Here is a 115,343-nt window from a genome sequence, read left to right on the forward strand (position 1 = left end):
AATTTCGGGATTTACGATGAAAGAGGGTATATGGCATTTATTTTACATAAAGAGAATGACGAATCCTTACAAACATACTTTAGCAATTCAAAATCTCTGGCAGAAGAACAGTTGCAATTATTTGAAGAATTGTGGAGAATGGCCATACCTCTCTCAGTGAGAAGAAAAGAGATAGAATATGAAGATAAATTTGATGATAAAAGAACGATAATAAACTACGAAAATATTCAAAGTGAAGTAGAAGTCTTAACCCTCACTTGTAAAAGAGACTTGACAATATTTTCTTCTAACAATATTCTATGTTTTCTTTTGAATAAATATAATTTTCATACCTTGTTACCTTCGATTCTACAAAGAGGTATCTCAATTAAGATTCTTACCGTAAACGTAGATAAATATTTGATAAAACAAATTGCATCGATAAATGACTCATTACCATCGATCAAACCGATTCAAATAGGATTTACAAATAAGATTGGAGACCTAAATGAAATGATTATGATATTCGATGACAAACATTTGCTTCGTCTCAACTGCAACCAGGATAATTTACTGGTTGCAACTTTTTCAAATGAAGAACATAATGTTTTAGTCCAAGGATTAATGTTTGAGAAATATTGGAATGAAGTAAAGAGTCTTGAATTAATGAATAGTAATTAAATCCGTAATCTATTCCGATTGAATGTCTTTCACTAACATGATTGACTGTATTATGTAGGATACAGAGGTTATTTAGTTGCAACTTTAATACAAATCAAGTGGATATAGACATTGAGAGATCCACATATAGCACAAGGTGAATACGTTTGTGGAGACATGTTTAAGCCAGAATAGACTCGAATTAATTTGATGAGTGCTGGACCGAAAGTTATGATTGCGAGAATAATAACATCATTACCATACATAGTATCATTGAGTTTGGGCGCGTGGGGATTAAATTCCTAGCGGTAGTAGGATTCTAATACATTTTAGTTACAAGAAGTCTCTTCAAGAAATTGAAGCTAAAATAGTAGCTACAAATTATCACAACATAGCAAAGGCTATAAAATCAAGGACGTATTAAAAACGCATTAGTATGTCTAATTTACAATCTGACCAAATTAAACAAGGCCAACGTCAAGCCTGGGATAGTGTAGCTTACGGATGGCAAAAATGGTGGAAGACTTTTGAAAATGGAGCACAAACGGTAAGTGATAAATTAATTGAGCTTGCAGATGTAAAACCCAACTCAAAGGTTTTGGATATTGCAACAGGCATAGGCGAACCCGCTATTACTGCTGCTAATCGTGTTGTCAATAGTGGTGGACACGTATTGGCCACGGACCTGTCACCTCAAATGCTATCTATAGCAAAAGACCGGGCCAAATCTCAAAACTTAGATAACATAATAGAATTTAAAGAGGGTGACGCAGAAATAATCACTTTACAACCATCTGAATTTGATGTAGCTCTTTGCAGATGGGGATTAATGTTTCTTCCAAGTGTTGATTTGGGACTCTCAAATATTTATAAATCCTTGATAGATGGTGGACGCTTTGCTGCAGCAGTTTGGTCTACGCCCGACAAAGTGCCGCAGCTTTCCATTCCAATGAACATAGCTAGACGCGAAACTAATACTCCACTGCCTCCACCTGGAACGCCGGGTCCTTTTAGTTTAGCTGATGAAAAATTACTTTACAGTGCTTTTGAAAAAGCTGGATTTAAAAATATTCGAATAGAAAAGGTCAAGGTGACTTTCAAGTTTGATACTGCAGAAGACTTTACAAAGTTCACTCAAGACATAGCAGCCCCTGTCAATGCTATATTGAAAAATCAATCCAAAGAGCGTACTGATGAAATATGGAATATGATAACACAAGAGGTATCAAAACACACAACTACTAAAACCGATAATAGTGATAAACAAGGACCAGTAAGTATCGATAATGAAACTATATGTATAGTTGGTATAAAGTAAAGTTAAATTGAAGATATTCAATCTCACTAGAAGTAACAATTTTCATCCGTGGGGATTAAGTTCCTTGTGGTAGCGGAGTTCAGTTACGGTTTTATAATCTTGAAATTCATTGCGACTTTAGAAATGACGAAATCATATTCCTAACTTGTATCCAATATTTTCTATTATCTAAATCCTTAGATGAGTGCATTAACTTTTCAAAAGCAATTCCATTAAACAACGCCAAAAGTACTTTTGACATTTCTTCGGTATTTTTCATGTTAATTTCTGAAATTCCATTTTGCATAGACTCATCCAATACTTTCTTAATTGATTTAGTTACTTTATCACTGCAAATAATTAATTCGTCCTTGATCTTATTACTTCTCCTTGACGCACACCACATTTCAAACAAGAATGCATAAAATTCAGGATTTTCCTTAAAGCTTTGTATACTGTCCTTGATGATATTATCCGCTATTTCTTCCGCAGTTTTTCCTCTAATTCCTTTAATAGCAGCCCGAATAATGTTTTCAGAGCTATAAGCCAAGACTTTACTTACCAAATCCTCCTTATCCGAAAAATAATAATGTAATATACCTCTACTTACACCAGATTCCGCTGCTATATTTGCTATTGTAGTATTTTCATATCCATTTTTAGCAAGAACCTTCAATGAATTCTTTAAAATTTCATTTATCTTTTGTTTTTTGCTTTCACTCAATCAATTTATTTAAAGTAATCGATTAATATAAGTTTAGTTGGACCGCCAACCAAACATTAATAAATTAGATTATAGCAAAATAAGTTGGATGACTAACCAAATTGTGAAAATAACGCTGAATGAATCTAAAGACAAGGCAAAAGAGATAGCAATAATTGGTGGCGGCTTAGCCGGCCTTACTGCCGCGGTGTATCTTTCTCAAAATGGAAAAAATGTTACCATCATAGAAAAATCCAGTGAATTCGGTGGAAGAGCCAGAACATCTATCAAAGATGGATTTTACTTTAATCAGGGTCCACATGCTCTTTACCTTGAAGGGATTGCTCCAAAAATTTTAGATGAATTAAACATAAAATATAAAGGTAAAAAAGTTGACTATACCAAATATTTTGTTACAAATAAAGGAAAACTGTATCAATCGCCTATAAAATTAAGTCAGCTTTTAACAACAACGCTACTAAAGGGTCTAGGCAGTAAGATTGAAACTATAAGATTTTTCATTAAGCTAAACAAAATGAATCTTGATGGGCTCCACAGGATCAGCTTCCAAGACTGGTTAGACAAGAATTTCAAAAATTCCGATTCTAAGGATTTTGTGAGAATGTTAGGCAGGATTTCTACTTATACTTATAATGCAGAAAATGTGAGTGCCGTGTTGGCATTAAATCAAATAAAAACAGCTATTTCTGGAGGTGTTGTCTATATAGATGAAGGATGGCAAACTTTAGTAGGCCAGCTTGTTGATATCGCAAAAAGTAATGGGGTAAAGTTTGTGTACGGAAAGAGTGTAGTCTCCATCAAGCAGAGTTATGATACTAATGGAACAAATAGGCAACCAGTATGGAAAATTAGATTATCTGAGAATAGCGTTCTTTCTTTCCATGATGTTGTTATTGCAACCAATCCTTCTCATGTGTATAATCTTTTAAAGGACAACACCTCAATCAATCCTGAATTTCTTAGTCAACTTGAAAAAATGGACAGACCTGCAAGGGTCGCAATATTGGACATTGCATTAAGCAGTCTTCCTAATCCTAATGTTTATGGAGCATATGGAATGGATGTCCCTCTGTACCTATCACTGCATTCTGCGTTTGCTAAATTATCGACTGATAGAAATGGAGTGCTATTTCATGCAATGAAATATTTAGATTCTTCTGCGGCCCCAAATCCAGTACGAGATAAAATGGAGTTAGAAGAGCTCTTAGATATGGTTCAGCCGGGTTGGAGAAAAATGGTTGTAAGGCAACGCTTCCTACCAAACATGATAGCTTCCAATACCTTCCTTAATAATAATAAAGATATCCTGGATAATAGGCCCGACATAAAGGTTCCAGGAGTTGATAATCTTTATATTATTGGTGATTGGGTTGGTCCAGAAGGAATTTTGGTAGATACAAGCTTTGCAAGTGCTAAAGCAGTAGCATTAAAAATCCTATCTGAAAATAAGGGAATTGAAATACACGAAGGAAAACAATAACATTTGTTCCACTCCTACCATTGAAGGGTATAAAATATTTTTTTATTTATTATTAGTAACAGTCTGGGCGCGTGGGGATTAAGTTCCCTGTGGTTGTAGGGTTCTATTTCAAATGCGGATGTCAATTTGTTCACATATGAAGTTTGTTTTTGCATTTACTTTCCATCAAGAGAAGGAATTTGGAAGATATCCTTAATTTCATGTAATACATTTGCTGAATATGACACTCAGTCTTAATTGTAAAGATGCTGGAGACCCTGTGTGTACCCATACAATGTATGGTGAAACAGAAGAGGAACTGATTGAAAATGCAAAAAAACATGGTATAGAAGTTCACGGCTATACAGAAGAGACATTCCAAGAAGAAATGGCAAAAAATCTAGAGCATTTTAGAAAAGTAATAAAAAGTGCTTGAATTTTTAATTCTTTATTTTTTTATAAACTTAGTATCAATTTGGAAAGCATATCTAGATCGCGTTGTTTATATTAAAGTTCCCTGTGGTTGTAGGGCTATATTACATTAAATGAAGCTCTCAATTCATAGAAATAAATGGATTTTTTATTATCTATTGCAGATGTTCAATACTGGACTCATTCAATCCCTATCTCATGAACAAATTTTTAAATTCACCATTGATAAAACCCGTACCAGGGGTTAATAATTTCATAAGATCTTCATATATATCCAAACATTCTTTATCCTTTGATATTTTCTCTACAACTTCGGTGCGATGCTCACGACCTTTATATGTTACCACATTGATCCATATCTCTTCTTCCTCGGCATTGATGGGAATTATCTTAGTTATATTGATGAATCCAGGTATTTCTTCGGCATTGATGAGACCAAAGCAATCATAAATTACCTCTTCTTTCTTAAATATATCTATCAATCGATTAGTCAGTGATAACAATGCTTCATGATTTTTCTTCGGAACTCGATAAAAGACAAATTCCACATACTTTTGAATATTTTGATTATTTTCCAATGATTCCATATTATACGTGTTCTACTAACGAAATAAGTATAAAGAATTGCTCCCCAAGGGGAGTTTAACTACTTGTTCGTCGTAGATTTGTTAAGCCATCTGTATCTGAGTTTCACATTTTTTGGAAATTATCTTGACAGGTTGTCCTAGGCGTATGATTCAAGGTTGAATAGAATCTAGAATCAATTTTCCAAGACGGTCTTGGAAAAGATGTAAATCTCAGCCTAATTCATATTATCATTATTGTGTACAGTATATGTAAGTTTGGGCGAGGGGGATTAAGTTCCTTGTGCTAAACGGGTTCTACAACATTAATAAAAACGGATTTAAAGTTAAAATCAAACCTGGTAGCATATGTTTTGTTTGAATATCTATCTTTGTGTTATCAAAAGGAGAAGCTTTTCTGTTATCATATCAAGGACAGAGGGATTTGAACTCTGGCAATACTCAAGGAGGTAAATACAAAAATAATCATTTTATAGAAAACTTGTTCAATTTTGCCCAGTAAATAATTCAAAAAAGGTTATGACATGGGTATTTCAGTTCTTATATTTCTTTATTATTCTTCATCCTCAAGTAGATTAGTATCAAATGCTACTGCTTTACTTGGTTCTGATGCGTAGATAACATAGTGATGAACTTTCAAAAGATCGTGGATCCATCTTGGCCTCATCGATTTTTCTATACTAGAGATATCATAAAAACACATTTGTGAATTATTAAAACTATCAAAATTTTCATGTCCAACTTCTTCCAAAATAATGCCTAGTTTCATTCCTTCCCTTGTTTCTGTATCTGTTATTGTTCTTCCTGCAAATCTAAATGGGGGTTTCATTCCTATAGTGGCATCTTTTCTTATATGCTTAAGTACTTTTAAAGTATCTCGTTTATTATCATCCGATCTTTCAATGGTATAGATACGTAACAAGTTATTATTTTTATAATATCTTACATCAATACCTTCATCGTTTAATCTATTTTCAATTACATCTAGATTATCTGAAGTAAAGAAGATACATGATTCGCCATTATTAAGACCATTTAAAAAATACCTAGATATTATCCGAAAGGCATATTTTTGGTCATCGTATAATAATACAATATGTTTGTTTTTTTCCAATTGATCGACAAATGTAAGCGGGCGATAAATTTCATCATCATCGTCATGCACATACATTGTTAATTTCTCAACCCCACTACTTTCGATGAATCAAAGTATCTTATACCCATTTCTATCAAAAAGGAAGCAATTCGGTCAAAATCCCTTAAAAAATCTCTACCTTTTGGAGTTATTTGAAGTGGATCCTTTATTATCAATTTATTGTTCTCTAATTCATTAAGATACTTGGCAAATTTATCATATGCAAGATTGCTTCTAAGTTGTACTCGTGTAGGTTTTACTTTACCATTACCATCACCACTCTCATTGTCGACTAGCTCATCTAAAATACCTTTTAGTATATCGTGATATAATTCCATTTTATTTCGCTTTGGTTTTGGCAGATTAATTAACAACTTTTTTTCTTATTAATAAACCTCCCCTTGGGGAGTTATCCTTTTTATTTATTCCGTATAGAGTAATTTTGAAACATTTTATGAACAATCAAAAAGGGAATAGCAAAAACTATAATTATTCAGAATTCATGATTGTACAATCACCAAAAAATAATTACGAAGCATTAACAGCACTTGAAAAAAAGTCATCTGAAATGTTTGAAAAAGAGGAAATACATTATGAGTTATTTCGACTTGCAGTAAATACTAGTTGGGAAGGATTTGAAAATATTTCTAAATCAGTTTCAGCGAGTACAGATGAAGATGTATGGATAACCATTATGTCGTATAAAAATAAGAAACATAGAGATGAATTTGTTGCAAAAATGTCAAACGATACGGAATGTCAAAAAGGTTATGAAGAATGGGCAAAGCTTCTTTCCCCTCATTCCAATGTAATAACAGGAGAGTTCGACAGACAATTATAAATCAAATCAGAAAGACAAATTATTTTTTCACTTGAATATTTTTATTTATTTTAGCCGATGTTATTTGTCAGTTTAATCCTATGGATTTTACTTGCATTAAAACATCAACTAAATTTGATAAAAGTCTTTTGAATATGGTATCAAATAAAATAACATTTAGTTTGGGCGAGTGGGGATTAAGTTCCTAGTGGTAGTAGGGTTCTATCACAAACTTTTTTTTATACATCAAAAATATAGAAAAGGATCCTATTTGTAAGTGGAATCAAGAAATAAGCATAGAATGAATCCACATTTAATGCAGTTATCATTTTATCATACATCACGCTCTGAAATATACGAGTGTCAATCAGTAACATAATAATGACTAAATACAGTTCTATCTATTATTGTTTCTTAAACAGTAAATAACCAAAGAGAATTGAAGTATAGAAAATTGCCAACATACCAAGTTCGAAATTCATAATGAAGTAGGGATTTTTCCCCTTAGTTATTAACACTGTAGTTAATACAAAGGTCCACAGTTTTATCTACTAATTATCCTTCAATTAATCTTTCTCGATTCTAGAATCTTAATAATTTGATCTACTTTTTCCTCTAAATTAGATACACGCGATTCAAGGTCCTTAATTGTAGTTAGGTTAATTGAATCTTGTAAAGAGGGTACAATTTCGTTTAGCTTCACTTGTATTTCCTTTATAGCTTTAGTATTTTCTGATGATACATCCGATCCGGATGAACCTGACTCTGTATCAGTATTGTAATTCATAGCATGGTTAACTATTCAATATAATAAAGACTTTTCATGAAGCCATAATAAAAGAAATAGAAATTCTTTAATTCTCTTAATTTTCACCTTTTAATAAATGCCTAGTCATAGTACCGTTATCATATCCATAAATTCGAAAGGATATAGCTCTGGTAACAGTTCTCATCCGTTGGGATAAAGTTCCCTGTGGTTGTAGGGTTCTATTTCAAATGCGGATGTCAATTTGTTCACATATGAAGTTTGTTTTTGCATTTACTTTCCATCAAGAGAAGGAATTTGGAAGATATCCTTAATTTCATGTAATACATTTGCTGAATATGACACTCAGTCTTAATTGTAAAGATGCTGGAGACCCTGTGTGTACCCATACAATGTATGGTGAAACAGAAGAGGAACTGATTGAAAATGCAAAAAAACATGGTATAGAAGTTCACGGCTATACAGAAGAGACATTCCAAGAAGAAATGGCAAAAAATCTAGAGCATTTTAGAAAAGTAATAAAAAGTGCTTGAATTTTTAATTCTTTATTTTTTTTTATTTATTCAAATTATATAGATTTGTCGATTAAAAAAAAGTAAAATAACTAAATATTATGAATTTCGATTTTAAAGTATCTTCTAGTCGTTAATCTGTGCTACGTTGGATCATGGATATAGTAGTGTTACTTGATTTGCGATTATTGAGTCTGGTCGCGTGGGGATTAAGTTCCTAGTGGTGAATGGTTTCTAATATAACCATATTTAAGCACAATACATTATGAGAGAGCATTTAAGAGATTCACAGTTACCACACTTGTAAAAAAATTTTTTAAATACCTGGGCCGCCCGCCGGGTCTCTAGTTGTTATATTAATATCCGAATCACATTAAAAAAACAAATCAAAAAAAATATTGAAAGTATATTCTTAGAAAGATATTGATATTTCTATTAAGAACAAAGTTCTATTCTGGATGATTTTAATGACTTTGGCGGTGCTTGTATGAAGGTTCAATCCTTTGGAAGTCTTCAACGTGATACTGTCACCTAGCAATCTTTTTATTTATTCAATTCCAGAGTTAGTGAATGCCAATTAAAATGAGTAAGAAAGGCGGAGGAACCAAAAAGAGATCATTTGATGAAGGTGTTAAAGACCTAAAGAAACAAGGTAAGTCAGATGAATCTGCACGAAAAATAATGGGATCTATAAAGAAAAAACAAGAAGGCAAAAGAACTACCACAAAAAAGAAAAATAAAACCTAAGAAAGTTATTATTAATTAAATAATCGTAAATATTAAAACAGAATCAATATAACTGCTAATAATAGTCTGGGCGCGTGGGGATTAAGTTCCCTGGAGTAATAGGGTTCTAATACATCTTCAGGATATGTTGTATAATCGAATAAAACAAACAAAGATCTAAAAAACTTAAAAATTATTAAAGTTAATCCCGCTTAAGAATTGATACTAGTTGGTGAGAATGCGAATACAATTTAGCATATGCAGGCATTGGATCTTGGTATTAAGATCTGTTGACGCATCTCAAGACCTTTATTGGCTTTCGCTAAAGCCTACATCCTTTTGCAGAAGGAATAAACATATATCTGAAATTATAATAAATCATTTCTAAAGCGGAATTTTTTTACTAGTGTATTGTAATTGTTTATTTATCCTCTAGCATTAGTGGCAATTTAGAGTAGGGATGGAGAGGGATTAATATCGCTATCTCTATTGGTATAGAACGGATGTTCGACGAATGTTTTGATTTTACCTGCTAAAATGTTTTAATATTACAAGAATCACTTTATTCATCTTGAAAGTCGGCATTTCACTACCACAAGCTGGTTCACAGGCAACAAAAGAGAATATGCTACATATGGCACAAGCTGCAGAAAGCGAAGGTTTTGATTCGATATGGACATTTGAAAGACTTCTTTGGCCGATTAACCCTCAAACTCCTTACCCTGCAACTCCAGACGGAAGTCTTCCTCAAGAATATCAGATAATGCTTGATCCTTTAGAGACACTCTCATTCTTAGCTGCAAATACCAATAAAATTTCCTTAGGCACATCGGTATTAGATATGCTATTTCATAATCCTGTAATTTTAGCAAGAAGACTTGCTACGCTGGATGTGTTTTCTGAAGGTAGAGTCATTTCTGGATTCGGAATAGGCTGGTCCAAAGATGAATTCCAAGCTTCTAATATCCCATTTAATAATAAGGGAAAAAGAGCCGATGAATACGTCAAGATGCTAAAAAGTATATGGATGGATGAAGATGTTGAATTTAAAGGTCTGTATTATAATATACCCAAATCAAAGATTGGACCGAAACCGGTACAAAAGCCACATGTTCCTATCTATCTTGGCGGTTTTAGCCCCAATGCAATAAGAAGAATAGTTGAAAATGATTTAAATGGTTGGCTTGGCATTATTGGTGGTATTGCACCATTTGGTTATGTTCAAAGTGTTGTGAATAACTTTAGAAATGAAATAACCAAGGCTGATAAAGATTCCGCTAATTTTAAAATTATTCTCCTAGCTTATCCATATCTTAAAGATAGTGCTGTTAATTCTGATAATAATGCTGATAGGCCCACATTGACAGGAACAATTGATGAAATTGGTGACGATATAAGGAAAATAAAAGACTTGGATGTGGATCATATAATATTTGCCTACAACTTTTCACCTATTGGCAAAGATATAGATAAAATGATTGACCTAACAAAGCAATTTTCAAAATTTGCTAGGTAGGTAAACTTGATCAAAAAGAAAAAAATCATTCATTCTTCCAAAATATTATTTTCTGTGGTTCAACTATTATACAATGATGACCAATTCCTACTTTTTGGTATTGCGCATATTTTTGATAAAGGAATTTATGCCCCTTTTTTAATGAAGGAATTTTATTGTTATCATCATCATATTTACAGCATTCACCGTTTTCTTCTACATCTTTTTCTCCAATTAGATATGCTTTACCTTGAATCATTACAAAAACTAATTTGCTCCAATCCTCATTATATTCATCTATGAGTAGTGCAACATTGGGGCAATGTTGAATGTTTTTAACTCTTTTTAGTTTTTCAACAGTTTCTTTTTTTCTTTTTTCATCTAAAGGTATAAAATAATGGTGGCCATCAAATGCAAAAACGACAGGTACTATATGAGGTATCTTTTTCTCATAATCAATTGTTGAAAGTCTGGCAACTCTTGCTCTATTTATTATTTCTCGAATAACAAGATTATTTGATTGCATAAGTTATCATTCAACCTCATTATTGCCGTATTTCTATTTATATATGGGTTTGGATCAGAAAAAAGGCAGTTAATGATTTATTCCATATAAAAAAACAATGAGTAATAACTTGAAGGATTTTATCTAAAATTCAGCGGTAGTATTATACTTAAGCCCAAAGTAAAGAACATTCAATAAATAATAAAAGTTTATTCTTGCACTCAGTTCTTCCTCGTTATACTCTATTCTTATTACTTTAGTCTATATTACTAGGATCGTAGTAAATTCGATGATAACAAAGTATCATTTTTATTGTGAAATGATAAAAAGTTCCAATCGGCAGTAGGATTTGATGAAATATTAATTATACTTATTGATCTTGTATTATACTGAAAAGTCAAAGCAAAAAAAAGGCGGGGATTTTGGACTTAGCTCTGGGCAGCTGCGTTGCTACCACTGTTTGTTTGGCTTTGGACATTGATGTTATTACCAGAACCTATTGTGTCACCACCTGATACTACCTGGCTGTTTTGGCTAGAGGATTGTGATTGGCTGATGCTTTGTTCTGCAGAGTTACCACCTTTTCCATTTCCTTGTTGTGCTAATGCGTTATTTCCTGTGTTCTCTTGATTCTGAACGTTGATGTTATTACCAGAACCTATTGTGTCACCACCTGATACTACCTGGCTGTTTTGGCTAGAGGATTGTGATTGGCTGATGCTTTGTTCTGCGGAGTTACCACCTTTTCCATTTCCTTGTTGTGCTAATGCGTTATTTCCTGTGTTCTTTTGGTTTTGGAAACTAAAGTTGTTACATGACACAAATGTTCCACTTCCAGATATACACAAGGCATTCTGTACTGAGGCTTGTGATTGAGATATCGATTGCTCAGCATGATTGCCTTTTTTCTTTTTAGTTGCAAAGGCATCATCCATCGCTACAATGGGACTTGCGAAAAGAGCTAATGCGACCACTATTGCGATTGATGCTACTAGGAGTTTTTTGTTTTTGTTGTGAATGTTTGTTTTATTCATACCTTTGATACTATAGAAAAAATATATTGGGTTTGCTAACTGATTGCAATACTCTAATATTCTAGCACTTTTAGAATTAGACTATGAAATCCCAAGTTAGTAGGGTTCTATAACATTTAATCACATACTCAATTCCTTGCTCTGATTTTACATATTATTGCTTAAGATGTGATGGATTTGGTATGATATTTAGTAACAGTCTGTGCACGTGGGGATACGGTTCAAGGTTGAATCTAAACTAAATACAATGACAATTGTTAGGATAAGGATAAATCCATCAGTTCGTTACACCAATTGTAAAATTTCAGACAAGTCAAATTAGGCCCATAAAGGCAACTTTTTAATAAAATCGGGATTTAATACAACATATTGGATGAAAAAACACTCAAGCAGTTAAAAGAGTCCAATTATCATCATCCAGTAATTACTGACGTTATTAATGATTATAAAATAGTGCTTGAAATAACCATGGACGGATTAAACAAATGTGAAATAGGCTATAATACAGTTTGGGACGCTGAAATGTGTAAATGGGCGTCTAAATATTTTGTAGAAGGACTAGGTCTCGTAAAACAAAGGGTGCAAGAAAAAGGTATTAGATGCAGGTTAATAACTCAAGTAAATATAGAAAATCTTGGTTTTCTTAATCCATTGACTTTCTTAGAAATTAGACATTTAGAAGGCTTACGAGGCAATTTTGGGATTTACGATGAAAGAGGGTATATGGCACATATTTTGCATAAAGAGAATGACGAGTCCCTACAAACTTACTTTAGTACTTCCAAAACTCTTGCAGAAGAACAGATGCAATTATTTGAAGAATTGTGGAGAATGGCCATTCCGTTTGCTACAAGAAAGAAGGAGTTAGAGTATGAAGATAAAACAAGTGCTCAAAGCAATATAACAGGTTTCGAAAACATTCAAAAGGAAATAGAGGCCTTGACCCTCACCTGTAAAAGAGACTTGACAATATTTTCTTCTAACAGTATCCTATGTCTTCTTTTGAATAAATATAATTTTCATACCTTGTTACCTTCGATTCTACAAAGAGGTATCTCAATTAAGATTCTTACCGTAAACGTAGATAAATATTTGATAAAACAAATTGCATCGATAAATGACTCATTACCATCGATCAAACCGATTCAAATAGGATTTACAAATAAGATTGGAGCCCTAAATGAAATGATTATAATATTCGATGACAAACATTTGCTTCGTCTCAACTGCAACCAGGATAATTTACTGGTTGCAACTTTTTCAAATGAAGAACACACAGTCTTGGTTCAACAATTGATGTTTGAGAAATATTGGAATGAAGTAAAGAGTCTTGAAGTAATGAATAACAATTAGATCACATCTACTATATTACCATATATAGTATCATTTAGTTTGGGCGCGTGGGGATTAAGTTCCTTATAGTAGTAGGGTTCTACCAAAAAATTGCTACATATAATAGTTTATTGAAATGAATGTTTATTAGTAATGATTAGTTTTGTTTTAGTCTTGATATCCACAAATATATATTTTTTATTCGTTTTTGAAAATACAATGAATTGATAATAATCTGTAATTAATTAATGACAAACACATCAAAAAGGTCATAGTGCCAACATATTCATACAAAAAGGAATCACCTATTTATCATGTGATAATCTCTTGAGATTGAATGATCAAGATTGACGCTGTTGATGTTATCAGTATACGCAGGTGGAGCACTAAGATCTCCCATGATTTGGGCTTGGTAAATTTTTCTATCTGATATAGAGAAATTACCCGTTACATTATCAAGATGACGGAAAATACCTTTAATTCCAGCAATTCTATTTAATTCTTCTACAGAAGAGATATTTGCTTCTGTAATTTCAATAATTGCTCTCGCGTTAACTCCATCTTTAAATAGACGAAAAACACCTTGTTTTATTGGTTTAATTCTTAATAGCATTACAGGATAATTTATCTACGTAGGAATCAATCGTATATTTTGTTTTATTCCACCTATCAAAAGTCTGAATTAAGATATTATCCATTCCATATACAATTTCGGTCTTCTCTTTTTCTTCAATTGCTATTTTAATTACCTATTTAATCCTGAAGTCCATGGAAGATAAACTTTCATTTCTTGATATTACTACTATTGTATATTAGGATCAATAAATATTAAAACTGATATCCTTGAAGCCCTAAAACACGATTTAATTATAATAGTTTTTCAGGTAATAAGATATTTGGAATAAACCCATTTTGATGGGCAAATTCGACTATTTTTTTGGGTGCATATCGTGCGTAAGGAGACAAGAAAGGTAACGTATAACTCTTTTTATATATCTATTTTTATATAAGTGGGAGTTTAATGTCAACAAACTCTATTTCAAGGATAAAGCCAGAACACATGATTTCATTTGGTGATGCCATTTTTGCATTTGCAATAACTCTTATGGCATTGTCAATAGAGATACCTGATTTACCTCCAAATTTAACTGAACCTGAGTTGATGGCCAGACTGGCGGATACGTACACCGGATTGGAGAGCTACCTCATTAGTTTTGCTATTATTGCAGTATTCTGGATTTCGTATCACCAAATTTTCAATTTTATTATAGGTTCGCATATGGCAATTGTGTATCTAAATTTATTATTCCTTCTCTTTATTACGTTATTGTCAATTTCCACTTCGCTTGTTATAAATTATGCAACTTATCAAATTCCATTTATAATCTATTGTATTGTCGTAGTGTTAACAAGTTCACTACTTGCAGTCATCTGGCTGTATGCAACAAAAGATTATAGATTAATTGACAAGAATGTAAAGCCCTTATTCATAAAGGGGGTGATGATAAAACTAATTTCAATTCCAATCATATTTGTTATTTCCATCTTCATTTCTTATGTTGATGTGAATATTGCCCAATATTTCTGGCTAATAATTATACCTGTTAGCATCACTATTAAAAGGAAATATCCCGCTAATTAGTTGAATAAAATGAATGGATCAAGAAGGATGACTAACTGACAGAAATAATTTATAGTTGATAGAAACAAACCAAAGTTTTATCATTATGAATTTAACCATTCAGATGAAATTGAAATTACAGTCATCACTCCAATGCCATTTTCGGCATTATTAAATCTCTTATTCTTGAATATATATTAGCCTCAGGAGTTTAGCACATATTAAAACTAAACCTGCAGTTATTCTAACACTTAATGAATTTGATTATGAAATCCGAAACTAGTAGGATTCTATAACATTAGACGGTATAACTAATCTTTGATCGGATTAAACATATTGTTGCTCAATATCTGATGGGTCAGGTATGTTTATAGTAACAGTCTGGGCGCGTGGGGATTAAGTTCCCAGTGGTAATAGGGTTCTATATCAATAGCGGATATCATAATAAGAAGACAAAAAGTGCTTGGCATCATCTAGTTCAATAACCAAATAGTTCTATGGACTTCTGGAGCGTCTTTATATATTCCTAATTTACCATTTAGAAATGATAGTTTTTCACTGTTGGTGTTATTAAATAGAATTATTCCATGAAAGATAAGACCTCTTTCGCTGAGGACCCCAACGTCCGAAGATATCCACCCTATGCTTTGACCATCCGGAGTTTCAATCGTACCGTTGCCTCTCCCCTGTATTATAGTAGATTGAGCATTGTATGTATTGATAAAGGTCATATTGTTTGCTACGTTACCTATGTCTTTCATAATAGCCTCTTCGAGGAATATTTCTTCTGTTACAAGCGTAGGTGAGGTAGAAAGCTCTCTTGTATTTATGAAACTTCCATTAATGGTTTGATATATGGGTTCTGAAATATTAAGAGAGTTTGTTCCTGTTTTTAGAAAGCTGATTGGTTCAGTATTATCATTAATATCAAGATTCTGGCCTAATGCTGCTTGATCATAGGGTATTATGGTAAAACCAAGTCCAAAGAGCAAAATTGTGTATGTTAGAGTCTTATTCATTCTACTCTAAATATCAATCAAAAATATTAAAATATACATTACAAGGCCATGTTATATTATGTTTAATTATGTGTATTCCCAAAGGAAAAGTGCTCATCCGTAGGGATTAAGTTCCTCGTGGTAACGGGGTTCAAATACATATTATGTGTTTTAAAGTGTCAATCCAGGATATCAATCAGTAAATATCACTTTGTAACATAATATTTAATAGCTATAACAATAAAAGGAGCAAATGGATAATCATACAAGTTCTTCTTGGATATTTGATTTAGATGGAATAAGCCCTCAAAATGATAATTTACTTGGTAGTATGACTCGAATGAATGCAGAGGACTTTCCCATATTATCTGGGATGGGTGGCTCATTACTCCGGCTAAAAAAGGGAGGCATTCAGGCTCCACACTGGCATGTGAATTCAGGGGAATTGAATTATTGTTTATCTGGAAAAGCTAAAATGACTATTTATGGAAATGCTCAAAAATTTACTTTTACTATAAATTCAGGTCAATTGACTTTTGTGCCCAAGGGTTATTGGCATGACATAGAAAATATTGGCAAAGAAGAGTTGAAAGTTATTATAGTTTATGATAACGAACGTCCTCAGGATATAAGTGTAGTAGAAGCTGTTCATTCTTTACCAAAAGAAGTTTTAAACAGCATTTTTGGTCTCAGATCACCAGGATTATTCAATCAGTTAGAAACCAAGGAATTTTATGATGAAATAGTAGGTACACATCAATTAGATTTATCTGAAAGTAGTATTGCAGATGTAGGAAAAGGTGAAAGTGTATCAAACCCTTATACGATGAATCTCGGGGCTACTGACCCACAAGTTCAAACCCCTGGTGGTGTCGCCCGACTTGGAAGTACTCCATATTTTCCAATTCTTGTAGGGTTATCTGTTTTTGTATTAGATTTAGAGCCAAGCGGAATAATAGAACCGCATACTCATCCAAATGCAGGAGAGTTAAATTATGTAATTGAAGGTAAAGTACGTTTTACAATCCTTGGACCCAAAGGAGAGATAGAGACAAATGAAATGAGTAAGGGCCAAGTATTTTTTGTTCCAGCAGGATATTTTCACTATTTAGAAAACTCTGACAGTTCAAAAATGGGTACTGTGGCTTCCTTTTTTAGTAATGAAAGTCCTCAATTTTTAGGTCTGGTGGGAGGCGTTAGTTCATTTTCAAATGTGGCACTTGGGGCGGTGTTTAACAAAGATCCAGATTTCTTTAACAGTCTTCCACATTTAGTGAAGAATGTATTGATTGCTGCCAGAACCAATTAACTCCTAGACCTATAGAATTATAGACAGAATTCTATACCTTTTTTTCTTTTCCTTCTCTGTAAAGTCTCGCTAATTTGGTTAGGGTATTATTTAGCCTGTTTTTACTTGTTCAAGTATTTTTTGAATAAGTAAAAAAATGTTTCCATAGCTTCTAGAATCAATTTCTTAGTTAATCCCGTTACATAAATCTAAACTCAGCTTGAATTAAATACAATTAATAGTAACAGTCCTCATCGGTGGGGATATGGTTCAAGATTGAATAGAATCTCTATCTTTAGTAGCCTATAGCCATATAGAAATAAGTATACACATACAAACTGCCAATCCTTTATAGTGAGTGAAAAATCTATAATAAGATCTGTCCAGGTAGAAAATTATGATATTTCCAAAGCGTCTATTTTTTGTAGGTTTATCATCTGCGATCTTTGCTCTAGTATATAGTTCCCTCTTCTCATCCGCTTTTTTGATATATGCTGCCACCCAGATCAATTGTGATCGAACTGGGACAATGACGGTTACATGTTGTCAGGATCATGTTATAAACCAGGGTCCTTCCAATCCTGCCGGAACTCTGGTAACATATTGTACCGACTGCGAAGTTGCTCCCGGAGGACCCCATGAGGGGGTGCAACCCGGCTATACAAATTTGAACCAACTGCGCAATTGCGGTGAGCGCTACATTGATATGAAGGCAGAGGAACCACCACGTCCATCTCTACCTACAGTTCCCGGATCCTTGCCAGAAGACGGAGTCTTAGAACAAACCGAACAGCCAGAACAATCAACTGAACCCCAAGATAATCAAGATGATAACCAAGGAGGAATACCCACAATCAAGAACAATGAGAATCTTCCGTTAGATAATGAGATAACAGAACAGTCAGATACAGAAGATGGTATACAGGAGACTCCTTAGAAGGGGCGGAAACTGCAGGTCCTCTAACTTAGTCACTATTATAAACCACAGTAGACTCAACTACAGAATATATCTCAAAGATTATTTGAGCTCACAAAACATTTTTTTCTCTTATAGAGTTATTTTGTTTATAAATTTACTTAGGTTCAAACACTTGATATGTCTCTGGTCGAATACATGCATGTATACATATTCAAGGTAGGATAGATTCGAATTAATTAGATAAGAGCATTTGAAGGTTCAAATATAATATGTATATAATATCGTTACCTGAGTAGGTATCATTTAGTCTGGGCGCGTGGGGCTTCATACCGATATCTGTATTTTAAATAGGATTCTATGAGTATACAGAGTGATGAAAAATATAAAGATTATTAAATATAATATATTCGAAAACAGATTAATTTAAAAGTTGTATTTTGGTTAATTGCGGTACATCATCATCTATCAAAGAATATTTATTTCTTTTTTTGTAAGAACTTCAATTCGTTGTTATGATTCTTCCTCTTCTAGTTTGTCTCTTATTTCTTCCTCCTCTTGTTCATGTTCTTCTTTTAATACCTCTACATCTTGATCGCTTTCCATACTTTTTAACAATTAAGACGATCCAGTTAAGTCTTTCATTAGTTATTTCTAATTAATCAAGGCACTATTGCTGAATGGATTCGATAATTCAGTTTGGGTGCGTGGGAATTAAGGTCCTTGAGGTAGTTGGGTTCTATGCTCTTTCTATTTAATCCTTATAGTTGTTAAATTTATAGATTGAAGTGTTTGCAAGTGTAAGTAAAAAGACACTACTATGTCTAAATTGTCAAAATTATATACGCTGTCTTGTCATGTAACATCATATTCCATTTTTCGGCCAAGTAGCATGTTAGTGTAAGCAAAATCGTTTTTCATGATTGCGTCAGTGTATTTTCCGAACATAGAGCTATCAATACATGATCCATGCATTGGAAACACCATATTTGGATGAAGCCCAGCGAGTCTTCTGGTTGTTTCTCGTACCGGCTTCTCGCTTGCGAATATACCTACCGCGCTGTACAGTCCAATCATTGTTTCTGAAAGGTCGTCTGACAAGACCGGTTTGTTAAATCCTGGCTGCATGAACAAATCAGAAGTAAAGAGCGATTTTGTACTTTCCTCAAAAATCATCATGCTATCCCAGTGGTGAACATGGGGAGTCATAATGAACCTTAATGATTTTTTTCCTGTTTTAAGGACTTCGCCATCCCAAAAGGAAATATGATCCACAGGTATGTTATACCAACCTGTTAGATTCAGTTTGGAGCTGAGGTCACTACAAACCAATCTTGCTTTAGGACTCTCTAGGAATTGCATCCCACCCCATTCATCGCTTTCAAAATGAAGAAATGCAACATATCCAAGCTTGTCTAGTGGAATTATTTCTTTTACCTTTTCCTCAATCTTGGGATACATACCCATTGGGCCAGTATGAATCAATATTGGGATATCATCATTAATGAGAAACTGGTTAAAAGTGATCCCATAGGTATCGACCAAACCGCAAATTCTGTAAATCCCATCGGTTATTTCAGAGATGGAAATATCGATGTCTTTTGGACTTAATGTTGTTTTACTAATTTCAGGCATAGCCTATATTGTTAAGGCCACTTAAAAAACATGATTAATCAACATCATTTCAATCTTTTACTTATGATACGCAAAAGAGTGCTAAATCGTATTTGATTTAAAAATTAAATCTATTATTTGTATGTATTCTGAAAGGGGTTCATGAAACTTCACGCAATGCCGGCATGTCAAGTAAAAGGGATCTCTCAGCATAACAATGACTATAGGTTTTTATAATTCCTGATAATTTGAAAATATAATGATAACAAAAATAATAACTGTAAATGCAAGTTTGCTTGTCTTTTCTTTTTTTGTAATATTTGGAGTTTCATCCCAAGGAGAAGCCAGTGCTGTATCAAGCACGGTTGGTGCGGGTGGAAACGGAACAGACTGGGACAAATTTACCCCACAAAATGTGACCATTAATACCGGCGAAAGCGTTACATGGACCAATCCTATGCAAGTTGCAGAACCCCACACCGTCTCCTTTGTTAAGGATAAGGACATGGTTCCTCCTTTATTTGCTCCCTTTAGTGTTCCGAACAGTACAGAATTAACTCCTGCAGTGCCAGCTCCAAATGTTGAACCATCTATAATACCTGATAACTCAAATCCAAATAACAAATTGGTGATAGTAGACAACCTGAGGTCATCTGCTCCCGTTGCAGTCGACAGCACTAGGACAAATGTAACTCACCTTCAACCCAACTCAAACTATACCTTTACTGGTGATGAAAGTTATGTCAACTCTGGTTGGATGTGGCCAATGGGACAAGTCCCACCGGGTGTCCCACCAATCACCTCCTTCACATTGACCTTTGAAAATCCTGGCAGTTACTATTACATGTGTGTAATTCATCCTTGGATGTCAGGTACTGTTACTGTAAACTAGAGATATTATCGGCTCCAACTCCATCCAATTTTTTTATAATTTAAGACCTCCATCAAGACCCTAGTCAAACCTGTCTTATTTAGGTGAAACATATTCAACAAAATCCATAAGACTATCATGAATTTAACAAACAAATATTTTTTGAGATTAACTCAGTTTACCAACGGTAATTGCAGTAGAAGACAGAGAATTATTAACATATTTGTAGAATAAATTAGTGTACTCTTTCTTTTACAGTTGATTATTTTTTAAAGTTGCAGTATAAGAAAGATTGAAAGAAATAAATTCTTAAAGTTCCAATTGCTTTCGTGAAGGATAAACCATTTGATTTTCATGGTGCAAAGTTCACTATCAAGGTTCTCAGCTCCGAAACAGACTATAAATATACAGTACTAGATATATTTCACCCACCTAATTTGGGTCCATCATTACATATACATCCAAAAGGTTCAGAAACTTTTTACATAATTGATGGAGACTATCGCTTCATTTTAAATGAAAAATCAATCGAAGGTAAACCGGGAGATACAATCTTTGTTCCAAAGGAAACTCCGCATAGATTTGAGGTAGGTCCTAAAGGTGGACACGCAATTGTAATTAGTCCCCCGGAACTTGAGTTCTATTTTTTCAAAGTCAGTGAATTACTAGTTAAAGGACAGGTTTCCTATGAAGAAGAGTCAATCATAGGGAAAAAGTATGGTCAGGTGTTTCTTGATCATACAAAACATTGGAGCTAATTAACCTGTCATAGCTTCATGAATTATTTGGGTATCCGTATATTGTTTGAAATGGAAGATTTTGTCATCTTTAATTGTATACAAATGACAAAAAGGAACAATAAAATTTTTGCCATTTTGTCACGAGCAACAAATCCCGACAGTTCAAAGAAGAACCGCCGAGAAATGCCGGTGGTCGGCATGATATTGTTCTGCAAAAACCTCATGATTGATTAACTCTCCCGCCGTCCTCCCAATCGATCACACGAAGACCATAAGGAGGTAGCTGATTCGCCGGGATTAAGTTCCTAGTGGTAGTAGGGTTCTAATGCAAAATTACTATCAAGTTATCTAAAAACATGATAGAATAATTCACGTATGTTTACCACATACATGTGATTATTTCATTAATATCTCGTCAGATAATTGATATTCTTCCCTTCCAAGCAAGTCCTGATGACAATGTGTAGTACTTCCTAGGTGATTAAAGTATGGCTTAGATTCCACGCTCCACTGCGGTACTATACCATCGTTTGGCAGGTCCCAACGCCAATACAAATAATTATAATTTCCAACATTTAACCAATAATAGCTGCATGATAAGGATGGATCCCAATCCCCATAAATAGTATGATAATCTGTATTGGTATTCTCTCCCGAATGAGTAACAGGAGCACCTGTTTTTAGATCAAAAACAGCTGGCTTACAAGGATCAGCTAAGGCATAGAAATCAGCAAGTGGGCCACCTGCATTTGGAGTTCCAATCATTATCAAGTTTGCCACATCAGGGGTCTGAGTATTATATAAATACAGTCTCGCATCTAAACCCCCTTTAGAATGCCCTACAATATTAACTTGATCAACCTGCATTAGCGTTTTGACATCATGGATAATTCGATCTAATTCGATCGAATGCTCCTCAGAACTACCACATTCATCATAAGAAGGTTGAGAATCTTCATAATATTCAAAAGTTACCGTACAATAAGGAATGCCTGCATTTTGAAGAAAAATTTCCCAATTATTCCATACACCCGAGTCTTCTGCATACCCATGTACAAGAACCACAGGGAGAAAGTTATTTTCAGAAGTTGTTTCGCTAGGTATTACCACTCCATTATAGCAGGACGAACTTTGAGCATTTGCAAAATTAACAAATGATTCATTGTGCAATATACCCGATAATGATAGAGGGATGAAAGTCACTGTCAATAAGATAGAAAGGTATTTGTTGATCATATCACTCTGTCAATCCTCCTATGAATTCCTACAAGCATAAAAACTCTAGTTATGAATTTATTAGAATCCGTATTTTCTCTTATTTGTTGTATATTGGTGTTCATATGCAATATTTATCTTATACGATGCAATATATAAATAGATTACTAGAATAAACTCAAAAAAATTGTTAACTCATTCTGAAAATTAATTACGCCTTCGTTAAACTTTGGAAAAAATTAGCATTATTCAAGAAATTCATTGATCATATAGGTTTTCCGTGCAGGCTACTTACTTTAGCAATTGAAACCTATCTAATACATGAATTTCTATTGTTTTTATATTGATATGAATTTGTATTTGATATTTTCATATGAACAACTTTTATGAAAATTCTATATCTATACTACATAAAAATAACAATCTTCATATATGGAAATTAGAACCCTAATGGCAGAAGAATTCTATAACATCTACAACCATGGCAAATTCTTGACCTTATTATGTATATTGGTGATTGGTATGTAAAGGGTTTGACATAATACATAGTAACAGTTTGAGCGCATTGGGATTAAGTTCCTAGTGGTAGTAGGGTCCTATAAAATTTAGACAATTGCCCACCATATTCTTTGAAGATTTAATACTTACCCTATTGAAAAAACTTCTGTTAATAGTTGGATCTATTAAACAAAATAAAAGAGGAATATGAATTATGTGTTAATAAGCCCCAAGAATACAAAAAAAGAGTTGATTCAATTTCCAACCTTTTAGGTTTAAGGGGAAAATACGAATTAATTTCAGATCACTGTCCTGTTTACTTTGTAGGAAACTATAGTCAATCTAACATCATATTTTTTGGATTGAATCCTGGTCATTCTGATGTGAACAGTCCAATTGAGGAGATGGAAGCAAGAATATCATGGGATAGATATCAACAACTTTATCGAAATTTCTTTGCGTATTTTGAAAAGATGGGATTTGAATCATCATATTATACCTCATTATGGTATCTGTTAACAGGATTAACGAATAATCCAATAGAACATAAAATTAATAACAAGTGGAAATTTTTTGATTCATACTTAACAAATATGGAGCTAATACCTTATCATTCTAGAGGTATAGCCCTACCTATAATACTCAATAACTATCAACCTAATTATCTATCAGAACGACTCGATGAAAATATTAATTTCATCATTCATTTCGAACCCAAATTATTCATTTTTAATGGAAGTACTTGGTATACCCTTTTAATCAGAAATGGCATTATTACAGATTTTGAGAAAGTTTCAATAACAGATAGATTTAATCTAATTTTTTTAGAATAAAAGACATTCCTTGTGTTTTGTTTGACAAGTTTATTCAAAGGCATTTTTGGGGAATAACCAATGAGCATCGAAGAATTACAATACCCACTTTAATTAAGGAAAAATACCCATCGATAATATCTAAATGATCGATTGATCATTCCACTTATATAAGTACAAAGTATTATTTCTAGTTTAATTATTAGTAACAGTCCGCATCCGTGGGGATTAAGTTCCTAGTGGTAATAGGGTTCGATTACAACACAGTAATAATCAATTGTAATTTTATTAGTTTACGATATATGTAAAAATCTCGAACAATTCGTTCTGATGCCAAGCTAAAAATTCTTTTTGACTAGTTTCTACTATTGCAGTGTCGATACTGTGAAGATCAATCAATTACAGAAACAAAACCATTTGCATAAAACAAAAATCATACCAGGATTTTTGGATTAATAAATCTGTTGGTATATAGTCAATGTTGTTGACTATTTATATAACAATACCATTGTATTTTTTGGCTCTGTTCAGTTAAGGATTTTACCATCTATTCATCTTATTCTATTTTTACTTCAAAAAGAGGTTCTGCATTAAAAATCCCGAATTTTGAGTATAAACTATTACCAAATTATTGACAAAATCAATTTTAGATTCAGATCTCGTCGTTCTAAACACTTGAATTATTTTCTTAAGTGAACAGAGCCTATTTTTTTCTTTGCTAACACTTAATCCTGTATTAATTTATCTTCCATTGGTCAGGAGACAATAACTATATCATAAAAGCATAATAAACGGACCATATAACAACCGGTGCTCCACTTGCTAATGTTTACGTCGTACTAGTAATCCTCCTACTGTTGCCTCTTTCAAATAGGAACATTATCATTAATTTTATGATTGAGGATACAAAACGTGTACAATGAATAACGACATAAAGTTATTGTGTCCAATCGGTAGGTCTAAAAAATCACATATTCAAAAAATTAGCTAATAAGCTGACGAAGAGTTTGTATTAGTTGCGAGAGGGTTTTATTATTTGAATTGACAGTAGGATTATCGCTATCAGAAATATTCCCTAATATTCTGTTTTCATTATTTTCAGATTGGTTATTTGAAATTAGATTAGTACTTTCCTGTGTTGTATTTACTGCATCGAGCAGGATTGAACCATCGGTGATTTGGACTGGTGCCTGTTTCACAAACACAGTTCCTTTCAGATTGTCATTAATTTTATCAAAGTAATCAAAGCGTCCAGGTTGATTAAAAGTGTACGAAAATTTATCACCGGTATTCATATAGTCAGAATCAAATAGTGGAATTCCCTTCCCTCCTGTCGTGATGTTACTGCTGTTTCCTAGAGTATTATTATTAACAGAAGTGATTGTGTGAACGGATGAGTGATTGTTGGTCCATACCACACGAGTATTAAAATTAACAACAATTTCTTTTGGCACAAAATTTACCATTTCAGAGGCTCCGTTCTTCTCAGTTGTAGTTGTTATCCAAATATCTATTGTTTTATCATTTTCTGACGACTCATTCTCTGAATTTAAAAGTGGTAAATTTTCCTCTCCTGTTGCTATAGTCAAATTAACAGGTGCAGATTGGTTAGAATTTACTTGACTAAACCCAGTGGAATTTGAAATAGTTTGGTTAGTATCTATTATTGTAGTTGCTAGTAAGGGAGGGATAAACGGAATTAAAGTGGAATTTGAAATAGTTTGGTTAGTATCTATTATTGACTCTTCTAATCCAAATGTAGAGTTAGTATTATTTGTAGAAAAGGGAAACAGTAACTTGAATGAATTAATCATTTGCTCAATAATTGGCATATATGTATCGAATCGATCTTCATGTCCAATGTATGCAATATAATATGCGGTATTGTTTACCAAAATTCCAGTTTCAAAGTTTTTGAGCATGATAGGTTGTTGACCACTTTCATCACTGAGGGTTTGGGTATAAGTCAAAGAATAAGCAGGTTGGCCCGAGAGAGTTTCTGAAGTTGAAGATTCAATTAATGTAAAGTTATTTGTAGAATCTGTGTAAGCATTGATTGCCTCTTGTAAATACTCATTTAGGTCAGCTTCATAGAAAATGCCATCATCTCTATTTATCTGCACGTATTCAATGTATGTATCATTGAAGGTTTCAAAAGGTGATACAAGCTCTGCGATCAGGTTAATTCGATCTTCAGGAGTCAGGTCTGTTTCATTCACCGACCAAGTTGATGGATATTTCATTGTTACATTGTAATCGGAATTAAAATATTGGTACATCTGGGTTGCATGAGCACCATTTATAGTCCCCTGATTCTGTCCCAGAACTTGTTTCTCAGAAGGATTTGGTATCAATAATAAAATCGATGGAATCAATATTAAACAAATTAAATTTCGATAAGTGATCAAAATTTTCCCTATTGCAACTAATTGTCTCTGACTGAAAAAGCTTTCGTGTATATTTATGAAATGTAACTAATCAATATTTTAATTTCTTCTGTTTGACTTATGTATACTAATTATCTGAGTGTGGGTCATAATTGATCTTGGTAATTTATTCTAGTTTCTTAATAGATTAACAGCTTATCATGTAATTGATATCTCTTCTTGGATTATCGCTCTTTAGTACATTGTAGTTATAACAGACTACTATTTGGTACAACAATACCGATAACAGTAAGATACTCCATACCTTGTCCAGTCCTGTTGTAGGTACTGGGATTATTCTAAAGGTAGATTTTATGTGCTATATAAGCGGTTCTATGAAGATCTTTCTCCTAGAATATACCACCTGTCCCAAAGCCGACTCATAAAAATCAACAGCTTTAGCCTTTCCACTGATGTATTCTTGTATCTCTTAACAGGGCATACAAGCTGAAATCCCCTTTTGAGGCTCATGTCATACAGATTCTTCTTACCGTTGAATCCAGGGTCTGCACCACATAATAAATTTTTTCTAATGTTTCTGGTTATAGGCTTGATACTGTATCTGGATAAGCAGTTTGCATGATACATTGGCCGTTGTAACATCAGCCGAAAGGGGTGTTACTCTAGATGCAGGATCAGTACTACATATCAGGTGTAGTTTGTAACCAAATATCCATTTCTTAGTATGACTGTATCCCCATCTGGCATCTGTGTCTATTCCCGAACGAGGTAATATTACTTCATTCATCGATGATGCATGCCATACTTTGCCTTTTGATTTTAGAAGAGCGCTATCTATTGCAAGGATGTATGGAATGATAAGACCTTCAAGAATAAACAGATTCCCCATAGTTGATTTCCTTTCTATTAAATTGATAGTGATGGTCTTTAACCGTCTATCAAATATACGTCTACATGGCGTGTATATTAAAGACAAATCACAAGCCTTCATTATCTTTCTGTTATTTGGTAGCTCGATAGAAAGAAAGCGATACGATGACCTGTTTGAATCAAGTCTAAACCGTATGCGAACTATAAAGTATCGTAATGTGATACTAGAAGAGTATACGTAAGGACTACCCCTTCTTTTTTGAGATTTGACACTACTACATGACCAACCAATCAATCAATCAATCAATCAATCAATCAATCAATCAATCAATCAATCAATCAATCAATCAATCAATCAATCAATCAATCAATCCAATAATATACAAAATACTAATTAGAATGGATGACGAATTACAGTATGCTAGTCTTTTAGTTAGTATCTGTTTCAATCAAAATTTGATATACTATAAAACTAGTTTTATTCGTTTGGAATTATGACCCAGCCTCATATATACAGTAAGGTATATTAGCATTTACACATTTGTAATCTCAAGATCAACATTGTTGTTTTTCTTTACATACATTATTTTATAACTAGGTGGTTTTTACCGGATATGTTAATGAACCATCGGATCTAGATAGTCTGTCTAGATAGGCAAGCTATCTTTCACGATCAATAATATCATCATTTGCCTCTAGTAACGTCAAGAAATCACTATTTTGCATTGTGAATATCATAATTTGGCGTCGGTAAACTCCGTTTTATTGATTTATTTATTGGTCTTGTAAATTTCCTCCGGCAGAATCATTACAAATAATCTAGACCAATTAATAATTATGCAAAGCGTTCGTATTGCAAGAGATTTTCGTTAATAAATAAAAAATACTTTACGATCACAACACTTTCAATTTCTTTAAATTCTTTTAAAAAAAGTGATTGAGACTTGCCAATCTCACTATACCATTGCTCATACTGCTTGGAGTAACTGTGTCTGAGGTCTTGGTTCAGAGTGAAAAAGGGTAATTATCGTGAGTATTGTGACAGGGACGATGTTCTCCTAAAACGGTGCTTGCCCCATGAAGTTGCCAGCAGGGCTGTAGCGACACACCAGAATGTTGAATGGATGACCATCCCCACTGCCGATACCACAACCTACCTCCTGTGTATTCTTCCATACCATCTGAGTGTAATGACCGGTTGAAGACCAATTCTCCGGTGTTAATACGCCGCCGTGCCAATCCTTCTTTTCGTTGACCCATAGAGACTGTCCCTGCCCTACCCCCATGGACGGACTAAAGCCTGCAATATTCTCACCTACACCTCTAGGCGCATTGGGGTCGTGGGCAAAGTTGCCTGTCGTAGCGAGATTCTGAGCCCAAGTCTGAGCTCCAGCGGCGAGTGAGTTACTCCACACGAGCGGCGGAACTCCAACAGCAGCACGCTCTTGGTTGTGCACGGTCAGGATACTGTTAACCAGATCCTCCCCTTGCACATTTCCAATGTTGTTGTTTACAGGAGGTTGAACATTTCCGGTGTTGTTGTTTACAGGAGGTTGAACATTTCCGGTGTTGTTGTTTACAGGAGGTTGAACATTTCCGGTGTTGTTGTTTACAGGAGGTTGAACATTTCCGGTGTTGTTGTTTACAGGAGGTTGAACATTTCCGGTGTTGTTGTTTACAGGAGGTTGAACATTTCCGGTGTTGTTGTTTACAGGAGGTTGAACATTTCCGGTGTTGTTGTTTACAGGAGGTTGAACATTTCCGGTGTTGTTGTTTACAGGAGGTTGAACATTTCCGGTGTTGTTGTTTACAGGAGGTTGAACATTTCCGGTGTTGTTGTTTACAGGAGGTTGAACATTTCCGGTGTTGTTATTTATTCCGGTGTTGTTATTTATTCCGGTATTGTTATTTATTCCGGTATTGTTGTTTACAGGAAATTCACCGGGAAAAATGGGATTATTTTCCGTAAATGTTGTTGATAAGCCAGCATTATCATCGGTAGATCCGCTATCTGATGAGTCACTATTATCATCGGTAGACCCATTATCTGATGAGTCACTATTATCATCGGTAGACCCATTATCTGATGAGTCACTATTATCATCGGTAGATCCGCTATCTGATGAGTCACTATTATCATCGGTAGACCCATTATCTGATGAGGAGCCGTCATCACTAGTATCTGTAGACCCGCTAGCATACATGATTGCTGAAGCGGGTAAAATCATTGAAATCATTATTAAAAATATCAATGAAATAGTTATTCGATTCATAGTTGCCATTGAATAACCATATATATAAAGTCAATGTTATTGTTCAAAATAGAAAATTGTGGATGTATCAAAAAACAAAGTTTCTCATTCATTGTCTTGTTATGTCTTAATTTTTTTGGTTTGGCTATATTGCTAGTCCCATTTTTGGATTTGATCAAAGCGTTTGCTTATGATTAGGTTATAGATACTATGACGTTGTGGGGATAATCCAGTGAGAGTGGCGTACAACCCGGGTAATGATTACCCGAATGTTATTAACAAAGCCTCAGACATAGTCTCGATCATTGGAATCGTGCCGCAACCATTTGTAGGTATATTGGATTTTGGTAACAACACAAACATAGATGTTCATCAGAATTCACGAAATAATGTTGACTGAATATTAGAAAAAAAATCATAGTTTTTGGTTTAGCAATTGTAACAAGAAATACTATTACTCTTGTCTTTTTGCATAGTCTCCCATTCCTGTAAAGTCTAATGAAACACATGGTTCATCTCCAACTACCCATGCGTCATGTCCTGGTGGTATTACTGCTGTATCTCCGGGTTCTCCTTCAAATTCCGTACCATCATCCATTCTGACTTTCATCCTTCCAGAGATTATAACTGAAGTATGAGGAGCCTGACAACTATCTGTTTTCACTAGTGGTTTTACACACTTTCCCCAACTCCAACCAGGTTCAAATGTTGCTCTACCAATTATAACGTTGCCCAGGTTTACAATCTCAACCTTTCCCTTTTCAAAGGTTCTCAATTCGTCAGGTGAGTCAAAACTTTTTGCTAATATTTTTGTTGTTGACATTATTATTATCAAAATAGAATTACAATACTTTGATTATAAGCATTATTCCAAATCTTATCCAAATCTATTCCAGATTATTGAACAGGTCAAATTATTTGCATATTAATTAATCTCCTGTTAAAGCAATGTGTATCAAAGTAACATTTCCCCTTTAGAACAAGAATTTATGAGGTTTGATAATCACAAAAAAATTTTAGATGTTGTTGTTCTCAAAAAAAGAAAAAGAATGACTAAGTCCTTTTTGACTATCGATTATTGTTGTTGAGGTTTAAGCTCGACACTACCAAATAGAACTGAAAATGCCTTACACCATATCAATACATTATCATATTTTGTCAAGTCAGTTCCAGGTAGGATATTGTAATTTTGATTTCCATTATTAGCTTTGAGTTTTCCAAGGTTGACAAAATCAGATGCACTCTTATCTGTTGACAAATAGACATATAGATCTGGTCCGTTTGTTACCTTGAGGTTTTCTAACCTAAGGACATTTGCATCATCTTGTTGAAGTGGAATCACTTTTGCAACGCCTTCAGCATTATGAATTCCATCATTAACGCCAACAAATAATCCTGAAATGATAGAATTATTGAGTCGCGCAGATGTCGACGATGATAATGATGAAAAACTAACAGTTTCATTCATAGCTTCATCTATGACGTTAGTATCGTTACTACTACTATTATTATTGTCTAAATTGGCATATAGAATCATCAATTCATTTTTTTGAGATGCACTCATATTTTCTGCAACTTTGGCCCTCTCGTCTTCGGTCATAGTGTTAAATTCCTCAAAAGAGACTGATTCAGCAGAATTTGGAGGAAATGGCTCATTTACTTCTGTTGATATGAACAACGGTGAAGCTAAATACACCGTTACCACAGCAGCTACAATAACTACAGCTGTAAGAGTGACTTTTTTATAAAGGTTCTTGTGCCCTATATCTTTCATGAGAAGTAGATTAGAATTGAGGATTATAAGCGATTATCCACATTATATCCACATTATATCCAAATCTGGTCCAGATGCATTGACCTTTTTTCTCAGCTAAACATTACATTACATTTTATTATGCTTAATTACAAGGCTTCAAAAGAGAATCAAAAAATTTGTGGTAATAGGTGAGCATATATCAATTGTGAAAAAGAATAGGAGGAGGAGGAGGAGGTGTTTTAGCCAAAGGTAAATGCATAGAGTTTGAATCCACTGCCTTCTATATCAATTACTACAGATCTTGGCTGATAGTCATCATACAGACCAATATTGTATAATCGTTGCTTGTCTACTATTACACTGCCCTTTTTGTCTAAGTCAAGAGCATGATTAGTATTGTTTAGATTTTGATCCTCTACGGGAGTGCTGATGTTATTGTTTTCTTCGCCGCCGCTGCTGCTACTACCGTTAATATTTTTGTCGTTATCCGGTTCTTGGACTGTAGCGTTCTGTCCGTTTCCTGAAGCAACGATGTTAATTGACTTGGCGTAGTATGTAAGAACAATTTTACCACTGTCACTAACTAGCTCCACATTATCATTGTTATTTTTCCAAATTCCATCCAAATATACCAGGTTTGATATAAATGATATATTACCACTGCTACTGCTACTGCTACCACTTGTATTGTTTATGTCCAGCTTGTAATTTACATTCGTGTTTGGTTGGAATCCTTCGCTATTTCCCAATGGAGATCTTGCATTTTGGTACCCAAGATATATTTCTGGGGAAATTTTTTGGCTAAAGTCTACATATTGAAGGCTCTGCGAAGATGGTGAGGAAGATGTGTTTGTCAATCTTCCTTTATCAAGATCAAATGAAATCTCGGTTCTATTATCCAAAGCTGCTTTTTCTGCAAGAAGAGTCTGTATTGTTTTTTCGGTTTCATTATAACCTCCTTCTCCGATATGGTCATCTCGAATGTATCCTTGAGAATCTATCAAGTAGTGTCTTGGCCAATAGTTATTATTGTAAGCATTCCAGGTTTTGTGATCACTGTCAAGAGCCACAGGGTATTTGATTCCAAATTGTTTTACTGCATCCTGAACGTTAGTAGGATTTTTCTCAAAATCAAATTCTGGAGAGTGAACACCTAAAATTACTAATCCATCGTCTGAGTACCAATCATACCATTCGTTAAGATATGGGATTGTTCTGATGCAGTTTATACAAGTATAGGTCCAAAAGTCAAAAAGGACAACCTTTTCTTTGAGATCTGCCAATTTTATAGGATGGCCATTTTCAGTATTAATATAAGAAGCGATTCCTTGTAATTCGGGTGCTTGTGGATAAACACTTTTGTCTATATTCATAAAGGCGGTCTTGTTTAACTTTATTGTCAGAAAGTTTCCATTGTTGGTTGACGATTGAATGACCGAATCTTCTAGCTGCTTTTGTTGTAAATAGCTCTCAGATGGGTTACTGTAAAAATTAAAATAGATACCAAACCCTACTATTAGAGACATGACAGCGACTGCTGTCAATATTGCACTTATGTTATCTTTGTTTAAGTATCGATAACTTTTTTTACTATGGCTCAAGGTTTACATCCTCCTCCTGCTAACCTTTATCCCTAGTTTCCAACTAATTGTCCTACAAAAGGAATGTTGACAAGTAATGATAATTGATTAAAGAAAATAAGTATTCCTACAACTATCAAAATGCTTCCCATTATAAGATTAAAATACTTTAGGTGTTTTGTAATCTTCTTGATTATTCCAGTTGCCTGAGAAAAAAATGCTCCAGTTATTAGAAAAGGAATTCCTAATCCTAGCGAATATGCAAGTAACAGATTATATGCGGTACCTGGATTGGCAGCTGCCAAGGTAAAAGTGCTTCCTAGTATGGGTCCAACACAGGGCGTCCAGCCTGCAGCAAACGCAAGTCCAAATACAAATGAAGTAATGTAGCTTGTCTTAAACTTGGGAATTTTGGTAAATTTTTTTTCAATATTTAGCCGAGCTATTTTAAGAGAAAGAATGAGATTTACTCCAAAGGCTGCTATAATGATGCCTCCTATATACGATAGATATTGTTGAAAATCGGTTCCAATAGATGTGGCCAAAACGCTGTTTAGTATTACACTTAAAACTGAAAATACTAGAGAAAATCCTAGTACAAAATAAATAGTGTTAATAAAAATATTTACTCGAGCTTTTTTTGAAATAAAAACTACTTGATTACTTCTACTACTACCACCCTTTTGATTCTCGTTTACTTGATTGTTACCTTGAACATTGTAACTGTCACCTTCATTACTTGTTGCCTCTCTTATTGATGCACTAGAAAGATAAGACAAAAAGCCAGGTATAATTGGTAAAATACATGGCGATAGAAATGAGCCAAGACCTGCAAGCGCTGAAATTAGAATGCTAATTTCTATGGCCAATCTATAATCTCACCAATTCTTCTTTTTTTAAAAGACGTGTTGTTGCGGTAGCAGTAGTATTCGCAATTACAAATGTCAAAACAATACAAGCCACAAAGTTTTTGTCCATAGAAACGTTAGTCATAAAAAAGCATTAATAGTTATTTCCAGATCTATTCCAGATCTATTCCAAATTTAAAATTCGATAACAAGATTTTTGATCGGTCTAGATATCCACGAGTGTTATCATTTTACGGTTAAAGAAAAGATTTACCGTTAAAGAAAAGATAATGTATTATAAAATGACTGGTTACTGCAGCTGTTCTAGTTGTTGTTGTTGTTGTTGTTGTTACTACTAAGCAATTTACCTATTATTCTAGAGTAATCTTGAGGAATACAATAAAGCCCGCCATCTCAGCAATGGAAATAGCCAATAGATACGGTACAAGTTGGTCTGAAAACAACATCGACATGGTAATATAGGAATAAACAGAAATGATGCTGTTTATCATTAGTAAGCCACAAAAAAAGATCAAACCTAAGGTAAAGTTGGCTCTGCTGGTTCGATATATTTTAGCAAACGTAAAAACCAAAGCACTCAGTAATCCCAAATTTACCAAATTAATGAGTGCGTTGATTGTCCCCATCCAAACATCCATTTTAACTATACCACATGTAATTTCAAAGTAAGTATTTATTTACTTATTTCCATATCTGTTCCATATCCTAAACTTTAGTTTTATTTCTTTTTTGATTTTTGAATTTTATCTATTACTTCTTTAAATGCTTCCATGTTTACTTCTAAATAATTTGATATAAAATACAAAATGCCATATTTTTCACCTTCCTTTGTAATTAGATTATTTTTTTCTAATACGTGTATATGATGCTGTATAGCTTTGTAGTCAATTTTTATGATACCGGACAATTGGTTGATATTATATGGTTGCTCGATTAGCAATTCTACGATGGATATTCTATTCATGCCGCCTCTTGACCCTGCAAACAAGAACCAAAACAGTTTCTTCGCGTTAGGGTCAGCCATTATCCATCTAATTTTATGTATCCAATTAATAGATAATCTAGATAATAAGTTTGACATTACAACTATTTGATTATCCAGATAGGTTCAGAATGATCCTCAGTCGTAGGGATTAAGTTCCTAATGGTGGAAGGACTCTATAACATCTAATGTTATATTGAATTCTTTGACCTGATTATGCATATTAGTGCTCAACATATGATGAATTTAGTATGATTCTTAGTAACAGTCTGGGCGCGTGGGGATACGATTCAAGGTTGAATAGAATCCCAGCATTTAATGAAATGAAATGAAATAAAACTTGGATCAGCCTCTGGAGGAATAGGTGCGTTAGGAGTGATCCGGATCAGAATCTTTAATCTGTAGTTTTATGGAATTGAATAAACACAAAAAAATAATAATTCTTTCTTTTATTTATTTACATCTAATGTTTTTAATTTCTCCTCTTTACTCCATAGTGGATCAAAACTATTCCAGAGTCAAACGTGATTGATTCAACAAGGGATAATTTACGAATCTCCTTTAGATCCTTAAATATGGTCTTACCATTGCCAATTGCAACAGGATTGATAAACAAATAATATTCGTCGATCAAGTTTTCTTTAATCAAAGAAGAATCAAATGACGCACCACCATAAACTATGATATCGCCACCACCTTCTTGGCTCTTTAACTTTGTAATTTCATCTTTGAGATCGCCTGTTGCTATTTTAGTATTTGGCCACTCTGATTTATTGAGCGTCTTGGTAAAAACAATTTTTGGTGTTTCCATCATTTTTTTAGCGAATGCATACCAGGAGTCATGTGATTTGTTGGCAACTTCTGTCCAATAGGAAATAAATTCATCAGTCATTTTTCTTCCCAGGAGAATGGTATCAACTGGCTCAAGTAACTTGTATTCATATTCCTTGATTTTTTCATCCCCAAAAAAGACCATCCAGTCCTGCTCATTATTTGGTCCTGCTATGCAACCATCTATGGACATATGTACCTGTAGTTTTAATTTTCTCATTGCTTTTTTGTTATCGCTCATGTATGTTTCCCTACTATTTTCATTTGGATGATCCCGCTGTCTCTTCTGATTAATTTCGTTGACTCAAAAAAATATTCATGCAAATAAGGATTAGTCATGGGGGATAGAACATACAGATACCTAATAAGTATACAAGGGATCGAAAGTATATTAGAATTGTATTAGTTCCTTAATTTTATTTATGCTATCATTGCATTTTGATTTTTTTGAAACCCCCTATAATTAAATTATCTCTATTCTCTCGAACTGTTTGGTTGAGAATAGTTTAATCAAAAACATAAAGAAAATGGTTAATCTTAATCTTTTTAATGTCATAAATACTAGAATTGAGTTTCAAATAGAATAACTATTGTTAATCATGACTTTTAGATTAAGCAGATTAATATTATGATAGTTTTATTTGTCGGAAATTGATTAAGGAGTTAGCTATATAGGGAAATCAGATAAACTAGATTGATGACGTCCATTGGATTGACTGGAATTGTTTTCGTATCGCTCCAATTCAGTCTTCCAATCTATTTCAGACATATCCATCAGCTTCAAAAAATCGTTAACGGATTGAGGACCAAAGCCGGCAAAATGATTGTTAAAGGCTATTAATACATCATGGATGTTTGAATTTTCATTTTGCGTTTCTCTAATCTTTTTTACATAATCGAGCATCTCTTTTCTTCTGTCCTTTACCATCTTACCAAAGTCTTTTTCTGGTATGCTTCTATCACCTATGAATCTGAGATAAATCTGATCGGAAGTTATTATCGATGGAGTTTGCAGTTTGTCCCGTATACTCCAAACTAAGGAAATGTTATCTTCCTTCATTAAATTGTATACGTTATCATTAAACCATGAAGAGTGTCGAACTTCTAAAGAATATCTGAATCGTTTATCTAGATATCTAACCATGGCTTGTAAAGGACCAAAGCCTTTCTTCTCTGAAAGAAAAGGTGGAAGTTGGATTAACAATGTTATTGTTTTTTCAATCAAAGGCTCTAGCGAGTAGAATAATATTGAAAGAGGTTTAACGACATCCTCTAATTTCTTTTCATGAGTTATTACTTTGGGAAATTTCAATGAAAATTTAAAATCTTCAGGGGTTTTGTCCTTCCAACCTCTAACTGAAGATCTAGAGGGAATGTGATAATAGGTAGAATCGACCTCAACAAATTTGAAGAATTTCGAGTAATAGGATAAATAGTCTTTACTTTCCATATCTTTTGGATAAAAATTATCTTTCCAGCCTTCATAACTCCATCCAGAACAGCCTATATTGAAAGTCAAGTTTACTTAAGTAAATAGATCAAGACAGTAGAAAAACTTTCAGTGCTTTCAAAAAACTTAGGTAGAGTCTATATCAGTTGAAAATTTGCAGATATTGTGCTTGCCGTTGATCATTTCTGTATTTTTAATATGCTTTCTAATCCTCGACCATGCTTGCTTTGTTTCATAGTCCACAGGTCGAATATCTGATTCTTTAAGTTTCCCATACTGCTCAAATTCTCGAGCAAATGCTGATTGTATTCTATTTAGAACCTCTAGTCTATCAGTTCCTACAATCACAGATTCAGTAGTATTTATCCCAAAATCATCTAAAATCTCTTCAGTAGGGATTTTTATTATTCCTAAATGTATGTCTATAGGAATGGGATTAAACTCATAACCATCTATTGGGTCTGGTTGAAATAAGAATCTCGGCATGGTAAAGGTAATAACCATACTAGAATTTAATAATTGCAACATTCAAAAAGATGAGCCAAAATAATATGTATCATATAGATGTAGAACAGCATCCGTGGGGATATGGTTCAAGGTTGAACATAATCACATGGTGCAGTAGCATAAAACTGATAAAATGATTGATTGGTTTTGGACGGTAAGTCACCTATGAATAATTTATTCAGTATTCGGTAATAATATAGAAAAATTTGATGATTTGGTTTTGATGGTTATCTCAGATAATAGTGGAGTAAACGCACCGTATTTTTTGAAATAAGATAAAAAATGGAGCAGTTATTATTGTTGTCTTCTGAACCATTAGTATTTTCCTATGAGTTGGTTTTATTCTGTTCATTGTTACTACTCTCATCCTCAATATTGTTTTCTTCAGACTGTGCACTAAAGTCATTATTCTGTACATTATCAGCCACATTGTCACCGTCCAAAGTTTCAGAAGATGACAATTGTTCTGTAAATTCCTGTTGAGGAGGAACATTTTCGTTAATATCGTTTGGATTCTGTTGTGTTAGCGGTTGAGTTTGCTCAATAACACCAGGCGGTATCCGTTCGCCAAATGGAGGCTTTGGTGGTGGCGGTTGATTTGGGTCCTGCTCAAACATCTGAACGTAACGTTCACCACAGTTACGGAGAGGAGCAGGGGGATCCTGCCCACCGGGACCAACTTCACAGTCAGTACAGTAGGTAACTAAAGTCCCAGCAGGATTAGAAGGACTCCGATTTATAATATGATCTTGACAACATGTAACGATAAGTGTCCCAGTCCTTTTACAATTTATTTGACCAGCAGCCTCTGCCCAAAAAGCATATGTGGTGTAGTAACTTACAAAAACTAAGAAACATAGCAAGAAGACAGAAGTATGCCTGATAAACTTTGTAAACAAGAAATTATCTATTGATTGAATGCTATTAAGGATATTTATTATTATGATGACAATAGAATAAGCATAGATTTCAATCTAATATTTTCATTTTATGGGGAAAATTTTTTAAAATTTTGAAGGATTGGTTTTTAGAAATAAAGTGATTAATGCAGTGAAATATTCACCTGGATACATCCGTGGGGATACGATTCAAGGTTGAATATAACCCGCAAACAAAATATTATGAAAATAAATGAAAAATTTCAGTCGGGATTTCTCATCTTGACATTAAGAATGGTCTAACCATTTAAGTTCTCAAGGCTCTTAATTCATTCCAATATTTTTCAAACAATACTCCTTGCACTAAGACTGTATGTTCTTCATTAGAAGACGATGCAAATATTTTCCCATCTTGTTGGTGTTTTGTCTGTAATACATGTTTTCCATCTGTTAAGACAACCATTTCATTGAAGCAACAAAGGCTTTTACCATAGCCATATGTTACTAGATTATCTTCATTTTGTAGATTTAATGCTGAAACTTGTTTCGAAAATGTTTCGTCGGTTTCATCGGTTAATATTTTAACTGAAACTCCCCTTTTCTGAGCGGATTGAATTTTACCAATATTACTCCGATTCATAAATAACTGATTTAATGATCTCAAGGATGAAAAAATTAGAGGTTCTTTTCTACTTTGTTCTATCGCGTAATCAAGTTCATCCTTGAATTCATTTAGGTCAGTAATTAACTTTTGATACTTTGGTTGATCATTCCTATCTAGTTCTCTTATTCTAACAGAAAGTGGGATACTAATTTCCCATAATTTTTCAAATAAGGTAATTTGTCTTTTTACCAAGTCAGGACTATTACTAAATAAAGTTTGATCAGGTAGATCACTATCATGATGGAAAATATATACCATATATCCGAGTTGGTCGGCTATAGCCATGTTTCCACGCAGGTTATCAACATGACGTAGATTTGGAAATATTAAAGATCTTACTCTGTCAATATTTTCAGGAGTAGTTTCAACGATCAAGTCTAATCGAATTTCTTTTTTTTCAATCTGTTTCTCAACAACTCTGAATCCGTCTTGAAAATATTTATACGCAGAATCAAATATTGCAGGATCCCATACTGTTTGATGACCTCTTTTTATTTGTGGTAAACCTCTACGGACAAATTCAAACATCAAATGAGGATCTGTGATTATATCAGTTATTACGGGGTTTCGCATTTTTGAGGCAAGCAATTGATTAAGCGTTGATTCATTCACAAAATCATATAGTATCACTATTTGTTAAAAATTTCGCAGTTATTGAAAAATCTTGTTTCCTTTACTGAGTATTTTAAAAAATACGCTAATATTTACAAGATATTAAAACTTTTTATGGTTTCACAACTTATTTGCTATTCTATTTGACTTCTCGAGATGACCCACCTGAAGAAAAAACAGAAGTTATCTATGGTCCTGAAAATATTATAAAAATCAATAATGAATTATGGTCAGAATTAAGAGAATATGCAGATATTTGTGCAGACAAAAATGTTCCCTATTCCTACACTGCTATTCCTCAAGTTGCTGTTGCCTTTCGTAAACTTCAAGCCAGAGGTATTAAGGTCAGAATAATTACTGAGATTACAGGAGATAATATCCAATACTGTAAAGAATTAATCAAACTATGTGAACTTAGACATTTAGATGAAATAAAAGGGAATTTTGGAATAGGAGACTGGATATATTATAGAGCAAGTGCGAAATCAACTGAATCAGCCCCTCCCCCACTTCTTATATGTAGCACTTTAAGAGCATTAGCAGAACAACAACAATATTTTTTTGATATGCTTTGGAGAAAAGCAATACCCGCTAAGAGAAGAATAAAAGAAATAGAAGAAGGACTGAAAAGGGAATTTATTGAAACGATCCAAGATCCTAGAGAAACTCTTGATTTAATCCTTAAACTACTTACTTCTTCCACTGAAGAAATCCAATTGATAATCTCAAATAATCAGACCTATCGACTATTTGAAAATGAAATTGGATTAACAAGTTTACTAAAAGAACAACTAAGAGAAGGCAATCATATACAGGTAATAATTCACGTAGAGAAAATTACAAAGGCACATAACACTGAAGTTCGATTTAAAAATCTTTACAATTTGCAAGGAGATTATCCTAGCCAGTTAGAGATACAACATATTACCAGTGCTGTTTACGATAGGCTAAATGTTTTCATTTCAGATAGGGAAACTATAGTGATCATAGAATCAAACAAAACTGTTAAAGAAAATGTTGATTATGCTGACGACCTGGTTGATCTATTAGGATTAGCCACATATTCGAATAGCGAATCAACTGTTTCATCATACGCTACAATATTTGATACACTATGGATCAGATCAGGTATATATCAAGATCAACAAAATAAGAATAGTCCAAACCTTATGTGAAGTCTAAATATACTCTCTCTATTTGTATATATCCGTGGGGATACGGTTCAATATTGAATAGAATCTCTACCTATGGTAGTGTATGATTTATTGAAAGAATATAGACATCATAAAACAAATGACAGGCATAAAACAAATGACAGGCATAAAACAAATGACAGGCATAAAACAAATGACAGGCATAAAACAAATGACAGGCATAAAAGAAGATATGATATAACACCTATAGAAAAGATGAAATTATTAAGATATCTACTTATATATTCAGTTTAGACTTCTAAAATCTGAAGGCCAATATAATAAATAATGCTATCGCGTGGTGGATAAATTAAGAACATAATAACCGAAAAAGTATCAAAAAATATGATATGATCTCTATATTCCATATTTCGTATATGTATGTCGTATTTACATAGGAACTACGGGGACTGCATCGGTTGCATTTTCGGCCGGTAAGGTTTTATTTAATACATCAACTGTTGAATTTGTATTTGTTTCGTTAATCGTAGTCATAGGTAGATCTGAAGTTGTTGGTGTTTGTGTTTGTATCGAAGTTGTCAGATTGCCTATACCTAATGCTGCACCTGCAATTGCAATGGTAATTATGAATAGGGTTGAAATACTCATGATTTACTAACATGAATATCATAGTATATAATACATATTCTTAATATTGAATTTCTAGTTGATTTGTTAACAGATTAACTATTTAAATCAATTCTAAATCATTACCATATAAAGTATCATTAAGTTTGGGCGCGTGAGGATTAAGGTCCGAGTGGTAATAGGTTTCTAATGCAATTTATAGATATCACAGTTTTGAACTCAAAGTAGATGAATAAAACTCAAGAGCTCTTCTAATTGTATTATGGGTTTAACTATCGATTTACATATTAAATGTAATCAGGTTATCTTTTAGCTATTCTCCATATACTGTCAAAATAGTTTATAAAAATACTTGCTATTTCACTAGAAGTTATCAGAATACCTGTTATTGTTTTCCAGTCCACTATTAGAAGCTTGTTCATAAGCATATCAATAGTTCCTGGTAATGGAAAATTAACATAACGAAGTTTTACATCCTTTGGAATTTCTTTAAAATGCTTAGAGTTTTTAAAGTCTATGGTAACTATTCCTCTTTCAACCAATCCTTTTGATTTTTGATATTTGTAGAATCTAGAATAAAAAGGAGACGCATTCTCATGAGCATTAGGATAAGGATAAAAATATCTTAGCATATCTCCTTTCTTGGCATCACTTAATAGGGTCATGTATGCTGAACGCAATGACCTCTCTCCTACAAATATTTCAGAAGTACTTCTCTTTGTTGCATAGATATTCTTGGTCAAATCATTAACGAGCTGTGTAATACCTTCCTTCTGTCTCTTTATTTCATCTTCTTTTTTATGAATATATTCATGTAGCCGTGAAGGCTCCAATGACTGAAAATGTTTGATATTGTCTTGTATATTGTAACTTGCCAATCCCTTTAGAACAAGACGGTCTAACACATTGTAAATCTTGGATTGAGATACACCAGATATTTCTACAATTTTTCCTACCCTTGATGGTCCAATTTGTATCATTGCTAAGAATACTTTTGCTTCACCTTGAGTCAATCCTAAACTAGTTAACTGCTCAACATAGTTTTTGTTCACAATCATGCGATCTTGGTTGTCCTCATTATAACCCCTAAGGGGGTAAGTGATACTTATGTATTGCTCGTAGCCAATTAATGATATGAGTTCTACAATTCAATTAGAGCCAAAAAAAACCATAGTGAAGATTATGGTATCTCAGAAAAGTAAAGATACTGTGTTTAATTTTTTTGAAGATGCAAAGAATTTGGAGATAGGAGGTGCTATCAGTAACATTATCAAAGACATGGATGATTGGTATACGTTTAATCATGTAGTTGCAGGCAGTGCTCGATTAAAGATCGTAGATAATAACAGACAACTCGGAATACTAGACCATTTATTTGAAGGTGGAGGTTTATCATGGACAGTGTATGTTAGGATAATCAATAATGGTTATGGTAGCACCACGACCTGGACGTTTCTTAGGCCCGATGGACTTAGGGACGCACAATTTGAAGAACAATTAAAGGGATTTGATGTCGAAGTTGAAAAGTGGAACAAACATTTATCAACTAATACATCCTGAAATGCTAGTCTTCTAGATTGAAGGTATGGATATAATAATTAGCACCTGTTCTTATACTTGGGATAGGGTCACGGTGGTAGTAGGGTTCTATAACCTCTAATATCACCGAGAATTATTTGATCATACTAACTATATTTGTCCTTAAATACGCAGAATTAGGTACAATTCTTAGTTACAGTCTAGGCGCGTGGGGATTAAGTCCCTTATGGTATAAGGGTTCGGTTAAACTGCCCTAGTATTCCTTTGTTGTTCGATTAACCCTCAAAATTGTAATTAGGTGAGACTCAACAATATAGAAGTCAGAGACAAAATTTGTTTCAGATACTGTTAATGGAGTAGGTTGATTTGTGGACTTGTTAGCTCAATTTATCGAGACATTACTTTCATTAGGATTTATTGGTTTGGTTATAGTCGTTCTAAGCATCGAGCCTTTACCTATTAGGAGGATTAGAAAATCGTTTATTCAATTCTAGAAGATGAATAGAAATATTGGAAAGAAATTGCACGAGAGAAGTGTGTGAAAACTTAAATCTATTTGTCAATACGTTTTTGATTTCAGCATCTACCAAAAGACTTAATATCTTATAACCATTAAAGCAACTATCGCAGATCTACGACTGCGAGTCATTTGTTCATGCAAATAGTAGATTAGGACTGCAGTTGAGAATCTCTGTTCGCAGACGATTTCTCCCCTAATCTATTAAATAGTCCAGTCTTTCCATATTGTTATTGAAACAAGTTAAGATATCTTCCACATAAAGCCATAAATTTTATTATCTTCAGATTTTCAGTTAATATGTATATATTTTGTTCCAAATTAAATTATCAAGTAGTAACGCCTTGTTATAATGTAAAGATAGAGCCTATCTTCTAATAAAAAAATAAAAATTTTTTATGTTATTTTAGTTAACGGCCATTGTTGCATTGTCTGTCATACCAGTGGAATTATCCATTGTCATGGTCATATTATCCATCGGCATTGTGCTATTATCCATAGTCATTGTTGCATTTTCATGACTCATTGCAAAGACTGAAGTGGCCATTGATCCTGCTGCAAATAAAGATGCTGCTGCTACGATACTTAAAACTACGAATACATTGATATTGTTCATGTATCTTTAGATAGATTTTTCTAGTATAAATATCTTTGATAAATACTTTATGATATTGTTAAATTTCTCATATTATCATAATTTAAATGTCAATTATTGATTTTAGCACATATCTATATATTTTCTAAAGTATTATTTCGTAAGCATAGATGATAAGGAATTTATCAATAGTCCTTGTTTCTGTATTTTTTTATGTTATTTACACTTTCTCTATATTCAACTAAGGCTTTTTCACGAGATGCGACTACTCCGTCCATCGTCAAAAATGATAGCTGGATAAGTGCAGGGAAAAATCGAATTTTTTAGTTTATATAAAATAGAACAAATTGCCTCCGAAGCCTCCGTACTTCCGAGGTTTGAATTAATACTGAAAATCAATATACTACTTTTCATTTTCAAAAGGGCTAACCATGATTGACTTATGATCATAACTAATTGCTAATCCGGACCCTTGGAACCAGTAGACACATTTTGATTCATTACGTATAAAGAGAAAATATGCATTTTACGATGACTTGTTGTATAGTCTACCTAGAACAATAACAAAAAGAATAAGTTAATCATATAAAGAGATAAATAAAGATGCTTGGGCATTTTGCACAAGAGATCTATTTATTTGACTAATCCTTTCAGAATGCTAAACTCGTAATACCTCGCTATTTAATGATTAATCTTCATTGAGGATCTGAGATAATTCACTTCAAACTTGAAAAGTAGAGAGCTAAGCATTTTTACCAAGAATTGTATACTGTATATAAGAATTCCAGTTATAGGTACGATGTTTCATATCTAAAGAAGAAGGAGGGATAGAATGAGGTTTCATACTGAGAAAAGAGGCATTCGTGTTCTAGGAATAGCTGAAAGTTTTCAAAAAAAACAATACTTGTTCTACGCTTGCAGGAGTGGTAATGTGCCGTGATTTGATAATTGATGGTATGGTTTTTGGAAATGTAACGATTGAAGGAAATGATTCTACGCAAAACATCCTGTCTATGTATAGATCATTAAATAGAAACGACATCAATTGCATAATGCTTGATGGTCTGATAATAAGCATGTACAATATAATAGATGGAAATGAGCTTGAAGAAAATACCAATGTTCCAGTTATTGCAATAACATTCAATGATTCAGAAGGACTGGAAGGCACAATACGACATCACTTTTCCAATGATTTCAATCTGAAATTAGAACAATATCGTAAACTAGGACGACGAGATAAAATCCTATTAAAGACGGGTAAGATTCTGTTCGTAAGATACTGGGGAATGAGTTCGATGGAAGCATCCACCATCGTTAATTACTTTACACTCCAAGGTTCTATTCCAGAGCCAATTAGAATAGCAAAACTTGATGCACGTGCAAATATGCGAAGTAAATAACTTGGACTTTTAATCACCTTAATATTCTCGATGTTTATCATTCGTCTTCTGTAAGTCATGGGTAACAGTACAATTTTACAAGAACTTATGGTTAATCTAAAAAATTAAAGATGTCTAATAATATAAAGATCAAATGAGAAATAAACTTGGTAAGATAGTTTTTGTTTCATCATCAACTATCATAACACTTTTTTTCTGAAAAATGTAACATAGAGAAAAATGCATCCGGTGCTTCCGAACCTCCGGAATTGCATGAACTAAGCCGGTTAAGTATGAATGTTAGTCGACATATAACAAAAAGAGCAAGTTTTTCAAATTAGAAAAGGATTTGAAATTATAACTAAAAACCGGACCCACGGAGGCTTCGGATACAATTTATTTTATTTTGTAAGAACACCAAAACACTATGTAATTTTTTTAATTTTATACCTCATCTCTATAACGGATATAAATTCATACTATAGTTTTAAGCCCTATGTTGATAAGAACCTAATTATTGATTCTTCTATTTAATAATTACATCAGTACGATGGAAATAATAACAATATTAAGAATAGATAGGAAGGAGGTTATAGAATTATAGATTCAGTAGTTGAATACGATATTGAAAATAATGGCTCTGTTCACTTAATAATGTTTAATTCGCTGTTATGATAGTTTACAAATAGATTAAGCCAATTCTTCACATGCTTTAATTTACAGTTCTTTAGTCTACATGGAAAGTAATCATCGAAGCATTCTTTGGTTCTGTCCTTGATGTACTGCATAGTACGTTCTATCAGACTTTTCTCCAAACTAGAATGTATGTGATGTCTTAACTTTAGAAACTTGCAAGCCTGTGGATACCATGTACCTCCATCTGTTGATACTGGATGATTGCCATGAATCTTGACTAGACCTGAGATAAATTTCTCTCTGCTACAAACATATTTCTCTCCTTAGAGATAGATAGTGTATGAATTTTCCTGTTTTCTGTCTGGCTCAATTCTAACCCATAAGCAGGTGTACTCTGTTCAAACTTTGATTAATGTCTCATCAACTATGTGTTTGTCAATTTTCTTTCTCTTTGATGTTTTTTTTTGAGTTTATATCTTTGTATCCAGTTCCATACAGATTGCAACATGGCTTCTCTTTATCTTGTGTAAGAAGAGCATTGCTTTAGAAACGTTTCCGGTTGACAACCCAAGAAAGTACAAATACAGACCATCGTAAACATATTCTGAAAGCGTTCTGTTTTTAGTATTCACAAGAGAGATAGGATGTTTTCAAACTATAGATATCTCGTTAAATGGAGTCCATGATTCTATCCTATTCTCTTTTATATTATCAGATAGATCATTTAACTGGTGTCTAGATAAAATGTCACGAGAAATAGAAGATAAAGATACTATCAAATCAAAGCAACAGCCAATAAAATCAATAGAGAGTATTGAAAATGTAATCTCCAGATCAATAGAGTTTTCTGACGACTCTATTTCTTTTGAAAGGATATCAGATAATGAAACTCATTTGAAATTAAAAATATTATTGTCCCCAATAATATTAAAAGAAGTCTTTAAAAACATCTTAGAGACTCATGAGTATTTAAATGCAAATATTGATATCATGGATAGCAGGACATTCAAAATCACAATTTAATTTGACATCATTTTTTCTCGCTTTTGTTTTGTATAACACTAACTAAAATGACTATTTTTATGGATCATTTTTATTTGTCAGCAAATTCAAACTATTCAACTTGAATTGGACCAGATGATATTAACATAAGGATATAAAATCGCCATAATCCAATAATTGATACTCACAAAATGATTTTAATCTCATATTCTTCGGTTTGGGCGCAAGGGGTTTGAATAAGGTAGGTAAATGGGTTCAATGAATTTAATTGAATATTGTAATTCATTTAACTGTATATATGAAAATAATTATTTTGATTTTATTTCCCGAATCTATAATTCTAAGAGATTAAGAATCTAAGAATATTACAGAAAATTAGTAATGCTTTAATATTTTTTATAGTGAGTGAAACTATGAATAAATTCAACAAAATAAATCCAAAAAACATATTTCTGGCAGTAGGCATGATGGCTGTTACGGCTCTATTTCTGACAAATACTTCAGCCTTAAACGGAGTATTCGCAGTAGATAATAGCGGATACGGTTTTCTTGATTGCTCGTATGATAATGGCACGAATAAAGAGACATGTTGTGATGGCCCAAGTGACAACATTAAATGCACAGAGTGTGACGTAAATCTTGAAACAGGTCAAAAATCCAATTGTAAAGAAGTGCCTAACGCGCTAGAAGGGAAAAATGGCCGAAACCTAGGTTCAGTATTGGATGGCGATATGGTATTAGAAAATGAACCAGTAAATCAACCTCAACCTAAACTTCAATTACAAGGTAAATTTCCTTCATCTCTAGCCACCTCCAAATAACATCCTCTTTTTTTATTATGGTTAGGAACGAGTTCATTTAACTTATTGATGATTTTAAATATTTTTTATTTAATGAAACTAACAGAGTTCAAGAACTGTTCACATTAAATCTCAATATTTCTAAATATTTTTTAAAAAAAGGAAAAATAGTTCCTAAGTTAAAGTTGTAAAGTTTGCTGCGATGGTAATGTTATTATTTGTTGTCAAATTTAATAGTTTGATAGGACTATCATTCCAAAGTATTATTCCGTTTTACATTAGCAATTCCTTTGAGTTGTTTGGTAAATAAATCCTGACCAACAACGATTTTTTGTAACTCATTTGTTGTAAGTTTATCGACACTAGAAATATTTTGTATATCCTTTGTAGGAGCTATGACCACATTGTTTGGTATCTTAAAATTGCCAACAACTAATTTCAGATCTGGAATTATCTCAAACTAGTTTTAGGATTTAGAAATAGCTAAATGAATAGATAATCTCGATAATGAGTCTTCTTAAATTATCCTTATTTCATGTGAAAAACAACTCTACAAATATCTTATAGATAATTTTTGTTTCATACTAACGGGTATAATGTTTTTTATCTTTCTGCATTTCCTTCTTTCCATACAATGTCGTTATAACCCGCAATAACTTCTTCTTCCTTTGCAAATACTAAAAGATCGGGTGTAATGTCTAACCCCGTTACTTTTGCTCCTAATCTACGTGCAGTTATTGCTGTGTTACCGAATCTACATGCTACATCTAATACTGAATCTGAAGATTTAATCTTGATAAGCCTAACTAGTTTAGCAGATACAGGTGAAAGCATTCTACCAATACTTTTGTAATCACCCGTGCTCCAAACCATTTTAGTCCGAATGGTATTATCCAATAGTGATCTATCAAATAGGCCTATCAATTATACTTTAATTTTGATTAACTTGAATACATCCGTGGGGATTAAGTTCCTCGTGGAAGTGGGGTTCTATTGCAAAGGTTCAGGTAAAAATCAACAACGATAGAAAAAGGACATATTCTTAGTGGCAGGGAAATTGTAGATTCTTGTACCTATTTTCCTACTATAACTGTACAATGATAAAAATTATATGAAAATATCCGTTGACTAAATGAGTGGATAGCAATTATTTATTGTATTCATCATGACGACGAACCCAGAATTGGGCATTTTCATGACCTGCCTCATCTCGACCCTTGGGAACCAGGTCAAGGTAGTTGTATGCTCCATTCAATATATCTATACCCCGTGCATATGCTGAATAAGTGTGAAAAATATGACCCTCAGGGTTTTTATAAAATACACTGACGCCTGGCATCTCTGAAATACCTGTGTCCTGTATCATGTAATTATAAAACGCGTTCTTCTTTACTACTTCCTCTTCAGTGAAAGACACATGATAGTCGAAATTAAAGTCATTATTATAAGAAGAGACCCAACTAAAATCCCACCCCATCCGTTTTTGGTATTCAGCTATTTTGTCATATGGTGTTCTCGATATAGCGATCATGTTCACATCTCTTTGATTCAGGTGTATAATTATATTATTAAAACTATCAGCCCAAAATGAACAGCTTGGACATCCTGCATCCCAGCTTGGATCAAACATGAAATGATAGACTATAAGTTGACTTCTACCATCGAAAAGTTCTGATAATGTTTGTTTCCCGTTTGACCCATCAAAAACATACTCTTTATCAACCCTAACCCAAGGTAAATCTCGTCTCTGTTGACTAAGTTGGTCACGTACAACGGTAAACTCTTTTTCTTTGGTTAGTAAATCTTTACGAGCTTTTATCCATTCATCTTGCTTAACAATAGTATGGTCTTTCGAGAGGTCTTTATCTTTTTTTCCAGTTCTCTTTTCGTGCTCATTCATGGACATTGGAAATAAGTATAACCGCTGTTATTTAAATATTTAAATAACTGTACAACTAATTTATTATAGTAATGGCGCCTTCGGTTTGGAAAGTACTATCTGAGGACAGTAGAAGACAAATATTACTACTGTTGAGAGAACGGGATATGTATCCTACTGAGATTGCCAAGTATTTTGATACAACGTTGGCTGCAGTTTCTACTAATCTAAGAATTTTAAAGGATGCTGATTTGATTCAAGAAACCAGAGAAGGGCAAAAAAAAAGATATTCAATTAATCCTAAAACTTCAATGGAAATAAAGGATTTTTTTGATAAGATGTGGGGTCATAGTCTCAATGATCTTAAAGAGTTTGTCGAGGAGACAAGTAACAAAGAAAGGAATCATGGAATTAGAAAGAAATGAAAGAAAAAGATTATGATATAATTAAGAAAGAAATAGTAATCAATGCCTCAGTAGATAAAGTATATTCAGCTCTAATTGATCCCGAGCTATTAACTCAGTGGTTTCCCAACATAGCGACCATAGAACCGTGGGCTGGAGGAAAAGTATTTTTTAGATTTTCAAAGGAGGTGACAAAAGAGAAAAAGGATCATGATGTTATTGGAACAATTATTAGTATCATCCCAAATAAAGAACTTTCTTATACTTGGAACTTTACAACGAAACCAGAATATAACAAAAATACTATTGTTACTTGGAAACTTGAACAGCTAGACAATGATAAAACGAAAATTACTTTAATTCATAGCGGCTTTACAAATGTAGATAGAATTCAATATGATGAACATAATGAGGGCTGGAATTGGTATACCAAAAGACTCGAGAATTTTGTTAGAGATTAGATAAATAAGGATAAGCCATAAGGAGTAATCAACCTATAAGACCAAGAACACATAGCAATCTACTTTCGATAAATTTGCGATATAAATTCACTAGCCTGACATATTAGCACCTTTAGAATTAGTTCATGGAATCCCAAACTAGCTGGGTTCTATAATATCTAATATCACAGTGAATTCTTTGATCGGACTAATCTTCTTTGTAATTAATGTCGATGGTTTTGGTCTTATCTTTAGTAACAGTCTGGGTGCGTGGAGATACGATTCAAGGTTGAATAGAATCTTACGAAATGCAGAAAGAAATCGGACAGATTTGTTGATGATTTGGATTATGTTAAAAAATGTTCAAAGAATTAATTTCTTTCTTATTCAAGTATTATCGTCAATTTTTCTTTACTTCATAATGGAGCAACACTGTTCCAGAGTCAAACGTGATTGATTCAACAAGGGATAATTTACGAATCTCCTTTAGATCCTTAAATATGGTCTTACCATTGCCAATCGCAACAGGATTGATAAACAAATAATATTCGTCAATCAAGTTTTCCTTAATCAAAGAAGAATCAAATGAAGCACCACCATAAACTATAATATCTCCGCCACCTTCTTGGCTCTTTAACTTTTTAATTTCTTCCTTTAGGTCGCCTGTTGCTATTTCAGTATTTGGCCACTCTGATTTATTGAGCGTCTTGGTAAAAACAATTTTTGGTGTTTCCATCATTTTTTTAGCGAATGGATACCAGGAGTCATCGGGTTTTTTTGCAAAATCAGACCAAGTTGTGATAAATTCATTAGTCATTTTCCTTCCCAGGAGAATGGTATCGACTGGCTGATGCAACTTATCTTCATATTCTCGGAATTTTTCATCCCAGTTGAGGTTCATCCAGTCCATTTCATTGTTGGGTCCTGCGATACAACCATCAATGGACATTCCTACGTGTAGTTTTAATTTTCTCATTGCCTTTTTATTATCACTCATCTATATTCACCCCAGAATTCTTAATTTGAAGATCCTGTTTTCTTTTTTAATTAATTCGGTTGATTCAAAAATATATTCTTGTAAATAAGGATTAGTCATGAGTAATAGGATATTAGCGGTCCTAATAAGTATAGATGGGATCAAAAGTATATTAAAAATCCTTTTTGGTAAAGAATTTTCTTCAAATATTTCAGGTTTCTAATCCAATTTGAGTCGCCATATCTACAAGTTTTGAAAATAATGTAATGAGTCAGATCAAATAGACGATAGACGGACATAGAGTCATATGTCATCCAAGTTCTGTATCTCTGTGTTCGCTTGAATATAGTCCTGAAAACAAGTTTCAAAGTAAATAGAATGTGGAATTAATTTGACACGAGAGTGTGGAAATAGGTTCAAATTCCTCTCAAGTCATAATATCATTATCAATTAAAGTATCATTGAGCTTGGGCGCGTGGGGATTAGTGCTGATATTGGTTCCTTAAAATAGATACTAATAAGTTAGACAATTAGAAAAATATAAAGAATTTATCGCGATTTCAAATACAATATCATCTGTCATCAATAATTGTAGATCATTTTTACATATTCGTAATTTTTTCTTTATTACTTGGAAATGCTTTTAAATTTGTTAAAATAATGATGGTTGTATGAATAATATACTAATCGTATTTGGTATGACATTGCTAGTTGCGATATTTATTGCAGGATCAATTTCATCGGGTGTAATGGCAAAACCAACAAAACCATCCTATTGGTGCGTTCCAGTAACTGATGGGTATACTGTAAAATGTTGTGATTATATTCCAGATCCAGCAGATCCAGAGGGTTTAACAAAATACTGTACAGTGTGTGCTGATACTAATCCTCCAAGCAACTGTACACCTAGAGAACCTGGAAGAGAAGATTCAAACAATCAAGACACTAGCATACCGTCTAATTCTGGAGTAGAAGATGATACTAACAATGAAGATACAAGTCCTAGCATGCCACCCACTTCTGGAGTAGAAGATGATACTAACAGTGGAGAGAACACTAGTCCACGTATTCCAACAAAAGGTGATGGGCTTAGCACATTAGATGGTGATAAGGTCTTGTCACCATTACCATAAGAAAGAGAATTTCTTATGCAACATATACTTTGTTTGCATTGCGAGATTCATCTTTGATCACGATCTTGTAGGATAATTAGATAATATTGAAAAACCAAGTATCATTAAGTTTGGGCGCGTGGGGATTAAGTTCCTAGTGGTAATAGGGTTCTAATACATTAAAACTAATGTTAATCTTTAATATTTCACTCGAAAATAATCAACAATATTCTGTTTTCTATCATGATTCACTAATTTATATAACCTTACTCTTATTTTTTGCTATGTCTATAAAAGAAAACAAAGTTGCAGTTGTGACGGGTAGTTCTAGCGGAATTGGATATCAAACTGCACTCATCTTGGCCAGGAATGGATTTTCAACATTTGCTACTATGCGCAATATTGAGAAATCCAAAAACATAAGGGAAATAGCAAACAAAGAAAAATTACAGTTACAAATCATTCAGCTTGATGTTAATGATGATTCCATAGTTAAGAACACAATAGACAAAATAGTTGAAGAGGGTAAGAGAATCGATGTTCTGGTAAACAATGCAGGGTATGGCATTTTTGGAGCTTTGGAGGATTTGTCCATTGAAGAAATAAAGGCACAATTTGAAACAAACTTTTTTGGGGCTATAAGAGTAACACAGGCAGTTCTACCCACAATGAGAAATCAGAAAGGTGGTGGTACAATAGTGAATATAAGTTCAGTTGGAGGACAAGTAGGTGTTCCGATTCTATCCGCCTACAATCGTACTAAGTTTGCATTGGAGGGTCTAAGTGAATCAATGTCATACGAATTAGAACCTTTTGGAATTAAGGTAATTCTAATAGAACCGGGTTTTATCAAAACCAACATAATGAATTCCAGTGTCTTGGCTAAAAAAGCCCTAGATCAAAAATCACCATACTATTCACTGACTCAAAGAATAGAAAGCTATTTTCAATCAATGGTCAATAATCCAGAATCATCACCACCAGAAGCAGTGGCAAAGGTCATATTAGAAGCAATTAATTCAGATTATACGCAACTAAGATTTACAGTGGGCAATGATGCTTCAGCTATAATCCAAGCAAAAAGAAAAATGTCAGATTCAGATTTTACTAATCTGATCAAACAACAGCTCACGTCAAAATCATGATGATAAATTTGGTCAATTAATGAAAATTGAAACTCAAATCAAATCTATTTGTCATTTCTTTGATACATTTTCTCCATAGGATTAATGAAGATATATTCAAAACCTTAACAACACCTTACTTCCGATTTGATAACAAAATAACTCTGTTAGATAATGTAGTCTTCATTACAATTTTACAACCGTTGCATGCATCTGTAGAATATAGTTCCTTGCAATGGAAGTGGTTGGATCCATAGTAATTTGAGGATATCACAGTTTTAAACGACAACGACAAACTGGATTTTTCTTAAACGTGATTTGTATTCTTAATATGCTTTCTAATCCTTGACCATGCTTGTTTAGTTTTATAATCCATAGGTCGAATATCTGATTCTTTAAGTTTCCCATAATCCATAAATTCTCGAGCAAATGCTGATTGTATTCTATTTAGGACCTCTAGTCTATCAGTTCCTACAATCACAGATTCCGTAGCATTTATCCCAAAATCATCTAAAATCTCTTCAGTAGGGATTTTTATTATCCCTAAATGTATGTCTATAGGAATGGGATTGAATTCATAACCATCTATTGGGTCTGGTTGAAATAAGAATCGCGGCATGGTAAAGGTATTAACAATACTAGAATTTAATAATTGAAGAATACTAAAAGATGAGCCAAATAAGAAATGCATTATATAGATATAGGAAACAGCATCCGTGGGGATTAGTAACAAATTTGACTATTATTTAGGGTTCGTATAATCGTCGACTACAGGATCTGGAAGGGATCATTCAAACTGGCTTTATCCTTGGGATACCTCGGGTTACTAATCGCCAATTAATAACAACATCATTCATATCACAAAACAATTTTACAGGTTTGTAATAGTTAGGAATAGTGGATTCAGATATCTCTCCTCTTCTAGCTCTATCATTTTGAAAGAGGATATAGTTTAAAAACGCATTTTGAAAAGTCTTAGGATCCTGTATAATAAATTCGTAAAACTGATTAGCCTTCTCATCGATAGTAGATCCTTGTAGTTTCAAATAATCTAAAAAAACTTCCAATCGCTTAGGATACTGTCTTTTTGTTTCAGGAGCCTTTAATGCATAAATAAATCTAAAATATGGAGAATTTACCATACGGGATTCGATTTCGCTATACTGGAATGGCTGCAACTTTATTCCTACGATATCCTTCACATTGGGCCTAAAAAAGGATTCAGTTATGAAGGGGGCCCGTGGGGATTAAGTTCCTTGTGCTAGTGGGGTTCAATGCAATTTAGTAATAAGAATTAAGAGTAGAGCAGATTTGATTAAATGTCACCGGAGGGTTTGATAATAGATATATTTTACTTGTTTAATTTATGTTGTATAGAATATATCATAATTGTTAAACATGAGCATTCTATCATCTATATGTCCAAATTTAGACGCTTAACGAACCACGAAATCCTCTAACGCCATAGTAAGAACATCAATATAATAATTGACTAAAGATAACAAATTATTTTATTTCAAATGCTTCAGATGCAGATATAATGCATTTTATTATTTAAGAACTAAAAGATATATCCATAATTCATCTCGGTTTAAAAAGGTATTGTAAATCTAAAGGCTGCACCATGATTATATTCTTTATCAATCCATATCTTACCACCGTGTGCCTCGATTATATCTCGACATATTACCAAACCTAAGCCGGTTCCACCGTATTTCCTTGCAAAAGCGGTGTCGATTTGATAGAACTTGTGAAATAGTTTATCCATTTTATCTGCTGGAATACCCGGACCATTGTCTTCTACTGAAAATATGAGATAGTTTTTACCAGGAGTTTGAACATTATATGCTTCCTTTAATTCCTCTACTTTTAAGATAATTTTTCCAGATTTATTTGGAATGAAATCAAGAGAATTCTTAATTAAATTGGATAGTACTTGTTCTATTCTTTTCTCGTCACAAACAACGTTTTGTACTGTTGTTGTATTAATTTCTGTTACTATGGTAGCCTGCTTTTCTTCTATTCCAGTTTTTAGATCATTTATAACGTTATTAAAGAGATGCAATATTGGGACCTCTTTTCTGTTGAGGTTTATTATGCCCATATCAAATTTATAAATATCTAGTATATTCTCTACAAGCGATTCCAGTTTTTTTTCATTTCTATAAATTATTTGAACAGCCTTCGCTTGTTTTTCGTTCAATTCACCAATCTTTTGAGGTTTTAAGAGCAATTCAGTATACCCTTTAATTGGAACTAACGGTGTCCTTAATTCATGGCTTATCATAGAGATAAATTCATTCTTTGCCCTGTCATTGTCTTTTAACTGTACATTTAATTTTGTCAACTGGTCGGTCATTTCAGATTGTTTTTTAACATCTCTTTTGATAGTAGATACCATAGAATTAAATGATTCAGTAAGCTCCGATAGTTCATTTCCACCTTTGTAGTCAACTGATACCTCCAAATTGCCTTTTTTTATCTCAGAAGTAGCTCTTGTTAGTAAGGTAATGGGTTTAAGCAAACGGTGTAATATAAACAAAATGAAAAGAATTAATATTACAATCAAAATCCCAAAAATAATCTGCAATTTGATTAATTCATCCCAGTTGCTTTCAACTTTTTGACCTATTTGGGTAACTAAAGCATCCGATGAATTAACGAGATTAAAAGCCTTTGAAATAAGTTCTTCTTTTAAAGAATTATCTAAATGGGTGCCTACTGTTTGATTAATTGCTGTGTTAATTTTAATATTCTCTGTTGCGAATTTATCATAGATTTGGTCATTTAATATTGTTTTAAAATCTGTCCAGTGTGAATTTACTTTGTTCCAACTATTCAAAAAATCACTGGGAAGCGGTTTTAACTGTACTGCTGAAGTAATACCACCATCTTTTAAAACCATGATGTTAGATGCTAGTTGTTGTTCTGCATTACTAATGCGAGAAGTATTGTAATTCTCGAGACCCATGGTAGCAGAAGGAGATTTACTCAAAAATTCGGATATTTCGTAAAGGACATTTAGTGTAAGAAAACGATTTTTACCCGCTATATTAACAGTATTTCCCAACAAGGTTTGCTGTGACTGAATATAGATTAATATACTGAAAATGGTAATAATAAAAATTATTTGAATAAGCGATAACAATCCGATTTTTACTATTGTTTTGGAGAGAACGTTTTTTAACACCATTTTCTATAGATGCCTTTACAGGGATGTAGATATAAAGATATAAAGATATAAAGATATAAAGATATCAATTTCTCTAAAATCTTATTTCATCATATAAGAAGTCTCCTCCTTCATTTACCTTCTTTCTGATATATTTCTTAATAATAGAACCAACTACATTGTATTTCTTCATTAAGAAGTATCCGAATACCTCTTCGAATATTTTCGTAGTAGGAAGATAATTTTAATCACATTTATCCTGTGAATTTTGAATATGAGAAAGTGAAAATTTAGTTAAACTGATACTCAAGTTTTTTATTGACCCTTTAATTCACTATTCTATTAAATTCATATTCTAAATAGGTTGAGCAAAAGGATGTTGAAATCCATCTGGTTTACCTATGTAAAAATATCATTCATTCCATGATGTATTCGTAGGTTCATTTTCGAGTAAAATTAAATTTGAAATTGATTTATTGGTATTAAAATGAGTATAGAGTCTATCAACGTCACCTGTGTTAAAATAATAGGGTTTCCATAACTACTAATATAACAGCGAATTCTTTGATCAGATTATACATGTTTGTGATTATTATCGGTGACTTTAGTATGACGTTTAGTAACAGTCTGGGCGGGTGGGGATACGATGCAAGGTTAAATAGAAATATATGGTAGTTATCTAGAACTAACTTTTAATACTCAAATTTGAAGGCTCGGTACATTGTTGAGTATTTCTTTCAGTTTGACTAATACAAATCGTTAGAATTGTAATAAATTCACATGCATACACATAATCCTAATTAAAGTTGTGTGAATCATAAAGTTTGGAAATTATTTAAATATTAAGTTTTTTTAATAAGTATTGATTACCGATGAGCGATAATAAGGATAATGAAGTATATTCTCAAAATTATAAATCTATTGAACACTATAACCTAAATGGAATACTTTACAGAATTATTATATCGGGTAATCAAACTGAGAACAAATACTCCATAATTGAAATTACTTTTCCTGCGGGGGAAGAGTCAGAAATACCTTTACACAAACATGGAAACGAAGCATTGGTAATGCATGTGATTGAAGGCAATTTTTCCTTTAGATATGGAAAAGAAACTCTCGAGGGAAACAAAGATACCGTATTAAAGTTTGAAAAAGACGTGAATCATTCTTATAGAAAAATTGGAAAAGATCAAGGTAAACTACTTGTAACTTACACTCCTGCCGGATTGGAAGACTTTTTTAGAGAATTAGGAACATCCAAAATAGAGGATTCAAAAAAATCTATACAATTTGATCCAGTTATAGTTCATCTATTAGAGAGCAACTACAACTGGAGATTCATTTTTGAATAAGTTTGTCTTTATTCTTGTGAAATAACAACAATTGTTTTTACATATAGTTAAAAGGCATCTCTATTGATTAACCTGGATTAATGCATTTTGATAAGAAATACAAGTGATCGGTATCTACAATCTCATTATCAGTTAGAAAAAATTCATTGTCGATTGTTGACTCTCTGACAACAACTTTTACTCTGTTTCCATTTTTATTTACATAGAAGGAGAATCTTTCCGAAAGAATTTAAACAATGAATATCTGGTCTTTGAATCCCAACTGAGTTATAATTCCACTATTATCCTTCACAACACAGCTTATTTCATATTCTTTCACAATATTTCAATTGCATGTGGATAGATAGGAAGTAATTTTTATTTTTCTATTATGACATATTAGTTGATTCCATTTGTAAATGGTATAGGGAATCAATGCACTCTTACATTCAATTCTAAATACTTTTGAAGACAAGTGTTACAAGAGGGATCAGATGAAATAGATACAAAACATATCGCTGCAATTTTCATTTAGTCTTTATTTCGCTGATAATCTCATCTAAATACTTCCTGAGTTCATCGTCCTGAGCAGAGGGAGAAATTCCCGTATCATTTTGCATTTGTATTTCCCTTTCATATGCTTTTTTCATTACTATATTTCTAGCATCTTCAATATCCTTTTCCATTTGCGCAGTTCCTATATCCTGAACAAGTTCTAACATTGATTTTCTAACAGTATTCCTTAATGCATTATCATGAGATAATGAGATTGCGGAAGAATACAATCCAATACTAAAAAGATAGGAGCACAATAATACTAGTGAATGGGCAGCTACTCCATATGTTTGTTGTAAAGCAGAAATCTCATTTGCAATACCGATCGCGCTAATTCCAATGGCTGCTATAGTCAAATAATCCTTGACTTTTGGAGATTTCAAATCTCGAGTAATTAAATAAAAAGCCAATCCAAATAATAAACTGCTTGCTATAGTACCTGCCCGAAATATCAACCTAAAATCGTACTTGTAAGGAAAATCTGCTGGAAGAGAAAATATTAATCCGCTTCCTATAAGATATAGAACTAATGGTGCAGCTAAAATTATCCAGAATTTGAAATCAAGCTTATGAGTTTTCTTGTAATAGTAACCGAGCAAAAAGGCAGTTCCAATCCAAGTCAAAATATATGGACTGAGAGAAGTAAGATAAATAATTTGGTTATATAGTGCCAGGTTTGAATTTGGTACCAAGTAAAGAGTCGTATAATCAGGATTTACTGTTTTGTACATTATAGCACCATCATATTCATCAAAAACCTTGTAAATGAAAGAGGCCATAGGAATTGCCCCATCAGGGGAATCTTCTTTAACTAGTTGAACAAGTAAAAGTTTATCAAAAGCATCTCCTGCTATAGACATCGCAAGTGCTGTGGCGGCTAGACCATAAAATAATACAACAAAATTTCTTTTGTGTACCTTGTACCAAGTAAAAAATTTGTAGCTAATTATTCCCATGATTGCAGCAGTTGTCAAAGAGGCCATTGCATTAAAGGCGATGACAAAGTATTCATTTCCACCACATACGGTAAAGTATTCTGGACAGTTTGTGATATTATTATACAAGATAAAGAGCAAAATTCCAAGTAATGAGAACTGAATAACGGTAACCATTATGTGCATTATTCGCATCAAAACGGACCGTTTTAAGAGATCCTTAGTAATATATCTAGTAAAGCCCAAAAGGATTAAAGATCCAATGCCATATCCAAAAACGGTTGTAAGTGTAAAAAGAGCAATCTCACCAGCGTTATTCAAATAAATGATTTGGCGGGTAGCTAATAGATTTAATATTATTAGAACGACTATAACTGCTGCAGTGATTATGGTTAATTTGCGATTATTAAAGAGAATTTCGTTTAGTTGTAGTATTTCCAAATAAATACAAATTTCTACAGTATTATATAAGGGTACTTAAACATCCACCCAATTTATCAGAATAGTTCTGAAAGCTATACCCGAATCCATTGCTTGAAATATTATTTAGTCTTTATGCCATTGTCATTTTATTGTCTTTGTGTTGTCAAATGCATCCTATCACGATATTGGACTAATATACCAGTAATGTTAAATATCCACATCTTATTATAATTGCATGTCTAAAATAGATATAGCTATGCCCAAGAAACGAGGTGGTCTATAATGTCATCGAACAATTTGGACAGATAACGCTTGTACTTTATACTCGTGATAGACAATGTCTCCAATTGTCTATCGTGGCCAATTCTTACTGTAGCATAGAGTTTTCCATATCGGTCTTTAAACAGCTTTTCAATATTGTCTAGGTTTAACGCCAAATGTACTTGTTTTTCCATGGTGATATATTCTTCTTCTTCCTCTGAGTCGTTTGAAAGAAGAAATGGCAAAAAATCTAGAGCATTTTAGAAAAGTAATAAAAAGTGCTTGAATTTTTAATTCTTTATTTTTTTTATTTATTCAAATTATATAGATTTGTCGATAAAAAAAAGTAAAGTAACTAAATATTGATGAATTTCGATGATAAAATATCCTTTAGTCGTTAATCTGTTCTACGTTGGATCATGGATATAGCAGTGTTACTTGATTCGAGATTATTAAGTTTGGGTGCGTGGGGATACGATTCAAGGTTGAATGCAATCCTGTCAACAAAATTGATGAATAATACACTATATGGATTAGTCTCAGACTGTGGTTGACAGTTTCAAAACGACGCCTCTGGTGAACTCAAGTTTTTATTATAATAATCAGTATTTACAATATCAGAGAATATGACTACAATAAAGGTAGACAAGGATATTATCACTTTGATTAATGTATTCACCGTTGATCCGTCAAAACAACAACAACTAGTAGATGCTCTTGTTGAAACCACTAAGCAAGTATGGCGTCTGCAGGATGGATACATATCAGCAAGTATTCATAAGAGCCAAGATAGGAAAAAGGTAGTAAATTACGTCCAGTACAAAGGGAAAGAAGCATTTGATAAGAGACTGGATAATCCGGAGGCAATAATCCGCATGAATAAAGTATTGTCTATAGCCAAAGCAGATGGTCATTTGTATGATGTAGTTTTTACAGATAAAAAGGAATAATATCATTACCATATACAGTAGCACTTAGTTTGGGCGCGTGGGGATTAAGTTCCTTATGGTAATAGGGTTCTATTACAATTTGAATAGAATAGTTTTGATCAATGAGCTTGTGGGGTTTAGTAATAAAATATTTCAAGTCTAATTTGCTTGGTTTTTTCGATGTTAAGAGAGATAGAAAAATTATAACATTATAGAGGTTACGAAGGAAAATGATTATCTGCTTCTGATATAACAAGAATCGCAGATTATTTCAAAGAATATCTGAAGGAATTAAAAAGGTGATATAAGAATTCAAAAACTATGGGCCTATAAAACTCCTTAACCATAGTAAACTAAAGTAAAGATTACAATAAAAATAATATCAAAGGAAACAGATTTGGTTTGTCTATCACGGTGTAAGACGATAAAATCTCCATAGGAAATGCTCGATTGGCAAAACATCAACTTTTGAAAATCCAGATTCAATTGCATATTTCTTAAAAGTGGAAGTAGTCATTGCAGCTCCAGTAGCTACGGAATTTGCATGGTTGACGGATTGTGGAAGACAAAGCAATACACTGAAATTATAATATAGTTTGCCAGCAAAATCATTCTTCTCTTCTAATTCGTCTTTCATACTAACATCACCTATCAAGATTGCACCATCAGGGGAAACAAAGTTTCTCATTTTTTGCAATGCCTCAATGGGATATGGCATATCATGTATAGATTCAAAAGTCATGACTAAATCATATTTTTCTTTAAAGTTTACTTTCTCAATAAGGGACTGGTATAAAGATATTCTATTTTCTAATCCTTCATTAAGAACATTTTGTCTAGCGTTATCTATAGATTGAGAATCTGCATCTACAGCATCTATTTTAGTCAAAGGAAAAGATTTAGCTAACGAAATACTAGCCCATCCGTCGCCACAACCTACATCAAGAACTCGTCCACCCTTTGAACTTAATTTATCAGCTATATCAGGCATAGATGAAATCCATTTTGCAACATCATTTACAAACATTGGTCTGTTTCCTTCACCTTGTGCATATATCATATCAGGTCCATAACTAGAGTAAGGAACACCACTACCAGTCTTGAAAGATTCAAGTAACATGTCCAATGCAGATGATAAACTCGGAATCCAGTAAATAAAAGGAATTGTATATGCAATATTCTCACGATCGCATAATACTACTGCATGCTCTTTTGGTATAGAGAACCTGTTTGTTGAGGAATCGTGTTCCAAATATTCATTAACCGTCATACACTCTAACCATTCTCTTAAGTATCGTTCAGAATAACTAATCTTTTTTGACAATTCCTCAGAATTTATTGGACCCAGTTCCTTGATTGTTTTAAAAAGGTCAAGCTTGTGACCGATATACAAAGTTAGACAACTTAAGGCAGAGTTAGTATCGTTCATAATTCGTTCTGAAAGTTTATCAATTTTTTCCTGATTCATTGTATACCATTCTCCTTCGCACTTAAAAGGTTGAGTCAGATGGATATTCATTTCTCAAAATAAAATAACTATCAAATTTTCATATTCGAATTTTTAAATTACTAGTATATGGGGAAGATTAAGTTCTCTAGTTTCAACAACAATATAAGTTGATTCTCCAAAACTATGTATGATTAATATTTATCTCTCGGTTTATTTTAAATATGTCAGTTCCTGTTATAGAGAAAGTATCAAACGAAGGTGCAGAGATCTATTGCGAACATAGAGGTAATGGTCCTACTCTTTTATTGATCCACGGCGCTATGGAAGATGCCGGATTCTATTCTTCTGCAGCAGAGATTCTTGCAGATAGATTTAAGGTTGTGACTTACGATAGGCGCTGCAACTCGCGAAGCTCAGGGGATCGAAATGCTGACATGTCAATAGCTCAGCAGGCTCGCGATACTGCTTCTATCATCGAGATGATTGGAGACGGAAAGGCCATTGTAGTTGGTAGGAGCGGAGGTGCTGTTATTGGTCTTGAACTTGCAGCAACTAGACCCGAGCTGATCGACTCACTAATAGTGCATGAACCACCTTTGATCGAACTTTTACACAAAACTGAAACTGAAAGATGGCATTCTTTTGTCAAGGAGGTATATGAAAAAAATCTGAACGAAGGATCCGATGCAGCTCAGAATGAATTTATGAAATCTCTTGTAAATGTGCCTTCTAGTCCATATCCTTCAGATCTCAATGAAAGGCTCTCAGGTAACGTAGATTTCTTTTTCAAGCATGAATTTAGAGCATTCTTTGGATATCAACCTAAAATCAGCACGATCAGAAACAACAAAGTCAATATAGTAACAGCTACTGGAATTGAAAGTAATGATGCATATTATGTTAAGGCTACAAAGGCCTTAGCTTCTAAACTTGGTTGTAACCATGTAGATTTCCCGGGTCATCATGATGTTTGTTTCTGGATGCCAGAAGAATTTGCTAACGCTATTCAAAGTACACTAACTCGGTATGGGCATGCCAAAACAACAGAATAAAAAAGATATATGGCTAGTGCATTTACCTACAAAAGTAATATATTATTCCCATTCTATTTCTTCTATTTAATCAATAAAGAATATTACCTTGTATTTTCTTGTAGTAATTAAATGACCGATAACAAAAATGATACTACAATTAATAGAGTAAATACACAAATGCTAAAAACCATGTATGAGTCTCTTCAGAAAAATCCTTCTGAAATGACAACAGCAACGTTTTATGTGAAATCGAAATGGAATGGTGGTTTTGGTGTTACATCCAGTTCCAAAAATTTTAGTCTTGGTGGTAAAACCATGGAAAGAAATACTGAATATAAAATAGATTACGATTTTCCAATTCAATTTTCAGGTGAAGGAAGGGGTCCCACTGTTTGTGAGGCCTGCATGGGTAGCTTAGCAGCATGTTTAACACAAACAATTGTAGTTCATGCTACATCAAGGGGTATCCAAATTAATAGCATTAACATTGATGTAGAAGGCGATGTTAATTTGCGTGGTTTTACAGGTATTGATACAAATGTAAGACCTGGGGCTCAACAATTTAGAGTAAATCTAAAAATCAATAGCAGTACTGCATCAAAGGAGCAAATAAATGAACTATATGAAATTGGAAAAAAGTTTTCACCTGCATTTGACACATTGACTAATGGAACTTCAGTTGTTATAGTTGGTTCTTAATAAAAATGAACAAATTGTGGAAGCATGATGTGAAGTTGTTGTATGCCGGTAGACATATTTGATCAACAGCGACTAATTTTCAGGTAACAGTTCTCATCCGTGGGGATTAAGTTCCTGGTGGTAAAGGGGTTCTAATACTAAGTAAAAGTAGAAACAAGCTATTGTGCTATAAACTGATAAAATCAATTTGTTGATTTTTAACTACTATGAATATTCTTGATTCTTCATAATATGGAAATAACTATGCTACTTCAGGTGGAGTCTACAATGTAATTTCTGTAGATGTGTATATTCCAGGGTGTCCGCCTAAACCAGAAGCACTGATCTATGGAATATGGTGCTCCATGAATAAAACAAGAGGGTAAATTTGCCTCAATCTAGATATTTATAAATGCCAATCAACAATCAGTAATCAGTTCGGACTACTATTAATCTTCATCTCATGGTTGTTGTCTAGATTATTATACAAGACTCAAAGGACGCTCTATAAGATCAATCACATCCCTGATTGGCTGTTGACGTAGTTTTGGACATGATTATTGAATGTGATGTCAAAATGATCGTTACCCCGTCACACTTACATAAGTTGTTTGATCCGCTCTTATTTGTTGTCAGTAAAAACTACTTCATATAAATGACCATCTGCTCTGGCCATCGACAATACTTTATTCATTTGGATTATAGCCTGTGGGTCATCTAGTCTTTTATCAAAGGCCTGTCTACCTTTCCACTGCACATAATTTACAACCTTTTTACCATCTACACTTTTATGAATACTTGCAGAGATAAATCCATCTTGAAGATGCCATACGCGTCTGATAGTCTCTATAAGAGTATTAACAAGTTCTTGCTGTTTGGATGGGTCTACAGTAAATACATTGATTAAGGTGACAATGTCTTTATTTATTTCAATAGTTGTTGTCATTGTGATGTTAAATTGAAATAACAGGAGTAGAATAAAAATAAGATCGTAACATATTGTTTGCTTTCTTAAAGGAGCATATTGATTCTTTTTGGTCTCCAAGCTGAAAATCTATAATACCCTTTGGATGATAATATGACGCTACATTCTCTTGTTTTAGGTCACGCATTTTGTCTATCTTTTTCAACGCTATATCAATTGCATGTTTCGCATCGCCTGTTCTGTTTACAATAGACAAAACATGGGCAAGATTGTTCCATACATCAGAATCATTATTATTAATATCTAAAGCTTTTCGGTAGCATACTATAGCTTTGTCATATTGTTTAAGACTAAAGTAACCATTGCCCTGAGATAATGTAATTGTGATGATATCATTACTGCCCTTAGATATTTTTAAAGCATCTTCATAATTTTTGAAAGCGTTTTCAAAATGTCCTGCTCTTCGATTGGCATCGCCTAATCGACGGACTACATCGATTTCTTTTACATCTTAAGCTGTGTTTTTGCATCCAATATTTTCTCGAAAATGCCAATCGCCTTCTCATGATTTTTGAGAAGTTCGTCTTCATCGAGTCTTCTACAATGGTCGTCTTTCTCATAATATAGAAAACATAGGCCAAGATAAAACAGAGAGTCCATATAATATTGATCACTTTGAACTAGTTTAGACAATAGCAATTTGGCTTCAGCGTACACACCATCTTTTGTTAATTGTTTTCCTTTCTCATAGATATTGTGTGCTCCCCCTATATCATCGTGTGCCCGTGGGGATTAGTGCTGATATCGGTATTATAAGCAGGATTCTATTAATGGATAAGAGAATGTTCGATTTAAAGATTATGTGATACATCATTGTGATATTAGTTTACTGAATATGTTTTATTTTTGTATTAACTCAAAAAACTAAGAATATCACACCAATAAAATATAGATGATTTTTTATCTTTTGTGGTCCGTTGAATGTTCATCTTTAGAGAAAGGAAGATTAAAACACAAAGAGATATTTTAGATTAAAGAATGGATTATGGTAATTACAGACTCGGACTACACACTGTTCGTTTAACTAATTCTTTTATATTTACAACTAATGCTATAGTAATAGAGGTTTGTATTGGTAGTAGAAGAGGCATATATTTTTATTGTTCATAAAGCAGATCTGTCAAAGTATCCCAAGACCGAAGAGAATTTATTCGGACTAAAGAGTCGTTCTGGTCTACATCAAACCTATTCTGGAGTATATAATTTTGAAACAATTACTAAAATAATAGGTGGATATAAACCCCTAAGGATTGTGGTTTATTGTAATGAAATGCATGCATCTACAATTGTAAAAATTATTTTTACTTTGCAAATGAGAAGTTATCGATTACGTATACATAAAGTTATGATCAACTTTGACAGATCTACTACACTAAGAACTATGATCCTGCGATTTTGGTTATCGTTATAGGAATAGCTATTTAATTCTAAAAATCAATGAAGATTGTTTTCGTAAGGAAAACTCCAATCCTTACGCATAGAGTTGTTGAAGTGCAGCGAACCTGAGGTTTGTAGCTTGAGGAGATGGAGTGATCATTTTTGGCTACAAAGGACATCAAATATTGGTTAATAAATTTTGAATCAAAGACATGCATAATAGACCGTAAATCTAAAAAATGCTAAAATAAGTCAAACTAAGCTTAGGCATGAATTTACGTTCAGCGGACGTAGCTCATATTATTAATGGTCAATTAACAGTTCTGCTTTCAACCTTTGCTAGGAATCCCAAAGCTAAATGTACATCCTCCTTCAGATTTATTATTTATAGCCCAAATTCTTCCGTTATGAGCTTCTACAATTCTCCTACACAAAAAAAGACCAATACCCGCACCGTAGTATGAATCAGAAGAAAATTTGGTAAATAACCTTGATAACAATTCTGGTCTTAGTGCTTCACCATTGTCAGCTACGCTAAGAACAACTATCTTTTTGGAATGCACGGTTTTATGACTCAAAGTTAAGGATATTCTTCCTTTGTTTCTTGTGTACCGTATTGAATTATCTATCAGATTTTGTATCACCTGAGAAATCCTGAACTTGTCAGCGTAAACTACATATCCATTTTCAAAGTCTTTATATTCGAATGTGATTGATTTATTGTATTCTATATGGGTTACATAATCTGCTACGATTGACTTTACCAAGTCATTCAGATTAAATTCTTCCTTGTTCAAATACATAATATTTCCTTCAAGACGGGTGATGTCTAGGATATTTTCGGATAACCTTTGTAGTTTTCTCGCATTAGACATAACTAAATGCAATATAAAATGCTGATCACTATTTTTGATATCTTTACTTAGTACTTCTGTAAATCCCAAGATTGATTGTAATGGCGTGCATAATTCATGAGCTACTAAACCCATAAACCGAATTTGCATCTTATCATGGGATTTGAGTTTTTTATGTGCCTCCTTAAGCCTGCTATGGACTTCAGATTGGCTCCAAAGACTATTAAAAATAGATGATATGGTCTCTGAAGTTTTGTTACCTTCAATAAATATCGCTTTGCCTAATGCTTCTGTGAATTTGAGTTGGTCGTCATCCTTTACTTCCCAAATAACTGTATTATCTTTATCAAATACAAGGATCCGATTAAACGCAGCCATGGTCTGTTCTAAATCCTTAAAAGCTATATTTTGATACTTTGCCTTAATTTTATTTATTTCAGAAATGTTTTCTTCGTCTCGCAATGTCAATACTCTAATTTTAATTCCTTTGTTACCTAGCCTGTTTAGCATATTGAAGCCTCCAGATATTTCTGTGCGGAAAAATCCGTTTGTAGATGGGAGTATGATCAGGATCTGGTGTTTCGCAAGGACAAAAAGCTCAAAAAGCCTATGGAGTGATTCATTTGAATCATAAACTATATCAATACTGTCATCTACTCTTCTTTCTATTTCTTTAATTCTTTCTTCAGCATCCATTGCCGAATTCCAGAGTTTCTCAAAAATCATATTATAAAATGTCAAGTTTGCTCGATCATCGTTTAGTAACATATTATCAAGGATCATTTTATCTTCTTCATTTCTTTCAATGGTGCATGCAAAGTATTTGTCAGATATGGCAAAATCAAATGGAGGTCGGTCAACACAATGACGAATCTCTATGCCTCGTTGAACCAGGTCTCTTACCAATCTCAAATCATTTTTAGTTCTGATTGATGTAAGCCATCTAATCCCTTTATGCTTGTTAAGTTTATGCTTATTTAGAATTTCTTCAAACTGATTAGAATAATTGTGATATCCTAAAAGCATTCCTCCAATCGATGAATAAATATAAACAAACTCAGAATTATTCAAAAAATGAACTATTTGATCTGAGAATCTCTGCATCTACCTTAAACCTGAGTGCTGGAGGCAATATTTTATATTCATCGTCTGAATGACTAGATGTCTCTAAAAATGAAATTGAATTACGAAATAAGGTATCAAATGATTTCTTTACTGCAGACCAGACAATAGGGTTATTAGTACTAAATGACTCTTGTACTTCAGGATTAACAGAACAATTACCCAAAAAGAAATATTCTGAATCAGATATTGCTGATATTCCTTCAATACCTTCTAAATATTTTAATTCTGAAACTATACCGGAAAGAAGCTTGTAATCTTGAGTGCTCTTTAGAGGAGCTTGAAGTATACATCTTATTCTAACGTTCTTTTCTAATAAAGCCTTACAACTAACAATGAAGCTAGTATAATTGATAAGGAAAGGTAACCTTTCATTACTGATGGAGATATCTAAACTCCTCTTTACATTCTTAACAAGGTCTAATAAACGAGCGGAAGCATTTTCATCATCTTGGAAATATTCGACAGTTTCACTCATGTATCTGACTTATCGATCTTTTGGTAAAGGAAGTATATATAGATGACATTATACTTTGGTTAAACCCTTTGATCAGAATTTTCCAATATAATTGCTATCCGAAGGGTTAAAAAACAATTCTAATAGTTAAGAATAATTTTATTGCCATTATTAAATTGGCTATATAATGGTCAGTCACAGGTTATCGTAGCATCCTGATGGAATGTTTTTGATATCAGATCTCGATGAATATTTCTTTTATTGAACTATGTCTATGGCCAATTTTTAATATTTATGGATTATTACAACAGTAAAAGAGGTTTATTTTGGAGACATGATAATATTTGGACATATTTTGTGTTGTAATAAAATAGAAGAACCAAAATAGATCCAATTACGTTTTTTGTCAACAGTATTCATTTGTGAGTTGCCAGTTGATTTAGGGATCAGGATTATGTTTGATAGTGGATTAAGTCAAGGAATTTAAACTACAGTATAGGGTCTAAGAGAAATATATGGTAAAAACAACATGATAGGCACAATCAGTATGCCAGAGATGGAAGAAACGGTATTGTTGGTTCTACATACGGTCCCAATGTCATTAGATTGGCCGGCCACTGTATTTTAAATCCGCGTTCAAGTAACCATGTCACAATTTCTCTATTTCTTGCTGGCACAAAAAAACCTGGTCCTGTAATAGCAGATGATCCCGCAATTAGTGCCTTGAGATTCTCATTTGAGGAAGCGACAGAATGGCCAAAGAGTCCCAAACCGGCAGAATATCCATGAATTTTTCCTCCTCGCTCTATTTCTATTGCAACGCCTTGGCTCATTGCTTGACGTAACTCACCTTCTCTCGTGAATCCATGAGCCTGAATAGAAAGTTTGTTACATTCCATAATATCTTTATCCGTCTCAACTTTGTGCAACTCCAAACCTTTTATATTTTGATTTTCGTCTATCGCATTTCCTTGCATTAAAAATAGCGGCTCTCGTAGAGTAAAGCCTGATTTTGTATATAGTACAAAGGAACGGATATGGCTTGGTGATTGTACTAACCTAACTTGGTTACAACTTTGACTGTAAGCGTGAGAGATTGCTGCATCCATTAATACTCGACCAATGCCGCCTTCTGCAGAAGGATCTACAGTTAGCGGTCCAATAACCGCTATAGGTGAGGGAGGAAATCTATGAAGGAAAATACTACCAAGAATCTGTGTGTCTTTTTCAGCCAGGAAACCCCATGAGTTAGGATTATTTAGGAGCATCTCAAGTAATCCTATTGAATATTTCTCAGATGGTTGTTCAGATGGAAATCCAGGAGCAGATGAAACTGTTTTATGAGCCTTAAACCCAATTTTTCCACAGGTCTCTGAATCTGCTTTTTCAATTGATCTGACCCTTACTGACATGATAAATGGCTTTATGTAGTGGTTATTAATATTTTTGAAACTACATTCCATCCTACCTTTGTTTTATCCACGAGTTTGTAAGAAAATTCCTCCCTAGGGATGTAGTGATATGAGACAAGGTTGAATATTACCTTTAACACTGTTAATGAAAATCTAAAATATTGATCAATACCGACGATATAATACCCTTAGTCATTCATTTGTTCTGCGTTGGATCATGGAATGTAATATGGTTACCATCCTAAATACCATTGGGTTTGGGCGCATGGGGACACGATTCAATGTGGAATAAAATCTATCTGATATATGAGGTGGTTAATACAGTCTTGCCTTGATAAAAAAAATAAGAATTCATCCTAAATTCGAAAGGGATCATCATTAAAATGCGTATTAGAATAGAGCAAATGAATGTACTCTTTATAATAAGATCCCAAGATTATTGGTGATCTAATCCGTTAATTTGTACATTTTGTGTTGATTCAGCTAAGTATACTTTTGTTCCCTTATCTGTTTTTATAATCCAAGAATTAATACTATTAATCATGAGCAAATCTAATTTAACAGACGCAGGTGTTGTTTCACATATTGTCTACAGAGTACCCAAAAAGAATCATGATGCAATGTTACGGATCTGCAAAGAGGCTTATAATATGTTCAAGCAATACGGTATTCTCCACTATGACGCCTTTAAGCTTAGCAACACAGACGTACCAATGGAAGGGTTTGCTAATGTTGCAAGCATCGTTTCTGCCAATCTAGATGAGGAAGTTTGGATTGAATCAATTTATTATAAAGATCGCCAACACATGAATGAAGTAATGGCAAAGATGGAAAAGGACGAAAAAGCTGGCCAAATGATGAAACAATCAATGGATCTATTGCCTCCGGGTGCTAAGTTCATCGTCGGTGATTTTGAACGTCTAAGTGTCTAGATATGCGGTAGTCGGGTAGTAACTTTCCTTTTGAAAATCTAGTTACTAATTGGATACGTTAGAGTTATACATTTTCTTTTGTATACCGGATCTCTTGCGTAATTAATCCAAACAGCTTTATTGGTCACCTTGATTCATTGACCAGTTTCTGATAACTCGCAAAAATTAGAAGTTATTTTTCAAGTTCACCATCTTTGTCTCGTTTATATCTCTTAACGAAAGTCATGGAATGCTCTCCCTCTGCCAATCATATTATCAGTACCACATAAGGTATCAGTAAGTTTGGGCGCGTGGGGATTCGTGCTGATATCGGTATTTTAAATAGGATTCTAAAGTTAGTTGTAGCATGGTATACTTAAACATTTAATAAATAAATCGAAATTGTAGATAAGAACAGAATCACATTTTGTTGATCCTTCCTCTATCTAACTAGGAGCAATTCTCTCAACGTCTCTACTTAACAGTCAAGGCTTAGACATTTTACCAAAATCCCATGTAGAGAAAAACTTTGGTGCTATTTCAATTATGATACCTTCTCCGCTTTTAGAGCGTTCACTAATAGTCTTTGCCATTGGATTATCGAGTGTACCCAAATATTTGATGATAATCTTATCAGATATTGATATGACTGTTTGAACATCGTCGGAAATAGTTGCTACACCTTTACCTTTTACACCTTTATATGGACTGTTACCATCTTCGATACAGAAATAGATGGTAGGTCTTTCTCTGACATTTTGACTCTTATTAGTCTTTTTGCCCGTCATGATGAATAATTTTTCGTCATTTTTATCGTAGTAGAACCATACCGGTTGAATGTTAGGATCTCCTTTATTATCAACGGTAGCGAACTGTAAATTCAATTTACTTTCAAGGAAGCGCTCAGCCTCTTCCATAGTCATGCTGGGAATCTCAGGACTTGCTTTAAGGATCTTCATATGATTTGAAATCCTTCTAGTCGAATAAAAATATGGTAGGTTTGAGTAATTATATTAATCATGAACTTTTTACTCTACAGACTAACTGACCTATTTGATGAGCAACAATATATTATCACGTCAGATCATTCTATGCTGATTTATAATAGAAAACCAATCAAATTAGTCTTGGTGCATAGAGTTATGATTTAAGTTTGAATAGAATCTCAGTTTTGAGAACATCAATAATTCAGATGATAAAATGGTTATATAGCTGTCACCTTATGATTTCATTATACAATCATGATAATGTATCTTGACCGCAAAAATGCGTATAAGTTGTATTCGATTATAAATCAAACGGCAGTGTTAGAAAAACAAGTGATGATAGAGATATGAGCAATATTGTACTTTTCTCATCAGATTATGTAAAAATAGTATGTGACTATAAGTCAATTTTAAGTTCTGACTACAATAGTGTGAAGCAATAGAGATGAATCTTAAAGTTGCGTCTAGTTTCACCATAGCTTTGACATTAGCCATGATGCTATCTCCTAACCCAGTCATGATTATGCCATCTATTATCTTTGCTAGTCCATCAGATGGAGATGGTGGTGGTAGTTCAGATGATGGTGGTGGTAGTTCAGATGATGGTGGTGGTAGTTCAGATGATGGTGGTGGTAGTTCAGATGGGAATGATGGTTCAACAGAAACTGAACCGTCAGAAGTAGAATCAGAAACTGAAATATCGGAAGAAGAAACTGAGCCCCAACTTGTAAATTGTCCCGATGGTAGCCAGGCAGCTACAACAGAAGAATGTCCAACAACATCGACAGCACCAACAGAACTTGTAAATTGTCCCGATGGTAGCCAGGCAGCTACAACAGAAGAATGCAGTACCGGAACTGGTACAAGTACAACACCAACAACAACACCACAAGAATTTCCAAATGTTCTGTGGAGAGATTATTTCTATACTAATCCTGTTTGCCAAGCTAATCCCAACGATCCTGCCTGTAAATCATCATTTAATACTGGTACAACCCTAGGAGCACCATCTGGTTCCGTCCCTGCTGATACGGGATCCGAGAAGAACCCCATTTGTACAACTTCTCCAGAAGCTCCATTTTGTAAATCACAAACAACTACGGGTACAACTACTGATGTACCACCCGCATCTTTACTTTTACCATATTTTGAAGTAGATTTAGATAAAGATGAAACAACACTTTTCTCAGTCAATAATCCTGCTTGCCAATCTAATCCCAACGATCCTGCTTGTAAATCATCTACAACTACTGGTACAACCACATCATCGGGAGCACCATCTGGCTCCCTTCCTACTGATTTCGCTTCGCGTTATGTTTGTCAGTCTCCTACCGATCCTGCTTGTAAATCATCTACAACTACTGGTACAACCACATTTGAAGAAACTCAAAAGGAAGCTGACTCACGTTTCAGCGTTGATTTTGGTCCTGTTTGCCAACCTAATTCCACCGATCCTGCCTGTAAATCATCAACTACTACTGGTACAACAACAACGGGAGCACCATCTGGTACAACAACAGAACTAACGACACCAACAGGCCAAATAGGTGGCACCACATCTACAGGAGAACCACTAACTTTTCCTAAAGGACCTGATGGAAAATGTCCAACTGGAACTGCTGAAACAAGCGTAGGTGTATGTGTAGGTCCAGGTAATACCCAGACTACAAATACATTACCAGGGGGACCAACAACGTCAACAGCGCCAAAAGAAGTAGAAGTACCTAGAAATGCTGATGGAACATGCCCACCAGGATCTCATATCGTAGGATTTGGTGGAAAGACAGGGGCTCCTAGCGGTTCTAAATGTATAGCAGATAACCCACCTAGCCAAACACCAGCGCCAAAAGAAGTAGAAGTACCTAGAAATGCTGATGGAACATGCCCACCAGGATCTCATATCGGAGGGTCTAATAAAATCTCTCCTCTTGGTATAAAGTGCATTTCTGATAACCCACCTAGCCAAACACCAGCGCCAAAAGAAGTAGAGGTACCTAGAAATGCTGATGGAACATGCCCACCAGGATCTCATATCGTAGGATTTGGTGGAAAGACAGGGGCTCCTAGCGGTTCTAAATGTATAGCAGATAACCCACCTAGTAAAACAACTACAACACCAGCTCAAACTACAACACCAGCTCAAACTACAACACCAGCTCAAACTACAACACCAGCTCAAACTACAACACCAGCTCAAACTACAAAGACAGTCATTGTTACTAAAACAAATATTAACAATGATCAAGTCACTGTGAGAAATGATGGAGGATTGATAGTACAAAAGCTGGACGGAGCAGTAACATCCACGTCAGATTGTCCCCCACAGTCGGCAAATATTGTCTTGGGTCCATCTCCAATGGAAAATGGGAAAGCCCGAATACTTGCAGCATTTGATCCATGTATTCTTACTAGCGGGAAAGTATTACTCAATTTACCAGACGAAAAAGGAATTCAACTCGTAGGATCTAAAATACAAGATGGGCAAACAACGCAATCCGCAATAATCCCAATACAGAGAATAGCACCTACTGCTCCCGGTCAAGCACAATATTTCATAGACCTGACTGAACAATCTACAGGTTTAGATCTAGTAAGTGGAAATCCTGTGAATCTTGGTGGTGGCAATGTCAATGCATTACTCCTACTGAATCTAGGCGGAGAGAATGTTCAACTTGGTGCAGACAACAAAGTAAATATGGATGCAGCTCTCACAAAGGCTGCTATACCAACAACAGCAACACAATCACAGACACTAGCGTCACAACCACCTACACCTGCAGGTGGAGGTTAGATATCTAGATAGTCTTGTTGTACATTGATAACTTCAATTTTTTTAGCAATGGTAGTATAAACAAGATAATGTAACCAAGATCTACTATTTCTAAAAACAAATCGATTATTTTAGAAGACCTTTAAGAGATATTTACTCCTTATTTGAACCGTAGTATTACCAAATAAGATATCAATGAGTTTGGGCGCGTGGGGATTAAGGTCCCTGTGGTACCAGGGTTCTAATACAAACGGGAAATTTTTCTATCCTTAAGAGATCGTTTATCTAGAAAAATGATAAATGCACCTACGAGAGTCGATCCAGCCAATGCAATGAGGATATTAGCCCAAACTGGAAGATCCAGAAACAGAAAATAGCAGGACATCATTAAAAACTAAAATATAATAAAAAAGATTTTGAAGAGAATGAAAAATAATCTCTTACGATAGTATTTTAAGTTTGACTGTTCAAAAAGTTATCAAAAGCGGCGATATATAGGGCAGCAGTTCCGTTATTATATTGGTCAAAAATTGTTAGTACATTTGAATATGATGTTCCATTAATTGTAATCGGCAAGGTATTCCAACCGCTATATGATACAACATTGGGTAGAGTTTCAATACTTTCAACAGTAACAAATTGACTAATTTCATTTACTCTTTCAACGGTACTGTTACTTCCCATTGGGACTCTAAATGAAAATGAAGGATAGATTTGTGTGTCTGAGACAGATACTTCATTTGATCCCGAATTAGTTAAATCAAGCCAATAAGTTTTGAATTTCCCATCATCGTTGACCTCGTATGTAACAGAAGTATATACGGGTGAATATGCTTTACCACTGTATGATATTCCTTCTGGGTCTTCTACCAAATCTAGAATCAATCTGGCAGATGGTTTGGGATAAATCTCATCTCCTGCATTGTATTGGATATGTGTCGAGTTCTCAAACGGATATTCCATAGGTATGATTTGCGCATAGACAATATTATTTAAAAGAAAGGATTTGTCTAAATCGATTGACGTATTACTAAACACTAAGAAAAGCAAACAAATTGACATAGCAGTAGAAAAAACTGCAATTGAAACTCTGTTACGATGCTGGCTGAATGGTCTCTCGTCCATACATTATAGTTAAATCACTTTTAAAAAAGGTTATCCAAAGAAAAAGTTCTATCAGATTATCTAGACCAAAAGTTTTGGTGACGGCAATCCTCCTAATATATTTCAACAAAGAATATTCAAGAGTCCATACTCACAATATATGATACTCACTGATAGAATGAGTTTATACCTTTAGCATATTAAGTGTTAATCCGATTTCTTTATAATGAATTCATGATTAATATATAATTGACTATTAAGATTTTCATCTCTGCTAAATAGTAGACAAAATAGACATTACTGTTACAAATTTAGAAAAAAGTATAAAGGTAAATCAGGATATGAGAACATGTACTCGGTGGCTAAACATATGTACATGGATAATGGAGAAGTAGATACAATCGGCTTTGCAATTGATAAAAATAATCTTCGGGTATTGAGGGTTAAGATTGATACGATGTTGATAGATGATGATAAACCAAATATTAAGAAAAAATTAAACAAATAATACTGTCGTAACATTTTTCCATTGAATCAAAAAGTTATAAAGCTTTGTCTACTAATAGCTTCTAACTCATTGTGATTAAATTTCGAATAACTCTGAGTTTGGACTCGTGGGGATATGGTTCAAGGTTGAATAGAGTCTGTCATTATCGAAATTTGATAAATAGTTGATTAGATCTCAAACAAGAATGTGGATTTGCTATTGCATATTACGGAGCACATAATTTCAGTATTGATTTAACCACAGAAACAGATGTCTTGATGATTTTAGGAATAAGAAGACAGCATAGAGAAGAAAAGATTATGCACTATTAATGACTATGTGTCATAATAGTTTATTTGACAAGTATTTTTTGGCTTTTTCTAATGCCTTTTTTTCATTTTCAGGTAAAGGTTTATGATTTATCATTTCTTTAAATTCCAAGGCGTTCACCAGTGCTTTACCACCATAATGATTATTAAAATATACAAAAATGGTATCTGTTTTTTGATTCATTTTTCCAATTTTTTCAACCCAAGGTTTTAGTTCTTCTTGAGAGTATAGGTAGTTATACCAATAGTGGCCTTGAGTTGTATTTCTACCATGGAGTCGGACTACGCTAGTTGATCTAGAAGTTATATTATTTTCATTAGATAGAAACTCCAAATTTTCTTTCGCAGGAGAATCAGTTAAAACGGAGGCAATGTCATAATGTTGAAGTAATTCTAATACACCTTCGGTATTCCATGATTTGTGTCTAAATTCAATTGCAAACTTGCCATCACTTTGCATATCAGAATTATTCATCAATATCTTAAGAAATTCTTCTAGTTTTTTAGATTCGGTAATTGTAAAACTTGGGGGTAATTGGATAATTATTGCACCTAGTTTATTGGAATTTTTTAGGGGAGATATTTTGTCAAGGAATGTCTTCAAATCAGTCATTACATCTTTATTTATGTCTAATCTCTTGTCATGTGTTATTATCTCTGGAACTTTAACTGAGATTTTAAAGTCTGGAGGCGTTGTCCTGGCAATTCCAACAAATAAGCCCTGAGTCATATGTTGATAGAATCTATTGTAAAAGGTAGCATCCATTTCAACTGTGTTGAAGAATTGTGAATAGTATGCGAGTTTTCGTGTCTTTTTGTCAGGATAAAATACATTTAGCCAGCCTCCTTTTTCAGATGAATCACCATAATTCCAACCCGAACACCCTATGAATAATTTGGGACACATTTGCTAGATCCTGTGATTAATAGAAAATGATAAAAAAGATTTACGAAGTTAGATAGAATAATTGTGTTTTCATTTTCTCTTTACTTCATAGTGGAGCAGAACTATTCCAGAGTCAAATGCCATCGATTCAATAAGAGATAGATTGCGAATCTCTTTTAGGTCCTTAAAAATGGTCTTTCCATTCCCAATTGCTACAGGATTAACAAACAAATAAAATTCGTCTATCAAGTTTTCTTTAATCAAGGAAGAATCGAATGAGGCACCGCCATAAACTATGATATCTTTGCCCTCTTGGTCCTTTAACTTTGTAATTTCTTTCTTTAGATCACCTGTTGCTATTTTAGTATTTGGCCACTCTGATTTAGTTAGTGTCTTAGTAAAAACAATTTTTGGTGTTTCCATCATTTTTTTAGCAAATATATATTCTTGGTCTTCAGGTTTGTTCAAAACATTAGACCAATAAGATATAAATTCATTAGTCATTTTTCTACCCAGCAGAATGGTGTCAACTGGCCCGTGTATCTTGTTTACATATTCTTTGAGTTTTTCATCCCAATCCCAGACCATCCAGTCCATTTCATTATTTGGTCCTGCTATGCAACCATCAATGGACATTTGTATCTGTAGTTTTAATTTTCTCATTGCCTTTTTGTTATCATTCATCTATTCTATCTCCTCCAGTCATCTAATGATCCTGATTACTTCTTGCATTCTTGCTTAATTTCATCGACTCAAAAAAACGTTGTTGAAAATTAGAATTAGTCATGAGTAATAGGACATTAAGGGTCCTAATAAGTATGCAAGGGATCGAAAGTATATTGTAAGCATATAATATTAGTTTCCTAAATGCAAATACTTCGATGATACAAAATGCATTGATTTGTAATCTCTAGTAAGTTAAAAAGAATACAATATCCCTAATCTATCTGTAATATTTTCTCTACGGTTGAACATATCCGTGAGGATACAGTTCGACGTTTAATACAATTTAAAATTAGTTTGACATGAGCATCTAGAGAAGGGTTCAAACCCTAGAGAATAATATCATTACCATGTAAAGTATCATTTAGTTTGGGCGCGTGGGGATATGGTTCAAGGTTGAATAGAGTCTCAACATATTACTCGGAGAGGTCTCAAGTTTACAATTTATTATGCAATCATATGCAAAATTTATTAACTAAATTTGATAATACAAATTCTATACAATCCTTAACTTTGATCTCTTAAACTCTAGATCATGCATTATGATTCTAGAATTATACATGTTAAAATGGTAATAACTTTAGTAAATATTTAGAATGGGTATAACAATCACTTTATTCTTTTGCAAAATAATGTGTCAGTAAAACAACCTATGCCGACCAAGAACCTAGGCTGGATAATCTATTCAGTATTGAATTAAAAACGTTGAAACCACCGCGATTTAATCCTTCATTTATTTAACATGTTATATAACCTTCATATAACAAGAGTTGCTTCTGAATTTCTTTAGTATCAATATTGTATTTCCGAGAGATACCCTCCTGTTCAATTAAAAAATTCTTATAAACCTGTACGGTCTCTAATAAAAAATAAAGAATTTTTCATGTCACCTTTGCTACTCATATTACCATTCATTTCTAAAGATCATATAAATAATTCATCTATGAAAAATATTGATTTATGAATCACAAGTCCAGGATTATTTTAATAGGTAACGAATAAGGTAGTTCATGATACGATTTTTAACAATTTCTCCGCTGATGTTATGCACCAATAACCCTTATCAATAACAATCGACTATATTTCATTATGTCTAATTCAAATATTAGAATATGTTGTCCTGCAATGGAAACCATGATTAATGATCAGACCATCACAATCAGCAATATGAGCAATTTACCCTGGATCAAGATATTACAACACAATGGCACAGAAGAAATAGGTGAGAATCCTGTCCGCTTTAATTATAATAATATAAGATTTTGTCCCTTTTGTGGAAGTGAAATTGGATTGAATAGATAGTAATTGAATGTTAGAAATAGATGACTACTCATGTATGTAGTAATTTATTAATTTCGGCCTGTTAACATAAGTATGCTTTTACAGTGTTCCATATGTCATAAAGGCCTTAATTCCAACTATATTCGAGTTGGCGCCAAAGAGTCCTTCAAGTAGGGTTGTACTGTATCGCTTGCGATATCTACTATTCACCTAACCAAACAAAACAGTATACTGTATTGCAAAAAGAGTATACTACTCAAACCGGCCCGTGGGATACGATTAAAAGTATTTCCATACTAATTAGTAACCCTTCATCATCTTAAATTTATAAGGGTATCCTAAAATTCATTTTTAATATCTCATTGTGACTTGCTTTAGATATACTGTTTACATGAACCATTTTTCCAAAGATACAGAGGAACTCGATAGAAAAAATTAGTCTGTCATGATTCTTATTGAGGATTTATCTAGATGAAGTAAAAAAGCTAGAGACATCTATCACCAACACCGAAAGGCTCGCTTGGGAATTCCAAAACTATTCCACTTAGTTTCTCCCATTGAAAACAAAAATACAAGTGGATCGAAAAAGGTGAAAGCAGTGAAGGCGGTGAATGGTCCAATAAGGGAGCAATATGAAAATTGAAGAGATGAATTATCTGATGATTTTTGCCAATTGTTCTATTATAATGCAACTAAAAAACTGATTAATGACTTAAACCAAGTCTAATAAATGATGATAATCCTACCATGAATTAATGTGTATTATTTTTTCTATGGGATCTCTTGGTGCAGGTTTAAAGTCTGTTCCCTTATAGTATGCTACAGGAAGCAATGCCACTTGCATAACTTTTTCATATGGGATCTTTAATAATTCAGCAGCCTCTTTTTCAAACAAAAGGTGAAAACTAGTCCAAGTTGTTCCCAACCCGTGTAACCTGGCAGCAAGTATAAAATTCCAAACTGCAGGAGCAATGGATCCCCATATAGCACTTTGGACTACCACTGAAACATTTGATCCGTCGGTTCTGCCTTCGATACAGGGAATAACAAATACAGGGACATTTCTTAAATTGTCTACCAAATATTTAGCAGATTCATATATTTTCCTCTGAGTTTCACTCTTCTTTGGGTCATCAGAACTTGTAGAATTGGCAACAGAAGTCGGTGAATTTATGTAGGATTGCCATCCCTTTCTAAAGAGATCAGATAATGAATTCTTTATTGATTGATCAGTGATAATCATAAAGTGCCAGTTCTGTCTATTAGAAGCAGTAGGAGCCTGCTGCGCTATTTCTATGCATTTTTTAACTAATTCAATTTCCACAGGTTTTTCAAGATCAAGTCTCTTTCTTACAGCTCTTGTAGTTGTAAGTAGTTCTTCAGGAGTTAATGAAGTCATACTTATGACCCTAAATCTTGATTTATAAGATTAATGAAAATTCCGATATACGTATAATTTATTCTAATGGAATTAAAACATTGATCCATCTAAACATGCAGACATACTGGAAATTTGAAAATAGTTATTCATATACTGACTAGAGAAAGACCAAACTTTCTTGGATTGTCTATAAAAGAAATGAAATTACAAAATCAAGATCACATCTCAAATCGATCATTTAGTTTGGGCGCCTGTGGGGATTCGTGCCGATATCGGTTCTTTAAAAGAGATTCTCATGTTGTTTATGGTATTCATCTATTTAAAATTATCTAAGTTTCATAATATTTGAACTAGGGACAGCTTATTGAATGCACTTTATTAATTGTTACTATTTAGGTAAATGTGCATCAATATCATTATTACGATTCGAATTGTCATCATTATTATTTAATTAGCTATATATGATTTAATCATGAAAATTTCAAAGAAAGGGTCAAAGGTTCCAAGTGATCCAGCAATGCCACCTCAAACTGAAGAGTCAAATAGTAAAGTAGAGAAGCCTAGTGACAATAAGGCTAAATGGACATACCGGTTCTTGATTGTTTCCATTATTCAGGGAGCAATAGCCACTTTTCTTACCATTTTACTTGCCGCTTTCATAATAACGACACCATATGCAAAACATTTGGTTTCAATCTTTTTAGATAATGCTTCAACAGGCTTTATGGAAATAACTGCACTGGCTGGGCTAGGAGTGTACTTTTTAATAGGAGTAATAGGTAATGGGGTTTCATCTTTTATCTACCACTATTTAGAAATTCATCTTAAAAGAAGTTTTAACGGGCTATTAGGTATTTTGCCATGGTGTCATATAATAATAACAAACATAGGAATTACATCAGTTAGTTTTCTCATGATTTATGCAGGGTACATAGGTGATACCGCAATGTTCCCAACAAACATTGGAGGTTTTGGCATGACTTCAGAACAAGTCTCGCAAAATATACTAAACCATTTTATTATTCCCATTGGCGTTCTGCTGATAGTGACCACCACTGGTGCAATCTGTGGAGGGATTGGATTCATCAGTGCATTTATCAAAAGATAGTGCATAGAGCAATCCATTTAATTCAATCGCAATTCATTATGAGTTCTTTAACTTATAACGTGTAATAGATTTTAGTGTTATTATAAAAACTGAATTTAATGTAGGTTTGTATCTATGTGTTTTTCGCTTATTATCTTAAGGTTACAGAATATGTATTTAACAGAATTGTGAAAAAAGTTAAAGTAAGATATAGATGCTTTCTAGCGATCTCTATCAGGATCTTTAAGCCATGTATGAAGATCTGCTAACACATAGTCTTGGATTGGACCCAGCAGCTCATTTGGACCTTGTTGAGGAAAGAATGTGTGTCCAAGACCTGGATATGTTTTGAGAGTATGATCAGCATGTCTAATCTCGGTTAGTTTTTGCTCAAGGACAAAGGCCTGCTCCAAAGTGGTTTGAACGTCCTCCTCCCCTTGCATTATCAGTATGTCTTTGTGAGTAAGGTTACCTGTTATATTGACCGTAGGATTTATCTCCTTATGGGATATATACCAAGGATCAGAGTCTATCTGTGAAAGAAGCATTTGTACAAATGGAACCATTTCATTTTCTATATCTATAAAGTTATCATTATTGATATCAATGCCTGGGTACCATTGCTGTGGTTTTGTATATGAAAAATTTAGATTCTTATAACTAGAGAGATTTGACCCGCTAATGTTGTTGTCGTTATTATCAGAATTATTGGTGCTTGGATCAGGTATTGTTAACTGCGTATCGGGGAAAATAATTACCTCCTCTATAGACAATAGACCATCTTTATCGGCGTCCCACAAATTGTGAGCGTCAAATAACTTTTGGTTTGCTTTTTGGACAACGAGGTCATATAGTGTTTGTGCACTCGCACCAAGCATTATAACGTTCTTTATACTATCGCCATATTCGCCAAATATGGCCAGTCTAGGAGCAACGACTGCACCTTCACTATGGCCTAATACAGTGATGTTAGTTTTGTCTACTTCCGGTTGTTGCAATAACACCTTAAGTGCAGATTCTGCGTCCCGCTGTAGCGTATGAACCGTGGCGTTTCCAAGCAAGGACGCATTGATAACCGTGGCGTTTTCTCCTACTCCTCTCTTATCATATTTCAACACGACAAAACCGCGCTCAGCAAGGTATTCTGCAATTTGCCAAAACGGCTTTGATCCTCCATCTACTCTCGAAACCTCTGGGGGTAGATACTCGTTCCGATCCGCTATTCCTGAACCAGGAATTAACAAAACAGCAGGAAATGGACCTTTACCACCAGTTGGTACAACAAGTTCTCCCATGGTACTTAATGTCCCATTTTCCAATGCTATCAAGATTTCTCTTGACTTTACTGTCTCAAGTTGACCCTCAACTCTATTAGTCTCGGTATAAATGAAAAGCACTAGAGAAAGCGAGAGAATAACAACCAACGCCAGCGAAATTACAAATAATCCTAATTTACTATGAAACATTAATGACCACAATGAATTTAAGTTCAAATATATTTCAATTTATAGGTTCATTAACTTATAACAGATCCTGAGCACTATCCAGACTTTCAGCTTGTTTTGATATTCTAAATAAGCTTCTTGATACTAGTAGGTACCATGCAGTTCCTGGAATCAATGACACAATAGAAAGAAAAAAACCGATTTGAGGTATATACAGTCCCAATCCTATAACAGCTACTAGAATTCCGAACGTGCCTGCGACCTTGCCAAATACTTTATCCTTAAGCATCAGAATCGACAGTATCAATGTAGCAATAGATAAAAGTATGTAGCTTGAGTGAAAGGATGTTCCCTGAAAAGTAGCTAACATTGACTGTCCTGCCGCCAACAAAAGTGATTGTTCAAAGTCGGTCTTAGTAATATCATACTGTTCAGATAGATATAGCATATCAAAAGCTGTGTTGGATGAAAAATATACGATGATACCTATAAAACCTATTACCATACCGATTGCTGCAAAGGATTGATTTGTTTTCTTCTTAAGTACGATATAGATTGCTAAGAATATAGGAATCATAAGAACATAATCAATCATAAGCAAAAGATCAAGGCTTAATAGACCTAGGAGAGCGTTATTCTTAAATAGATTAAAAAAGGCTGCCACCGTGCTTGGTGGTGGACTAATCACAAAAACAAGAATTTGAATTGGGATCAAGATGACTATCGCCATAGCAGAAAAAGCGGCTATTCTGTATAGGTCCTTCCAAGACATGATTGTGTAAGGAGATGTATTATTGCCATCTTCTTTTTTTCCTTGCATTTCTGATGTTTTCTAAATATTAATAGTGATATTAGAATCTGATGAAAAAATACAATAATGAACGATAAATAAAGTAGCATGTATTCTATTTGGATCAGGAACTTTTGTAAACCATTTTACTTCTTACAAAAACATTACAATTATTCAATTGCCATTCACAAAATCAGTATTTAACAGGCTCGTCGTATTTTATGTCGTTTATCTTAAACTTGGCATAAGTAAAATTGCTTCTTTCTGTACTCCATGCTACCTCGATGTCCCGGGGAACTATCATATTATTAGTAGGGACATAATTAGAATAATGACCAACCCATTTTTCCTTAACAAAAGAATTATCAACTGCACGGTATCTGTCAGTATTCATTAGCACAATTTCACCTTTTTTATTGAAATGATAGAGCATCTCAACATTAGTCCCATTATAATCAATTATGGCCTTTGCAGAATCAGAATCTACTGGTTCCCAATGTAAATAATTACTGGGTAATAATGCAGTTGGAAATAAAGGTGCTTCTGCAAGCCATCTCATTAGCTCACTCTCATCCAATTCCTTACCTTTTGGAGCATTTGCTATTGTAAAGACAGACAATATTTGTATTTCAAATGTACCCTTACCTTCTAAATACTTGTCAATTCCGGTAATCCATATTAAAGGTAACAATGATATTTTTCCAATCCATATAAACCCTGGTGTCTCGGTAGTAAAGTATTCTTCTCCTACTATTGGCATCCATTTTTGGTTTTCGCTCTGACGGAACTCCCCTGAATGCTTCAGTTTAACATAACTGACATACTGTTGGTTCTCCTTTAGGGAATATGTAAAGTATCTCTGAACAGGCTCTGGAAGCTTCTTTATCTGTTCCAATGAAAAAGTATTGGTGGACACATCTTTTGATGCAGAAAACAGTGTCTTGAGGTCTCCTTCTATTTTTCGATTAAGTAACATATCACATATACCGACTATAGCTTGGTCAGAAACTATTGCAACAGAGAGGATCAAGACTTACTTCTTGTTTTAGATTCTCATGCGTCAGTATCATCTTACCTGCCTTCACCACCAATCAAGTATGGTTTTCTTTTTCACTAATCATTTTGATTAATCATGAATTGTTCGATTGATCTTCTTGGGGTGGGCAGTACTTCTCTATCGGAATAGCCTATTCGTAGTAGTAATTGAGGATTTGTACCACTATGGTCAGGAATTAAACTGCCAAGGCTTTTTCTCAAAAGTGGAATTTCAATAGGCTGATTTAGATAAGAACTCCATATATTCTCGGACATTAGGTATAGAATGGCGTTCGATAATGCCAGGCCTGCATTCAGCCATGAAAGAGTGTTATCGGAGTTTGTACCTATCACCAACAGAACGGGAGAACCTATAGCAAGTTCCTTGTCTTTGGCAGCTTGTCCTTTACCAAAGTCAAATGTTCGTATTACAAATGGACCTGCTAAAGACATGATATCACCAAATCCGAACGCATAACCAGGCATTCCATCCCTAAGATGACTTCTATTTGCGTGGACCCATGAAGCTAATTCTCGTCTCAACTTTTTGTCGGACATTTGGAGAATGTCTCCTTCTGAAATTAGTTTAGCGAGTTGTTCTTTTCTTTCCCTGTCCTTCTCAATATGAAGCCAGAGACCCTCGTATTTTTGAATGACAGATTGAAGTTTAGAGAGAACCTCTTGTGAGATTTCCTTATCTTCATCGAATCTAAACCTATTTGTTCTTCTCATGGTAATTGAGTTAAACAATCTTTTTAGTCCTTCATCTTTGGTTTTCTCGGGCTTTTCATGAATGTTTATCACCCTAACGGTAGCCAACAAGTCATCACTATTACCCCCTTCATCTCTTTTTTGTTGTGGTAACAGGGATGTTTCAAATCTATATCCAAAGTATGATATTGCTAACTGCAAATTAAACAAGGCAGACCCACAACTAATGATCAATTCTCTGTCGTCCGGGTCCACAACAGGTAATGCTCTGGTTCTGTCAGCATAGAGACGAATCATGTCGTCACCAGATATTCGAAATACCCATGGTTGAGTATTGTGACCCGATGGTGCTAAAATAGCATAATTGAGAAAAAATTTTAACTTATCAAATGGCTTATCAAAACTAGAAAACAAAGTTTCAGACACCTTCCAAGGTTCAAAACCTTTATGGTCTATGTCTTCCTTTTTTGTTGATAACGACATGATATTCAAAGAAGGAGCAATTACAAAAGTCTTATGCAATCAATTCATCATAAGACAGTAATTTCTAGTAATCTAAGAATACATACTGCTAGAATATTATCACATTAGACATTTCATAAGCTCATATTCCAAACTTACTCAAAAGTTAGACTTAATTATGTTCTCTAGTGATAGGTTGGTATCTATTTATATTGTTTTTATTATTCTGTGTCAGCATTATAAGATCTTCAACAATAGTTTGGACGCCGTGATATGATTCAATGTGAAATATAAATTAGAATCAATATGACACAACTCTTTGTTTGAAGAGGCTAATTTCGACTAATCATAATATCATTACCATATAAAGTATCATTTAGTTTGGGCGCGTGGGGATTAAGTTCCTTGTGGTAGTGGGGTTCTAATATGCCATGATCTCTGATCGTTTGACTATCAAGTAATTAGCGGACCACGACCGCATCTAAATCCTAAGGTAGAAAGGTTAATGTACTTTTGAAATAAAATATATGAAAAGAAATTAATGGTAATCCTTCAAAAAATTGAGTAAACAATTTCTTTCAATCTGGTAGACTTTTACCTAATTGTTTTAAACGTTCTAAAGATAAGATTAAAAGATAAAAATTATTTTGTCCTTTCGGTCTCAAATAATACTTTAGATATAATTAAAATAAAGATAAATTTTACTTTAGAATTTCAAAGTGTTCTATCGAATGGATATGTCCGTATACATGAGTGTAACAATAATATTCAGAACATTTAGTACATCTTGAAATAGATTTTTCGTTACAAGTTGTAAATGAACATTTACATGTACTACCGAGGGATTTGATTACAGAGAGAGATAGCGTAGGCTCTGTTGACACGTAATCAGGAATATTGTTGCATGCCGTTGTCATGTTAATATTATAGAAACTCATCTGTGCATAAATACATTTTACTCATAGATCTTTATGCAATATTGTAACTATGGGATCTATATACCACAATGGGAATAAAAATCCAATCCATTAATTATGTGGGAAAGAAAGGAACAGTTCTAGCAGTTTTAGAATTAACTTACGAAATCGAAGATGGTAGAGTTCTATAGCATTTAAATGCGCAATGAATTCCTAACGCTGATTTTGTATATTAGTGCTTAATATCTGATGAATTTGGTATGACGATTAGTAACAATCTGGGCGCGTGGGGATTAGTAACAAATTTGACCAAATTTTGAGGTGCAACAAATAGTTCAGCAGGTGGAGCAATGAGTTGTCTTAAATATGAGAAAAATTTAGTGGTTAGGCTGAAAGGGGAACTATTTTACCGTAACAGTACCTGACATCCAAGGATGAAGTACACAGATGTAATAGTAAGTACCGGGGTTTTCAAAAGTCATCGTGAATGAGGTAATTGGTGGTGCACCTGGGGGAACCAGCCCCATTGGGAACATCCAGCCGGAATTAACATAACTTTCATTCCCTACAAAAGAATAGTTGGAGTTAGGCTGAGGGTATGTTATATTAGTCTTAGAGTCATCAATTATAACTGGCGCAGATGCCCTTTGGTTATCCACTATTACTAGTTTATTATTTGGGTTTGTGTTGTCTGGCATTGTTGTTGGTTCAACATTTGGAGCAGGTACTGCAGAAGTAAATTGAGTGTTGTTGGGAACGCTAAAGGGAGCAACCAGAGGCGGGATCATCTCCTTGTCTTTAACGAAAGTCACAGTATGAGGTTCCACTACCTTCATCGGATTGGTCCATGTAACGTTTTCACCAGCATTAATAGTTACATTTTGTGGAGTATATTTATCCCAACTATCGCCATCTCCTCCTGCACTAACAGTGCTTGAGGTGGCATTAGCGTATCCATAATAAAAAGCCCCAAATATCAAAAAATAGGATATTGCAAGCAAACCTGCACTAATGGTTAATATATTATTTATCACGGTCTTTCCATGATATCAAAGCATATAAGAGGTTCTGCTATTGCTCGATAGCGTGCTTTTATCCATCAATACTAAGTTCATTTATGTATTTGTGCATTTGTGCGATATTAGATAAAAGGATCCATAATAATTGAATACATTCTCTCACAATAAAGTAAATACAAATGTGACGTCATCCCCTTTCATGGTTTTAATATTATTACCATTCTAGAGATCATTGAGTTTTGACGCGTGGGGACACGGTGCAATGTTGAATAGAATCACCATATTGAATAATCATATGACTGATCAATTTATTATTGACTTGATCGATGTTACTACTGACCTTTACGATTTTGTATAGGATATTCATTATAATATTTGGCCGATTTGTTTACATCACATGCTTGCCAAATCCAATATGCAAAGATCACAATACCTAGTATAATAAACAGCGGAATTACTCCTCCAATTATAGACCATATTAATGACAAGTACCCAACCGAGTACCAATAAGCCAATTCCTTTGTCTGTGCAAATGGAGAAGTTTCTATGACCCGTTGGAGATAGTGTTCGAGATAGAAGACGATTCAATTATTTAGCTAAGAAATAACAATAACTATTAGACTCAAATTATGAGAACTTGCTATTCTTACTGGATTCAGAAATCAGAAGCTTACACTTATGCCAACCATTTCGTTCTCTTCAGGAGAGGCATTCCAGTATCCATATTTTCTACTAATTGTTGCAAAACGAGCAAGATCTTGAGGTGTAGGAGGTGGTAGAGCAGTATTATTAGGTGATCTTCCAACCTCTTGAAAAAACTGTCCCATCTTTTTTGTCGTTAGAATATTAACTATAGCAGTTGATCCTGACAAATTACGCCATGCATGATGAGCGTTGGATGGAACATGAATGTAATCCGCGGAATTTGCTTTTATCCATTCGTTAATCCCATCGACCTGCCTTAAGCATTCCAATTCTCCTGAAATAATAAGAAAATCCTCTGTGTCAGGATGAGAGTGAAGAGGAACATAAACATTGTGAGGCATTGCTCCTCTAAGAATACAAAAATCACTTTCAGTATCCTGTGGAGAAGTTAGAAATTCTACAGTTGGTCCGAAAAGTTCCACCACATTACCTGTGCTAGGGTTTTTCTCAACATTCATAAAATTCCATTCTATAAAATAATATTATTTCTATTAAACATATCCTCTAGTTTTTGTTAGATCTATCAAAATTGGACTTTATGTGTCCATATCGTTATGCAAGATAGTATTGTTTTCGATATTAATGACGCCTGTTCAATGTGGTTGAGGAAATAATTGCCACGAGTCTTTTGATTTATAGAATAGTGATCCTATCACCTTTAATGATAAATACAAGTTCAATTTATTGTGTTGTGAAATAAAGAATATGTCCAAATATGCCACTCCTGAAGATTTGCTCAAGTCTCAAGTCAAAGAATTCAATAAAGGAAATATCGATTTCTTGATGACACTGTACGAAAACGATTTCTGTTTTGCTAATCAACCAGGTCAAGTTGTCAAAGAAAAAGAGCTCATACGTAAGGCATTTCGTGATTTTATTAACAAGGGAATTAAATTAGATGTAAGAGCTAAAAGGGTATATTATGCGGACAATCTTGCTCTTTTAATTACAGAATGGTCTCTCAATGGTAGAGAACCAGACGGTACGCCTATTAATCATACAGGCAATGGCACAATTGTTTTCCGTCGCCAGTCTGATGACATATGGTTAATGGTCATAGAAAATCCATGGGGGACAAACTAATTTTTTAGAAACAAAAAGCATCGATATAACTTACCCTGTGAAGTTGCAGAGGCAGTAACAAAAAGTATAACAATAAGTGTCATGTGGTAGTTTAATGTGCTAGATAATTTTGTTTCCTGGCTCGCAAACTAAGAACATAAGCCTTTGGGTTTTGGGCAGTGTTTATACAGTAAAAATTAGTGGTGACGAAACTCAAGGAAGATATAGTATATGGGAAATTGAAGTGCCTCTCAATAACGGACCCCCATTGCATAAACATTCGAAGGAGGATGAGGCATATTATATTTTGGAAGGAGATTTTTCATTTCTGTATGGTGATAAAGAGATAAAGGCAGATAAGGGAAGGTTCGTGTATGTCCCAAGAGGAGGATTTCACACTTACAGGAATGTCGGCAGATCTTATGGAAAGTTGTTGTTAATTATCACTCCACCTCAATTTGAAAAATTCTTTGAAGAAATTGGAATAGCAATTGAAGACAAATCATCATTTCACCCTCCCTTCATAACTTCTGCTACTATTGAGAATATTGCAAAAATATCAGCAAAATATGGCGTTGAAATAAAATTACGTGAGTGATAATTCAATTTGATTATAATACAAAGGATTTCAATAAATCATGGTTTATAGATGCTATAATTTCCCCTAGTAACTGGGTGTATTATTTAAAGTCGAATAAAATTTAGAATCAAAATGACATGAGAATCAGAAAAAAGAATCAAATCCAGGCTTGACATAACATCATTACCAGATAAAGTATCAGTAAGTTTTGACGCGTGGGGATTAAGTTCCCTGTGATAGTAGGCTCTAATGAAAATTAAAGGACTTTATCAGTTCTTATAATAAGATCACGTAGGATAGTCATAAAATAAACAAAAGAAAAGATTTGGGACGTTTTTCAAATAGCTTTTATCATATTGTGATGACCACTTTTCCCCGAGGATGATTATCTTTTTGGTAATCTAGTGCCTTGGCAGTTTCGGCCAATGGAAATGTCTTTTCAACATTTACTTGAATATTATTTTGGTCTATCCACTGTGCCAATTTAGCCAATCGTTCATTGGTTATTTCAGTAAATTGAAATATCGCTTTGACGCCATATTGCTCCATCAAATTTGAATCTGGTTGTTCTAGCATGGAGACAATAGTTCCACTATTTTTCAATACTTTAAAGGATTTTCTATAGGTCTCACCACCTACAGTATCAAGTGCTGCATCATAATCTTGTAGTATATCCTCGAAACTTTGAGTTGTGTAATCAACTACCTCATCTGCTCCCAGCCGCTGAACAAACTCCTTATCATCTGATTTTACCGTTGTTGCAACGAAGGCTCCCCGATTCTTTGCAAGTTGTATTGCTATTGAACCAATACCTCCTGCGCCTCCATGAATTAGGATTTTTTGATTCTTTGATAATCCAATATTTTCCACAAGTGCCTGCCACGCACTGACACCAACAAGAGGCAACCCGCTGGCTTCAATGTGATTCAGAGTCTTTGGTTTAGCCGCTATACTGCTGAGATTGACCAAAGCCAATTCAGCAAAAGATCCTGACCCGCCAAATAATACGGAAGATTGTCCGTAGACTTCATCACCTATACTCAAACGAGTAGATACATCTCCATCTAATTCTTTGATAATACCTGAAAAATCCATCCCTAATGTAGCTGGGAATTGGAGCGGCATCAGTTGTTGAAAATATCCTTCCCGTATTTTCCAGTCAACTGGGTTAACCCCGGATGCTTTAACCTCAACGAGAGCCTTGCCAGCAGATACTTTTGGTATAAGAATGTCATTATTTACGTCGATAACGTTGCTTCCACCATATTTATTTATTTGAATTGATTTCATCCGTAAATCACTTTGTTATATCTACTATCAAAAAGTAAGTATTTAAATTGGTAAGGTACAAGATAGTAAGTAGATAAAGTAAGGGTAAGTTGACAGGAGTAGACACTTTAGTACGAAACACGATAATAGACAGATAAGATCATCTCGGTTTCAATGATCCATGTGATGGAATTGATCTGCCATCAGAATGGTCTGATAGACAGGCAATTTACAACCAAGGATTGAATACATATAATAAATTCTGTTTTAAGGGATTATGTTTTATGATTTGATCCCTGTAATATTTTCAATATTGTTTATGTGGATATGAATGACATCACTACTTTAAGTTCAAATCAAAGGCCTATCCAACTGAATAGAATCACAAACAAGGAAGATATATGACGCAATATTTATGAACATCTTTTGGTCAGGTTTCAGTCTGGGCGGTCTGGGATTAAGTTCCCTGTGATAGTAGGGTTCTACCATAATTTGAGAATATCACATTTTTTAAACGACAGCTGGACTTTTCTTAAGCATGATTTGTATGCTTTATATGCTTTCTAATCCTTGACCATGCTTGTTTAGTTTTATAATCCACAGGTCGAATATCTGATTCTTTAAGTTTCCCATAATCCATAAATTCTCGAGCAAATGCTGATTGTATTCTATTTAGAACCTCTAGTCTATCAGTTCCTACAATCACAGATTCAGTAGTATTTATCCCAAAATCATCTAAAATCTCTTCGGTAGGGATTTTTATTATTCCTAAATGTATGTCTATAGGAATGGGATTAAACTCATAACCATCTATTGGATCTGGTTGAAATAAGAATCGCGGCATGGTAAAGGTATTAACCATACTAGAATTTAATAATTGCAACATTCAAAAAGATGAGCCAAAATAATATGTATCAGAGTGGTAGAACAGCTTCCGTGGGGATACGAATCAAGGTTGAATATAATCTGTCAGTACTAAAATGGAAGAAATATTATATATACTATTTTTGGATCCGCTAAAAAAAGTTAGTGGAATCCATCATCTAGAATTTCAAACGATGGAAATACATTTGTTTTTTGCACTATCTTAGCAACCTCAAGCATATTAGTTAAACTGTCTTCAGTTGAAGTTTCTTCAATGGTAACCATAGAATCTGTAGCATGAACAATGCCATGATGAGGCATCATGTTTCTATTCCATTGTACACTCCAAGGTATTGGTCCCGTAATACCATGAGCCTGCTTCCAGTCTTCAATTCTGTCGTCAATCCAACCGTGAAGCTTCCAAAATATAGGGTTAACATGACTAGAGTAGGTATCTGCCAGAAAGTCATAGGAAGGGTTATCCCACTTAACATCAATTGTATCAGCATTTGTCGGTTCTATAGGTGGCCTAAATTCCAAAGGTTTCGAAGACCATCGAAGATGCATTGCGTTGTGAATTGAATATTCCAATCTAGAACCTAGTTCGCCTAAAGTAATTTGTGCTAGATTACTTGGATCAGTATAGTAAATCTCCCTGGGTTTCATCCAATTGTCATAGAAATCAGACGTTTTTGAATCTTGTATGGAAGGTGGTGCATCAGCCCATATTGGAACTGGATAATCAATATCACTTGGCGACGGAATCGCAACCCATCCTTTGACTGCTGGATAAGATGGATCCTGTATCTGAGATAGCATACTGTTAACATGTATGATCATTTGCCTGTGCATAAACAGAAAATCCTCCCCTGAGCCATTAGTATGAATAGCCCGACGGTTTGAATCTAAAGCAGGTCTTGGAGGCTCCCAACCTTTGTTTCTTAAATCATTTTGTGCTGTGGGATCAAACCTTAACCATCCATCTCGTACAGCATGCCATAAATAATGATGTATCCTGTGTTCCCTTATCGCTAACATATTCTTTACTTGAACTGGTAGTTGTAATACCATAACAAACTTACTCACTTGCTATTTATAAATATTTGTAATAAATACCAAAATCCATCAAAAGCACAAAATTCTACTTGTTTAATGGCGTTGTCAATTTTTATAACTATTGATGGATAAGTATTTTCGTTCCTAGACTGATTTACAGACATTGTATAACTTACTAGTTTTCACATGTAACAAAGTTCCCAAAAGCAATTACAATTAAAAAGTATATATATTAAAATTGTTATCATATTATTAACAAGAATGAGTTTCTTTTCCAAGAATAGGCAGAAAACCAAAGATGAATACAAGATTGAACAATAACAATTATTTTATAATGACTTTAGCGACAATAACTTCGATAATACTTTTATCAGCAACTATGACAAGTCCGATATCTGGATATGACTTGAGTGATGTTAAATCATCAATAGGATATGGAGAGGCAATAGACGAATTTGATTTGCCAGTAAATACCAAGAACTTTAGTATGGAACTTGATAACGGATTAGTAGCAAACTATTACCTCGCACCTAATCAAACCTTTGTCTTTGATGGGGTGTCAGGTGCAATCACAGAACAAAATGATGATAATGATAATGGCGGAGATGGTAAAAATAAGATCAAATATTACGTTGACGTCACAGTTACAACAACCTACTCCTATCCGCAATCACAAGATAAGCCTCAGGATCCACGTTTTGACAAGAAATACGATTCAATAGACTGGCAAGATGACAATGAGGAGGACAATCTAACAATCGAGGAAATGGACAAGATATTAGAAGAAAGAGAGAACAATGAAGAGCAAAATGAAAACGGCAATAATGATGATAGTTCAAGTGGAGATAGCAGTAGTAATAATAATGATAGCAATGGACAAGATGATAATACCAGTGGTGGAAGCGATGACAGTGGTGGAAGCGATGACAGTGGTGGAAGCGATGACAGTGGTGGAAGCGATGACAGTGGTGGAAGCGATGACAGTGGTGGAAGCGATGACAGTGGTGGAAGCGATGACAGTGGTGGTGGTGACAACTAGGCGATAAATAGACCTTTTTCAATTATTTTTGACAACACCTGTTTTTCTTTACATTTTATTTCATTAATTTTATAGCCTACATGCTAATTGCATGAAGAGAAGATCTGGAACAAAGATTTTAACGGAAGAAGATAATCCTCATATCCATTATCGAATGATTTTCATAATTGCTGCGTGGGACTTCATATCTGTATCGGTATTTTAAACAAGATTCTATAATCAATAATAGAATGAGACGCTTAAACTTTTATGGACAAAGAGGAACCATATTGCAAAATATGGATCTTTAATGTGAAAGGTCCAATATACAAGATCCGTGATCACAGTCAAAAAAAATTATATCTTGATGGATGGTTTTGTCATACCCTCACTGTAAGGTGTTCTGGACCTTTCTTAGGACTGTTGGTCATTTCAAAGCAATCATATATGCTTCCATCATCCTCGTCAACCACACAAACATGAAAATCCTCATTTGCATCGATTAAACCTGACGGCATAACTATTCTAGTTGTATACTGTCCATCCGGACTATCGGGATCATCATCATACATTGCATCAATCAAATCGATATTGTCCCGCGAGTATTGCGGATATTCTTCTATGTACACGCTTACATCATTTGGTCCATTTCTTGAACTGTCGACAAATGTCACCTCTACTATAAAGCTGCCCTTTTGAGCGTAAGTGGTTGGAACTAATGTAAGAACCAGAGAAATCGATATTGCCAAGACAATCTCCTTTCTGATCATGTTGATATAATTATACAATCTATCATATTTAACAATTGCGAATCATTCCCAAAAATATGTTATAACATATTTTCATTTTTCCCATTTCATATCCAATTTCAAACTCAATTATTGTCGTACATTAGAAGAATTTTTGATTATGGTTAATCGGTAGTCTGGGCGCGTGGGGATACGATTCAAGTTTGAATAGAGTCCTAATATGTGACGAAATAAAATATCAAAGATATTATTTAATCAAGAAAATATATAGACTGAATTTTATATGCTAATATGCCATAATGAGATTGTACCATTCACTGCATTTTTAAAATCAAAAAATCTGAAGATAGGTCCCTTTTTACTTTAGGATCTAAATGATTAGCAATCTAAAAGATAATATAAGATCTATTATATCATTAGTTGAAAAGCATGGTAAAGGCATCTAGCAAACGTAAAGAAAGAATCCAATTACTCAACTATCTGGCTAGAGATATAAGCACAAGAACAATATTCTTTCATCAGTGGATAGCAAACTATCTTGGACTAAGCGAGATCGACCATAAATGTCTTGATGTAATATTGAGATCAGAAAAGCCGCTGACAGGGAATCAACTTGCAGGTGAAACAAGTCTAACCGCTGGTGCAATAACTGGCGTTGTTGATAGATTAGAGAAGGCCGGATATGTACTTCGGCAAAGAGATCAACAAGACAGGCGTCTAGTATATGTTATTCCCCTTAGAGAAAAGGCGTTAATGGATATAGGTCCTCTATTTGAAATAATGCAAAAGGGCATGGATAAAATATTTTCAGATTATGATGACAAAGAATTAGAAGTAATAACTGATTATCTATCAAAAGCCCTTAAGGCTATGGAAGATGCCACAATCCACTTACGTTCAATGGTAGAATCAAAAAAGACCAAACAACAACATTAGATAAAAAAACTTTAAAGTTAACAAACTAAATCATTTAGTAACTAAAACATTTATATAATTAACTAATTAAAAAAGTATATGGAAAAAAAATTTTCTGAAAATAAGAAGATACAATTGGTGTTTGAAAGAAATAGACAGCAAGATGTGTACATACCTGAAACCAAGACTAGATACTCGGACAATAATTTTTTTGACATGTTTTCGGCGGATATCGATGAGATCTACAACTGGTTTGGTAAATTTAAAATATCAGAATTAGAGTTTACGATCAACACCATTGTAAACACCCAAGACATTACAAAACTATTCATTGGCAAAAACAATGATCAAGGATTAAAGGTAATCTTAAAGCCAAATGAGAATCCATTTTCGAATAAAGATATAGAATCAATCAATAGCGAGACATACGGCCGCCAATATCCATTGAATAAGACAAAGGAATGATCCCATTGACAAACGCCAATGTAAATAATAAATACAATAATGCAAACGGATCCAAGATAGCAGAACAATTATCCAACGTACAGAAAGTAAGACAATTGATCAAGATAGTTAATACGGGAAATTTAGAAAATGTAGAGAATTTAGTACACGAGAAATATTTCAACCATGAATCTCATATCGACGTATCTTCTATTCAAGATCTACCGGAAAATATATTACAACAGATTAGGATGCGAAACCAGCTTAGTGGTCCTGCGGAGTTTATTGATACAGTAAAATCATTACGAAATGCATTTACCGATCTTATCTATGAAGAAAAAGAAATCCACTCAGACCATAACACGGTCATAGCACATTATATCGTTAGAGGAACACATACAGGGCCCTTTTTTGCATTCCCTCCGACCGGTCGCTACTTTAAATATGAGGCAGTTCACACCCACAGGTTTGAGAATGGCAAGATTAAAGAACATAACGCCATACGCGATGATTTGGCGTTTATGTTGCAGCTCGGACTTGTAGTTCCTTTAGCACAATATGAATCACTTTTTAGACTTTGGAAGGCAGTCGGTGATGACGGTGACGATAGTAATGGTGAAGGAGCACGTCTAGAATAATGTCTAATAACGACGTACTTGCATTGCAATCTCTATATAGAAAAAAGATTGAAGGATGGAATGAAGCCAACGGTCAAAAGTTTGCTGAACCATATGCGGAAGATGCAGATTTTATCGGATTTGATGGTACGTACTTGTTTGGTCGTAGGGAGATTGCCGAATTTCATCAAATGCTCTTTGACAAATTTCTGAGAGGAACTCGTTTGATAGGAAAAATTAAGAGTATAAAATTTCCAATTCCAAATGTTGCTATCATAGTTGCCATAAGTGGAACAATTGAGGCCAATCAATCAAGTATTAACCCCGAGAGAAATTCCATACATACAATCGTTGCGATAAATCATAAAGATAGTGGAAAGTGGTGTTTTACTGCGTTTCAAAATACCAGAGCAATGTATATGGGACAGCCAGAAAAGGCAGCACAATTAACCCAGGAGATCGAACAAATAAGATAATCAGACTGCAAGGTGATTCAAATGACTACCGAGAAATATAGCTCTGACAAGAACTTTCGATATTCATTACTGGACAACCGTCAAATCCAATCTAATACGAAAATGGATAATTGAATTTCTTGACATAGTATAGCCCATCATGTATTTTGTTAGCTATATTCAGCCTTTCAACCTCAATTTTAGCTTTATTTCATTACCATATTAGATATCATCGAGTTTGGCCGCGTGGTGATTAAGTTCCCTGTGGTAGTAGAGTTCCCTGTGGTAGTAGAGTTCCCTGTGGTAGTAGAGTTCTATCACAGTTATTAATCATTCTTATACTAACATCTTTAGCAAATCTCTTATGAGTTAAAATTAGAACAGCAACAGAGAGTATTACAAAGAAGGTCAGCCTTATGGTTACCATTTTAGATAGTTATCTAGAATTCAAGAATGCTTTACTCATAATAATTTAGCAAGAATGAGAATGCAATCGTTTGCAAATATTTGCTTAAAATTTTTATAGTTAGAGCAAACGTTAAGTATATCATGCAAAGGGATGAAGATTCTACAAAAAGCGCCAAGGAAATTGTGATGGAGTTCGTAGATGCTCTGGAGCGAAAAGACTTTAAAACTGTTAGAAGTTACTTAAGCGATAACGTATCGGTCCTGGCACCTGGGCCTGTTGAACTAACAAGATTTAGCCAAGCTGATCCATATGTGACCTATCTGGAACACGCCAACCTACCAAGATTTGAGATCAAAAAGGAGTTTGAGGATAAGAACGATCTATGCCTTCTCTACGAAATGAATTATCGCGAGCCCCCGGTGTCGATCTTTGTATGTACATGGTTTCAGGTGAATGACGAACGGAAAATAAGTTCATTAAGATTCGTTGCAGATATAAGATCTTTGTTGAAGTAGAAAAATAGGTGACTTCCAAAGGTAACAATGTCTTATGACAAATGATATACATAGGACAAAATGGGGTAATCGATTCATCATTACCGCTATAATTCAAGGAGGGATAATGACCTCATTAGCGTTATCAATGGTGGCTTCCCAATTTATTTTTGCAAATAACTTTGACATGATACAGTTTCTATCTTTATCCTTTGAAGGCCCTGCAAAATGGTTTTTCCTTGGGATAGTGTTTTATCTTATATTTATAGTTGCCATAGCAGTTACCGCCATTTTTTACATTCACTTAGAGGTCAATCTTAGGCGCCAGATTTCTGGCATGTTAAATGTATTGGCATGGATTCATCTGATCGGTATGAATATTGGAGGTCCCTTGACAACCTTGCTCATGATATTTGCAGGATTATCATGGTCTGGTGTATTGACTGTCTTTACCGAAGGAAAGATAGGTCCTCAGAATGTGGAAGTGTTGAACACATTAACTACTCCAATAGCCCTTTCCATAGGAATATTAAGCATAGTGTTATTTGTGGTGGTTTAGCATGTACCCTAACTTATATCAAAGGAAACGATATGGTAAGAGGATAACAATATAGTAAATTTCGAATTAAATTCGTGATCAGATTTGCTAGATGAATTTGATTGGAAAAATCTGTTTATATTATATATACTATGTGTATCCAAACAACAGCTTCCAAAATTCTTTATAGCCTTGGATCTCTAATTTCTTAATCTCTACTTCGACAAGGTTTGAGATAATGTAAAAGTCAGATCAGGTGAATCTCTAGATGGTTAAGAATAAACCAAAGTAGAACTCTATCCAATTACTGAATATCTCATATTTGTTTGAATACGTCTGTGAGATATGATTCAAGGTTGACTATATCCCATTATGTGAGAAGTAAATGAAATAAAACGAATAGGTGTTCTTATTAACCCACTCTTCCTATTTCATCACCCAGTAGTCACGTAAAATAACGTTTGCAACAACTCAAAGGATCGGAATCTGGGGGTTTAGTAATAGACATATGACAAATCTAATTTTAAGTTGAACCTATCAAATAGTATTCTGTATTTTCAATTCCCCACAGGTGGGCTTTGAGTCCAGCTTATCGGAAATCTGATATCTTAATAAATATTAGTATAGAAGGATGGATTCGCTTCTGTAGCAAAAGAATTATGTTATCTATTACTCCATAGTATTCAAGTTCTTCATTGTGTCAATGATTTATTAACCTAGTACAATCTAACTAGAGTTCTACCTATAGTATCTCCTCTAAAGAGACTAACAAAGGCGTGTGGTGCATTTTCCAATCCTACAAAAATACTTTCTTTAAGTTTTACCCTATCTTCACTAATCCATTTAGACATGTTTGCATTGAATTCACTTAAAATATCAAAGTGATCGCTCCAGATAAAACCTTGAAGTTTGAGCCTATGTGAAACAGCCAAAGAAAGATTAGACGGTCCTAAAGATGGTGATTTGTTAATTTGTCGGTCTCCTTTTGAAGAATATATCTTGTCTTCGTCATTATATTGAGATGTTGTTCCACACAAAGCAATCCTTCCGAAAGTATTCATGTTGTTAATTGCTGTCTCTAGATGTTTACCTCCAACATTATCAAAATATAGATCGATGCCATTGGGAAATACTCTATTTAATTCCTCAGAGATATTATCCAAGCCGATCTTTCTATAGTTAAAAGCATTGTCTACTCCTAATTCATCAACTAACCACTTTGCTTTCTCATCACTACCACAGCTGCCTACGACATAACAGCCCTTTATCTTGGCCAGCTGACATGCAACAGACCCAACTCCTCCTGCAGCAGATGATACAAACACAGTATCTTGTCTTTCTCTTAGATTACATATTTTAAAAAGACCAACATATGCTGTCATGCCTGTGATTCCCATTAAACCCAGAAAAGATCTTAAGGGTGCTAAGATTGGATCAACTTTTGATATGGATTTTTTTTCACTTTCCGTATCTTTGCCTATCCAATATTCTCTCCAACCAAAATTGGCCTTAACATAATCGCCTACTTTAAACTTGGAGCTTTTAGATTCAATTACTTCTCCAATGCATCCACCGTCAAGTGGTTTATGTAGTTCAAAAGGAGGAGCAAACCTAGTACCTTTGACCATATATATGCGCAAAAATGGATCTATAGACAACCAAACGTTTCGAACCAAAAAATCACCCTCCTCTTTTATGCCTGGAATTTCCACCTTTACTAGTTCAAAGTCTTCTACTCTTACAGATCCTGTAGGACGCTTCTTTAAATGAATTTCATGACCTAATCTTTCATTTTTCAAATTACAGACACCTAGACATTGATGATTCAAATGAACTTTTTTGTTTGAAAAAAATTGTGTAAATAATCGAAGGAATTGGGCTATGTTTTTATTCAATCCCGTTCAAAGCACGCTGTGAAGATCCTCGATGCAAGTGAACCAGGATTTGGCGGTCCAATGACAGAAGACGAAGTTAGAGATTTCTTGGCCAACAGCAACAAAAATGTTCACATTTCAACTTTAGACGAAAAGGGAGAACCCAACATACATCCTACGTGGTATTACTTTGACAATAATAATTACAAGATTTACATAGAAAGTGGGAGAGAATCTAAGAAAACTCAAAACCTAAGAAGGAATAACATCATATACTATTGTATAGACGATGACAGGATACCTTACAAAGGAGTTCGTGGCAAGGGAACAGTAAGAATATCTGATGACGTTGATTATAACCTGCCCATAATTGAAAAGATTGTAGTTAAATATCTCGGAAGCATTGCGCATCCCATGTCACAGACTATCATAAGTAACATCAGAGAAGGAGATGCCATCTTATTAGAGATAACACCAAAGTTTTATGCTACGTGGGACCACGGCAAAGTAAAAAGGTAGAACTAAAATTGTACTATAATGATGCGTTTTCACAAGACAAATAGATAGAATTTACAATTCCCATTTGGATAGATCGTCCCCTTTGCTTCTTAATGCGATGCAGACTTGGAGGTAAGAGCAAAAGTGAATAAAGTTATTGTAATGTATAAGGCCAAAAGAAGTTATGCTGTTCTATTGGAAGTATCAATGGAGTAAGAAAGAGCAGGAGTGTACAACTTGTTTCTATTGATTATATACTCCAGTTTTTTATGATTTTCCCTATTATTTCATATGAATTTACTACAATATCTTTAATAATGGATTATAATCATATTCATGTACATTCGATACCTCTTGTTACTAAATATGCTACCAATTGGAATGTTCTGATATTAATAACCTTTGCTACAATTCATTGAACATAGCTTATTTTCAATGTATAGTATTTGTTAAATGTCTTTACCATGAGACATATTTATGACGGAAAATAATAGTAATCGGACTAGTTATTTTTATGATGTCATAGTTATTGGTGGTGGTTCAGCCGGCCTTAGAGCTGCAATTGAAGCTCATGACAATGGTTCAGAGGTGCTCATAATTAGCAAAAGTGAACAAGGTGATCCGCATACAGTGCTTGCAAGAGGAGGAATAAATGCTGCACTTGGAAATATGGATCCCAAGGATAACTGGATGATACATGCTTCTGATACATTAGTGGAAGGGGAACATATTGCGGATTACGAGAGAGTTGAAATTCTTTGCAAGGGTGCTCCTGATGCTATTCAGGAATTAGTCAACTGGGGTGCTAGATTTCACAGGGAAAAAGATGGGAGATTAACCCAACGTTTCTTTGGAGCCCATACATATAGAAGAACTGTTTTTTATGAAGATTGGACTGGTAATGAGATAATCCGTGTTCTGATGCAACAAGTTATTGAAAGAAAGATCGCTATCATGGATAATGTCCATGTTACTAGGTTGCTGGTCACAAACTATATGGACGACACTGGTGAACAATCGAATTCTTCACCATATAAGGTAAAAGGAGCAATTGGTATCGATGTTAAGAACAAACAAGTTGTCAAGTTTGGTTGCCAATCCTTAATAATTGCTTCAGGTGGCTACACGAGGGTATATTCGGTAAGTAGTTCAAGAAATTATGAACACTATGGTGAAGGAATTGAACTGGCATATGAAGCAGGAATAGATTTAGTAGATATGGAAATGGTTCAATTTCATCCGACAGGCATGGTATGGCCTGAAATTGCATTAGGTACGCTTGCCACAGAAGCTATCCGCGGAGAGGGAGGCATTTTGTTGAATTCAAAAAATGAACGATTTATGGAAAAATATTATCCTGATAGGATGGAGTTAGGCCCTCGAGATGTAGTTGCACGAGCCATTTACCATGAAATTGCAGAAGGAAGAGGTACTATACATAAAGGAGTTTGGCTGGATGTCACCCATCTTTCTCTGAAAAAAATATTAGATAGATTGCCTAGCATGTATAAACAATTCAAGGATATAGCAGGGATCGATATTTCTAAAGAGAAAATGGAAGTGGCTCCTACTGCGCATTATTCTATGGGCGGATTATCGGTTGATATAAATTGTAAAACAAAAGTTGAGGGTTTATTCGCAGCTGGTGAAGTAATAAGCCAGATTCATGGGGCCAATAGATTAGGCGGTAATAGTCTACTTGATACCATAGTATTTGGAAAAATAGCAGGCAGAGAATCTTCTATTTTTGCAAAACGGTTGAAAAGTTCAGAATACAATCCATTAGAGTCAAAAGTGTATATGGATATAAAAGATCTTGAAACAGGCCCTATTATGGTATTGAATGACCCATTAAGTTTTCGAAAGGAAATACAAGGTCTCATGGACCAATTTGTAGGAATAGTAAGAAGTGCTTCAAATCTTCAAAAAGGCTTAGAAAAAATTCTAATTCTAAAGGACAGGTTTCATTCTCGGATTCGAATATTACATGAAAATGAATTAAACAATGAATACCACACCCAGAATCTCATCATAACTTTAGAAGTCAAGTCATCTTTACTAATATGTGAGGCGATAATAAGAAGTGCCCTTATGCGAGAAGAAAGCAGAGGAGCACACTTTCGTTCTGATTTTCCAACTATTAATAACGAAATGTGGCATGTCAATATCTATTGTACCAAAGAGAATAAGGATGGAAAAATGATCCTATATAAGAAAAATGTTAAAGAAATAAAGGGAAATCTTAATGAAGTGATAAAGGCTCATTTAAAAGCCGTTCACAATAATGAGTCTGAGTGAGAGGTAATACGGCATTTGATATACTCTTTGGATCACAGGTATAACCTCATCAAAGGTAACAGTTCTCATCCGTGGGGATTAAGTTCCCAGTGGTGGAGGGACTCTATTACATCCCACAAATATTTTCTAATCATATACGATACTAATTAGGATAAGAATATGTATTTACTATGTTGCAGATTTTGGTTTCGACCTTCATTATCCCACCGGTACAGTCACCAGAAAGGGAGGAATTATAGTTAGTAACGGAGGAAGTTGTAACACTGTACATTCCCATTGATAATTTTACCACAGTTCCTGATGAATTTCCTTTAAATGTTGCGGGGATGGGATCATTGGCATGAATATATACGGTAAAATCTGAGGAGTTGTTCTTACCCTTATCACCATTAACAGTGGTCATATTTACTATTAAAGTTCCTTTATTTGTGTCCGAAGATATTGCGGTGTTTTCACTACCAAAACTGCGTGCCATAACAGATGAACTCATTATTGTGTATACAAGAGAGATTAAAAATAAAGTGTAGATAAATTTCATAAAAGATCTTTACACATCTATGTTAAAAAAGACTCGGTCTATTGAATGATTTTTTTTAGTTCATAGCATTAATTTGTAAAAAGATTCAACCTGTAAATATGATGGGTATTGATAATAATGACGTTTAGACTATACAGAATTATATTATGATAGTTTTGTTTGTCGGAAATTGATTAAAGCGTAAATCTATTTAGGAAAATCCGATAAACTAGATTGATGTCTCTCATTGGATTGACCAGAATTATTTTCGTATCGCTCCAATTCAGTCTTCCAATCCATCTCAGACATATTCATCAGTTTCAAAAAATCGTTAACGGATTGAGGACCAAAGCCGGCAAAATGATTGTTAAAGGCTATTAATACGTCTCGGATGCTTGAATCTTCATTTTGCGTTTCTCTAACCCGCTTTACATAATCGAGCATCTCTTTTCTTCTGTCCTTTACTATCTTACCAAAGTCTATCTCTGAAATGCTTCTATCACCTATGAATCTGAGATAAATCTGATCGGAAGTTATTATCGATGGAGTTTGCAGTTTGTCCCTTATACTCCAAACTAAGGAAATGTTATTTTCCTTCATTAAATTGTATACATTATCATTAAACCATGAAGAGTGTCGAACTTCTAAAGAATACCTGAATCGTTTATCTAGATATCTAACCATGGCTTGTAAAGGACCAAAACCTTTCTTCTCTGAAAGAAAAGGTGGAAGTTGTATTAGCAACGTTAGTGTTTTTTCAATTAAAGGTTCTAATGAATAGAATAATATTGAAAGAGGTTTAACGACATCCTCTAATTTCTTTTCATGAGTTATTACTTTGGGAAATTTCAATGAAAATTTGAAATCTTCAGGGGTTTTGTCTTTCCAACCTCTAACTGAAGATCTCGAAGGTATGTGATAGTAGGTAGAATCGACCTCAACAAATTTGAAGAATTTCGAGTAATAGGATAAATAGTCTTTACTTTCCATATCTTTTGGATAAAAATTGCCTTTCCAGCCTTCATAACTCCATCCAGAGCAGCCTATATTGAAAGTCAAGTTTACTTAAGTAAATAGATCAAGACAGTAGAAAAACTTTCGAAGTTCTCAAAAAAGAATGTCAGGCATATATCAGCGAAAATTATCTCATATTCTGCTTGCATTAGATCTTTCCAATATTCTTAATATGATTCTTAATCCTTGACCATGCTTGCTTAGTTTTATAATCCACAGGTCGAATATCTGATTCTTTAAGTTTCCCATAATCCATAAATTCTCGAGCAAATGCTGATTGTATTCTATTTAGAACCTCTAGTCTATCAGTTCCTACAATCACAGATTCAGTAGTATTTATCCCAAAATCATCTAAAATCTCTTCGGTAGGGATTTTTATTATCCCTAAATGTATGTCTATAGGAATAGGATTAAACTCATAACCATCTATTGGGTCTGGTTGAAATAAGAATCTCGGCATAGAAAAAGGTAATAACCATACTAGAATTTAATAATTGCAACATACTAAAAAGATGAGCCAAAATAATATGTATCATATAGATGTAGAGAACGGCATCCGTGGGGATTAAGTTCCCTGTGGTAGTAGGGTTCTAATACTAAGATAGTTTTCTTATATGTCAAAATTAGCAGTGTTTGATAATACATATGAAATATTCAGGTCTTTCTTTTAATCAACCTTTTATTTATTGGTTAGATATATACGTATAAAACAGGTTTTGAAGACGTTCCTTCTTCTTCATACATCAAATAACCTGGATGGGTAATCTACAAGTAAATTATCTGCTATATTCTGTTTTACTAAAACTTTCCAAATCTGTTCTTTAATTCTATAATATACTCATCAATGGCAAATTCTTTGAATTTGTCAGATTCTAAATTAGATAAACTATTCTCTATCTGTCTAGCCTCAACATTCTGTCTGACATTATTTTTCATGCCTAATACCTCTACCCCTACTGGCTTGTTGTTTTTATCCAAATCAACATAGATATTTTTGCTTATAGGCTCTGTTTTTACTATTTTATTATCTGTGAATTTGACATATCCAGCATCCAAATCATCATTATAATAAGAATTCATATTATCTCACACTAAGCTAAACTGTACCGAATCCAACCAATAAAAGTATGTCGGATTATTTCCCACTTGATATATATGAGGTTTTGCGAGACTGCCACTTCAAAATCTAATCGATACTTAACCATAAATAATACAGATCCAAATCTTAGTGATGTATAAGTAATCGTTTTAATAGAAAAAATTATTCATACTTAAATTAATCTTAAATTAAACTGAAACTACAAATTGAAAAAAAAGTGGTTTTGGATTTAGCTTTGTGCTGCTGCGTTGTTTCCTGTGTTTTCTTGATTTTGGACGTTGATGTTGTTACCAGAACCTATTGTGTCTACACCAGAGACAACTTGGCTGTTTTGGCTAGAGGATTGAGATTGGCTAATGCTTTGTCCTGCAGAGTTGCCACCGTTGTCGTCATCATCGTCTTGTGCTAATGCGTTGTTTCCAGTATTCTTTTGATTTTGGAAGCTTACATTATTACATGATAGGAAAGTTGTTCCACCAGAAGCACACAAGGCGTTTTGAACTGAGGCTTGTGATTGAGATATTGATTGCTCAGCATGATTGCCTTTTTTCTTTTTGGTTGCAAAGGCGTCATCCATCGCTACAATGGGACTTGCGAAAAGAGCTAATGCGACCACTATTGCGATTGATGCTACTAGGAGTTTTTTGTTTTTGTTGTGAATGTTTTTTGTTTTATTCATATCTTTGATACTAGATAAAAAATATATGGTGTTTGCTAACTAGGTGCAATACTCTTATATTCTAATACCTTTAGAATTAGACAATGTAATCAGAAATTAGTAGGGTTCTATAACATTTAGCTGCAAAACAAATTCTTTGACCCGATGGCGCAAATTAGTGCTTAATTTATGGTAGAATATATACATCCAGTAGTAACAGTCTGGGCGCGTGGGGATTAAATTCCTAGTGATAGCCGGGTTCTGCTATATTAAAACAATCATAGAGTTTGTCACGATTTTAGAATGGACAGTATCGTATTCCTAACTTGTGTCCAATACTTTCTATTCTCTAAATCTCGAGAAGGCTCCATCAATATTTCAAAAGCAATTCCATTAAACAAAGCCAATAGAACTTTTGACATTTCCTCTGTATTTTTCGTGCTCATTCTTAATATTCCATTTTGAATTGCTTTATCCAATACTTTCTTAATCGATTCTGTTACTTTAGCGCTGCATATAATTAACTCGTTTTTGATCTCATCGCTTCTTCTTGACGCACACCACATTTCAAACAAAAATGCATAGAAGTCAGGATATTCCTTAAAGCTTTGGATACAGTCCTTGATGATATTATCTGCTATTTCTTCTGCAGTTTTTCCTTTAATACCCTTAATGGTAGTTTGAATAATATTTTCAGAGCTATACGCCAAGACTTTACTTACCAAATCTTCCTTATTCGAAAAATAATAATGTAATATACCTCTACTTACCCGAGATTCTTTTGCTATGTTTGCTATTGTAGTATTTTCATATCCATTTTTAGCAAGGACCTTCAATGCATTCTTTAAAATTTCATTGATCTTTTGCTCTTTGCTTTCACTCAATCTGTCAATAAACTAAGTAATCGGACTAATATAAATTTAGTTGGATAGCCAACCAAATATTTATAAGACAGTTTATTATTAGTAAGTTGGATGACTAACCAATTTATGAACATAACAATGAACGAGCCCATAGACGTGACAAAAGAGGAGTTTAACAAAGTTGAGTAACTCGGTGGAGAGAATAAAGACGACTCATATCTTGACTGGCCAGACCGCCCTGATCACTGGTGGAAGTAGAGGAATTGGTGCGGCAATAAGTAAAACCCTTGCCAAAAGAGGCGCCAATGTCGTAGTCAATTATTTCAATAATGAAACTTCTGCAAACTCGGTAGTTTCAGAAATTAATGATTATATATATGGTAACCAATTAGTTGGAAATGCTATGGCGGTTCAAGCTAATGTTACTAATCCTGAACAAGTTGATGATATGATGAATAAAATTCAGCAGACTTTTGGAGATGTTGATATCTTGGTGAATAATGCAATGATTGGAAGGTATTTTCTTAAACCTTTTCTGGAATCAAAGTGGGATGATTTTAATGAAAAGTTTTATGATGAGATGAAAGCAGCTTATGAGATAACAAGAGCCACACTACCCAGTATGCTCAAAAATAATTACGGTAGAATTGTGTATATTGCAACAGGAAGCGCCAAATACCCAATCCCCATAGGTGCAACAGCATTCGGAACCGCAAAAGCGGGTCTAGTTGCGTTTGCAAAATACATCGCTCAAGAATATGGTAGAAATGGAATAAGAGCAAATATCGTGTCACCAGGATTGATAGAGACGGATCAAAACAAAAATTATATTTCCGATTTCAAACGACAGTTTGAATCCATAACTACATTAGGACGGGCTGGAAAACCCGAAGATGTTGCAAAGGTGGTAGCATTTTTGGTCAGTGACGATGCCGAGTATCTTACAGGAACATATCTTCCAGTTGATGGAGGCTTCGTAATCGGAGGATAATGATACTATTAACAAAAGTCAAAATGATATCAATAAAGTGAATAATAGCAGAAAAGATTGTGTTGGGAACACTTCCAAGATATTATATTGGATTGATCATGCTTCTCTATAAATAGAAATATTATGTCTGGCTGTCCAATAATAATCAAGAGCTAATAGAACATTCTTTACGATATTATTTTTTTACATTGAAAAATATGAATAAAATGAACAAACTATATGAATGATGGGTCTTTTACAAAATTCTTGATAACATCTCGGATTTGTTTAAGATAAAATTAAAACAAATCAAACACACTGAAATAACTTTTGAGGCTTCAAGTGGCAAAATAAGGAATATCATTTATCAGAAATACTATGATACCGGATGGACACCTGAAGATAATCAACATAATAATAAGCAAGCAAAAGTAATATGGGATATACCTGATATAATTATAACATCTCGAAACGATAAAGTTATTGTTATAGATGCAAAAAATAGTGATCTAAATTAATCTAAATCATAATTATTTGTTAAATCATTCGGTCCCGGTGGGTTTAGTTATAATCATAGTACGAGTTTAATTTTATTCTAGAATTTATAAATTATATTTTTAAGAATTATTATGCAATAAAATATTAAATACTTGAGGTAAATGGGAACGTACAACGTTTTATAAATTCGGTGGGCTTCGCTTCCATAGAGTACATGGGAACTGTTACTTCTATTTATTTTTTGAATGCGATGAGTCAGTAAAATAGATGTAGTATTTGTATGAGAGTGGCAGTTGGGAATCAAGTCCATTATGATGGCGGAACTTAACAAGGATCTAAATCTATTAAAGAGGTCAGTGTGGATATACTAGAGTTAGACTAATTTCTAACCATATCATTCAAAACATCGAAAGGGATGGGATTTATCTACATACAAGGTAGACACGGTTTAGACTAGCGCAATCCAAAACATTCCGTGCGTATTATTGAATACCGAATCTTATTCGCCTCTAAGGATTAAGAATAGTTGAGATTATATAAGATTCAAAGATCAAAAGCTATAACTACTCAAATGACTGTGAGGAACATAGTGACAGACAACTCTGCTTTTTGGGATGCTGATACTTATGACATTGTTTCTAATGCCCAGGAAGAATGGGCTAGATCCCTAATTAAACAGAGGAAATGGTCTGGTAACGAAGCTGTACTCGATGCAGGCTGTGGCTCTGGAAGAATTACAAAAATGCTATCTCAATTAATTAGGGATGGCAAAATTTATGCTGTTGATAACGATCCCAATATGATTAAAAAGGCAACAGAGATCTTAGGTAGTATCGCGAATGTCCGTATAACTCAATCTGACCTGACAGATGCGGATTTTGGAAATATGCAATTAAAATTTGATATCATATTCTCTAATGCGGTATTGCATTGGATACTGGACCACCATAAGGTTTTTAAGAATTTCTACAATTTGCTGAATCCCAAGGGCGAATTGCTCATCCAATGTGGCGGCTTTGGTAATTTGAAAAAGACAATTTCAGTTTTTAATACCGTAAAGTACTCATCAGGATTCAAACAATATTTTTCTGAATGGAAACAGTCATGGAATTTTGCAAATCCGGAGGATACCAAGAATATTTTAGAAAATATAGGATTCAAACACGTTCATGTCTATCTCTCAAACTCAAATGTCAATTTCGATAGCAAAAGTAACTATTTACTATATGTAAAAACAGTAGTATTAGGTCCATACTTGAAATATCTTCCGTCAGAACAACTAAAAAATAAATTCGTTGAAGCAATTTTAAACTTGATTGAGAAAGACTATCCTGAATTGAAATGGAACCTCGACTATGTCAGGTTAAATATATTAGCATCCAAATAATTGAGTTATATACATTGTTACTACATGTTTTTGGATTTTCAAGTTAATAGTATGTTCTAAATCCATGAGTACAAAGCCGGAAGTGGGATTCGAATCCATGTGGTATATGGGAACTGTTAATTTAATAAATTTTTACTTAGAAGAATTCAAGTTTAGTTAATAGAATCATAATATTATACTGTCGGGAGGGCGTTTGATAAAGCCGGAAAGAAGATGAGTATGTGATATTGTTGCAAAGTCTTTACCACCTACTTGAGAAATAAAGGGATGGAGCCAGAGACTATTGACCTGTTGTAAGGAAGGATAAGTGGTTCCGTATTTGTGAATCATTATTATATACCCGACGTAAACGAAATTATTGCAAAGAGTATAAGTCTGTATTGCGTGAACTGATGAAGATTTGACTAATTAAGTACATATTTATTCCCACTACATAGTAATTTTCTAGTTCTAATCGGTATGAGTTGTAATGGTATATGCGTTAGATATAAAGCAAAAAGGAATCATGAGGTGCCATCTAGGTATAAGGAAGGACAGAAAAGATGCAGCACTTGTGAGATATTCATTAAATGGGACAACAATGCCTATTGTCCCTGTTGTAATTATAAATTAAGAACTAGGTCATTTCGTGGTTGGGAAATGAGGAAAACGTATAGAGAAGAGACCATTAAGCGGTATTAATCATTCACCATTTTAGACCAAACTTTTTCGAAAGAATCCCAATGAGAATAAGTCCGGTTTTGGGTGAGTTGATTAAGGATTTGAAAAATGTCTAACTCAGTACTGAAGAATGAACAGAACCTGTATTTAGAAAATATATAATCGAATTTTACACATAATAGCTGAGACCAGTACAATTAAAAGATCCGTAACTATTTGGGTCCAGAGGGACGTCTTTCAAAATTGAACCAAATCTATCATTTTCCTATGAGCTCTGGCTAAAAAATGGGAATAAATTAATTAATTAATGTATTATTTCGGTCTCAAATATATTGATGTCGAATCACCAAACCTGGTATATCCATATTGCTCATAATTTGAGTAGTCAGTTTTAATAACTTGGTCACATCCTCCTAGACGATCTTCCCTTAATGCTATAAATCCATCAATATTTGAAACTTCTTCACAATACATTCCGTGACTTGCTTTTGAAACATCAAATTCTATCTGACATGATGTTGTGTTATACAACATACCAGTGTTATCATATTTATTCAAAAGTTCCGGATAGGGAAGGCCATTCATCCAACATTCGTTATACTTTATCTCTTCTTCGGTTAATTTTGATTAGATATGGTCTGAATGTTATTTACTGTTGTAGAAAGTTTAACTGGCAATCATATCACCTTAATGACTATATTCGTTAATGTTGATCTGATATAAGAACCCTATTACTCAGCGGGCCCGTGGGGATTCGAACCCCAGACAGCCGGATTTCTTTCTATTAGGAGTTAAAAGTCCGGTACTCTACCTGGCTGAGCTACGGGCCCAATATCTTTCTATATAAAACTAGTATAATTTAATTTTATAGATTAATGATACACAGCTGTGCACCTCTGCATGTTTACTTCTACAAAAAAATAGCTACCTGATGAAGAAGAAAAACAGTCAGAAATCATACAAATTCTCTAAAAAATTATTATCAACAAATATTTTTAGGAATAATACTATCTAATAAAAGCAGTAACATGTATCCAAACTATGATATAATTAATTTCGATTATACATTCTGATTATAATGAGTAACATAACAAAAACCCACAAAGTTGGACTTTTTGCAATGTTTATTGCAGCAGCCTTAATTGGTTCAGTTGTAGCCTTTGGCGATAACTATGCATATGCAGGCGGAAAGAAGAAATCTAATGATGCAGAACAAGAAATCGAGCAAGAACAATCAAATGAACAGAATGGACAATGTGTTACTGGTACAATATCACTAATTAACTGTAACAACGTAGGATTACTATTCCAAAATAACGACGGCAACTTGGCATTAGGCCAACAATAAATCCTTTTTTTTATTTTAAATTTTAGTATATATATCGTATTCTATCTTATCCAGCTCGTTCTTTAATATTCTGCTCGCTCGCTTCTGAAACAATTTTTTACCTGTTTTATCACGATAGATTCAAAAAAACCATTAATAATAGAAATCCCAGTAACCTGACTTGACTTGACTTGATTTAACAAATTGAATACGCATCTCTTCTAGCAACTACATATAATCTTATCAAGAGATCATAGTGTAATACTCGGATCAGCTAGGCCACATAATTAACCGTGTTATCAAAGTATTCTTAATTCTTGTCGCAGATCCTAACAAGAGGAAGAATAAGAAGAAATAGATACATAATTCTAATAAATAAATAGGCTATAATATTTCATATAAAAATGACAGTAACATGTATCCAAACTATGATATAATTAATTTCGATTATACATTCTGATTATAATGAGTAACATAACAAAAACCCACAAAGTTGGACTTTTTGCAATGTTTATTGCAGCAGCCTTAATTGGTTCAATAGTAACATTTGGCGATAACATGGCATTTGCAACAAAGAAATCGAGCAATGAATCAGAACAAGAAATCGAGCAAGAACAATCAAATGAACAGAATGCACAATGTGTATCTGGAGATTTCACAATAGCTGGATGTAACAACGTAGGTTTAATGTTCCAATTACAAGACGGTAACATAGCCGCAGGACAACAATAAACCCCTTTTTTTTCTTTTTGAATCTAAATTCCATTAATATATATATATCATATCCTATAATAATAAAAATAAGTTAGTTAGTAGTTTTTAGCCTATCAAACAGTAACTCCCCAAGTAACCATTTTAGTGAAACAATATTGTTGTATTTTGTCATTTTATTGTCGTCTCGTATTTGTAAAACTAATTGGTTATGAACTTTCTTCTCCTCCTCCCCCTCAGGATTCTCATCTTTGGATCCAACATGGAATTTCTCTTCGCGGTAAAATAGAGTTGATCCCGCACCATCAATAAATACAATAAAGGAGACATTCATACTGTATTTTTCAACAATACAAATCTGGTGCTTTTTATCTCCAAGCAGTTTTTTTTGTGAACTATTCTTGTACTCAAAATTCAAGATATTCATATAATGTTCTAAGAGAGGAATCATTTTTCGGATGAAATTTTTAAAAACGGATGATTCACTTGGACAAATACCATAGTCGTTATCAGACCACTTAAAAAAATAAGAGCCTATTTGTACAGCCGGTTTTAATGAATAGTCACGATAACCTTCATTTGTCAACTACCAAAACATCTCCTAAAAAAAAGGCCAGCAAAAAGTTATCAACAT

The 115,343-nt window shown here is 33.9% G+C and carries 122 protein-coding genes, 1 tRNA gene and 1 pseudogene (1 of these 124 running past the window's edge); 54 read left to right on the forward strand and 70 right to left on the reverse strand.

All coding sequences use genetic code 11. The features are described 5' to 3' along the window. Both AB0A59_RS13660 and AB0A59_RS13665 read left to right on the forward strand, forming a co-directional pair. Positions 1–660: the 3' portion of a hypothetical protein gene (locus AB0A59_RS13660; RefSeq protein ID WP_458744638.1), read on the forward strand. Its footprint begins 324 nt before the window's first position; the window shows 660 of its 984 coding nt (coding positions 325–984); its start codon lies off the left edge, out of view; it ends in the stop codon at positions 658–660. 415 nt (positions 661–1,075) lie between these two features. Further along, positions 1,076–1,957 (forward strand): class I SAM-dependent methyltransferase, encoded by an 882-nt coding sequence (locus tag AB0A59_RS13665; RefSeq protein WP_458744639.1) that lies wholly within the window; start codon positions 1,076–1,078, stop codon positions 1,955–1,957. Between the two features lie 106 nt (positions 1,958–2,063). Here the strand turns inward: AB0A59_RS13665 and AB0A59_RS13670 are convergent, their stop codons facing one another. Then, complete coding sequence (locus tag AB0A59_RS13670) at positions 2,064–2,660, reverse strand: TetR/AcrR family transcriptional regulator (protein WP_458744641.1); 597 nt, start codon at positions 2,658–2,660, stop codon at positions 2,064–2,066. 88 nt (positions 2,661–2,748) lie between these two features. On the opposite strand from AB0A59_RS13670, the gene AB0A59_RS13675 reads away from it, so the two are divergent. Both AB0A59_RS13675 and AB0A59_RS13680 read left to right on the forward strand, forming a co-directional pair. Next, positions 2,749–4,140: a phytoene desaturase family protein gene (locus tag AB0A59_RS13675; RefSeq protein WP_458744643.1), complete on the forward strand. Its 1,392-nt coding sequence runs from the start codon at positions 2,749–2,751 to the stop codon at positions 4,138–4,140. Positions 4,141–4,360: 220 nt separating this feature from the next. Beyond that, a complete protein-coding gene (locus AB0A59_RS13680; RefSeq protein WP_458744644.1) occupies positions 4,361–4,555 on the forward strand; it encodes a DUF1059 domain-containing protein in 195 nt (64 codons plus the stop codon). A gap of 187 nt (positions 4,556–4,742) precedes the next feature. On the opposite strand, the gene AB0A59_RS13685 is transcribed toward AB0A59_RS13680, so the two are convergent. The 3 genes from AB0A59_RS13685 to AB0A59_RS13695 form a co-directional block, all read right to left on the reverse strand. Continuing rightward, on the reverse strand, positions 4,743–5,138 hold the full coding sequence (locus AB0A59_RS13685; RefSeq protein ID WP_458744646.1) for a hypothetical protein: 396 nt from the start codon (positions 5,136–5,138) through the stop codon (positions 4,743–4,745). A 550-nt stretch (positions 5,139–5,688) separates the two neighbouring features. Beyond that, complete coding sequence (locus AB0A59_RS13690) at positions 5,689–6,306, reverse strand: MEDS domain-containing protein (RefSeq protein ID WP_458744648.1); 618 nt, start codon at positions 6,304–6,306, stop codon at positions 5,689–5,691. A 2-nt stretch (positions 6,307–6,308) separates the two neighbouring features. Beyond that, positions 6,309–6,608 (reverse strand): winged helix-turn-helix domain-containing protein, encoded by a 300-nt coding sequence (locus AB0A59_RS13695; RefSeq protein WP_458744650.1) that lies wholly within the window; start codon positions 6,606–6,608, stop codon positions 6,309–6,311. 116 nt (positions 6,609–6,724) lie between these two features. Here AB0A59_RS13695 and AB0A59_RS13700 point away from each other — a divergent pair, with 116 nt between their 5' ends. Continuing rightward, entirely contained in the window at positions 6,725–7,111 is a 387-nt protein-coding gene (locus AB0A59_RS13700; RefSeq protein WP_458744652.1) for a DUF1428 family protein, read from the forward strand. A gap of 541 nt (positions 7,112–7,652) precedes the next feature. Here AB0A59_RS13700 and AB0A59_RS13705 read toward each other — a convergent pair. Beyond that, positions 7,653–7,877, reverse strand: coding sequence for a hypothetical protein (locus tag AB0A59_RS13705; RefSeq protein WP_458744654.1), 225 nt, complete (start codon positions 7,875–7,877; stop codon positions 7,653–7,655). A gap of 317 nt (positions 7,878–8,194) precedes the next feature. Between AB0A59_RS13705 and AB0A59_RS13710 the strand changes: the two genes are divergently transcribed. The 3 genes from AB0A59_RS13710 to AB0A59_RS13720 all read left to right on the forward strand — a co-directional run bounded on the left by AB0A59_RS13710 (position 8,195) and on the right by AB0A59_RS13720 (position 10,610). Then, positions 8,195–8,389, forward strand: a complete 195-nt coding sequence (locus tag AB0A59_RS13710) for a DUF1059 domain-containing protein (protein WP_458744644.1) — start codon at positions 8,195–8,197, stop codon at positions 8,387–8,389. Between the two features lie 561 nt (positions 8,390–8,950). Further along, a complete protein-coding gene (locus AB0A59_RS13715) occupies positions 8,951–9,115 on the forward strand; it encodes a hypothetical protein (RefSeq protein WP_458744655.1) in 165 nt (54 codons plus the stop codon). A gap of 550 nt (positions 9,116–9,665) precedes the next feature. After that, positions 9,666–10,610 carry a TIGR03619 family F420-dependent LLM class oxidoreductase gene (locus AB0A59_RS13720; protein WP_458744657.1) on the forward strand — a complete coding sequence of 315 codons (945 nt, stop codon included), beginning with the start codon at positions 9,666–9,668 and terminating at the stop codon, positions 10,608–10,610. 25 nt (positions 10,611–10,635) lie between these two features. Here AB0A59_RS13720 and AB0A59_RS13725 read toward each other — a convergent pair whose 3' ends face one another. Continuing rightward, positions 10,636–11,115: a pyridoxamine 5'-phosphate oxidase family protein gene (locus AB0A59_RS13725; protein WP_458744659.1), complete on the reverse strand. Its 480-nt coding sequence runs from the start codon at positions 11,113–11,115 to the stop codon at positions 10,636–10,638. 407 nt (positions 11,116–11,522) lie between these two features. After that, positions 11,523–12,128, reverse strand: a complete 606-nt coding sequence (locus AB0A59_RS13730; RefSeq protein ID WP_458744661.1) for a hypothetical protein — start codon at positions 12,126–12,128, stop codon at positions 11,523–11,525. A gap of 369 nt (positions 12,129–12,497) precedes the next feature. Between AB0A59_RS13730 and AB0A59_RS13735 the strand changes: the two genes are divergently transcribed. Then, positions 12,498–13,481: a hypothetical protein gene (locus tag AB0A59_RS13735; protein ID WP_458744663.1), complete on the forward strand. Its 984-nt coding sequence runs from the start codon at positions 12,498–12,500 to the stop codon at positions 13,479–13,481. Positions 13,482–13,761: 280 nt separating this feature from the next. On the opposite strand, the gene AB0A59_RS13740 is transcribed toward AB0A59_RS13735, so the two are convergent. Then, positions 13,762–14,073, reverse strand: a complete 312-nt coding sequence (locus AB0A59_RS13740) for a hypothetical protein (RefSeq protein WP_458744665.1) — start codon at positions 14,071–14,073, stop codon at positions 13,762–13,764. A 408-nt stretch (positions 14,074–14,481) separates the two neighbouring features. On the opposite strand from AB0A59_RS13740, the gene AB0A59_RS13745 reads away from it, so the two are divergent. Next, on the forward strand, positions 14,482–15,102 hold the full coding sequence (locus AB0A59_RS13745; RefSeq protein ID WP_458744667.1) for a TMEM175 family protein: 621 nt from the start codon (positions 14,482–14,484) through the stop codon (positions 15,100–15,102). Between the two features lie 452 nt (positions 15,103–15,554). Here AB0A59_RS13745 and AB0A59_RS13750 read toward each other — a convergent pair whose 3' ends face one another. After that, on the reverse strand, positions 15,555–16,100 hold the full coding sequence (locus AB0A59_RS13750) for a hypothetical protein (RefSeq protein WP_458744668.1): 546 nt from the start codon (positions 16,098–16,100) through the stop codon (positions 15,555–15,557). 232 nt (positions 16,101–16,332) lie between these two features. Between AB0A59_RS13750 and AB0A59_RS13755 the strand changes: the two genes are divergently transcribed. Next, a complete protein-coding gene (locus tag AB0A59_RS13755; protein WP_458744670.1) occupies positions 16,333–17,388 on the forward strand; it encodes a cupin domain-containing protein in 1,056 nt (351 codons plus the stop codon). Positions 17,389–17,764: 376 nt separating this feature from the next. Next, a complete protein-coding gene (locus AB0A59_RS13760; RefSeq protein WP_458744672.1) occupies positions 17,765–18,304 on the forward strand; it encodes a hypothetical protein in 540 nt (179 codons plus the stop codon). Between the two features lie 834 nt (positions 18,305–19,138). Here AB0A59_RS13760 and AB0A59_RS13765 read toward each other — a convergent pair. Beyond that, complete coding sequence (locus AB0A59_RS13765) at positions 19,139–19,918, reverse strand: oxygen-binding di-iron domain-containing protein (protein WP_458744674.1); 780 nt, start codon at positions 19,916–19,918, stop codon at positions 19,139–19,141. A 238-nt stretch (positions 19,919–20,156) separates the two neighbouring features. Between AB0A59_RS13765 and AB0A59_RS13770 the strand changes: the two genes are divergently transcribed. Next, a complete protein-coding gene (locus AB0A59_RS13770; protein ID WP_458744675.1) occupies positions 20,157–20,789 on the forward strand; it encodes a cupredoxin domain-containing protein in 633 nt (210 codons plus the stop codon). A 308-nt stretch (positions 20,790–21,097) separates the two neighbouring features. After that, on the forward strand, positions 21,098–21,526 hold the full coding sequence (locus tag AB0A59_RS13775; protein ID WP_458744677.1) for a cupin domain-containing protein: 429 nt from the start codon (positions 21,098–21,100) through the stop codon (positions 21,524–21,526). A 378-nt stretch (positions 21,527–21,904) separates the two neighbouring features. On the opposite strand, the gene AB0A59_RS13780 is transcribed toward AB0A59_RS13775, so the two are convergent. Then, a complete protein-coding gene (locus AB0A59_RS13780; protein WP_458744679.1) occupies positions 21,905–22,744 on the reverse strand; it encodes an alpha/beta fold hydrolase in 840 nt (279 codons plus the stop codon). A gap of 653 nt (positions 22,745–23,397) precedes the next feature. Here AB0A59_RS13780 and AB0A59_RS13785 point away from each other — a divergent pair. Then, entirely contained in the window at positions 23,398–24,054 is a 657-nt protein-coding gene (locus AB0A59_RS13785) for a hypothetical protein (protein WP_458744680.1), read from the forward strand. A 962-nt stretch (positions 24,055–25,016) separates the two neighbouring features. Here AB0A59_RS13785 and AB0A59_RS13790 read toward each other — a convergent pair. The 3 genes from AB0A59_RS13790 to AB0A59_RS13800 all read right to left on the reverse strand — a co-directional run bounded on the left by AB0A59_RS13790 (position 25,017) and on the right by AB0A59_RS13800 (position 29,563). After that, positions 25,017–26,387, reverse strand: a complete 1,371-nt coding sequence (locus AB0A59_RS13790; protein WP_458744682.1) for a cupredoxin domain-containing protein — start codon at positions 26,385–26,387, stop codon at positions 25,017–25,019. 601 nt (positions 26,388–26,988) lie between these two features. Next, positions 26,989–27,396 (reverse strand): transposase, encoded by a 408-nt coding sequence (locus AB0A59_RS13795; RefSeq protein ID WP_458744684.1) that lies wholly within the window; start codon positions 27,394–27,396, stop codon positions 26,989–26,991. A gap of 952 nt (positions 27,397–28,348) precedes the next feature. After that, positions 28,349–29,563 (reverse strand): CAP family protein, encoded by a 1,215-nt coding sequence (locus tag AB0A59_RS13800; RefSeq protein WP_458744686.1) that lies wholly within the window; start codon positions 29,561–29,563, stop codon positions 28,349–28,351. 217 nt (positions 29,564–29,780) lie between these two features. On the opposite strand from AB0A59_RS13800, the gene AB0A59_RS13805 reads away from it, so the two are divergent. Then, the gene (locus AB0A59_RS13805) at positions 29,781–29,942 is read left to right on the forward strand and encodes a hypothetical protein (protein ID WP_458744688.1); all 162 of its coding nucleotides are present in this window, start codon (positions 29,781–29,783) and stop codon (positions 29,940–29,942) included. Between the two features lie 54 nt (positions 29,943–29,996). Here the strand turns inward: AB0A59_RS13805 and AB0A59_RS13810 are convergent, their stop codons facing one another. The 11 genes from AB0A59_RS13810 to AB0A59_RS13860 all read right to left on the reverse strand — a co-directional run bounded on the left by AB0A59_RS13810 (position 29,997) and on the right by AB0A59_RS13860 (position 39,671). Then, positions 29,997–30,365, reverse strand: a complete 369-nt coding sequence (locus AB0A59_RS13810) for a cupin domain-containing protein (RefSeq protein WP_458744690.1) — start codon at positions 30,363–30,365, stop codon at positions 29,997–29,999. Between the two features lie 252 nt (positions 30,366–30,617). Next, the gene (locus tag AB0A59_RS13815; RefSeq protein WP_458744692.1) at positions 30,618–31,316 is read right to left on the reverse strand and encodes a DM13 domain-containing protein; all 699 of its coding nucleotides are present in this window, start codon (positions 31,314–31,316) and stop codon (positions 30,618–30,620) included. 221 nt (positions 31,317–31,537) lie between these two features. After that, a complete protein-coding gene (locus AB0A59_RS13820; protein ID WP_458744693.1) occupies positions 31,538–32,899 on the reverse strand; it encodes a redoxin domain-containing protein in 1,362 nt (453 codons plus the stop codon). Positions 32,900–32,931: 32 nt separating this feature from the next. Beyond that, positions 32,932–33,747, reverse strand: a complete 816-nt coding sequence (locus tag AB0A59_RS13825; RefSeq protein ID WP_458744695.1) for a cytochrome c biogenesis CcdA family protein — start codon at positions 33,745–33,747, stop codon at positions 32,932–32,934. 350 nt (positions 33,748–34,097) lie between these two features. Next, entirely contained in the window at positions 34,098–34,373 is a 276-nt protein-coding gene (locus tag AB0A59_RS13830; protein ID WP_458744697.1) for a hypothetical protein, read from the reverse strand. Between the two features lie 92 nt (positions 34,374–34,465). Then, positions 34,466–34,828, reverse strand: a complete 363-nt coding sequence (locus AB0A59_RS13835) for an ArsR/SmtB family transcription factor (RefSeq protein WP_458744699.1) — start codon at positions 34,826–34,828, stop codon at positions 34,466–34,468. A 373-nt stretch (positions 34,829–35,201) separates the two neighbouring features. Continuing rightward, positions 35,202–35,801, reverse strand: coding sequence for a dihydrofolate reductase family protein (locus AB0A59_RS13840; protein WP_458744701.1), 600 nt, complete (start codon positions 35,799–35,801; stop codon positions 35,202–35,204). A 426-nt stretch (positions 35,802–36,227) separates the two neighbouring features. Further along, on the reverse strand, positions 36,228–37,079 hold the full coding sequence (locus tag AB0A59_RS13845; RefSeq protein WP_458744702.1) for a DUF72 domain-containing protein: 852 nt from the start codon (positions 37,077–37,079) through the stop codon (positions 36,228–36,230). A gap of 57 nt (positions 37,080–37,136) precedes the next feature. Then, a complete protein-coding gene (locus AB0A59_RS13850) occupies positions 37,137–37,496 on the reverse strand; it encodes a hypothetical protein (protein WP_458744704.1) in 360 nt (119 codons plus the stop codon). Positions 37,497–37,843: 347 nt separating this feature from the next. After that, positions 37,844–38,380 (reverse strand): hypothetical protein, encoded by a 537-nt coding sequence (locus AB0A59_RS13855; RefSeq protein ID WP_458744706.1) that lies wholly within the window; start codon positions 38,378–38,380, stop codon positions 37,844–37,846. Between the two features lie 322 nt (positions 38,381–38,702). Beyond that, entirely contained in the window at positions 38,703–39,671 is a 969-nt protein-coding gene (locus AB0A59_RS13860; RefSeq protein WP_458744707.1) for a hypothetical protein, read from the reverse strand. 143 nt (positions 39,672–39,814) lie between these two features. Between AB0A59_RS13860 and AB0A59_RS13865 the strand changes: the two genes are divergently transcribed. Then, positions 39,815–40,846, forward strand: coding sequence for a hypothetical protein (locus AB0A59_RS13865; RefSeq protein WP_458744708.1), 1,032 nt, complete (start codon positions 39,815–39,817; stop codon positions 40,844–40,846). A gap of 408 nt (positions 40,847–41,254) precedes the next feature. Here the strand turns inward: AB0A59_RS13865 and AB0A59_RS13870 are convergent, their stop codons facing one another. Next, positions 41,255–41,473: a hypothetical protein gene (locus tag AB0A59_RS13870; protein ID WP_458744710.1), complete on the reverse strand. Its 219-nt coding sequence runs from the start codon at positions 41,471–41,473 to the stop codon at positions 41,255–41,257. Between the two features lie 281 nt (positions 41,474–41,754). Next, on the reverse strand, positions 41,755–42,504 hold the full coding sequence (locus AB0A59_RS13875; RefSeq protein ID WP_458744711.1) for a TrmB family transcriptional regulator: 750 nt from the start codon (positions 42,502–42,504) through the stop codon (positions 41,755–41,757). An 82-nt stretch (positions 42,505–42,586) separates the two neighbouring features. Here AB0A59_RS13875 and AB0A59_RS13880 point away from each other — a divergent pair, with 82 nt between their 5' ends. After that, complete coding sequence (locus AB0A59_RS13880; protein ID WP_458744713.1) at positions 42,587–43,012, forward strand: hypothetical protein; 426 nt, start codon at positions 42,587–42,589, stop codon at positions 43,010–43,012. 902 nt (positions 43,013–43,914) lie between these two features. Here the strand turns inward: AB0A59_RS13880 and AB0A59_RS13885 are convergent. After that, positions 43,915–44,124 (reverse strand): hypothetical protein, encoded by a 210-nt coding sequence (locus AB0A59_RS13885; RefSeq protein WP_458744715.1) that lies wholly within the window; start codon positions 44,122–44,124, stop codon positions 43,915–43,917. A 908-nt stretch (positions 44,125–45,032) separates the two neighbouring features. Between AB0A59_RS13885 and AB0A59_RS13890 the strand changes: the two genes are divergently transcribed. Continuing rightward, on the forward strand, positions 45,033–45,506 hold the full coding sequence (locus AB0A59_RS13890) for an endonuclease dU (protein ID WP_458744717.1): 474 nt from the start codon (positions 45,033–45,035) through the stop codon (positions 45,504–45,506). Between the two features lie 1,085 nt (positions 45,507–46,591). Here AB0A59_RS13890 and AB0A59_RS13895 read toward each other — a convergent pair. After that, the gene (locus AB0A59_RS13895; RefSeq protein ID WP_458744719.1) at positions 46,592–46,753 is read right to left on the reverse strand and encodes a hypothetical protein; all 162 of its coding nucleotides are present in this window, start codon (positions 46,751–46,753) and stop codon (positions 46,592–46,594) included. 112 nt (positions 46,754–46,865) lie between these two features. On the opposite strand from AB0A59_RS13895, the gene AB0A59_RS13900 reads away from it, so the two are divergent. Then, a complete protein-coding gene (locus AB0A59_RS13900; protein ID WP_458744720.1) occupies positions 46,866–47,144 on the forward strand; it encodes a hypothetical protein in 279 nt (92 codons plus the stop codon). Between the two features lie 392 nt (positions 47,145–47,536). Next, positions 47,537–47,944 (forward strand): hypothetical protein, encoded by a 408-nt coding sequence (locus tag AB0A59_RS13905; RefSeq protein WP_458744722.1) that lies wholly within the window; start codon positions 47,537–47,539, stop codon positions 47,942–47,944. A gap of 229 nt (positions 47,945–48,173) precedes the next feature. Here AB0A59_RS13905 and AB0A59_RS13910 read toward each other — a convergent pair whose 3' ends face one another. The 3 genes from AB0A59_RS13910 to AB0A59_RS13920 all read right to left on the reverse strand — a co-directional run bounded on the left by AB0A59_RS13910 (position 48,174) and on the right by AB0A59_RS13920 (position 49,829). Next, on the reverse strand, positions 48,174–48,326 hold the full coding sequence (locus AB0A59_RS13910) for a hypothetical protein (protein WP_458744723.1): 153 nt from the start codon (positions 48,324–48,326) through the stop codon (positions 48,174–48,176). 200 nt (positions 48,327–48,526) lie between these two features. Further along, positions 48,527–48,820 (reverse strand): class I SAM-dependent methyltransferase, encoded by a 294-nt coding sequence (locus AB0A59_RS13915; RefSeq protein ID WP_458744724.1) that lies wholly within the window; start codon positions 48,818–48,820, stop codon positions 48,527–48,529. A 250-nt stretch (positions 48,821–49,070) separates the two neighbouring features. Beyond that, positions 49,071–49,829, reverse strand: coding sequence for a DUF899 domain-containing protein (locus AB0A59_RS13920; protein ID WP_458744726.1), 759 nt, complete (start codon positions 49,827–49,829; stop codon positions 49,071–49,073). 65 nt (positions 49,830–49,894) lie between these two features. On the opposite strand from AB0A59_RS13920, the gene AB0A59_RS13925 reads away from it, so the two are divergent. Together AB0A59_RS13925 and AB0A59_RS13930 are read left to right on the forward strand one after the other, a co-directional pair. Next, positions 49,895–50,227, forward strand: coding sequence for a metalloregulator ArsR/SmtB family transcription factor (locus AB0A59_RS13925; protein WP_458744728.1), 333 nt, complete (start codon positions 49,895–49,897; stop codon positions 50,225–50,227). Beyond that, positions 50,224–50,667 (forward strand): SRPBCC family protein, encoded by a 444-nt coding sequence (locus AB0A59_RS13930; RefSeq protein WP_458744730.1) that lies wholly within the window; start codon positions 50,224–50,226, stop codon positions 50,665–50,667. Before AB0A59_RS13925 ends, AB0A59_RS13930 begins: the two co-directional genes overlap by 4 nt. A 379-nt stretch (positions 50,668–51,046) precedes the next feature. On the opposite strand, the gene AB0A59_RS13935 is transcribed toward AB0A59_RS13930, so the two are convergent. Continuing rightward, positions 51,047–51,643 (reverse strand): dihydrofolate reductase family protein, encoded by a 597-nt coding sequence (locus AB0A59_RS13935; protein WP_458744732.1) that lies wholly within the window; start codon positions 51,641–51,643, stop codon positions 51,047–51,049. 650 nt (positions 51,644–52,293) lie between these two features. On the opposite strand from AB0A59_RS13935, the gene AB0A59_RS13940 reads away from it, so the two are divergent. Beyond that, on the forward strand, positions 52,294–52,755 hold the full coding sequence (locus tag AB0A59_RS13940) for a hypothetical protein (protein WP_458744734.1): 462 nt from the start codon (positions 52,294–52,296) through the stop codon (positions 52,753–52,755). 263 nt (positions 52,756–53,018) lie between these two features. Further along, on the forward strand, positions 53,019–53,879 hold the full coding sequence (locus tag AB0A59_RS13945; RefSeq protein ID WP_458744736.1) for an SDR family oxidoreductase: 861 nt from the start codon (positions 53,019–53,021) through the stop codon (positions 53,877–53,879). A gap of 286 nt (positions 53,880–54,165) precedes the next feature. Here AB0A59_RS13945 and AB0A59_RS13950 read toward each other — a convergent pair whose 3' ends face one another. The 3 genes from AB0A59_RS13950 to AB0A59_RS13960 all read right to left on the reverse strand — a co-directional run bounded on the left by AB0A59_RS13950 (position 54,166) and on the right by AB0A59_RS13960 (position 57,051). After that, positions 54,166–54,477, reverse strand: a complete 312-nt coding sequence (locus tag AB0A59_RS13950) for a hypothetical protein (RefSeq protein ID WP_458744737.1) — start codon at positions 54,475–54,477, stop codon at positions 54,166–54,168. A gap of 172 nt (positions 54,478–54,649) precedes the next feature. Then, positions 54,650–55,060, reverse strand: a complete 411-nt coding sequence (locus AB0A59_RS13955; RefSeq protein WP_458744738.1) for a hypothetical protein — start codon at positions 55,058–55,060, stop codon at positions 54,650–54,652. Positions 55,061–55,449: 389 nt separating this feature from the next. Further along, entirely contained in the window at positions 55,450–57,051 is a 1,602-nt protein-coding gene (locus tag AB0A59_RS13960; RefSeq protein WP_458744739.1) for a HAMP domain-containing sensor histidine kinase, read from the reverse strand. Positions 57,052–57,902: 851 nt separating this feature from the next. On the opposite strand from AB0A59_RS13960, the gene AB0A59_RS13965 reads away from it, so the two are divergent. Continuing rightward, positions 57,903–58,385 (forward strand): cupin domain-containing protein, encoded by a 483-nt coding sequence (locus AB0A59_RS13965; RefSeq protein ID WP_458744740.1) that lies wholly within the window; start codon positions 57,903–57,905, stop codon positions 58,383–58,385. Between the two features lie 506 nt (positions 58,386–58,891). Here AB0A59_RS13965 and AB0A59_RS13970 read toward each other — a convergent pair. Together AB0A59_RS13970 and AB0A59_RS13975 are read right to left on the reverse strand one after the other, a co-directional pair. Beyond that, a complete protein-coding gene (locus AB0A59_RS13970) occupies positions 58,892–60,295 on the reverse strand; it encodes a hypothetical protein (protein WP_458744741.1) in 1,404 nt (467 codons plus the stop codon). A 236-nt stretch (positions 60,296–60,531) separates the two neighbouring features. Continuing rightward, positions 60,532–60,783, reverse strand: coding sequence for a hypothetical protein (locus AB0A59_RS13975; protein WP_458744743.1), 252 nt, complete (start codon positions 60,781–60,783; stop codon positions 60,532–60,534). Between the two features lie 174 nt (positions 60,784–60,957). Between AB0A59_RS13975 and AB0A59_RS13980 the strand changes: the two genes are divergently transcribed. Both AB0A59_RS13980 and AB0A59_RS13985 read left to right on the forward strand, forming a co-directional pair. After that, positions 60,958–61,092: a hypothetical protein gene (locus tag AB0A59_RS13980; protein ID WP_458744745.1), complete on the forward strand. Its 135-nt coding sequence runs from the start codon at positions 60,958–60,960 to the stop codon at positions 61,090–61,092. Between the two features lie 72 nt (positions 61,093–61,164). After that, the gene (locus AB0A59_RS13985) at positions 61,165–61,488 is read left to right on the forward strand and encodes an antibiotic biosynthesis monooxygenase (RefSeq protein WP_458744747.1); all 324 of its coding nucleotides are present in this window, start codon (positions 61,165–61,167) and stop codon (positions 61,486–61,488) included. Positions 61,489–61,876: 388 nt separating this feature from the next. On the opposite strand, the gene AB0A59_RS13990 is transcribed toward AB0A59_RS13985, so the two are convergent. Next, positions 61,877–62,935 carry a class I SAM-dependent methyltransferase gene (locus AB0A59_RS13990; protein WP_458744748.1) on the reverse strand — a complete coding sequence of 353 codons (1,059 nt, stop codon included), beginning with the start codon at positions 62,933–62,935 and terminating at the stop codon, positions 61,877–61,879. A gap of 203 nt (positions 62,936–63,138) precedes the next feature. On the opposite strand from AB0A59_RS13990, the gene AB0A59_RS13995 reads away from it, so the two are divergent. From AB0A59_RS13995 to AB0A59_RS14005, 3 genes and pseudogenes are all read left to right on the forward strand, one after another. Further along, positions 63,139–63,969: an alpha/beta fold hydrolase gene (locus AB0A59_RS13995; RefSeq protein WP_458744750.1), complete on the forward strand. Its 831-nt coding sequence runs from the start codon at positions 63,139–63,141 to the stop codon at positions 63,967–63,969. A gap of 111 nt (positions 63,970–64,080) precedes the next feature. Next, on the forward strand, positions 64,081–64,650 hold the full coding sequence (locus tag AB0A59_RS14000) for an OsmC family protein (protein WP_458744752.1): 570 nt from the start codon (positions 64,081–64,083) through the stop codon (positions 64,648–64,650). Between the two features lie 260 nt (positions 64,651–64,910). Then, a pseudogene (locus AB0A59_RS14005) lies at positions 64,911–65,015 on the forward strand (NADH-quinone oxidoreductase subunit B family protein); the annotation flags it as partial. Between the two features lie 236 nt (positions 65,016–65,251). Here the strand turns inward: AB0A59_RS14005 and AB0A59_RS14010 are convergent. Both AB0A59_RS14010 and AB0A59_RS14015 read right to left on the reverse strand, forming a co-directional pair. Continuing rightward, positions 65,252–65,575 carry an antibiotic biosynthesis monooxygenase family protein gene (locus AB0A59_RS14010; protein ID WP_458744754.1) on the reverse strand — a complete coding sequence of 108 codons (324 nt, stop codon included), beginning with the start codon at positions 65,573–65,575 and terminating at the stop codon, positions 65,252–65,254. Between the two features lie 7 nt (positions 65,576–65,582). Next, positions 65,583–66,053 carry a tetratricopeptide repeat protein gene (locus AB0A59_RS14015; RefSeq protein ID WP_458747618.1) on the reverse strand — a complete coding sequence of 157 codons (471 nt, stop codon included), beginning with the start codon at positions 66,051–66,053 and terminating at the stop codon, positions 65,583–65,585. 633 nt (positions 66,054–66,686) lie between these two features. Here AB0A59_RS14015 and AB0A59_RS14020 point away from each other — a divergent pair. After that, positions 66,687–67,025 carry a hypothetical protein gene (locus AB0A59_RS14020; RefSeq protein WP_458744756.1) on the forward strand — a complete coding sequence of 113 codons (339 nt, stop codon included), beginning with the start codon at positions 66,687–66,689 and terminating at the stop codon, positions 67,023–67,025. A 295-nt stretch (positions 67,026–67,320) separates the two neighbouring features. Here the strand turns inward: AB0A59_RS14020 and AB0A59_RS14025 are convergent, their stop codons facing one another. From AB0A59_RS14025 to AB0A59_RS14035, 3 genes are all read right to left on the reverse strand, one after another. Further along, positions 67,321–68,916 (reverse strand): sensor histidine kinase, encoded by a 1,596-nt coding sequence (locus AB0A59_RS14025; protein ID WP_458744758.1) that lies wholly within the window; start codon positions 68,914–68,916, stop codon positions 67,321–67,323. Beyond that, positions 68,909–69,445, reverse strand: a complete 537-nt coding sequence (locus tag AB0A59_RS14030; protein WP_458744760.1) for a hypothetical protein — start codon at positions 69,443–69,445, stop codon at positions 68,909–68,911. Before AB0A59_RS14030 ends, AB0A59_RS14025 begins: the two co-directional genes overlap by 8 nt. Positions 69,446–69,966: 521 nt before the next feature. Next, a complete protein-coding gene (locus AB0A59_RS14035; RefSeq protein ID WP_458744762.1) occupies positions 69,967–70,836 on the reverse strand; it encodes a GNAT family N-acetyltransferase in 870 nt (289 codons plus the stop codon). A 542-nt stretch (positions 70,837–71,378) separates the two neighbouring features. Here AB0A59_RS14035 and AB0A59_RS14040 point away from each other — a divergent pair. Next, positions 71,379–71,768: a DUF1428 family protein gene (locus AB0A59_RS14040; protein ID WP_458744763.1), complete on the forward strand. Its 390-nt coding sequence runs from the start codon at positions 71,379–71,381 to the stop codon at positions 71,766–71,768. A 464-nt stretch (positions 71,769–72,232) separates the two neighbouring features. On the opposite strand, the gene AB0A59_RS14045 is transcribed toward AB0A59_RS14040, so the two are convergent. Beyond that, complete coding sequence (locus tag AB0A59_RS14045; protein WP_458744765.1) at positions 72,233–72,706, reverse strand: pyridoxamine 5'-phosphate oxidase family protein; 474 nt, start codon at positions 72,704–72,706, stop codon at positions 72,233–72,235. A gap of 472 nt (positions 72,707–73,178) precedes the next feature. On the opposite strand from AB0A59_RS14045, the gene AB0A59_RS14050 reads away from it, so the two are divergent. After that, positions 73,179–75,524, forward strand: a complete 2,346-nt coding sequence (locus AB0A59_RS14050) for a hypothetical protein (RefSeq protein WP_458744766.1) — start codon at positions 73,179–73,181, stop codon at positions 75,522–75,524. A gap of 432 nt (positions 75,525–75,956) precedes the next feature. Here AB0A59_RS14050 and AB0A59_RS14055 read toward each other — a convergent pair whose 3' ends face one another. Then, positions 75,957–76,628: a hypothetical protein gene (locus AB0A59_RS14055; RefSeq protein ID WP_458744768.1), complete on the reverse strand. Its 672-nt coding sequence runs from the start codon at positions 76,626–76,628 to the stop codon at positions 75,957–75,959. Positions 76,629–76,977: 349 nt separating this feature from the next. Here AB0A59_RS14055 and AB0A59_RS14060 point away from each other — a divergent pair, with 349 nt between their 5' ends. Further along, positions 76,978–77,115, forward strand: coding sequence for a hypothetical protein (locus AB0A59_RS14060; protein WP_458744770.1), 138 nt, complete (start codon positions 76,978–76,980; stop codon positions 77,113–77,115). A 321-nt stretch (positions 77,116–77,436) separates the two neighbouring features. Here the strand turns inward: AB0A59_RS14060 and AB0A59_RS14065 are convergent, their stop codons facing one another. Both AB0A59_RS14065 and AB0A59_RS14070 read right to left on the reverse strand, forming a co-directional pair. Next, on the reverse strand, positions 77,437–78,330 hold the full coding sequence (locus AB0A59_RS14065) for a DUF72 domain-containing protein (protein ID WP_458744772.1): 894 nt from the start codon (positions 78,328–78,330) through the stop codon (positions 77,437–77,439). Positions 78,331–78,399: 69 nt separating this feature from the next. Continuing rightward, positions 78,400–78,993, reverse strand: a complete 594-nt coding sequence (locus AB0A59_RS14070) for a dihydrofolate reductase family protein (protein WP_458744774.1) — start codon at positions 78,991–78,993, stop codon at positions 78,400–78,402. A gap of 1,128 nt (positions 78,994–80,121) precedes the next feature. Between AB0A59_RS14070 and AB0A59_RS14075 the strand changes: the two genes are divergently transcribed. Then, positions 80,122–80,334, forward strand: a complete 213-nt coding sequence (locus AB0A59_RS14075; RefSeq protein WP_458744775.1) for a hypothetical protein — start codon at positions 80,122–80,124, stop codon at positions 80,332–80,334. 721 nt (positions 80,335–81,055) lie between these two features. On the opposite strand, the gene AB0A59_RS14080 is transcribed toward AB0A59_RS14075, so the two are convergent. Next, on the reverse strand, positions 81,056–81,712 hold the full coding sequence (locus AB0A59_RS14080; RefSeq protein ID WP_458744777.1) for a nitroreductase family protein: 657 nt from the start codon (positions 81,710–81,712) through the stop codon (positions 81,056–81,058). Between the two features lie 454 nt (positions 81,713–82,166). On the opposite strand from AB0A59_RS14080, the gene AB0A59_RS14085 reads away from it, so the two are divergent. Beyond that, positions 82,167–82,802: a hypothetical protein gene (locus AB0A59_RS14085; protein ID WP_458744779.1), complete on the forward strand. Its 636-nt coding sequence runs from the start codon at positions 82,167–82,169 to the stop codon at positions 82,800–82,802. Between the two features lie 200 nt (positions 82,803–83,002). On the opposite strand, the gene AB0A59_RS14090 is transcribed toward AB0A59_RS14085, so the two are convergent. The 5 genes from AB0A59_RS14090 to AB0A59_RS14110 form a co-directional block, all read right to left on the reverse strand. Then, positions 83,003–84,247, reverse strand: a complete 1,245-nt coding sequence (locus AB0A59_RS14090) for an alpha/beta hydrolase family protein (protein WP_458744780.1) — start codon at positions 84,245–84,247, stop codon at positions 83,003–83,005. Positions 84,248–84,302: 55 nt separating this feature from the next. After that, positions 84,303–85,046: a hypothetical protein gene (locus AB0A59_RS14095; RefSeq protein ID WP_458744782.1), complete on the reverse strand. Its 744-nt coding sequence runs from the start codon at positions 85,044–85,046 to the stop codon at positions 84,303–84,305. A 163-nt stretch (positions 85,047–85,209) separates the two neighbouring features. Beyond that, positions 85,210–86,046 carry a DUF6920 family protein gene (locus tag AB0A59_RS14100; protein WP_458744784.1) on the reverse strand — a complete coding sequence of 279 codons (837 nt, stop codon included), beginning with the start codon at positions 86,044–86,046 and terminating at the stop codon, positions 85,210–85,212. Between the two features lie 83 nt (positions 86,047–86,129). Further along, on the reverse strand, positions 86,130–87,284 hold the full coding sequence (locus tag AB0A59_RS14105) for a nitroreductase family protein (RefSeq protein ID WP_458744786.1): 1,155 nt from the start codon (positions 87,282–87,284) through the stop codon (positions 86,130–86,132). 1,258 nt (positions 87,285–88,542) lie between these two features. After that, on the reverse strand, positions 88,543–89,175 hold the full coding sequence (locus tag AB0A59_RS14110) for a hypothetical protein (RefSeq protein ID WP_458744788.1): 633 nt from the start codon (positions 89,173–89,175) through the stop codon (positions 88,543–88,545). A 217-nt stretch (positions 89,176–89,392) separates the two neighbouring features. On the opposite strand from AB0A59_RS14110, the gene AB0A59_RS14115 reads away from it, so the two are divergent. Further along, positions 89,393–89,518 (forward strand): hypothetical protein, encoded by a 126-nt coding sequence (locus AB0A59_RS14115; RefSeq protein ID WP_458744789.1) that lies wholly within the window; start codon positions 89,393–89,395, stop codon positions 89,516–89,518. Between the two features lie 304 nt (positions 89,519–89,822). On the opposite strand, the gene AB0A59_RS14120 is transcribed toward AB0A59_RS14115, so the two are convergent. Continuing rightward, positions 89,823–90,323 carry a cupin domain-containing protein gene (locus AB0A59_RS14120; RefSeq protein WP_458744791.1) on the reverse strand — a complete coding sequence of 167 codons (501 nt, stop codon included), beginning with the start codon at positions 90,321–90,323 and terminating at the stop codon, positions 89,823–89,825. 226 nt (positions 90,324–90,549) lie between these two features. Here AB0A59_RS14120 and AB0A59_RS14125 point away from each other — a divergent pair, with 226 nt between their 5' ends. Together AB0A59_RS14125 and AB0A59_RS14130 are read left to right on the forward strand one after the other, a co-directional pair. Then, positions 90,550–90,948 carry a YybH family protein gene (locus AB0A59_RS14125; RefSeq protein WP_458744793.1) on the forward strand — a complete coding sequence of 133 codons (399 nt, stop codon included), beginning with the start codon at positions 90,550–90,552 and terminating at the stop codon, positions 90,946–90,948. A 151-nt stretch (positions 90,949–91,099) separates the two neighbouring features. Then, on the forward strand, positions 91,100–91,525 hold the full coding sequence (locus tag AB0A59_RS14130) for a cupin domain-containing protein (RefSeq protein WP_458744795.1): 426 nt from the start codon (positions 91,100–91,102) through the stop codon (positions 91,523–91,525). A 333-nt stretch (positions 91,526–91,858) separates the two neighbouring features. On the opposite strand, the gene AB0A59_RS14135 is transcribed toward AB0A59_RS14130, so the two are convergent. The 3 genes from AB0A59_RS14135 to AB0A59_RS14145 all read right to left on the reverse strand — a co-directional run bounded on the left by AB0A59_RS14135 (position 91,859) and on the right by AB0A59_RS14145 (position 94,711). Then, positions 91,859–92,797: an NADP-dependent oxidoreductase gene (locus tag AB0A59_RS14135; RefSeq protein ID WP_458744797.1), complete on the reverse strand. Its 939-nt coding sequence runs from the start codon at positions 92,795–92,797 to the stop codon at positions 91,859–91,861. Between the two features lie 511 nt (positions 92,798–93,308). Continuing rightward, entirely contained in the window at positions 93,309–93,620 is a 312-nt protein-coding gene (locus AB0A59_RS14140; RefSeq protein ID WP_458744799.1) for a hypothetical protein, read from the reverse strand. Positions 93,621–93,802: 182 nt separating this feature from the next. Continuing rightward, entirely contained in the window at positions 93,803–94,711 is a 909-nt protein-coding gene (locus tag AB0A59_RS14145) for a Tat pathway signal protein (RefSeq protein ID WP_458744801.1), read from the reverse strand. A gap of 283 nt (positions 94,712–94,994) precedes the next feature. Here AB0A59_RS14145 and AB0A59_RS14150 point away from each other — a divergent pair, with 283 nt between their 5' ends. Then, entirely contained in the window at positions 94,995–95,735 is a 741-nt protein-coding gene (locus AB0A59_RS14150) for a hypothetical protein (RefSeq protein WP_458744803.1), read from the forward strand. A 359-nt stretch (positions 95,736–96,094) separates the two neighbouring features. Here the strand turns inward: AB0A59_RS14150 and AB0A59_RS14155 are convergent, their stop codons facing one another. Continuing rightward, positions 96,095–96,484 (reverse strand): hypothetical protein, encoded by a 390-nt coding sequence (locus AB0A59_RS14155; RefSeq protein WP_458744805.1) that lies wholly within the window; start codon positions 96,482–96,484, stop codon positions 96,095–96,097. Between the two features lie 408 nt (positions 96,485–96,892). On the opposite strand from AB0A59_RS14155, the gene AB0A59_RS14160 reads away from it, so the two are divergent. The 6 genes from AB0A59_RS14160 to AB0A59_RS14185 all read left to right on the forward strand — a co-directional run bounded on the left by AB0A59_RS14160 (position 96,893) and on the right by AB0A59_RS14185 (position 100,356). Beyond that, positions 96,893–97,399: a MarR family winged helix-turn-helix transcriptional regulator gene (locus tag AB0A59_RS14160; protein ID WP_458744807.1), complete on the forward strand. Its 507-nt coding sequence runs from the start codon at positions 96,893–96,895 to the stop codon at positions 97,397–97,399. A 78-nt stretch (positions 97,400–97,477) separates the two neighbouring features. Continuing rightward, positions 97,478–97,843, forward strand: coding sequence for a hypothetical protein (locus tag AB0A59_RS14165; protein WP_458744809.1), 366 nt, complete (start codon positions 97,478–97,480; stop codon positions 97,841–97,843). Positions 97,844–97,848: 5 nt separating this feature from the next. Continuing rightward, a complete protein-coding gene (locus AB0A59_RS14170; RefSeq protein ID WP_458744811.1) occupies positions 97,849–98,460 on the forward strand; it encodes an ester cyclase in 612 nt (203 codons plus the stop codon). Further along, positions 98,460–98,915 carry an SgcJ/EcaC family oxidoreductase gene (locus tag AB0A59_RS14175; RefSeq protein WP_458744813.1) on the forward strand — a complete coding sequence of 152 codons (456 nt, stop codon included), beginning with the start codon at positions 98,460–98,462 and terminating at the stop codon, positions 98,913–98,915. The genes AB0A59_RS14170 and AB0A59_RS14175 overlap by 1 nt, the downstream gene beginning before the upstream one ends. Before the next feature lie 528 nt (positions 98,916–99,443). After that, the gene (locus AB0A59_RS14180; RefSeq protein WP_458744815.1) at positions 99,444–99,818 is read left to right on the forward strand and encodes a nuclear transport factor 2 family protein; all 375 of its coding nucleotides are present in this window, start codon (positions 99,444–99,446) and stop codon (positions 99,816–99,818) included. 34 nt (positions 99,819–99,852) lie between these two features. Next, a complete protein-coding gene (locus tag AB0A59_RS14185; RefSeq protein ID WP_458744817.1) occupies positions 99,853–100,356 on the forward strand; it encodes a hypothetical protein in 504 nt (167 codons plus the stop codon). A gap of 695 nt (positions 100,357–101,051) precedes the next feature. Here the strand turns inward: AB0A59_RS14185 and AB0A59_RS14190 are convergent. Further along, on the reverse strand, positions 101,052–102,134 hold the full coding sequence (locus AB0A59_RS14190) for an NADP-dependent oxidoreductase (protein ID WP_458744819.1): 1,083 nt from the start codon (positions 102,132–102,134) through the stop codon (positions 101,052–101,054). A gap of 114 nt (positions 102,135–102,248) precedes the next feature. Here AB0A59_RS14190 and AB0A59_RS14195 point away from each other — a divergent pair, with 114 nt between their 5' ends. Beyond that, complete coding sequence (locus AB0A59_RS14195; protein ID WP_458744821.1) at positions 102,249–102,728, forward strand: pyridoxamine 5'-phosphate oxidase family protein; 480 nt, start codon at positions 102,249–102,251, stop codon at positions 102,726–102,728. A gap of 456 nt (positions 102,729–103,184) precedes the next feature. Continuing rightward, complete coding sequence (locus AB0A59_RS14200; protein ID WP_458744823.1) at positions 103,185–105,005, forward strand: FAD-binding protein; 1,821 nt, start codon at positions 103,185–103,187, stop codon at positions 105,003–105,005. A gap of 142 nt (positions 105,006–105,147) precedes the next feature. On the opposite strand, the gene AB0A59_RS14205 is transcribed toward AB0A59_RS14200, so the two are convergent. The 6 genes from AB0A59_RS14205 to AB0A59_RS14230 all read right to left on the reverse strand — a co-directional run bounded on the left by AB0A59_RS14205 (position 105,148) and on the right by AB0A59_RS14230 (position 109,177). Next, the gene (locus AB0A59_RS14205; RefSeq protein WP_458744825.1) at positions 105,148–105,495 is read right to left on the reverse strand and encodes a hypothetical protein; all 348 of its coding nucleotides are present in this window, start codon (positions 105,493–105,495) and stop codon (positions 105,148–105,150) included. 234 nt (positions 105,496–105,729) lie between these two features. Next, the gene (locus AB0A59_RS14210; RefSeq protein ID WP_458744826.1) at positions 105,730–106,581 is read right to left on the reverse strand and encodes a DUF72 domain-containing protein; all 852 of its coding nucleotides are present in this window, start codon (positions 106,579–106,581) and stop codon (positions 105,730–105,732) included. Between the two features lie 103 nt (positions 106,582–106,684). Then, positions 106,685–106,996, reverse strand: coding sequence for a hypothetical protein (locus AB0A59_RS14215; protein WP_458744828.1), 312 nt, complete (start codon positions 106,994–106,996; stop codon positions 106,685–106,687). Between the two features lie 338 nt (positions 106,997–107,334). Continuing rightward, positions 107,335–107,616 (reverse strand): DUF2283 domain-containing protein, encoded by a 282-nt coding sequence (locus tag AB0A59_RS14220; protein WP_458744830.1) that lies wholly within the window; start codon positions 107,614–107,616, stop codon positions 107,335–107,337. Between the two features lie 248 nt (positions 107,617–107,864). Further along, a complete protein-coding gene (locus tag AB0A59_RS14225) occupies positions 107,865–108,314 on the reverse strand; it encodes a hypothetical protein (protein ID WP_458744832.1) in 450 nt (149 codons plus the stop codon). Positions 108,315–108,583: 269 nt separating this feature from the next. Continuing rightward, positions 108,584–109,177 carry a TetR/AcrR family transcriptional regulator gene (locus AB0A59_RS14230; protein WP_458744834.1) on the reverse strand — a complete coding sequence of 198 codons (594 nt, stop codon included), beginning with the start codon at positions 109,175–109,177 and terminating at the stop codon, positions 108,584–108,586. Between the two features lie 160 nt (positions 109,178–109,337). On the opposite strand from AB0A59_RS14230, the gene AB0A59_RS14235 reads away from it, so the two are divergent. From AB0A59_RS14235 to AB0A59_RS14245, 3 genes are all read left to right on the forward strand, one after another. Further along, entirely contained in the window at positions 109,338–110,147 is an 810-nt protein-coding gene (locus AB0A59_RS14235; RefSeq protein ID WP_458744836.1) for an SDR family NAD(P)-dependent oxidoreductase, read from the forward strand. Between the two features lie 263 nt (positions 110,148–110,410). Next, positions 110,411–110,644 carry a hypothetical protein gene (locus tag AB0A59_RS14240; RefSeq protein WP_458744838.1) on the forward strand — a complete coding sequence of 78 codons (234 nt, stop codon included), beginning with the start codon at positions 110,411–110,413 and terminating at the stop codon, positions 110,642–110,644. Positions 110,645–111,150: 506 nt separating this feature from the next. Beyond that, a complete protein-coding gene (locus tag AB0A59_RS14245; protein ID WP_458744840.1) occupies positions 111,151–112,011 on the forward strand; it encodes a methyltransferase domain-containing protein in 861 nt (286 codons plus the stop codon). Between the two features lie 165 nt (positions 112,012–112,176). On the opposite strand, the gene AB0A59_RS14250 is transcribed toward AB0A59_RS14245, so the two are convergent. From AB0A59_RS14250 to AB0A59_RS14260, 3 genes are all read right to left on the reverse strand, one after another. Next, complete coding sequence (locus AB0A59_RS14250) at positions 112,177–112,341, reverse strand: hypothetical protein (RefSeq protein ID WP_458744842.1); 165 nt, start codon at positions 112,339–112,341, stop codon at positions 112,177–112,179. A gap of 642 nt (positions 112,342–112,983) precedes the next feature. Further along, positions 112,984–113,256, reverse strand: a complete 273-nt coding sequence (locus tag AB0A59_RS14255) for a hypothetical protein (protein WP_458744844.1) — start codon at positions 113,254–113,256, stop codon at positions 112,984–112,986. A 154-nt stretch (positions 113,257–113,410) separates the two neighbouring features. Continuing rightward, positions 113,411–113,501, reverse strand: a tRNA-Lys gene (locus AB0A59_RS14260). A 248-nt stretch (positions 113,502–113,749) separates the two neighbouring features. On the opposite strand from AB0A59_RS14260, the gene AB0A59_RS14265 reads away from it, so the two are divergent. Together AB0A59_RS14265 and AB0A59_RS14270 are read left to right on the forward strand one after the other, a co-directional pair. Next, positions 113,750–114,019, forward strand: coding sequence for a hypothetical protein (locus AB0A59_RS14265; RefSeq protein ID WP_458744846.1), 270 nt, complete (start codon positions 113,750–113,752; stop codon positions 114,017–114,019). 444 nt (positions 114,020–114,463) lie between these two features. Further along, a complete protein-coding gene (locus AB0A59_RS14270) occupies positions 114,464–114,730 on the forward strand; it encodes a hypothetical protein (RefSeq protein ID WP_458744847.1) in 267 nt (88 codons plus the stop codon). A gap of 73 nt (positions 114,731–114,803) precedes the next feature. Here the strand turns inward: AB0A59_RS14270 and AB0A59_RS14275 are convergent, their stop codons facing one another. Then, positions 114,804–115,295, reverse strand: coding sequence for a hypothetical protein (locus tag AB0A59_RS14275; RefSeq protein ID WP_458744849.1), 492 nt, complete (start codon positions 115,293–115,295; stop codon positions 114,804–114,806). Positions 115,296–115,343: the final 48 nt, after the last annotated feature.

Source organism: Candidatus Nitrosocosmicus sp. T, from assembly GCF_054408485.1.

Bases quoted from the DNA above. Each gene is read 5' to 3' on its own strand.
- AB0A59_RS14075 (WP_458744775.1), top strand. From the start codon at position 80,122: ATGTCTAATTCAAATATTAGAATATGTTGTCCTGCAATGGAAACCATG.
- AB0A59_RS14090 (WP_458744780.1), bottom strand. From the start codon at position 84,247: ATGTTTCATAGTAAATTAGGATTATTTGTAATTTCGCTGGCGTTGGTT.
- AB0A59_RS13900 (WP_458744720.1), top strand. From the start codon at position 46,866: ATGTCACGAGAAATAGAAGATAAAGATACTATCAAATCAAAGCAACAG.
- AB0A59_RS13870 (WP_458744710.1), bottom strand. From the start codon at position 41,473: ATGAGTATTTCAACCCTATTCATAATTACCATTGCAATTGCAGGTGCA.
- AB0A59_RS13830 (WP_458744697.1), bottom strand. From the start codon at position 34,373: ATGGGGACAATCAACGCACTCATTAATTTGGTAAATTTGGGATTACTG.
- AB0A59_RS13815 (WP_458744692.1), bottom strand. From the start codon at position 31,316: ATGAAAGATATAGGGCACAAGAACCTTTATAAAAAAGTCACTCTTACA.
- AB0A59_RS13990 (WP_458744748.1), bottom strand. From the start codon at position 62,935: ATGAATCAGGAAAAAATTGATAAACTTTCAGAACGAATTATGAACGAT.
- AB0A59_RS13770 (WP_458744675.1), top strand. From the start codon at position 20,157: ATGATAACAAAAATAATAACTGTAAATGCAAGTTTGCTTGTCTTTTCT.
- AB0A59_RS13835 (WP_458744699.1), bottom strand. From the start codon at position 34,828: ATGTCAAACTTATTATCTAGATTATCTATTAATTGGATACATAAAATT.
- AB0A59_RS13780 (WP_458744679.1), bottom strand. From the start codon at position 22,744: ATGATCAACAAATACCTTTCTATCTTATTGACAGTGACTTTCATCCCT.
- AB0A59_RS14145 (WP_458744801.1), bottom strand. From the start codon at position 94,711: ATGGTATTACAACTACCAGTTCAAGTAAAGAATATGTTAGCGATAAGG.
- AB0A59_RS13890 (WP_458744717.1), top strand. From the start codon at position 45,033: ATGTGCCGTGATTTGATAATTGATGGTATGGTTTTTGGAAATGTAACG.
- AB0A59_RS13730 (WP_458744661.1), bottom strand. From the start codon at position 12,128: ATGAATAAAACAAACATTCACAACAAAAACAAAAAACTCCTAGTAGCA.
- AB0A59_RS14085 (WP_458744779.1), top strand. From the start codon at position 82,167: ATGAAAATTTCAAAGAAAGGGTCAAAGGTTCCAAGTGATCCAGCAATG.
- AB0A59_RS14165 (WP_458744809.1), top strand. From the start codon at position 97,478: ATGGAAAAAAAATTTTCTGAAAATAAGAAGATACAATTGGTGTTTGAA.
- AB0A59_RS14095 (WP_458744782.1), bottom strand. From the start codon at position 85,046: ATGCAAGGAAAAAAAGAAGATGGCAATAATACATCTCCTTACACAATC.
- AB0A59_RS13985 (WP_458744747.1), top strand. From the start codon at position 61,165: ATGACTACAATAAAGGTAGACAAGGATATTATCACTTTGATTAATGTA.
- AB0A59_RS14215 (WP_458744828.1), bottom strand. From the start codon at position 106,996: ATGCCGAGATTCTTATTTCAACCAGACCCAATAGATGGTTATGAGTTT.
- AB0A59_RS14200 (WP_458744823.1), top strand. From the start codon at position 103,185: ATGACGGAAAATAATAGTAATCGGACTAGTTATTTTTATGATGTCATA.
- AB0A59_RS14080 (WP_458744777.1), bottom strand. From the start codon at position 81,712: ATGACTTCATTAACTCCTGAAGAACTACTTACAACTACAAGAGCTGTA.
- AB0A59_RS13685 (WP_458744646.1), bottom strand. From the start codon at position 5,138: ATGGAATCATTGGAAAATAATCAAAATATTCAAAAGTATGTGGAATTT.
- AB0A59_RS13885 (WP_458744715.1), bottom strand. From the start codon at position 44,124: ATGAACAATATCAATGTATTCGTAGTTTTAAGTATCGTAGCAGCAGCA.
- AB0A59_RS13710 (WP_458744644.1), top strand. From the start codon at position 8,195: ATGACACTCAGTCTTAATTGTAAAGATGCTGGAGACCCTGTGTGTACC.
- AB0A59_RS13935 (WP_458744732.1), bottom strand. From the start codon at position 51,643: ATGAGTGATAATAAAAAGGCAATGAGAAAATTAAAACTACACGTAGGA.
- AB0A59_RS13680 (WP_458744644.1), top strand. From the start codon at position 4,361: ATGACACTCAGTCTTAATTGTAAAGATGCTGGAGACCCTGTGTGTACC.
- AB0A59_RS13800 (WP_458744686.1), bottom strand. From the start codon at position 29,563: ATGAATCGAATAACTATTTCATTGATATTTTTAATAATGATTTCAATG.
- AB0A59_RS13960 (WP_458744739.1), bottom strand. From the start codon at position 57,051: ATGGTGTTAAAAAACGTTCTCTCCAAAACAATAGTAAAAATCGGATTG.
- AB0A59_RS13850 (WP_458744704.1), bottom strand. From the start codon at position 37,496: ATGCCGAGATTCTTATTTCAACCAGACCCAATAGATGGTTATGAGTTT.
- AB0A59_RS13750 (WP_458744668.1), bottom strand. From the start codon at position 16,100: ATGAATAAGACTCTAACATACACAATTTTGCTCTTTGGACTTGGTTTT.
- AB0A59_RS13995 (WP_458744750.1), top strand. From the start codon at position 63,139: ATGTCAGTTCCTGTTATAGAGAAAGTATCAAACGAAGGTGCAGAGATC.
- AB0A59_RS13675 (WP_458744643.1), top strand. From the start codon at position 2,749: ATGACTAACCAAATTGTGAAAATAACGCTGAATGAATCTAAAGACAAG.
- AB0A59_RS14135 (WP_458744797.1), bottom strand. From the start codon at position 92,797: ATGAAATCAATTCAAATAAATAAATATGGTGGAAGCAACGTTATCGAC.
- AB0A59_RS14055 (WP_458744768.1), bottom strand. From the start codon at position 76,628: ATGGACGAGAGACCATTCAGCCAGCATCGTAACAGAGTTTCAATTGCA.
- AB0A59_RS14040 (WP_458744763.1), top strand. From the start codon at position 71,379: ATGAGCAAATCTAATTTAACAGACGCAGGTGTTGTTTCACATATTGTC.
- AB0A59_RS14255 (WP_458744844.1), bottom strand. From the start codon at position 113,256: ATGAATGGCCTTCCCTATCCGGAACTTTTGAATAAATATGATAACACT.
- AB0A59_RS14140 (WP_458744799.1), bottom strand. From the start codon at position 93,620: ATGCCGCGATTCTTATTTCAACCAGATCCAATAGATGGTTATGAGTTT.
- AB0A59_RS14270 (WP_458744847.1), top strand. From the start codon at position 114,464: ATGAGTAACATAACAAAAACCCACAAAGTTGGACTTTTTGCAATGTTT.
- AB0A59_RS13965 (WP_458744740.1), top strand. From the start codon at position 57,903: ATGAGCGATAATAAGGATAATGAAGTATATTCTCAAAATTATAAATCT.
- AB0A59_RS13930 (WP_458744730.1), top strand. From the start codon at position 50,224: ATGAAAGAAAAAGATTATGATATAATTAAGAAAGAAATAGTAATCAAT.
- AB0A59_RS14205 (WP_458744825.1), bottom strand. From the start codon at position 105,495: ATGAGTTCATCTGTTATGGCACGCAGTTTTGGTAGTGAAAACACCGCA.
- AB0A59_RS14050 (WP_458744766.1), top strand. From the start codon at position 73,179: ATGAATCTTAAAGTTGCGTCTAGTTTCACCATAGCTTTGACATTAGCC.
- AB0A59_RS14185 (WP_458744817.1), top strand. From the start codon at position 99,853: ATGACAAATGATATACATAGGACAAAATGGGGTAATCGATTCATCATT.
- AB0A59_RS13810 (WP_458744690.1), bottom strand. From the start codon at position 30,365: ATGTCAACAACAAAAATATTAGCAAAAAGTTTTGACTCACCTGACGAA.
- AB0A59_RS13765 (WP_458744674.1), bottom strand. From the start codon at position 19,918: ATGCCTGAAATTAGTAAAACAACATTAAGTCCAAAAGACATCGATATT.
- AB0A59_RS14250 (WP_458744842.1), bottom strand. From the start codon at position 112,341: ATGATTCACAAATACGGAACCACTTATCCTTCCTTACAACAGGTCAAT.
- AB0A59_RS14060 (WP_458744770.1), top strand. From the start codon at position 76,978: ATGTACATGGATAATGGAGAAGTAGATACAATCGGCTTTGCAATTGAT.
- AB0A59_RS14065 (WP_458744772.1), bottom strand. From the start codon at position 78,330: ATGTGTCCCAAATTATTCATAGGGTGTTCGGGTTGGAATTATGGTGAT.
- AB0A59_RS13690 (WP_458744648.1), bottom strand. From the start codon at position 6,306: ATGTATGTGCATGACGATGATGATGAAATTTATCGCCCGCTTACATTT.
- AB0A59_RS14180 (WP_458744815.1), top strand. From the start codon at position 99,444: ATGCAAAGGGATGAAGATTCTACAAAAAGCGCCAAGGAAATTGTGATG.
- AB0A59_RS13715 (WP_458744655.1), top strand. From the start codon at position 8,951: ATGAGTAAGAAAGGCGGAGGAACCAAAAAGAGATCATTTGATGAAGGT.
- AB0A59_RS13705 (WP_458744654.1), bottom strand. From the start codon at position 7,877: ATGAATTACAATACTGATACAGAGTCAGGTTCATCCGGATCGGATGTA.
- AB0A59_RS13950 (WP_458744737.1), bottom strand. From the start codon at position 54,477: ATGCCGCGATTCTTATTTCAACCAGACCCAATAGATGGTTATGAATTC.
- AB0A59_RS13695 (WP_458744650.1), bottom strand. From the start codon at position 6,608: ATGGAATTATATCACGATATACTAAAAGGTATTTTAGATGAGCTAGTC.
- AB0A59_RS14225 (WP_458744832.1), bottom strand. From the start codon at position 108,314: ATGAATAAAACAAAAAACATTCACAACAAAAACAAAAAACTCCTAGTA.
- AB0A59_RS14045 (WP_458744765.1), bottom strand. From the start codon at position 72,706: ATGAAGATCCTTAAAGCAAGTCCTGAGATTCCCAGCATGACTATGGAA.
- AB0A59_RS14175 (WP_458744813.1), top strand. From the start codon at position 98,460: ATGTCTAATAACGACGTACTTGCATTGCAATCTCTATATAGAAAAAAG.
- AB0A59_RS14220 (WP_458744830.1), bottom strand. From the start codon at position 107,616: ATGAATTCTTATTATAATGATGATTTGGATGCTGGATATGTCAAATTC.
- AB0A59_RS14265 (WP_458744846.1), top strand. From the start codon at position 113,750: ATGAGTAACATAACAAAAACCCACAAAGTTGGACTTTTTGCAATGTTT.
- AB0A59_RS14010 (WP_458744754.1), bottom strand. From the start codon at position 65,575: ATGACAACAACTATTGAAATAAATAAAGACATTGTCACCTTAATCAAT.
- AB0A59_RS14035 (WP_458744762.1), bottom strand. From the start codon at position 70,836: ATGTCAGTAAGGGTCAGATCAATTGAAAAAGCAGATTCAGAGACCTGT.
- AB0A59_RS13945 (WP_458744736.1), top strand. From the start codon at position 53,019: ATGTCTATAAAAGAAAACAAAGTTGCAGTTGTGACGGGTAGTTCTAGC.
- AB0A59_RS13760 (WP_458744672.1), top strand. From the start codon at position 17,765: ATGATATTTCCAAAGCGTCTATTTTTTGTAGGTTTATCATCTGCGATC.
- AB0A59_RS13740 (WP_458744665.1), bottom strand. From the start codon at position 14,073: ATGCTATTAAGAATTAAACCAATAAAACAAGGTGTTTTTCGTCTATTT.
- AB0A59_RS14000 (WP_458744752.1), top strand. From the start codon at position 64,081: ATGACCGATAACAAAAATGATACTACAATTAATAGAGTAAATACACAA.
- AB0A59_RS13725 (WP_458744659.1), bottom strand. From the start codon at position 11,115: ATGCAATCAAATAATCTTGTTATTCGAGAAATAATAAATAGAGCAAGA.
- AB0A59_RS13665 (WP_458744639.1), top strand. From the start codon at position 1,076: ATGTCTAATTTACAATCTGACCAAATTAAACAAGGCCAACGTCAAGCC.
- AB0A59_RS14120 (WP_458744791.1), bottom strand. From the start codon at position 90,323: ATGAATGTTGAGAAAAACCCTAGCACAGGTAATGTGGTGGAACTTTTC.
- AB0A59_RS13880 (WP_458744713.1), top strand. From the start codon at position 42,587: ATGAGTTCTACAATTCAATTAGAGCCAAAAAAAACCATAGTGAAGATT.
- AB0A59_RS13755 (WP_458744670.1), top strand. From the start codon at position 16,333: ATGGATAATCATACAAGTTCTTCTTGGATATTTGATTTAGATGGAATA.
- AB0A59_RS13745 (WP_458744667.1), top strand. From the start codon at position 14,482: ATGTCAACAAACTCTATTTCAAGGATAAAGCCAGAACACATGATTTCA.
- AB0A59_RS13940 (WP_458744734.1), top strand. From the start codon at position 52,294: ATGAATAATATACTAATCGTATTTGGTATGACATTGCTAGTTGCGATA.
- AB0A59_RS14150 (WP_458744803.1), top strand. From the start codon at position 94,995: ATGAATACAAGATTGAACAATAACAATTATTTTATAATGACTTTAGCG.
- AB0A59_RS14030 (WP_458744760.1), bottom strand. From the start codon at position 69,445: ATGAGTGAAACTGTCGAATATTTCCAAGATGATGAAAATGCTTCCGCT.
- AB0A59_RS14070 (WP_458744774.1), bottom strand. From the start codon at position 78,993: ATGAATGATAACAAAAAGGCAATGAGAAAATTAAAACTACAGATACAA.
- AB0A59_RS14160 (WP_458744807.1), top strand. From the start codon at position 96,893: ATGGTAAAGGCATCTAGCAAACGTAAAGAAAGAATCCAATTACTCAAC.
- AB0A59_RS13840 (WP_458744701.1), bottom strand. From the start codon at position 35,801: ATGAGCGATAACAAAAAAGCAATGAGAAAATTAAAACTACAGGTACAT.
- AB0A59_RS13700 (WP_458744652.1), top strand. From the start codon at position 6,725: ATGAACAATCAAAAAGGGAATAGCAAAAACTATAATTATTCAGAATTC.
- AB0A59_RS14155 (WP_458744805.1), bottom strand. From the start codon at position 96,484: ATGATCAGAAAGGAGATTGTCTTGGCAATATCGATTTCTCTGGTTCTT.
- AB0A59_RS13920 (WP_458744726.1), bottom strand. From the start codon at position 49,829: ATGTCCATGAATGAGCACGAAAAGAGAACTGGAAAAAAAGATAAAGAC.
- AB0A59_RS13980 (WP_458744745.1), top strand. From the start codon at position 60,958: ATGGATATAGCAGTGTTACTTGATTCGAGATTATTAAGTTTGGGTGCG.
- AB0A59_RS13925 (WP_458744728.1), top strand. From the start codon at position 49,895: ATGGCGCCTTCGGTTTGGAAAGTACTATCTGAGGACAGTAGAAGACAA.
- AB0A59_RS13905 (WP_458744722.1), top strand. From the start codon at position 47,537: ATGAATAAATTCAACAAAATAAATCCAAAAAACATATTTCTGGCAGTA.